The 112,149-nt window shown below is 64.5% G+C and carries 109 protein-coding genes (1 of these 109 only partly in view); 42 read left to right on the top strand and 67 right to left on the bottom strand.

Features of this window, described 5'->3' with window-relative positions; translation table 11 throughout:
• The 4 genes from ILT44_RS14635 to ILT44_RS14620 all read right to left on the bottom strand — a co-directional run.
• Nucleotides 1-41: the beginning of a hypothetical protein gene (locus ILT44_RS14635; protein WP_204240334.1), read on the bottom strand. Its footprint begins 148 nt before the window's first position; only the first 41 of its 189 coding nucleotides appear in the window; its start codon is at nt 39-41; the stop codon falls past the left edge of the window.
• Nucleotides 42-134: 93 nt separating this feature from the next.
• Nucleotides 135-482, bottom strand: a complete 348-nt coding sequence (locus ILT44_RS14630) for a hypothetical protein (protein WP_204240333.1) — start codon at nt 480-482, stop codon at nt 135-137.
• A gap of 90 nt (nt 483-572) precedes the next feature.
• Nucleotides 573-785 (bottom strand): CsbD family protein, encoded by a 213-nt coding sequence (locus ILT44_RS14625; protein WP_204240332.1) that lies wholly within the window; start codon nt 783-785, stop codon nt 573-575.
• A 120-nt stretch (nt 786-905) separates the two neighbouring features.
• A complete protein-coding gene (locus tag ILT44_RS14620) occupies nt 906-1,550 on the bottom strand; it encodes a uracil-DNA glycosylase family protein (RefSeq protein WP_372441165.1) in 645 nt (214 codons plus the stop codon).
• An 86-nt stretch (nt 1,551-1,636) separates the two neighbouring features.
• Between ILT44_RS14620 and ILT44_RS14615 the strand changes: the two genes are divergently transcribed.
• A complete protein-coding gene (locus ILT44_RS14615) occupies nt 1,637-2,218 on the top strand; it encodes a LysE family translocator (protein ID WP_204240330.1) in 582 nt (193 codons plus the stop codon).
• 2 nt (nt 2,219-2,220) lie between these two features.
• Here ILT44_RS14615 and ILT44_RS30890 read toward each other — a convergent pair whose 3' ends face one another.
• Both ILT44_RS30890 and cobT read right to left on the bottom strand, forming a co-directional pair.
• A complete protein-coding gene (locus ILT44_RS30890; protein ID WP_204240329.1) occupies nt 2,221-2,730 on the bottom strand; it encodes a thermonuclease family protein in 510 nt (169 codons plus the stop codon).
• Entirely contained in the window at nt 2,727-3,752 is a 1,026-nt protein-coding gene (gene cobT, locus ILT44_RS14605) for a nicotinate-nucleotide--dimethylbenzimidazole phosphoribosyltransferase (protein ID WP_204240328.1), read from the bottom strand. The genes ILT44_RS30890 and cobT overlap by 4 nt, the downstream gene beginning before the upstream one ends.
• A 77-nt stretch (nt 3,753-3,829) precedes the next feature.
• On the opposite strand from cobT, the gene cobS reads away from it, so the two are divergent.
• From cobS to ILT44_RS14590, 3 genes are all read left to right on the top strand, one after another.
• A complete protein-coding gene (gene cobS, locus ILT44_RS14600) occupies nt 3,830-4,666 on the top strand; it encodes an adenosylcobinamide-GDP ribazoletransferase (protein ID WP_204240327.1) in 837 nt (278 codons plus the stop codon).
• Nucleotides 4,667-4,776: 110 nt separating this feature from the next.
• Entirely contained in the window at nt 4,777-4,992 is a 216-nt protein-coding gene (locus ILT44_RS14595) for a DUF1289 domain-containing protein (RefSeq protein WP_204240326.1), read from the top strand.
• Entirely contained in the window at nt 4,992-5,696 is a 705-nt protein-coding gene (locus tag ILT44_RS14590) for a retropepsin-like aspartic protease family protein (RefSeq protein ID WP_204240325.1), read from the top strand. The genes ILT44_RS14595 and ILT44_RS14590 overlap by 1 nt, the downstream gene beginning before the upstream one ends.
• Before the next feature lie 236 nt (nt 5,697-5,932).
• On the opposite strand, the gene dusA is transcribed toward ILT44_RS14590, so the two are convergent.
• Nucleotides 5,933-6,937 (bottom strand): tRNA dihydrouridine(20/20a) synthase DusA, encoded by a 1,005-nt coding sequence (gene dusA / locus ILT44_RS14585; RefSeq protein WP_204240324.1) that lies wholly within the window; start codon nt 6,935-6,937, stop codon nt 5,933-5,935.
• 232 nt (nt 6,938-7,169) lie between these two features.
• Here dusA and ILT44_RS14580 point away from each other — a divergent pair, with 232 nt between their 5' ends.
• A complete protein-coding gene (locus ILT44_RS14580; RefSeq protein ID WP_204240323.1) occupies nt 7,170-7,952 on the top strand; it encodes a hypothetical protein in 783 nt (260 codons plus the stop codon).
• A gap of 22 nt (nt 7,953-7,974) precedes the next feature.
• Here the strand turns inward: ILT44_RS14580 and ybaK are convergent, their stop codons facing one another.
• From ybaK to ILT44_RS14545, 7 genes are all read right to left on the bottom strand, one after another.
• A complete protein-coding gene (ybaK, locus tag ILT44_RS14575; RefSeq protein ID WP_204240322.1) occupies nt 7,975-8,445 on the bottom strand; it encodes a Cys-tRNA(Pro) deacylase in 471 nt (156 codons plus the stop codon).
• 22 nt (nt 8,446-8,467) lie between these two features.
• On the bottom strand, nt 8,468-9,115 hold the full coding sequence (locus tag ILT44_RS14570; RefSeq protein WP_204240321.1) for an urease accessory protein UreE: 648 nt from the start codon (nt 9,113-9,115) through the stop codon (nt 8,468-8,470).
• A gap of 55 nt (nt 9,116-9,170) precedes the next feature.
• Nucleotides 9,171-9,656, bottom strand: a complete 486-nt coding sequence (locus tag ILT44_RS14565) for a nucleoside deaminase (protein WP_204240320.1) — start codon at nt 9,654-9,656, stop codon at nt 9,171-9,173.
• A 5-nt stretch (nt 9,657-9,661) separates the two neighbouring features.
• Entirely contained in the window at nt 9,662-10,627 is a 966-nt protein-coding gene (xdhC, locus tag ILT44_RS14560) for a xanthine dehydrogenase accessory protein XdhC (RefSeq protein ID WP_204240319.1), read from the bottom strand.
• A complete protein-coding gene (gene xdhB / locus ILT44_RS14555) occupies nt 10,624-13,155 on the bottom strand; it encodes a xanthine dehydrogenase molybdopterin binding subunit (protein ID WP_204240318.1) in 2,532 nt (843 codons plus the stop codon). The genes xdhC and xdhB overlap by 4 nt, the downstream gene beginning before the upstream one ends.
• A gap of 4 nt (nt 13,156-13,159) precedes the next feature.
• Nucleotides 13,160-14,641: a xanthine dehydrogenase small subunit gene (gene xdhA / locus ILT44_RS14550; protein ID WP_204240317.1), complete on the bottom strand. Its 1,482-nt coding sequence runs from the start codon at nt 14,639-14,641 to the stop codon at nt 13,160-13,162.
• Between the two features lie 100 nt (nt 14,642-14,741).
• The gene (locus ILT44_RS14545; protein ID WP_204240316.1) at nt 14,742-15,182 is read right to left on the bottom strand and encodes a VOC family protein; all 441 of its coding nucleotides are present in this window, start codon (nt 15,180-15,182) and stop codon (nt 14,742-14,744) included.
• A gap of 193 nt (nt 15,183-15,375) precedes the next feature.
• On the opposite strand from ILT44_RS14545, the gene pepN reads away from it, so the two are divergent.
• Together pepN and ILT44_RS14535 are read left to right on the top strand one after the other, a co-directional pair.
• Entirely contained in the window at nt 15,376-18,027 is a 2,652-nt protein-coding gene (pepN, locus tag ILT44_RS14540; protein WP_204240315.1) for an aminopeptidase N, read from the top strand.
• 245 nt (nt 18,028-18,272) lie between these two features.
• Nucleotides 18,273-20,546, top strand: coding sequence for a PAS domain-containing sensor histidine kinase (locus ILT44_RS14535; protein ID WP_204240314.1), 2,274 nt, complete (start codon nt 18,273-18,275; stop codon nt 20,544-20,546).
• Nucleotides 20,547-20,658: 112 nt separating this feature from the next.
• On the opposite strand, the gene ILT44_RS14530 is transcribed toward ILT44_RS14535, so the two are convergent.
• The 20 genes from ILT44_RS14530 to ILT44_RS14435 form a co-directional block, all read right to left on the bottom strand.
• Entirely contained in the window at nt 20,659-22,935 is a 2,277-nt protein-coding gene (locus ILT44_RS14530; RefSeq protein ID WP_204240313.1) for a calcium-binding protein, read from the bottom strand.
• 1,216 nt (nt 22,936-24,151) lie between these two features.
• Entirely contained in the window at nt 24,152-27,103 is a 2,952-nt protein-coding gene (locus ILT44_RS14525) for a bifunctional [glutamine synthetase] adenylyltransferase/[glutamine synthetase]-adenylyl-L-tyrosine phosphorylase (RefSeq protein ID WP_204240312.1), read from the bottom strand.
• A gap of 94 nt (nt 27,104-27,197) precedes the next feature.
• Nucleotides 27,198-28,631: a sensor histidine kinase gene (locus ILT44_RS14520; RefSeq protein ID WP_204240311.1), complete on the bottom strand. Its 1,434-nt coding sequence runs from the start codon at nt 28,629-28,631 to the stop codon at nt 27,198-27,200.
• A 10-nt stretch (nt 28,632-28,641) separates the two neighbouring features.
• Entirely contained in the window at nt 28,642-29,340 is a 699-nt protein-coding gene (locus ILT44_RS14515; protein ID WP_204240310.1) for a winged helix-turn-helix domain-containing protein, read from the bottom strand.
• 294 nt (nt 29,341-29,634) lie between these two features.
• Complete coding sequence (locus ILT44_RS14510) at nt 29,635-30,849, bottom strand: S1C family serine protease (RefSeq protein ID WP_204240309.1); 1,215 nt, start codon at nt 30,847-30,849, stop codon at nt 29,635-29,637.
• Nucleotides 30,850-30,977: 128 nt separating this feature from the next.
• Nucleotides 30,978-31,424 carry a hypothetical protein gene (locus ILT44_RS14505; protein ID WP_204240308.1) on the bottom strand — a complete coding sequence of 149 codons (447 nt, stop codon included), beginning with the start codon at nt 31,422-31,424 and terminating at the stop codon, nt 30,978-30,980.
• A gap of 195 nt (nt 31,425-31,619) precedes the next feature.
• On the bottom strand, nt 31,620-32,081 hold the full coding sequence (locus ILT44_RS14500; protein ID WP_204240307.1) for a cytochrome c-type biogenesis protein: 462 nt from the start codon (nt 32,079-32,081) through the stop codon (nt 31,620-31,622).
• 3 nt (nt 32,082-32,084) lie between these two features.
• On the bottom strand, nt 32,085-34,067 hold the full coding sequence (locus tag ILT44_RS14495) for a heme lyase CcmF/NrfE family subunit (RefSeq protein WP_204240306.1): 1,983 nt from the start codon (nt 34,065-34,067) through the stop codon (nt 32,085-32,087).
• Between the two features lie 12 nt (nt 34,068-34,079).
• Entirely contained in the window at nt 34,080-34,538 is a 459-nt protein-coding gene (gene ccmE, locus ILT44_RS14490; RefSeq protein ID WP_204240305.1) for a cytochrome c maturation protein CcmE, read from the bottom strand.
• Nucleotides 34,535-35,647, bottom strand: coding sequence for a c-type cytochrome biogenesis protein CcmI (ccmI, locus tag ILT44_RS14485; protein WP_255549725.1), 1,113 nt, complete (start codon nt 35,645-35,647; stop codon nt 34,535-34,537). The genes ccmE and ccmI overlap by 4 nt, the downstream gene beginning before the upstream one ends.
• Nucleotides 35,648-35,712: 65 nt before the next feature.
• A complete protein-coding gene (locus tag ILT44_RS14480; RefSeq protein ID WP_204240303.1) occupies nt 35,713-37,089 on the bottom strand; it encodes a sensor histidine kinase in 1,377 nt (458 codons plus the stop codon).
• Nucleotides 37,090-37,106: 17 nt separating this feature from the next.
• Nucleotides 37,107-37,784: a response regulator transcription factor gene (locus ILT44_RS14475; protein WP_204240302.1), complete on the bottom strand. Its 678-nt coding sequence runs from the start codon at nt 37,782-37,784 to the stop codon at nt 37,107-37,109.
• Nucleotides 37,785-37,798: 14 nt separating this feature from the next.
• Nucleotides 37,799-38,074, bottom strand: coding sequence for a PepSY domain-containing protein (locus ILT44_RS14470; protein WP_204240301.1), 276 nt, complete (start codon nt 38,072-38,074; stop codon nt 37,799-37,801).
• Between the two features lie 276 nt (nt 38,075-38,350).
• The gene (locus ILT44_RS14465; protein WP_204240300.1) at nt 38,351-38,560 is read right to left on the bottom strand and encodes a hypothetical protein; all 210 of its coding nucleotides are present in this window, start codon (nt 38,558-38,560) and stop codon (nt 38,351-38,353) included.
• A 1-nt stretch (nt 38,561) separates the two neighbouring features.
• Entirely contained in the window at nt 38,562-39,110 is a 549-nt protein-coding gene (locus ILT44_RS14460; RefSeq protein WP_204240299.1) for a glycoside hydrolase family 108 protein, read from the bottom strand.
• Between the two features lie 9 nt (nt 39,111-39,119).
• Nucleotides 39,120-40,658: a DUF2793 domain-containing protein gene (locus ILT44_RS14455; RefSeq protein WP_204240298.1), complete on the bottom strand. Its 1,539-nt coding sequence runs from the start codon at nt 40,656-40,658 to the stop codon at nt 39,120-39,122.
• A gap of 203 nt (nt 40,659-40,861) precedes the next feature.
• On the bottom strand, nt 40,862-44,722 hold the full coding sequence (locus ILT44_RS14450; RefSeq protein ID WP_204240297.1) for a baseplate multidomain protein megatron: 3,861 nt from the start codon (nt 44,720-44,722) through the stop codon (nt 40,862-40,864).
• On the bottom strand, nt 44,722-45,156 hold the full coding sequence (locus ILT44_RS14445) for an NlpC/P60 family protein (protein ID WP_204240296.1): 435 nt from the start codon (nt 45,154-45,156) through the stop codon (nt 44,722-44,724). Before ILT44_RS14445 ends, ILT44_RS14450 begins: the two co-directional genes overlap by 1 nt.
• Nucleotides 45,157-45,447: 291 nt before the next feature.
• Nucleotides 45,448-46,299 carry a phage/gene transfer agent baseplate hub protein gene (locus ILT44_RS14440; protein WP_204240295.1) on the bottom strand — a complete coding sequence of 284 codons (852 nt, stop codon included), beginning with the start codon at nt 46,297-46,299 and terminating at the stop codon, nt 45,448-45,450.
• A 273-nt stretch (nt 46,300-46,572) separates the two neighbouring features.
• On the bottom strand, nt 46,573-47,211 hold the full coding sequence (locus tag ILT44_RS14435) for a DUF2460 domain-containing protein (RefSeq protein WP_204240294.1): 639 nt from the start codon (nt 47,209-47,211) through the stop codon (nt 46,573-46,575).
• 87 nt (nt 47,212-47,298) lie between these two features.
• Here ILT44_RS14435 and ILT44_RS14430 point away from each other — a divergent pair, with 87 nt between their 5' ends.
• Nucleotides 47,299-47,544: an HP1242/YdcH family protein gene (locus ILT44_RS14430; protein WP_204240293.1), complete on the top strand. Its 246-nt coding sequence runs from the start codon at nt 47,299-47,301 to the stop codon at nt 47,542-47,544.
• Between the two features lie 6 nt (nt 47,545-47,550).
• On the opposite strand, the gene ILT44_RS14425 is transcribed toward ILT44_RS14430, so the two are convergent.
• Entirely contained in the window at nt 47,551-48,237 is a 687-nt protein-coding gene (locus ILT44_RS14425; protein WP_204240292.1) for a phage tail tape measure protein, read from the bottom strand.
• A 579-nt stretch (nt 48,238-48,816) separates the two neighbouring features.
• On the opposite strand from ILT44_RS14425, the gene ILT44_RS14420 reads away from it, so the two are divergent.
• A complete protein-coding gene (locus tag ILT44_RS14420; RefSeq protein ID WP_204240341.1) occupies nt 48,817-48,984 on the top strand; it encodes a hypothetical protein in 168 nt (55 codons plus the stop codon).
• Here the strand turns inward: ILT44_RS14420 and ILT44_RS14415 are convergent.
• From ILT44_RS14415 to ILT44_RS14390, 6 genes are all read right to left on the bottom strand, one after another.
• Complete coding sequence (locus ILT44_RS14415; RefSeq protein WP_204240291.1) at nt 48,962-49,141, bottom strand: phage tail assembly chaperone; 180 nt, start codon at nt 49,139-49,141, stop codon at nt 48,962-48,964. The two genes, ILT44_RS14420 and ILT44_RS14415, sit on opposite strands and share 23 nt — an antisense overlap.
• A gap of 8 nt (nt 49,142-49,149) precedes the next feature.
• Nucleotides 49,150-49,533, bottom strand: coding sequence for a gene transfer agent family protein (locus ILT44_RS14410; protein WP_204240290.1), 384 nt, complete (start codon nt 49,531-49,533; stop codon nt 49,150-49,152).
• Nucleotides 49,534-49,686: 153 nt separating this feature from the next.
• On the bottom strand, nt 49,687-50,097 hold the full coding sequence (locus ILT44_RS14405) for a phage major tail protein, TP901-1 family (RefSeq protein WP_204240289.1): 411 nt from the start codon (nt 50,095-50,097) through the stop codon (nt 49,687-49,689).
• A gap of 302 nt (nt 50,098-50,399) precedes the next feature.
• A complete protein-coding gene (locus ILT44_RS14400; RefSeq protein WP_204240288.1) occupies nt 50,400-50,810 on the bottom strand; it encodes a DUF3168 domain-containing protein in 411 nt (136 codons plus the stop codon).
• Complete coding sequence (locus ILT44_RS14395; RefSeq protein ID WP_204240287.1) at nt 50,807-51,142, bottom strand: phage head closure protein; 336 nt, start codon at nt 51,140-51,142, stop codon at nt 50,807-50,809. Before ILT44_RS14395 ends, ILT44_RS14400 begins: the two co-directional genes overlap by 4 nt.
• Nucleotides 51,143-51,645: 503 nt before the next feature.
• On the bottom strand, nt 51,646-52,212 hold the full coding sequence (locus ILT44_RS14390) for a head-tail connector protein (protein WP_204240286.1): 567 nt from the start codon (nt 52,210-52,212) through the stop codon (nt 51,646-51,648).
• Nucleotides 52,213-52,239: 27 nt separating this feature from the next.
• Here ILT44_RS14390 and ILT44_RS14385 point away from each other — a divergent pair, with 27 nt between their 5' ends.
• Nucleotides 52,240-52,986, top strand: a complete 747-nt coding sequence (locus tag ILT44_RS14385; protein WP_204240285.1) for a S1 family peptidase — start codon at nt 52,240-52,242, stop codon at nt 52,984-52,986.
• A gap of 79 nt (nt 52,987-53,065) precedes the next feature.
• Nucleotides 53,066-53,854: a S1 family peptidase gene (locus ILT44_RS14380; protein ID WP_204240284.1), complete on the top strand. Its 789-nt coding sequence runs from the start codon at nt 53,066-53,068 to the stop codon at nt 53,852-53,854.
• A 150-nt stretch (nt 53,855-54,004) separates the two neighbouring features.
• Here ILT44_RS14380 and ILT44_RS14375 read toward each other — a convergent pair whose 3' ends face one another.
• From ILT44_RS14375 to ILT44_RS14340, 8 genes are all read right to left on the bottom strand, one after another.
• Nucleotides 54,005-55,243, bottom strand: a complete 1,239-nt coding sequence (locus tag ILT44_RS14375) for a phage major capsid protein (RefSeq protein WP_204240283.1) — start codon at nt 55,241-55,243, stop codon at nt 54,005-54,007.
• Nucleotides 55,244-55,532: 289 nt separating this feature from the next.
• Entirely contained in the window at nt 55,533-55,748 is a 216-nt protein-coding gene (locus tag ILT44_RS14370) for a hypothetical protein (RefSeq protein ID WP_204240282.1), read from the bottom strand.
• 106 nt (nt 55,749-55,854) lie between these two features.
• The gene (locus tag ILT44_RS14365) at nt 55,855-56,391 is read right to left on the bottom strand and encodes an HK97 family phage prohead protease (protein ID WP_204240281.1); all 537 of its coding nucleotides are present in this window, start codon (nt 56,389-56,391) and stop codon (nt 55,855-55,857) included.
• 277 nt (nt 56,392-56,668) lie between these two features.
• Nucleotides 56,669-56,869 carry a hypothetical protein gene (locus tag ILT44_RS14360; RefSeq protein WP_009493950.1) on the bottom strand — a complete coding sequence of 67 codons (201 nt, stop codon included), beginning with the start codon at nt 56,867-56,869 and terminating at the stop codon, nt 56,669-56,671.
• A gap of 363 nt (nt 56,870-57,232) precedes the next feature.
• Entirely contained in the window at nt 57,233-58,408 is a 1,176-nt protein-coding gene (locus ILT44_RS14355; RefSeq protein ID WP_204240280.1) for a phage portal protein, read from the bottom strand.
• A gap of 121 nt (nt 58,409-58,529) precedes the next feature.
• Nucleotides 58,530-58,928 carry an Ig-like domain-containing protein gene (locus ILT44_RS14350; protein WP_204240279.1) on the bottom strand — a complete coding sequence of 133 codons (399 nt, stop codon included), beginning with the start codon at nt 58,926-58,928 and terminating at the stop codon, nt 58,530-58,532.
• Between the two features lie 825 nt (nt 58,929-59,753).
• The gene (locus ILT44_RS14345; RefSeq protein WP_239468238.1) at nt 59,754-60,980 is read right to left on the bottom strand and encodes a DNA-packaging protein; all 1,227 of its coding nucleotides are present in this window, start codon (nt 60,978-60,980) and stop codon (nt 59,754-59,756) included.
• 34 nt (nt 60,981-61,014) lie between these two features.
• Nucleotides 61,015-61,566 (bottom strand): hypothetical protein, encoded by a 552-nt coding sequence (locus ILT44_RS14340; protein ID WP_204240277.1) that lies wholly within the window; start codon nt 61,564-61,566, stop codon nt 61,015-61,017.
• 715 nt (nt 61,567-62,281) lie between these two features.
• Here ILT44_RS14340 and ILT44_RS31630 point away from each other — a divergent pair.
• Nucleotides 62,282-64,693, top strand: coding sequence for a calcium-binding protein (locus ILT44_RS31630; protein ID WP_305070702.1), 2,412 nt, complete (start codon nt 62,282-62,284; stop codon nt 64,691-64,693).
• Between the two features lie 64 nt (nt 64,694-64,757).
• On the opposite strand, the gene ILT44_RS14330 is transcribed toward ILT44_RS31630, so the two are convergent.
• The 3 genes from ILT44_RS14330 to ILT44_RS14320 form a co-directional block, all read right to left on the bottom strand.
• A complete protein-coding gene (locus tag ILT44_RS14330; protein ID WP_204240276.1) occupies nt 64,758-65,084 on the bottom strand; it encodes a hypothetical protein in 327 nt (108 codons plus the stop codon).
• Nucleotides 65,085-65,102: 18 nt separating this feature from the next.
• Entirely contained in the window at nt 65,103-66,086 is a 984-nt protein-coding gene (locus tag ILT44_RS14325) for a Y4kA family protein (RefSeq protein ID WP_204240275.1), read from the bottom strand.
• Nucleotides 66,087-66,274: 188 nt separating this feature from the next.
• Nucleotides 66,275-67,300: an endonuclease/exonuclease/phosphatase family protein gene (locus ILT44_RS14320; RefSeq protein WP_204240274.1), complete on the bottom strand. Its 1,026-nt coding sequence runs from the start codon at nt 67,298-67,300 to the stop codon at nt 66,275-66,277.
• Between the two features lie 158 nt (nt 67,301-67,458).
• On the opposite strand from ILT44_RS14320, the gene ILT44_RS14315 reads away from it, so the two are divergent.
• The 11 genes from ILT44_RS14315 to ILT44_RS14265 all read left to right on the top strand — a co-directional run bounded on the left by ILT44_RS14315 (nt 67,459) and on the right by ILT44_RS14265 (nt 77,848).
• Nucleotides 67,459-67,653 carry a hypothetical protein gene (locus ILT44_RS14315; RefSeq protein ID WP_204240273.1) on the top strand — a complete coding sequence of 65 codons (195 nt, stop codon included), beginning with the start codon at nt 67,459-67,461 and terminating at the stop codon, nt 67,651-67,653.
• Between the two features lie 111 nt (nt 67,654-67,764).
• Nucleotides 67,765-69,096 (top strand): HWE histidine kinase domain-containing protein, encoded by a 1,332-nt coding sequence (locus tag ILT44_RS14310; protein ID WP_204240272.1) that lies wholly within the window; start codon nt 67,765-67,767, stop codon nt 69,094-69,096.
• Complete coding sequence (locus ILT44_RS14305) at nt 69,093-69,260, top strand: sensor histidine kinase (protein ID WP_204240271.1); 168 nt, start codon at nt 69,093-69,095, stop codon at nt 69,258-69,260. Before ILT44_RS14310 ends, ILT44_RS14305 begins: the two co-directional genes overlap by 4 nt.
• 138 nt (nt 69,261-69,398) lie before the next feature.
• On the top strand, nt 69,399-70,487 hold the full coding sequence (locus ILT44_RS14300) for a TRAP transporter substrate-binding protein (RefSeq protein ID WP_204240339.1): 1,089 nt from the start codon (nt 69,399-69,401) through the stop codon (nt 70,485-70,487).
• 109 nt (nt 70,488-70,596) lie between these two features.
• Entirely contained in the window at nt 70,597-71,175 is a 579-nt protein-coding gene (locus ILT44_RS14295; RefSeq protein WP_204240270.1) for a DUF2939 domain-containing protein, read from the top strand.
• A 72-nt stretch (nt 71,176-71,247) separates the two neighbouring features.
• Nucleotides 71,248-71,577, top strand: a complete 330-nt coding sequence (locus ILT44_RS14290; protein WP_204240269.1) for a YMGG-like glycine zipper-containing protein — start codon at nt 71,248-71,250, stop codon at nt 71,575-71,577.
• Nucleotides 71,578-71,958: 381 nt separating this feature from the next.
• Nucleotides 71,959-73,041 carry an AI-2E family transporter gene (locus tag ILT44_RS14285; RefSeq protein WP_204240268.1) on the top strand — a complete coding sequence of 361 codons (1,083 nt, stop codon included), beginning with the start codon at nt 71,959-71,961 and terminating at the stop codon, nt 73,039-73,041.
• A 147-nt stretch (nt 73,042-73,188) separates the two neighbouring features.
• Entirely contained in the window at nt 73,189-74,367 is a 1,179-nt protein-coding gene (locus ILT44_RS14280; protein WP_204240267.1) for a hypothetical protein, read from the top strand.
• Nucleotides 74,360-75,343: a DUF6384 family protein gene (locus ILT44_RS14275; RefSeq protein ID WP_204240266.1), complete on the top strand. Its 984-nt coding sequence runs from the start codon at nt 74,360-74,362 to the stop codon at nt 75,341-75,343. The genes ILT44_RS14280 and ILT44_RS14275 overlap by 8 nt, the downstream gene beginning before the upstream one ends.
• 4 nt (nt 75,344-75,347) lie before the next feature.
• Nucleotides 75,348-76,742, top strand: coding sequence for a coiled-coil domain-containing protein (locus ILT44_RS14270; protein ID WP_204240265.1), 1,395 nt, complete (start codon nt 75,348-75,350; stop codon nt 76,740-76,742).
• A 179-nt stretch (nt 76,743-76,921) separates the two neighbouring features.
• Nucleotides 76,922-77,848, top strand: coding sequence for a manganese catalase family protein (locus ILT44_RS14265; RefSeq protein WP_204240264.1), 927 nt, complete (start codon nt 76,922-76,924; stop codon nt 77,846-77,848).
• 39 nt (nt 77,849-77,887) lie between these two features.
• Here the strand turns inward: ILT44_RS14265 and ILT44_RS14260 are convergent, their stop codons facing one another.
• Nucleotides 77,888-78,382 (bottom strand): YcgN family cysteine cluster protein, encoded by a 495-nt coding sequence (locus ILT44_RS14260; RefSeq protein ID WP_239468227.1) that lies wholly within the window; start codon nt 78,380-78,382, stop codon nt 77,888-77,890.
• A gap of 215 nt (nt 78,383-78,597) precedes the next feature.
• Between ILT44_RS14260 and ILT44_RS14255 the strand changes: the two genes are divergently transcribed.
• The 6 genes from ILT44_RS14255 (at nt 78,598) to ILT44_RS14230 (ending at nt 84,725) form a co-directional block, all read left to right on the top strand.
• A complete protein-coding gene (locus ILT44_RS14255; RefSeq protein ID WP_204240263.1) occupies nt 78,598-80,808 on the top strand; it encodes a transglycosylase domain-containing protein in 2,211 nt (736 codons plus the stop codon).
• Between the two features lie 77 nt (nt 80,809-80,885).
• Nucleotides 80,886-81,479 carry a DUF1214 domain-containing protein gene (locus ILT44_RS30880; RefSeq protein WP_204240262.1) on the top strand — a complete coding sequence of 198 codons (594 nt, stop codon included), beginning with the start codon at nt 80,886-80,888 and terminating at the stop codon, nt 81,477-81,479.
• Nucleotides 81,476-82,039, top strand: coding sequence for a DUF1254 domain-containing protein (locus tag ILT44_RS14245; protein ID WP_204240261.1), 564 nt, complete (start codon nt 81,476-81,478; stop codon nt 82,037-82,039). The genes ILT44_RS30880 and ILT44_RS14245 overlap by 4 nt, the downstream gene beginning before the upstream one ends.
• A 5-nt stretch (nt 82,040-82,044) precedes the next feature.
• A complete protein-coding gene (locus ILT44_RS14240) occupies nt 82,045-82,539 on the top strand; it encodes a GNAT family N-acetyltransferase (RefSeq protein WP_204240260.1) in 495 nt (164 codons plus the stop codon).
• A gap of 501 nt (nt 82,540-83,040) precedes the next feature.
• Nucleotides 83,041-84,060, top strand: a complete 1,020-nt coding sequence (locus ILT44_RS14235) for a DUF2336 domain-containing protein (protein ID WP_204240259.1) — start codon at nt 83,041-83,043, stop codon at nt 84,058-84,060.
• An 80-nt stretch (nt 84,061-84,140) separates the two neighbouring features.
• Entirely contained in the window at nt 84,141-84,725 is a 585-nt protein-coding gene (locus ILT44_RS14230) for a carboxymuconolactone decarboxylase family protein (RefSeq protein ID WP_204240258.1), read from the top strand.
• A 19-nt stretch (nt 84,726-84,744) separates the two neighbouring features.
• On the opposite strand, the gene ILT44_RS14225 is transcribed toward ILT44_RS14230, so the two are convergent.
• Nucleotides 84,745-85,089 carry a DUF1491 family protein gene (locus tag ILT44_RS14225; protein WP_204240257.1) on the bottom strand — a complete coding sequence of 115 codons (345 nt, stop codon included), beginning with the start codon at nt 85,087-85,089 and terminating at the stop codon, nt 84,745-84,747.
• Nucleotides 85,089-85,922 (bottom strand): peptidoglycan-binding domain-containing protein, encoded by an 834-nt coding sequence (locus ILT44_RS14220; protein ID WP_204240256.1) that lies wholly within the window; start codon nt 85,920-85,922, stop codon nt 85,089-85,091. The genes ILT44_RS14225 and ILT44_RS14220 overlap by 1 nt, the downstream gene beginning before the upstream one ends.
• 370 nt (nt 85,923-86,292) lie before the next feature.
• Here ILT44_RS14220 and ILT44_RS14215 point away from each other — a divergent pair, with 370 nt between their 5' ends.
• Both ILT44_RS14215 and ILT44_RS14210 read left to right on the top strand, forming a co-directional pair.
• Nucleotides 86,293-86,616, top strand: coding sequence for a hypothetical protein (locus ILT44_RS14215; protein ID WP_204240255.1), 324 nt, complete (start codon nt 86,293-86,295; stop codon nt 86,614-86,616).
• A 42-nt stretch (nt 86,617-86,658) separates the two neighbouring features.
• Entirely contained in the window at nt 86,659-87,114 is a 456-nt protein-coding gene (locus ILT44_RS14210; protein WP_204240254.1) for a SufE family protein, read from the top strand.
• 115 nt (nt 87,115-87,229) lie between these two features.
• Here the strand turns inward: ILT44_RS14210 and ILT44_RS14205 are convergent, their stop codons facing one another.
• Nucleotides 87,230-88,198 carry a DUF6456 domain-containing protein gene (locus ILT44_RS14205; protein ID WP_204240253.1) on the bottom strand — a complete coding sequence of 323 codons (969 nt, stop codon included), beginning with the start codon at nt 88,196-88,198 and terminating at the stop codon, nt 87,230-87,232.
• 187 nt (nt 88,199-88,385) lie between these two features.
• The gene (locus ILT44_RS14200; RefSeq protein WP_204240252.1) at nt 88,386-88,820 is read right to left on the bottom strand and encodes a rhodanese-like domain-containing protein; all 435 of its coding nucleotides are present in this window, start codon (nt 88,818-88,820) and stop codon (nt 88,386-88,388) included.
• An 88-nt stretch (nt 88,821-88,908) separates the two neighbouring features.
• On the opposite strand from ILT44_RS14200, the gene ftrA reads away from it, so the two are divergent.
• Nucleotides 88,909-89,901, top strand: a complete 993-nt coding sequence (gene ftrA / locus ILT44_RS14195) for a transcriptional regulator FtrA (protein WP_204240251.1) — start codon at nt 88,909-88,911, stop codon at nt 89,899-89,901.
• 112 nt (nt 89,902-90,013) lie between these two features.
• On the opposite strand, the gene ILT44_RS14190 is transcribed toward ftrA, so the two are convergent.
• On the bottom strand, nt 90,014-90,448 hold the full coding sequence (locus ILT44_RS14190) for a Ros/MucR family transcriptional regulator (RefSeq protein WP_204240250.1): 435 nt from the start codon (nt 90,446-90,448) through the stop codon (nt 90,014-90,016).
• Nucleotides 90,449-90,870: 422 nt separating this feature from the next.
• Here ILT44_RS14190 and ILT44_RS14185 point away from each other — a divergent pair, with 422 nt between their 5' ends.
• The 3 genes from ILT44_RS14185 (at nt 90,871) to ILT44_RS14175 (ending at nt 96,021) form a co-directional block, all read left to right on the top strand.
• Nucleotides 90,871-92,982: a S9 family peptidase gene (locus ILT44_RS14185; RefSeq protein ID WP_204240249.1), complete on the top strand. Its 2,112-nt coding sequence runs from the start codon at nt 90,871-90,873 to the stop codon at nt 92,980-92,982.
• Between the two features lie 197 nt (nt 92,983-93,179).
• Entirely contained in the window at nt 93,180-95,462 is a 2,283-nt protein-coding gene (locus tag ILT44_RS14180; protein WP_204240248.1) for a PAS domain-containing protein, read from the top strand.
• A 4-nt stretch (nt 95,463-95,466) separates the two neighbouring features.
• The gene (locus tag ILT44_RS14175) at nt 95,467-96,021 is read left to right on the top strand and encodes a hydrolase (protein ID WP_204240247.1); all 555 of its coding nucleotides are present in this window, start codon (nt 95,467-95,469) and stop codon (nt 96,019-96,021) included.
• Here the strand turns inward: ILT44_RS14175 and ILT44_RS14170 are convergent.
• Entirely contained in the window at nt 96,014-96,964 is a 951-nt protein-coding gene (locus ILT44_RS14170) for a hypothetical protein (RefSeq protein WP_204240246.1), read from the bottom strand. The two genes, ILT44_RS14175 and ILT44_RS14170, sit on opposite strands and share 8 nt — an antisense overlap.
• A gap of 301 nt (nt 96,965-97,265) precedes the next feature.
• Here ILT44_RS14170 and ILT44_RS14165 point away from each other — a divergent pair, with 301 nt between their 5' ends.
• Nucleotides 97,266-97,865, top strand: a complete 600-nt coding sequence (locus ILT44_RS14165; protein ID WP_204240245.1) for a superoxide dismutase — start codon at nt 97,266-97,268, stop codon at nt 97,863-97,865.
• A 47-nt stretch (nt 97,866-97,912) separates the two neighbouring features.
• Here the strand turns inward: ILT44_RS14165 and ILT44_RS14160 are convergent, their stop codons facing one another.
• The gene (locus ILT44_RS14160) at nt 97,913-99,178 is read right to left on the bottom strand and encodes an adenylate/guanylate cyclase domain-containing protein (RefSeq protein WP_204240244.1); all 1,266 of its coding nucleotides are present in this window, start codon (nt 99,176-99,178) and stop codon (nt 97,913-97,915) included.
• Between the two features lie 112 nt (nt 99,179-99,290).
• Complete coding sequence (locus tag ILT44_RS14155) at nt 99,291-100,148, bottom strand: ChbG/HpnK family deacetylase (RefSeq protein ID WP_204240243.1); 858 nt, start codon at nt 100,146-100,148, stop codon at nt 99,291-99,293.
• A gap of 96 nt (nt 100,149-100,244) precedes the next feature.
• On the opposite strand from ILT44_RS14155, the gene ILT44_RS14150 reads away from it, so the two are divergent.
• From ILT44_RS14150 to ILT44_RS14135, 4 genes are all read left to right on the top strand, one after another.
• Nucleotides 100,245-101,231 (top strand): glycosyltransferase family 2 protein, encoded by a 987-nt coding sequence (locus ILT44_RS14150; RefSeq protein WP_204240242.1) that lies wholly within the window; start codon nt 100,245-100,247, stop codon nt 101,229-101,231.
• A 3-nt stretch (nt 101,232-101,234) separates the two neighbouring features.
• Entirely contained in the window at nt 101,235-102,761 is a 1,527-nt protein-coding gene (gene murJ, locus ILT44_RS14145) for a murein biosynthesis integral membrane protein MurJ (RefSeq protein ID WP_204240241.1), read from the top strand.
• A gap of 191 nt (nt 102,762-102,952) precedes the next feature.
• Entirely contained in the window at nt 102,953-103,372 is a 420-nt protein-coding gene (locus ILT44_RS14140; RefSeq protein ID WP_204240240.1) for a DUF5602 domain-containing protein, read from the top strand.
• Nucleotides 103,372-103,884: a cupredoxin domain-containing protein gene (locus ILT44_RS14135; RefSeq protein ID WP_204240239.1), complete on the top strand. Its 513-nt coding sequence runs from the start codon at nt 103,372-103,374 to the stop codon at nt 103,882-103,884. The genes ILT44_RS14140 and ILT44_RS14135 overlap by 1 nt, the downstream gene beginning before the upstream one ends.
• 39 nt (nt 103,885-103,923) lie before the next feature.
• Here ILT44_RS14135 and ILT44_RS14130 read toward each other — a convergent pair whose 3' ends face one another.
• From ILT44_RS14130 to ILT44_RS14120, 3 genes are all read right to left on the bottom strand, one after another.
• Nucleotides 103,924-105,075 (bottom strand): adenylate/guanylate cyclase domain-containing protein, encoded by a 1,152-nt coding sequence (locus ILT44_RS14130; protein ID WP_204240238.1) that lies wholly within the window; start codon nt 105,073-105,075, stop codon nt 103,924-103,926.
• Between the two features lie 46 nt (nt 105,076-105,121).
• Complete coding sequence (locus ILT44_RS14125; RefSeq protein WP_204240237.1) at nt 105,122-105,841, bottom strand: DUF1194 domain-containing protein; 720 nt, start codon at nt 105,839-105,841, stop codon at nt 105,122-105,124.
• A 330-nt stretch (nt 105,842-106,171) separates the two neighbouring features.
• Entirely contained in the window at nt 106,172-107,056 is an 885-nt protein-coding gene (locus ILT44_RS14120; protein WP_239468225.1) for a branched-chain amino acid aminotransferase, read from the bottom strand.
• Nucleotides 107,057-107,216: 160 nt separating this feature from the next.
• On the opposite strand from ILT44_RS14120, the gene ILT44_RS14115 reads away from it, so the two are divergent.
• The gene (locus tag ILT44_RS14115; protein ID WP_239468233.1) at nt 107,217-107,894 is read left to right on the top strand and encodes a haloacid dehalogenase type II; all 678 of its coding nucleotides are present in this window, start codon (nt 107,217-107,219) and stop codon (nt 107,892-107,894) included.
• 113 nt (nt 107,895-108,007) lie between these two features.
• Here ILT44_RS14115 and ILT44_RS14110 read toward each other — a convergent pair whose 3' ends face one another.
• From ILT44_RS14110 to ILT44_RS14100, 3 genes are all read right to left on the bottom strand, one after another.
• Nucleotides 108,008-109,390 carry a M20/M25/M40 family metallo-hydrolase gene (locus ILT44_RS14110; RefSeq protein WP_204240234.1) on the bottom strand — a complete coding sequence of 461 codons (1,383 nt, stop codon included), beginning with the start codon at nt 109,388-109,390 and terminating at the stop codon, nt 108,008-108,010.
• Nucleotides 109,391-109,469: 79 nt separating this feature from the next.
• Nucleotides 109,470-109,820, bottom strand: a complete 351-nt coding sequence (locus ILT44_RS14105; RefSeq protein WP_204240233.1) for a GNAT family N-acetyltransferase — start codon at nt 109,818-109,820, stop codon at nt 109,470-109,472.
• Between the two features lie 139 nt (nt 109,821-109,959).
• The gene (locus ILT44_RS14100) at nt 109,960-111,498 is read right to left on the bottom strand and encodes a helicase HerA-like domain-containing protein (RefSeq protein WP_204240232.1); all 1,539 of its coding nucleotides are present in this window, start codon (nt 111,496-111,498) and stop codon (nt 109,960-109,962) included.
• A gap of 120 nt (nt 111,499-111,618) precedes the next feature.
• Here ILT44_RS14100 and ILT44_RS14095 point away from each other — a divergent pair, with 120 nt between their 5' ends.
• Nucleotides 111,619-111,999 carry a DUF2267 domain-containing protein gene (locus ILT44_RS14095; protein ID WP_204240231.1) on the top strand — a complete coding sequence of 127 codons (381 nt, stop codon included), beginning with the start codon at nt 111,619-111,621 and terminating at the stop codon, nt 111,997-111,999.
• Nucleotides 112,000-112,149: the final 150 nt, after the last annotated feature.

Raw genomic sequence — 112,149 nt, 5'->3', positions numbered from 1 at the left:
CTCCAGACAGGACCGGTGAAACGCCTGGTCGTGAATGTCACGGATTGTCCACGTGCGTAGAGATAATCGGGCAAAACGGGTTCCTTCTCAGGTGAGGATGACGGGCTTGAAACGAGAGCAAAACTCTGTGGTTGCTAATGCCTGAACAGGCGAGCCTGCTCGTTCCGGTGCCGGGCTCTGCGCGGCAGGCTCATCCAGGGAACAAGGTTGAGGTTCGCAGGGTCGTCCATGTCGGGGAAATCGAGCAGGCCGGAAACCTCCGACTCCCGAAAAACACCGATGGGAGAGGCAACCTGGCTGAGTTCATCCTCGCCGGCGACACAATCAAAGGGACGGACCGTCGAGCGGATCCGGTACTGCGGCTCGATCCGTCTCGAATCCAGGCAGCCGACGATGGTGAAGGGCTGACGGCAGACCAGATGAGGGAAGCGCTGCTCCGTATAAAGAACGTGATCGCCGATAGCGTAGTGATGGGCTTTCATGGGGTGTCTCCTTCAGCATGACGTCCGTGCAGGCCGCCATGCGCGAACGGAAGCTCGCATCCTTGCGGTCGATGGAATCGATCGTTCCGATCAGGGATGCCGATCCAGGCGCCAGATCTCGACATCCCGCGCCGCCACTCCGATTGGCAGTCCGTAGCGCTCTTCCACCGTGGCGATCAGCTGATCCTTTGTCCTGATCAGCGCGAGATCCGACATCGAAAGGCGGCTCCATTTTGCCTGGATCTCCCGCATGGGGCGCCCGCTGAAGATATGGCCGTCTCGATTATAAGCAATATATGTCATGAAATTACCTGATCTATGTCAAATAAACGTCTTGAAAGATCTATCGTTCCAAATATCGTCTCGAATAATATTATTATTTCCCATTCACCCCAATGTATATCCTAGAACATCTATTGAGTTTTATTGACCGCCGTCTCGGAGCAATTCACCAACTTCCCTCTGCAGCGTAGGAAGCAGTTCGGCCTCGAACCAGGGGTTTTTCTTCAGCCAGCCGTTGTTGCGCCAGGAGGGATGCGGCAGGGGCAGGATGCGGGGCTTCTGCGGATGGCTAAGGATGTCGCGCCAGCGCCTCACGGTCTCGGTGAGCCCGTCCTTGAAGGTCTCGCCCAGGTGCCAGGCCTGTGCGTATTGGCCGATCAGCAGGACGAGATCGAGATCGGGCAGCGCCTGGAACAGAGGCTGACGCCAGACCTCGGCGCATTCCCGGCGCGGACCGAGGTCGCCGCCTTTCGCATCCTGCCCCGGGAAGCAGGATCCCATCGGCACGATGGCGACCTTGGCGGCATCGTAGAAAGTCGCTTCATCCAGTCCAAGCCAAGAGCGCAGCCTGGTGCCGGAACGATCCGCGAAAGGGATCCCGCTGGCATGGGCCCGCGTGCCTGGTGCCTGGCTTGCGATGCACAGGCGCGCGGAGGCGCTGCCCTGGATGATCGGACGCGGTTCGTGAGGCAAGGCCATGCCGTAGCGCGGCGCATCGCGGCAGATGCGGCAGGACCGCAACTGCGCCGCGAGATCATCGAAATCAGGTTGGGGATTCATCCCCATCAGATGGGGATTCGGGGAGCATTTATCGAGGCTGCATTTGAGGCTGATCAAGGCGGCTCCAAGCCAGTGACGCTTACAAGCGTTCCATGATCGATGCCCTCACCTTTGTCCCGGCCGTTGCCGCCATTCTCGCGACGCCCGGCCCCACCAACACGCTGCTGGCGAGTTCCGGCGCACAGGCTGGCCTCCGCCGTTCGCTGCCCCTGGTGCCGGCGGAACTGTGCGGATACGCGCTCGCAATCGCCGGATGGGGGCTTTTCCTGGAGCCGGCCTCGGCCACCCTGCCATGGCTGAAACCGCTCCTCCGGCTCGCCTGCGCCGCCTATCTTGTGGCCGTCGCGTGGGGATTGTGGTCCAAGGCTGGAGAGGCGCTGAGCGGATCGGGCTTCGGCCCGCGCCGCATCTTCATCGCGACGCTGCTCAACCCGAAGGCGCTTATGTTTGCCGCCGTGATCTTTCCCGAAGCGGCCTTCCAGACTTCAGCCGCCTTCATCCAGGCCATGAGCGTCTTCGCGGCGGTCATCGTGCCCATTGCGCTGGGGTGGATCGGCTTTGGATCGGCCCTGTCGCAGCCGGGCTTTCTCATCGGCCCGCGGGCCGTCCAGCGAGGCGCGGCCCTGGTCCTGCTTACCTTCTCGGCTTCGCTCGGAGCGGCGGCCCTCGGCTGAACTCAGCCGCCCTGTTCGTTCCTGCGCCAGTCCTGCGGGCGCTCGAACGCGCCCTCCCACAACCCCGCCGCCCGGCTCCGGGCGCGGGCTTCCTCGGCGTCGTAATCGCGCCCGTAGGAGACGGCCCAGCCGCTCTCCACCATCTGCGTGCCGATATCCTTGCCCTTGACCGTGCACCGGGCAAGGATCCGCTGGTAGCGGTCGCGCCCGGCGGCGCGGCAGCGGATCGTTTCGCCGGAGACGAGATCGATCAGCGCCCGGCGGGCCGTCTCGCCGCAGGCATAGGAACGGCCGGAGCGCGAGCATCGCTGCTCCATCTCGGGCGCATCGATCCCTTTCAGGCGGATGCGCGCGTCGCCGATGCGGATCGTGTCTCCATCCGTGACCTGAGCCCGGCCCTCGAGCGAGCGCCCATTGGGTTTGAGCACGAGCCCGGCCCCGCCCGCGAGCGCCAATGCCGCGACGAGGGAGGTGAGCCCGCTCCCTCGGAAGCGACGCCGGAAGCCTCTCACGACAGGCGCTCGGAAACTCCCGCCTGCCCGAAGGTGGCCATGTCGCGGTGAACGGCCGCCGCTGCTTTCACGAGGCCGGCCGCCAGGGCCGCGCCCGATCCTTCGCCGAGCCGCATGCCGAGCGCCAGCAGCGGGATCTTGCCGAGGCGCCCCAGCACGTCCTGATGCGCACCTTCGGCGCTGAGATGCCCCGCGATGCAATGGTCGAGGATCGAGGGATGAATGGCGTGGAGGATCGCGGCAGCGGCTGTCGCCACATAGCCGTCGAGCACCACCGGAATGCGCTGCAGTCGCGCAGCGAGGATCGCACCGGCCATGGCGGCGATCTCGCGCCCGCCAAGACGGCGCAGCACTTCGAGCGGATCCTCCAGGTGCTCGCCGTGATGGGCGACGGCCGCCTCGACCGCCGCGACCTTGCGCCGGAGACCCTCGTCATCGACGCCCGTGCCGCGCCCGACCCAATGCTCGGCCGGGCCGCCGTAAAGGGCGGTGTAGACCGCCGCCGCAATGGTAGTGTTGCCGATGCCCATCTCGCCGATGGCGAGAAGATCCGTACCGCCGGCAATCGCCTCCATGCCGAAGGCCATGGTGGCGACGCAGGATTTCTCATCCATGGCTTCAGTTTCGGTGATGTCGCCGGTCGGCATGTCGATGGCCAGATCGAAGACCTTGAAGCCCAGGCCATAGGCCGCGCAGATCTGGTTGATGGCCGCCCCGCCCGCCGCGAAATTCTCCAGCATCTGCCGGTTCACGTCCGACGGAAAAGCCGAGACGCCCTTGGCGGTGACGCCGTGGCTGGCCGCGAACACGCAGACCAGCGGACGGTCGACGCTCGGCGTGGGCTTGGCCTGCCAGGCGGCGAGCCACTCAGCGATCCATTCGAGGCGGCCCAGGCTCCCTGCGGGCTTGGTGAGCTGCCTGTCTCGTATCCGCACGGCTTCGACGGCGGCCTCGTCCGGACCGGGCATGGTCGTGATCAGGCGGCGGATATCGTCGAAAGGTGAGGACACGGCATCAGACATGGAGGGCTCCAGCCCATGGGGCATTGCAGAATGCGAAGAGGCGTGACCTATAACGGCCCATGCACGCGGGGTGAAGCATGTCGGAGCAAATTGAACGGGGTGGGCGCGCGACGGGAAGCGCGTGGCAGGCCTTCGCCATCGACCTAGCCCATTGCATTCGCTTCTATTCCCGTCTTCCCGTGCCAGCCCTGCCGTGGGAGCAGGACGCCCATGCGCTGCCTAGCTTTCCGCGTTTGGTGCGGGTCATCCCGCTCGCGGGCCTCGTCATCGGCCTTCTGCCGGCGGCCGTGCTGGGCTTCGCCATGCTTCTCGATCTCGGGCCCTGGCTTGCCGCCGCCCTCTCGGTCGCCGCCATGGTGCTGACGACAGGAGCCCTTCATGAGGACGGCCTTGGCGACACAGCCGACAGCTTTGGCGGCACGACCATCGAGAAGCGCCTGGAGATCATGCGCGACAGCCGGATCGGCTCCTTCGGGGCCTCGGCGCTCTTCCTAGCGCTCGCATTGCGGATCGGCGCCCTGGCGACCCTTGCCGCACGCGTCGATGGCGAGGTCGCCATTGCAGCGGTCCTGATCGTGGCGTCGCTCTCCCGCACGGCGGGCCTCATGCCCCTCGTGTTCCTGCCCCCGGCCCGCCGGGACGGCCTGTCCCAGGCCGTCGGGCAGCCGGCGCGGGAGACATTCTGGTTTGCAGCCGGGATCGCAGGGGCCATCGCGGTCGTGCTGGGCGCACTGGCCGGACTACCGTCTGCCGGGATCGCCCTGATGCTCGTGCTCTCCGGCCTCTCGGGCCTCGCCCTCACACGTTTTGCAGCACGCCATCTCGGAGGTCAGACGGGGGACATCGCGGGCGCCGCCCAGCAGGTGGCGGAGATCGCCGCGCTGATCGGCCTCTTGACCGTTCTCGAAGCGTGACGACATGAAGTCTAGAAGTGCCTCCACTGACGTGGAATCACTTCTCTTCTTTGCTTGGCCGCGCTTTTTTGCGGCGAACCGGACCCACTTCGCTAAAAAAGCGCTCTACCATGACCCGCGTTTCCAGCCCCTGCATCCGCGTCTGCACCCTCGATCCCGAGACGGGTCTCTGCGAAGGCTGCGGCCGCACGCGCGAGGAGATCACCCGCTGGTATCGGATCCCCGAGGAGGAGCGCCTATCGATCATGGCCGGACTGCCGGAGCGCATGCGCCAGGCCTTCTCCCTCGAATCCTCCCTTACGCCCCAACCGGACAAGGCGGATTGATGCCGGGCATCCGCGGAGCAGGCCTTCTCCTTCTGATCGGCGCCCTCCTTGTGGGCGTGTTCGCCGAGGACCCCATCGGCGAGTTCTCGGCCATGGAGGCCGCTGGCCTTCTGGCCTTGAGCGGCCTGTCCCTCCTCATGGCGGCGTCCATCGTCGAGGGTTTCGCCCGCCACTGGACGTACGGGGTGCAATCCATTGCCGTGAGCGGCGGCGTTCTCATCGCCCTGCTCGTCACCTACGCCTCCCGCAGCGAGCTGCAGACCGTGCTCGACCGCGCCATCGGCGACATCGCGGTGGGCCGCACCGTCGTCACGCCCGAGGGCCAGGTGGTGGCGGCAAGGCGGATGGACGGGAGCTTCCTGGTGCAGGGCGAGGTAAACGGCTTTGAGACCCGCTTCATCTTCGACACGGGAGCCAGCACCGTGGTCCTGCGCGCGGAAAACGCTGCGGCGCTGGGCTTCAACCCGGAGACGCTGAATTACTCGGTTCCCGTTTCGACCGCCAACGGAGCAGCTCTCGCCGCCCCGGTCACGATCGAGCGCCTCACGGTTGGCACGATCACGGAGCGCAACGTCCGGGCGCTCATCGCCCGCTCGGGTGTGCTCCACGCCAACCTGCTCGGCATGAGCTTTCTCGAACGGCTGGGCTCGTACGAGGTGCGGGGCAATAGGTTGATTTTGCGCGGGAAGGACAGCGCCAGCTGACACGCTGTCATCCCGGACGCAGCGTAGCGGAGATCCGGGATCGCTTGCAGGATATGGCGCGTGTCTCCCTCTCCCTGAGGGAGAGGGTTGGGGTGAGGGGTTACAGGTTGATCCGGAGGGGACACTAACCCCTCACCCGCGCCTTCCGGCGCGACCTCTCCCACGAGGAGAGGTAAAGAGGAGCCACTCTCGTCTCACGATCCCGGATCGCCTGCGGCGTCCGGGATGACCACCAACTATTCCGCCGCAGCCAGCCGCGCCTCCAGGGCCGCCGCCTCCCGCGACACATGCGCCACCGCATCGCGCAGGGTCTGCAGATTCGCGCCCGGCTTGACCGCCTCGGTCGCGAGATGACGGCGATAGGCGCGAGCGCCGGGACGGCCGGTGAAGAGGCCGAGCATGTGGCGGGTGATATTGTGCAGACGCTCGCCCTTCGCGAGCTGCTCCGCGATATAGGACTCATAAGCCTCAACCGCCTCGAACCCGTCGGCGACGGGAGCCGCTTCACCGTAGAGCTCAGGATCCACGGCGAGCAGGATCTCGGGCTCGTGATAGGCCACGCGGCCGAGCATCACGCCGTCGACATGCTCCAGGTGCTCGTGGACCTCGGCCATCGTCTTGATGCCGCCGTTGATGGCGATGGGCAGACCCGGACGCGCCTGCTTCAGCCGGTAGACGCGATGGTAATCAAGCGGCGGAATGTCCCGGTTTTCCTTGGGCGACAGGCCCTGCAGCCAAGCCTTGCGGGCATGGACGGTCAGCTCGTCGCAGCCGGCCGCCACCACGCAGTCGGTCAGGCGGTTCAGAGCCTCCTCCGTGTCCTGATCGTCCACGCCGATCCGGCACTTCACGGTCACCGGCAGGGAGACGGCCGCCTTCATGGCTGCCACGCACTCGCCCACCAGCACCGGCTCCTGCATCAGGCAGGCGCCGAAGCGGCCGTTCTGCACCCGGTCGGAGGGGCAGCCCACGTTGAGGTTGATCTCGTCATAGCCGAAATCGGCGCAGATCCGGGCGGCCTGCGCCAGATCCGCCGAATCCGACCCGCCCAGCTGCACGGCCACCGGATGCTCGACATCACTGAACCCGAGAAGCCGCTCCCGCGGACCGTGGATGACCGCCCCCGTGGTGACCATCTCCGTATAGAGCCGCGCCCGGCGCGACAGGACGCGATGGAACGCCCGGCAGTGCCGGTCGGTCCAGTCCATCATCGGGGCCACGGTGAAAAATTTTCGGGTCATCTCAACGCTAGCTTTTTAGGAGAGTTTTCCAACACTCTGTCCTTGCCTGGAGGCTTTTCCAATATGGTGGCTGCAATCTCAAGGAAAATAAGTGGCTGCCGGTGTCACAGAGTCTCGATGAAGGAGCTCACCGACCTTGGCAGCGACCCTAATCTTGCCGGATTGCGCTTGTGACCTGCAGTTTCGGGACCAGACGGATCCTGTGAAACCACAGCTCTGCTCGGAGGAAACCATGTCGATCAACTGGCTTGTCCTGGCTCCGGCCGATGAAGACCTCCGCATCCCCACCTACGGCCAATATGGCGGGCCAGAGTACTCCGGCGGCAAGCTGCTGAGATCCGGCGACGTTCCCGATTTCACCGTCGAGCCGATCAATGATCTCGATCAACTCTTCCGCCGGCACGACATCGACGTGCGCGAAGCGGAGAGTTCCTATCAGCAGGCCCTTGCGGATCTTCGCCTCATCAAGGGGATCCTGAAGCTGTCGCCCGATGCCGTCTCAGGCGAAGGCGACCTTTATGCAGGCGCTGCGATCCTGGCGATGATCGGGCGGATCATCGTGTCCGACCGGCACCCCGAGGTGCTGGCCCGGATCAATCTCCCGAAAACCATCGACAAGGCCATCGACCTGATCGAGCATGGCAGCATCCGGCCCGATGCGCGGGAAATCGCTGGCTTCCGTGAATGGCTGAAGGACACCGGCAGCGAACTCGCCTCAAGGCATCAGCCGGCCCTGGATCTGGCAGCGGACAAGCTGCGCGATATTGCCGACACGCTTCACGGCGCGAATGCCAGGAAGCTCCACTTCACGCTCGACGGCGATGCCTTCACCTTCACGGTCGGCGAAGCCAAGGCCTTCCTTGCGCATGCCGCGCAGGATATCGCCGCAACCTGGGACACCGACAGTTCAGGAAGCCTTGCGACGGCTGATCAGGTTCCAGCAGTGCTGCAGCAGGTCGAAGCCCTGGCTCATAAGATGGATCTACCTTTCGGCCATTGGGATTCTCTCTTCTAGGCGTGCTGGGCCGAAGGGCCGCTCAGATCACCGTCGCCACCTTCGCGTCCAGCACGGACGCCGCCGCACGAGGGTCGAGCTTGACCTGCAGGCCTCGCTGGCCGCCATTCATGAACACCTGCGCGTGCTCGAAGGCCGATTGCTCGAGCACGGTCGGAACCCGCTTCTTCTGGCCAAAGGGGCTGATGCCGCCGACATGATAGCCGGTGATGCGCTCCGCATCCGCCGGCTTCATCATCTGGGCCGTCTTGCCACCTAAAGCTGCGGCGAGCTTCTTCAGGTTGACCTCCTGGTCGGAGGGCAGGATCACGCAGGCCGGCTTGTTATCCACCAGCACCATCAGGGTCTTGAGCACGCTCGACGGCTCCGCCCCCATGGCCTCGGCCGCCTGCAGGCCGATGCGCTCCGCGTTCGGATCGTACTCGTAAGAATGCACCGTGAAGGACACGCCGGCCTGCTGCAGGGCTAATGTCGCGCGGGTGGTCTTGGACATGGCCGTGAGGGTTTAAGCCCGATCAGTGATCGTGCTTGTGCCCGTGGTGGTGATCGTGGCCGCAGCCGGGGCCGTGCTCATGGTGGGCATGATCATGGTGATGGTGATCATGCTTGTGGTCATGCGCATGACCGTGGCTGTGGGAATGCGCGTGGTCATGGCTGTGGGAATGCGCGTGGCTGTGGCTCTCGCTGTGGCTGTGCGCATGGCCGTGATGATGGTGCCTGTGGTCGTGATCGCACACATGGGTGCTGCGCTCCGGCCTGAAGGGGCGCTCCACGGGTGTCACGGTGCAGCCCTGCCCGCGCGCCAGCTCCGCCAGGGCCGGATCGTTTTCGATGTAGAGCGCATCGCCCGTGACCTCGACGAGGCCGTGGTTGCTGCCGAGATGCCAGGCAAGGCGCGTGAGGCGCAACGGGTTCTCGGCCTTGATCTCCAGCAGGGCCTCGGCGGCGGCCCTCACCTGGACGAGCTGCCCATCCTCGAGCCGCAGGGCATCGCCATCGTTGATGGTGGTCTCCATGTCGAGGTCGAGACGGATCTCAGTTCCGCCGTCGCCTTTGAGCGTGCCATGGCGACGGTTCCTCGCCGCGTGGTCGAGGGTGACGGTGTCGATGACGCGGTCGGCCTTCACGGCGGGCTTGCGGACGATGGTGGTGACGCGGGGCATGGGCTGGTCTCGGTCTGTGATCGGGTAAAGCTCAGATAGGAAGCACGGCCGGATATTAATAGGCGATCTTGTCCGGCTTGTCCGCCCAGGCGTCGAAGACGGCCTTGGCCTCAAGGCTTGGCTGGTGGTCCATGGGGATCAGGCGCTCGGAGACGGGCTTGGGGATCTCGTCGTAGATCAGGCTGTCGTCGAAGCCGATCTCCGCCGCGTCCTGCCGGGTATTGGCATAGACGATCCGCCCCACCCGAGCCCAATAGGCGGAAGCAAGGCACATGGGGCACGGCTCGCAGCTCGTATAGAGCGTTGCGCCTTCGAGCGAATGGTCGCCGATCGCCTCGCAGGCGCGACGGATCGCCGTGACCTCGGCATGGGCTGTCGGATCCTTGGCGGAGGTGACCTGGTTCCAGCCCTCGGCGAGAACCTTGCCGTCGCGCACGATCACGGCGCCAAAAGGGCCTCCGGCCCCCTCCTCCATGTGCTCGCGGGACAATTCGATGGCGCGCGTGAGATAGCGCTGATCGTCGAGTCGATGAGTGCTCATGAGGTTTATGTATCGTTCGAGGCCGCGGGAGGCGAGAAATTTCGATTGAGCCGCCCATGCTCGCGAACTTGCAGCAGCTGCGCGGTCACGGAGGCGGCGATGACCGCCGGGTCCTTGTCCTCGATGCCGGGCAGCCCGATCGGGCAGACGAGGGAGCGGATCGTCTCCTCAGGGAGTCCGAGCTCCCGGAACCGCTTCTCGAACCGCGCCCGCTTCGTGGCGCTGCCGATGAGGCCCACATAGGGAAAGTCCCGCCGCAGAGCCGCCGCCGTGATCGCCATGTCGAGGGGGTGGTCGTGCGTCATGACGAGAATGATGGAATCGGGCTTCGCCTCGGCGATCTCGGCCTCCGGGTCCCACATGCGGATGGCCTTCGCATTCAGCGGAAGGTGGGCCGGAAAGGCGTCGTCCCGGTCGTCGAGCCAGCGCACGGCAAACGGCAGGGGCGCAAGCGACAGCACCAGCGCCCGGCCCACATGGCCGGCCCCGAACAGGAGAACCGGCGTGCGCACCTCGCCATGGGTCTCGCGCCAGCCGGTCCAGCGGTCGTCGCCGACGGCGGAGGAGAACTCGCGCCTCACGCGGCCCTCCTCGAGACGGCACTCGACCTCGAACAGCCCGCCTCCGGCCTCCGCCTCGACGAGAGGCGCGAGATCCTCCATGTCGCGGCTGTCGAAAGTCTCGATCAGGATCTTCACCCGCCCGCCGCAGCACTGGCCGAGATCGGGCCCGAGGGCCTGATCGACGATCCTCGCCGGGCCACGCCCCTGCCCCAGCATCTCACGGGCGATGTCGAGCATGCGGAATTCGAGCTGCCCGCCGCCGATGGTGCCGTGGAACGCGCCATCGGGCCGCATCACCATGCGCGCGCCGACCTCACGGGGAGCGGAGCCTTTCACGTCATGCACGGAGATGAGGGCGGCGCTGCCGTGCCGCGTCACGAAATCGGTGAGCTGGCGCCAGGTTCTCACCCCATCGGCCTCCCCCGCAACGCCTCGCAGGCGCGCAGGATCGCCTCGGGCGTGGCGGGTGCGTTGAGCGGCACAGGTTTCGACGGATCGAGCGCATGGACCGCATCCGCCAAGGCGCAGAAGACGCTGTTCGCCAGCATGATCGGCGGCTCGCCCACCGCCTTCGAGCGGTAGATGGTCTCCTCCCGGTTGGCATTGGGATAGAGCGCCACGTTGAAGGCGGCCGGCACATCGGAAGCGACCGGGATCTTGTAGGTCGAAGGCGCGTGCGTGAGCAGGTGCCCCTCCTTGCTGAAGACCAGTTCCTCCGTGGTGAGCCAGCCCATGCCCTGCACGAAGCCACCCTCGATCTGGCCGATGTCGATGGCAGGATTCAAGGAACGGCCGACATCATGGAGGATGTCGGTGCGCGTAAGGCGATTCTCGCCGGTGAGCGTGTCGACGATCACCTCCGAACAGGCTGCGCCATAGGCGAAGTAGAAGAAGGGCCGCCCCGTTCCCTTGGCGCGATCCCAAGTGATCTTCGGGGTCTTGTAATGCCCGGCCTCCGAGAGCTGCACGCGGGCCGCGATGCATTTCTTCGCCATCTCGTCGAAGGCGAGACTCTGGTTGCCGATGAAGACCCGGTCGTCGCGAAACTCGATCTGCTCCTCCGGCACGTCGTAGGCTTCGGACGCATAAGCAATCATGCGTTTCTTGATCGCGCCTGCCGCGATCTTCGCCGCCATGCCGTTGAGGTCGGAGCCGGATGACGCTGCCGTCGGCGACGTGTTCGGCACCTTCGCGGTCGTCGTGGCCGTGATGCGCACGCGCTCCATGGCGATGCCGAACTCCTCGGCCACCACCTGCGCCACCTTGATGTAGAGCCCCTGCCCCATCTCGGTGCCGCCATGGTTCAGGTGCACGGAGCCGTCCTGGTACACATGCACCAGCGCGCCCGCCTGGTTCATGTGCGTGAGCGTGAAGCTGATGCCGAACTTCACGGGCGTGAGGGAAAGCCCACGCTTCATGATCGGCGAAGAAGCGTTGAAAGCCACGATCTCCTCGCGGCGCGCGCGGTAGTTCGAGGTCTCTTCCAGCGTGCGCACGAGATTGATGAGGGTGTCGGTCTCCTCCACCTCCATGCCGTAAGGCGTGAGGTTCTCAGCCCCCCGGTAGAAGTTGGCGTAACGCACGTCGAGCGGATCGTGCCCCGTTGCCCAGGCGATCTGGTCCATCACATGCTCGATGGCGAGCATGCCCTGCGGGCCGCCGAAGCCGCGAAACGCCGTGTTGGAGACCGTGTTGGTTTTCAGGCGCTTCGAGGCGATGTGGACGGCCGGCATCCAGTATGCGTTGTCCGCGTGGAACATGGCCCGGTCCACCACGCCGGCGGAGAGATCCGCCGAATAGCCGCAGCGGGCGAGGAGATCGACCGCATAGCCCTGGATGCGGCCCTCCTCGTCCAAGCCCACCCTCCAGTCGCAGCGGAAGTCATGCCGCTTGCCGGTGAGGATGAAATCGTCGTCGCGGTCGAGGCGCAGTTTGCACGGTCGTCCGGTGACGCGCGCCGCGAGCGCTGCAGTCACGGCCCATTGCGTCGCTTGGCTTTCCTTGCCGCCGAAGCCGCCGCCCATGCGGCGTGTTTCGCAGGTCACATAGGCATCGGGAATGTCGAGCACGCGCGCGACCACGTGCTGCACTTCCGTGGGGTGCTGGGTCGAGGAATAGACATGGATGTCGCCATCCTCGCCCGGGATTGCCATGGCGACCTGGCCTTCGAGATAGAAGTGCTCCTGCCCGCCGACGCGGAACCCGCCTTCAAGCTTTCCCGGCGCCTGCGCGATGACGGCATGCGGATCGCCGCGGCCATAGGCATAGTCCGGCAGCACGGTCTCCCCGCGCTCCAGCGCATCCTCGACAGTGATGCTCGGCGTCTCGGATTCGATCTCCATCACCGCTTTCTTGACGGCGCGCCGTGCGGTGTCGCGGCTGGTTGCGACGACGGCGAAGAGAGCCTGCCCGAGAAAGCTGACCTCGGTGTCGACGAAGAGCGGGTCGTCGCCGAAGGCAGGCGACACGTCGTTCTTGCCGGGGATGTCGGCGGCCGTGAGCACCGCCACAACGCCGGGGACGGCCCGCACGGCGGAGACATCGAGCGAGATCAGACGTCCGCGTGCCTTCGGCGACTGGCCGATCGCCACATGCAGCGTGCCCTCGGGCTCGCGAATGTCATCGATGTATTGTGCGACGCCCTGGACGTGCTTCACACCAGAATCGTGCGGCAGGGATTTGCGAACGTGGCGGAGCGCTTCCACAGCCCCATCCTTCCCTCGGATCTCGGGTGTTCCCGAGATCCGTTCTTGCTTTCCCAAGTCGGAAACATCCGACTTGGGTGGGGGAGGGTCGGAGCGCGTCAGCGCTCCGGGGTGGGGTGGCAGCGCGACATTCGCAGATGTGGAGTTTCCCACCCCCTCCCGCGCCTGCGGCGCGCCCTCCCCCCTCAAGGGGGAGGTTGAAGAAGCGGCGAGTTTTGGACGCTCGTTCATGGCCCTACTCCGCCGCCTGGAGCGCGTCGCGCTGGCCGATGATGCGCGTCGCGCGGGTCTCGCCCGATGCGGTTTCGCTCAAGGCCTTGAACACGAGATTGCGCGCCACCGTCGCGCGGTATGCGGCTGAGGATCTGTGATCGTCGAGCGGCTGGTAATCGCGCGCGATCGCGGCCATGGCCTCACCCCAACCCGACGGCTCGTCGAGGGAGAGGCCGACGAGCGCCCGCTCCGTCTCAAGCGCCCGCTTCGGCGTGGCCGCCATGCCGCCGAAGGCGACGCGGGCCTCAGCGATGCGTCTGCCGTCGAGCTTGAACCTGAACGCGCCCATCGCCGCCGAGATATCCTCATCGAAGCGCTTGGAGATCTTGTAGGCGCGGAAGACCTCATTCGCCTTCAGCTTCGGCACCGTGATGCGCCGCACGAACTCGCCCGGCACCCGGTCCTGCTTGCGGTAGGCGATGAAGAAGTTTTCGAGCGGCATGGTTCGTGTGGCATCGCCATGGCGCAGCTCCACCTCGGAACCCAGTGCGATCAGCGCGGGTGCGAGGTCGCCGATGGGCGAGCCGTTGGCGATGTTGCCGCCCACGGTTCCGGACGCGCGCACCTGCCATGATCCGAAGCGGCGCATCAGTTCGCCGAGATCGGGATCGATCCGCGCGAGAGACGGATGAATCGCCGCATGAGTGACCATCGCGCCGATGCCAAGCTCCTCCGACGTCTCCTCGATGAGATCGAGCCCGGCCACGCGGCCGAGCCAGATGATCTTCTCGATCTCGGCCATGCCTTTGGTGATCCACAAGCCCACATCGGTGCAGCCGGCGACCAGGGTGGCATCGGGATGCCCCGCATAAAGCGCTGCCAGCGAGTCCTCGCTCGCGGGAGCGGCAAAGAAGCGTGTTTCATCCCCGACGAGGACATCCTGTCCATCCGCAAGGGACATCAAGCCTTGCACATTCCGCTCATGGGCTATGGAGAAGGCGTCGTCGGGCTGATCGCCGCAGGCCTGCAGGGCCGCATCGACGATGGGTCTGTATCCGGTACAGCGGCAGAGGTTGCCGGCGAGCGCATCGTTGACGGCCTCGCGGCTCAAAGGCCGCGCGCCTTCGTGATAGAGCGTGAAGAGGCTCATCACGATGCCCGGGGTGCAGAAGCCGCATTGGGAGCCATGGGTCGCCACCATGGCGGATTGCACCGGGTGCAGTTCGCCGCCAGCCGCGAGATCCTCGACCGTGACCAGTTCGGCTCCGTCGATCTGGCCGAGCAGCAGGATGCAGGCATTGACCGGCTCGTAGTGCACGCGCCCGCCCCTCATCCGGCCCACGGCCACGGTGCAGGCGCCGCAATCGCCCTCCGCGCAACCCTCCTTGGTGCCGACGCGTCGCTCCTGAAGCCTTAGGTAGTCCAGAAGCGTGGTGCGCGGATGAAAGCCTGAAACCTCGACTGCTCGTTCCTGCCGCCAGAAGCGGATTGTCTCTCGTACCACGATGTTCCTCCGCCGGTTCGACCCGGCTGTCTTATGGTGGGCCGGGTAGAATGGCGGAGCAAGACCTTTTCGCCAAGGGGCGGCCGTGGACAGCCGGGGCTTACCAGGTGCCGGTATTGGGCATCGAGGCCCAGGGCTCCTGCACGGGCTTCGGCTCGCCGCGCTGCAGCAGCTCGATGGAGATGTTGTCGGGGGTTTTGATGAAGGCCATGTTGCCGTCCCGGGGCGGACGGTTGATGGTGACGCCCGCATCCATCAGTTTCCGGCAGGACTCGTAGATGTCGTCGACGCGGTAGGCGAGATGACCGAAGTTCCGGCCGCCGGCATATTCGCTCTCGTCCCAGTTGTAGGTGAGTTCCAGAAGCGGCGCCTTCGTGTCCTTGGCCTTTTCCACATCCCCCGAAGCCGCCAGGAAAACGAGGGTGAAGCGCCCCTTCTCGTTGTCGATCCGGCGGACTTCGACCAGTCCGAACTTGTTGCAGAAGAAGTCGAGGGATTGTTCGAGGTTCGAGACGCGAACCATCGTATGAAGGTATTCCATGATCATCTCCGTGAGCGGAATTCACGTGATGGCGTATTTCACCCGGAGATCAAGGGGTACCATTTTGTTGTGCGGAAAAAGCCTTGGATTTGGCCAAGATCAGGTGACTTTTAAGCGTTGCTGCTTCAAGCAGACTGGCGGTCCTTCCCCAAGGCCCTAGAACCAACGCAACTTCGTTTCAGACGGATACCCGATGCGCACCGAGACAGCACCGATCGTTCGCCTTGAGGATTATCGGCCCAGCGACTTCCTGATCGACAGTGTTGAGCTCGACGTCAAGCTGCACCCGACGGAGACCAGGGTGACCGCGACGCTCGTCATGAGGCCCAACCCCACCGGACGCTCGGATGCGCCCCTCGTCCTCGACGGCGACGAGCTGAACCTGAAATCCGTGGCCCTGGACGGGCGGATCCTGTCCGACGAAGAGTTCGAGGCTGTCCCGCAATCGCTCACCATCCCGCAGGCACCCCGCCAGCCGTTCACGCTGACGGTCGAGACCGAGATCAACCCGACGGCGAACACCAAGCTCATGGGTCTGTACCGCTCGGGCGGCAATTACTGCACGCAGTGCGAGGCGGAAGGCTTCAGGCGCATCACCTATTTCCTCGACCGTCCAGACGTTCTCTCCGTCTACACGACCCGGATCGAGGCTGACCGCGACGAGGCTCCGGTTCTCCTCGGCAACGGCAACCCTGTCGAGAACGGCCCCGTCGACGGCTCCGGCCGGCATTATGCCGTCTGGCACGATCCCCACCCCAAGCCCTCCTATCTCTTTGCCCTGGTGGGAGGCCGCCTCGGCCGCGTGTCCAAGACCTTCACGACCATGAGCGGGCGGGACGTGGATCTCGCCATCTATGTGGAGCCCGGCAAGGAGGACCGCGCCGATTACGCCCTCGACGCGCTCGAGCGCTCCATGCGGTGGGACGAGAAGGCCTTCGGCCGGGAATACGACCTTGATGTCTTCAACATCGTCGCCGTGTCCGACTTCAACATGGGCGCCATGGAGAACAAGGGCCTCAACATCTTCAACGACAAATACGTCCTGGCGTCCCCGGAGACCGCCACCGATATGGACTACGCCCACATCGAAGCGATCATTGCGCACGAGTACTTCCACAACTGGTCCGGCAACCGCATCACCTGCCGCGACTGGTTCCAGCTCTGCCTGAAGGAGGGTCTGACTGTCTTCCGCGACCAGGAATTCTCATCCGACGAGCGGTCCCGTCCCGTACACCGCATTGCGGAGGTGAAGACCCTGCGCGCCCGGCAGTTCCTGGAGGATTCGAGCCCCCTCTCCCACCCGGTGCGCCCGACCCAGTATCGCGAGATCAACAACTTCTACACCGCGACCGTCTATGAGAAGGGTGCGGAGATCGTCCGCATGCTCAAGACGATCATCGGAGACGAAGACTTCCGGCGCGGCATGGATCTCTACTTCGAGCGTTGCGACGGCACCGCGGCAACGGTCGAGGATTTCGTGAACGCCTTCGCGGACGTGACAGGCCGGGACTTGTCCCACTTCGCCCGGTGGTACGAGCAGTCCGGAACGCCCCGCGTCACGGTGAAGAGCCATTACGACGTGGCGGCGCAGACCTATCGCCTCGACTTCACCCAAAGCACCCCGCCGACGCCGGGACAGGCGAAGAAGGAGCCGATGGCCATTCCCGTCGTGCTGGGCCTTGTCTCGCACGACGGATCTCCCGTGAACGCCGCCTGCGACCGGGTGAATGAGCGCGGCGTGTTCCTGTTCGACAAGCCGGCCGACAGCATCACCTTCACGGGCGTGACATCCCTGCCCGTTCCGTCGCTCTTCAGGGGCTTCTCGGCCCCTGTGAGGATATCCCTCGACCTGCCGAACGAGGAGCTGCTCGTTCTCCTCCGGCACGATCGCGATGCCTTCAACCGCTGGCAGGCGGCGCAGACGGTCGCCATGAGGCTGCTGACCTCGCTCTCGAAGGAGGGCTCCCTGGCGGATGATACGGTCGGCGCATTCTCGTCGGCCCTGTGCTCCTTCATCGACAGGGATGCGGAAAGCGATCCGGCCTTCGCGGCGCTGGTCATGACCCTCCCGAGCGAGGCCGACATGGCCCAGGAGATCGGCAACGATGTGAATCCGGACGCCGTTCATCGCGCCCGCACCGAACTGCGTCGTCGCATCGGCCAGGCCTGCAGAAAGCGCATGCAGCACTTTTACGAGACCCTCGCCGATCTCGGTCCCTACAGTCCCGATGCGGCGAGCGCCGGACGCCGCTCGCTGCGCAATGCATGTCTCGACCTTCTCACAGCCGCCGACCCACAGGCCGGCGAGGCGTTCGCCCTGGCGCAGCTCGACTCTGCGACCAACATGACGGATCGGCTTGCCGCGCTCAGCGTCCTGACGACCATACCCGGCCCGGCGCGCGAGGAGGCCATCACCCGGTTCGGCGAGCGCTACCGCAACGAACCGCTCGTGATCGACAAATGGTTCACGTTGCAGGCAGCCATTCCTGAGGATGGAACCCTCGAACGGGTGAAAGGCCTCATGGAGCATCCCGCCTTCTCGTTGGGCAATCCCAACCGGGTACGCTCGCTGATCGGCAGCTTCGCCATGCTCAACCAGGTTCAGTTCAACCGGGCCGATGGCGCAGGCTACCAGTTCCTGGCCTCGATCGTCCTGCGCACGGACGAACTGAATCCTCAGCTGGCGGCGCGACTGCTGACCGCTTTCAGCACGTGGCGCATGATGGAAAACACCCGCCGGGAACATGCCGAAAAGGCCCTTCGCTCCATCGAACAAAAGCCCAATCTTTCCCGCGACGTAGGCGATATCGTGAGCCGCTCCCTCGAGGCGGGCCAATCGAAATAGGCTATATGTTTGAAGAGGTTATCGGGTTTTCCCTGATTTCCCCAAGGGAAGATGGGATAGGAAATTTTTTATTAACCTTCGGGTTCTACTAACTAGACAAATCACCCGCTCAAGATTCTATTGTTAGTGATTCGGAGAGATGCGGCACGTCCTCCGAAACAGGACGCAAATGGTTCCGGAGGAAGCATCGCATGGCGGGGGCGGTGACCGCATGCGTACCCGCGCGTGCGGGTACGATTCTAGGGGTGACGCGATCAGACGCGAACCTGACCTATCGGCGGCTCGAGCGATATGAGCCCCTGCTCCGCTTGGCCGTTCCGGCTGTCCTGATCCTCTTCCTCATTACCCTTGCCGGAAGCGCGTGGATCCAGATCCGCGACGGCCGCAAGGACACGCTCTTCGACGCCATCAGCGACATCGACATCATCGCATCGCTCTCCGCAGCAAAGCTCGGCGCCGTTCCTGCCCTGCGGGACCGCGCGCAGGCTGCGGCGCATCTGGAGCACCTTGCCAGGGACATGCCTCCGAGCGCACTGACGCAGAGCCGTACGCTCATGCTGGTCGATCAGGCCGGCACCATCCTGGCCGCCTATCCGCCGATGCGGGATATCCCCGGCAAGCTCACCGATATCCTGGGCGATGCGCAGCCGCTGATGCTGTTCGCGGACCGCGCCGGCGTCATGACGATCAGGCTTCCCAACGGCATCGAGGGCATGGCGACCGTGCGCTCGCTTCCTGCCTCGTCCGGACAGATCGCGCTCGTGCAGCCCACACCTCATATCCTGTCCGGCTGGTGGACGCGCACCATCGGCCACGTCTCGCTGCTCGGCGCCACGATCCTGGTGCTGCTCGGCATCGGCGTGGCTTATGTGATGCAGTCGAACCGCGCGCGTGCCGCCGACGAGGTCTGCGAGAAGGTGCGCGACAGGATCGACTCTGCCTTGAACCGCGGACGCTGCGGACTGTGGGATTGGGACATCGGCCGCGGACGGATCTATTGGTCCGATTCCATGTACGAGCTCCTCGGCTACGAGCGCCAGGACGAGTTCCTGTCCTTTGGCGAAGTGAACACCATGATCCACCCTGAGGATCAGGACCTCTTCACGCTGGCCGAGCAGCTCGCGTCCGCCAGCACCTCGCTCGTCGATTACGAGTTCCGCATCCGCAGCATCACGGGCGACTGGGTGTGGCTGCGCGCCCGCGCCGAGCTGATGAACGATCCCGACGATGCGGCAAGCCATCTCGTCGGCATCGCGGTGGACGTGACCGAGCAACGCGGCCTGGAAGAGAAGACCGCCAAGGCGGACGCACGGCTCCACGACGCTATCGAGGCGATTTCCGAGGCCTTCGTTCTCTGGGACGCGAACAACAACCTCGTGCTCTGCAATTCCAAGTTCCAGAAGCTGCACGAGCTGCCGGCCGATGCGCAACTGCAGGGCAAGTCCTATGCCGAGGTGATGGCTTTGGGCCGTCCGCCGGAGGTGCAGCACCAGTTCCTGCGCCGCGAGCAGCAGGATGTGGGCGCGCGCACCTTCGAGGCCCGCCTTCAGGACGGACGCTGGCTGCAGATCAACGAGCGGCGCACCAAGGATGGCGGCTACGTGTCGGTGGGCACGGACATCACGGCGCTCAAGCGCCATGAGCATCGCCTCGTCGAATCCGAGAAGGAGCTGATCGCCACCGTTCTCGATCTCAAGCAGTCGCGCCAGAAGCTCGAGGCGCAGACTCACCAGCTCGCCGATCTTGCCGAGCGCTATCTCGACCAGAAGGCACAGGCCGAAAGCGCCAACCGCGCCAAGTCCGAATTCCTGGCCAACATGAGCCACGAGCTGCGCACGCCGCTCAACGCCATCATCGGCTTTGCGGAAGTGATGCAGAGCGGCATCTTCGGCTCGCTCGGCTCCGACAAGTACGAGGAATACTGCTCCGACATCCGCTCCAGCGGCGAGTATCTCCTGTCGGTGATCAACGACATCCTCGACATGTCGCGCATCGAGGCAGGCCGCACGTCTCTCACCAAGCAGCCGATGGAGGTTCACGCCTCGATCCAGCGCGCCCTCAAGCTGGTGGGCGAGCAGACCAAGGCCAAGAACCTCTCCGTCACCGTCGACGTGAACCCCGAGGACATCGTGGTGCCCGCAGACGAGCGCGCCCTGCATCAGATCCTCGTCAACCTGCTCCAGAACGCGACCAAGTTCACGAGCGAGGGCGGCTGCATCACGGTGCGGACGCGCCAGGCCGGCAACGCCGTCAACATCTATGTCGAGGACAACGGCATCGGCATTCCCGACCACGCCCTGCACAAGCTCGGCCAACCCTTCGAGCAGGTCGAGACCGAGTTCTCGAAGAGCTACAAGGGCTCAGGCCTCGGCCTCGCCATCGCCCGCTCGCTCACCGAACTGCACGGCGGCTCACTCCGCATCAAGAGCCAGGAAGGCGTCGGCACCATCGTGCTGGTCCACCTGCCGCTCACGGAAAACTCCAGCGCCGAGATCGCACTGGCGGACGCGGCGGCGTAAGTAAACCCATTGTCACCACCGAACGTAAGCAGCCGACGCTGGTGTGGCGCCGGCTTGTGTCTATGGTGGGCTCGGTTGAGCCTTCTTGTCTTGGCCTGTCCGGATCTGAGCCCTAGAGCGTGTAGAACCCGATATTGGCGGCCGAGAGGGCCATTCCGGCTTTGAGCTGGGCGAACTGGATCTGGGCAGCACCGCCGACGCCGTCGGCATCGTAGGAGAGCGCGCCGGTGGCCTGGTTGTAGATGATGCGGTGATCGGCAGTGGTGGCCGCCGATCCGAGCGCGAAGGCGCTGCCCTTGAGCGCTAGGCGGATTGTGGATACGCCGCCGATCGTCTCGGTGAGCAGCGCGCCGGCCAGGTTCTGGAACACGGAGGTGGCGAGTTCGATGCGGTCGCCCTCGGCTGCGTTGAAGTCGAGGATCTCGTCGACGCTGATCGTCCCGGGCACCACCGCCGTCTCGAACCGGAAAGTGTCCCGGCCCGCGCCGCCCTGCAGCCAGTCCCCGCCCTCGCCGCCCACCAGGGTGTCGGCTTGCCCGCCGCCGTTCAGGTAGTCCCGGCCACCCTCGCCGCGCAGCTCGTCGGTGCCGTCGTGCCCGTAGAGCTCATTGCCCGCATGGTCGCCCTGCAGCTTGTCACCATAGGCCGAGCCCTGCAGACCCTCGATCGCCACATAGACGTCCCCGGCCGCATCCCTGGTATTGAGCGCCCGATTCAGGAGGCTTGCAACCACCCCAGACTCGGCGCCCCAATACACCGCATAGTCGTAGCCCTCGCCGCCGTCGATGAGATCTCCGCTGCCCCGGCCCTCGAGCACGTCGTTGCCGGCATTGCCCCGCAACGTGTTGCTGCTTGTGTCGCCATACAGCTCGTCATTGTGCCGGGAGCCCAGCACCTCCTCGACCGACACGAAGCTGTCGCCCTGCGCCTCGCCGGCGTTGCGGCCGAGGAGGATCAGATCCACCGCCACGCGCGAGGCCGCGCCGGAATAGTCGGCGATGTCCCAGCCCTCGCCGCCGTCGAGCTGGTCCGCGCCCGCACCGCCGACGAGCCGGTCGAAGCTATCCCCGCCGGACAGGACGTCGGCCCCGCTGCCGCCCACCAGGGTATCGTGGCCCGCTTCGCCGAACAGGTAGTCGTTCCCGTCCAGGCCCGCGACGATGTCATGGCCGCCCCGTCCGAACAGGTAGTTGTCCCCCCCGTTGCCATCGAGCGTGTCGTCATGAAACGATCCGTGCAGACCCTCGATGCTGCTGTAGGTGTCGCCGGCCGCATCTCCCGTGTTGGCCCAAGCATTCCACAGGCGCACCGTCACGCCGTATGATGCCGAGGCGTAGCTGGCATAGTCATAGCCCGCCCCGCCAATCAGCTGGTCGGCCTCCGTTCCGCCGTCGAGCACGTCGGTGCCGTCGCCGATCAGGGTGTCGAGCCCGGCCCCGCCATAGAGCCAGTCGTGGCCCGACCAGCCGCCGTCCAGCACGTCGTCGCCCTCGCCGCCCTCCAGCGCGTCATGGCCGCCGCCGCCCACCAGCCAGTCCCCGCCGGCCAGGCCGCGCAGAACGTCGTCGCCCTCTTGGCCGAAGAGCTCGTTGTAGCCCTCTCCCCCCGTCAGCGTGTCGCCGAACTGCGACCCGTGCAGACCCTCGATGCTGTCATAGCGTTCGCCGTTGGCCTGGCCCCGGTTCTGCGTTGGATCGGACAGGTTCGCCACGACGCCGATCCTGGCCGTGGAGTAGCTCGCATAGTCGTAGCCCCCTCCGCCAATCAGGCTATCGCCGCCCAACCCGCCCTCCAGGATATCGTTGCCAAGGCCACCATTCAGGATATTGGCTTTGTCGTTGCCCGTCAGTGTGTCGTTGTACTTCGAGCCGGTTAGCCCCTCGATGGAGATATAGGTGTCGCAGGCCGCATCGCCGGTGTTCCGCGAGGTGTCGGACAGGTTGGCTACAACACCTGAGGTAGCTCGATCATAGCTTGCAATGTCAAAGCCGAGGCCGCCATTGAGTTGATCGGGGTCGGCGCCACCCTGCAGCACGTCGTCGCCCGCAAGGCCGCAGAGGATGTCGCTGCCCCCATAGCCGGTCAGGATGTTGCCCTCGGCGTCGCCGGTGAGCCTGTCGTCGTGAGCCGAACCGGCCAAACCCTCGATGGAGCGGTAGACATCGCCCGCCGCCTCACCGGTGTTGAGGTTGCGATCGTTGAGGTTGGCCACCACGCCGCCGGATGCCTGCTCGTACGAAGCAATGTCGAACTTATCGCCCCCATCCAAGAGATCGCCGCCGGCGCCCCCCTTCAGGACGTCGTTGCCGTTGCCTCCGTAGAGGAAGCCCATTCCCCGAACCTGGTCGTTGCCGCTCGTGCCGATATGGGCCTCGATAGAGAAGCTCACGGTGCCATTTTCCAGTGTTAATTCGCCATCGTACCCTGAGCCGGGCCGATCGGGCCTACCGGGCAGGCTTTCGAGAATAGCCTTACCGACGGCTTCAAGAAGGTCCCGGGTGGCATCAAGAACCGTATACTCTGGAACAGGCTTTTGAGGAGGTACCTCTACATTTCGGTGGTCGCCCCATTTGAACCTCGCGTCCCACCAATCAGTGTAACCTAATATTTGACTTCCGTCGGGAAGCTCCGTCAGCTCCGAGCGAACAACCTTCGCTCCAACGAAAGAAAGTCCTCCGTTATTTACTATACTACCATCATAATATGTCGTCGTTTCCGTAATCTTCTTGGGCCCACCACCATTTTGTTTAATTTCGTACTTATAATCTAAGTAATCACCGGCCTTGACAATATCGGAATTGTTCCTTTTATGATATTCATAATAAGTACTGCTAATTTCTTTACCAGATTTATAGTACGAATATTCCTGAGTCCATGATCCATCTACATTTTCCCTATACTCTCTTCTGTATTCACCTGGCTTATCATACACTTCATGGAAGACGTCGCCATCCGCGTTAGTCTCTTCCCTCCTGTAAAAACCACTATCATAATGGTAGGATTCCCGGATTTTGAGACCACCTGGAAAGTACTCAACTACGTGTAGGCTGTTGTCAGTATACATACGCTCCGTTACTCTGCCGTCAGCCCAACGTGTTTGATAATCTACTCTCCAACGATCTCCCTGAATGAGCGTCACGGAGCCGTCGGGAGACTTGATAAGCTCATTCCTTTTCCCTTCCTCGACCACGCTGGTAATCTGTGTGCCGTCGGGGAGAGTTTGGGCTACAGTGCCATTCTCCGAGAAGACCCTACCGTCAGCGAATCTCGAGAGCACACCAGCGCCATCCAGGCCGTACATACCAGAGCCAGCCTGCGAACCGCCGTAAGTGCCGATGTATCGAGAGAAATATTCATCGAGCGCTTGCTGAATTGTAAACATCTGCTTGCCCCACTGGCGTCGAGCTTGGCATACGACCGACGTTCGAGGCATTCCGAGCAAATTTTTCGCGCAGGGACAACTCTCGCGACGGAGAGGTTTTTAGGGTTATTTAATACCTGAGCGCCTCATAAACATACGAAAAGTTTTATCTGCCCTTATGAAGCGCAACTCATGATGATCATTGCCGGAGCGGCATGCGGCTATGTACATCTCGCGTTGAACTTCACGATCCCGTTGCGCCAAAAATCGCGCTGACCTTGCGATATGTTTCCTGAAGCTGCTCCAGCAGCACCTTAGAACTCGGTAGCCCCGCCACCGTCGCAAGTCGCTTGAGGATCACGGGCGGGACCTTCTCCGCATCGAACTTCCCTTCGATGGTCAGGCGCTGCCATTGGAAGATGTCGTTGAAGAGTCGATGTGCTTCGGTGAGTACCCTTGCGTCATCTGCTGAGAGCAGGCCGAGAGACTGAGCTGCGGCAAAAGTCACTTCTGTTGAAAGGCCGGCGAGCGTCGGGTGCTTATGCGCATGCGCTAGCACCAACCCTTGTGCGATGAAGTCGAGATCGGTGAGGCCGCCGCGGGCGAGCTTCATGTCCCAAGGATCCTCGTCGCCCTTCTCCTGGGCGATCAGCTCGCGCATGGCGCGCACATCCTTGAACACGGCCTTCGGATCGCGCTTGGCGGTGAGAATGTCTTTCACGGAGCGTGTGACGTCCGTGCCGAAAGCATCATCGCCGGCGAGCACCCGGGCGCGGGTGAGCGCCATGTGCTCCCAGAGTTCGGCCTCGGTCTTCTGATAAGCGACGAAGCCCTTGAACTGCGACGCGACAGGCCCCTTGCCGCCCTGCGGGCGCAGGCGCAGGTCGACCTCGTAGAGCAAGCCGCGGCGCGTCGGCACCGTGAGCGCCGAGACGAGGCGCTGCGTAAGGCGCGTGTAGTAGACCACCGCATCGAGGCTGCGCGGTCCGGTGCTCTCGCGTCGGTTGTCGTCGAAATCGTAGATCACGACGAGGTCGAGATCGGAACCCGCCGTCAGCTCGCGGCTTCCCAAGCGGCCGAGGCCGAGGATCGCGATGCGCGCGCCCGGCACGGCGCCGTGCTCGGCTTGAAAAGCGCGGTGCACCTCTTCGAACGAGGCGCGGATAACCGCGCGCGCGATGGCGGCATAGGCCTCGCCGGTCTGCGTCGGCGAGAGAACGCCGGAGAGCAGCCGCGCGCTCGTGACGAAACGCATCTGACGCGCCGCATCGCGGATGCGATCGAGGAAATCCTCGAAATCGCGCGGCGGCCCAATGAGCTGCCTCACTTGGGCCTCGATGGTCTCGTCGTCCGTGGTGGGCGTGCCGAAGGCCGGATCGATCAGCGCATCGAGCACATGCGGCGACTGTGCCACCGTGTCCGCGAGGCGCGGCGCGGTGCCCAAAAGATCGGCGAAGAGCAGGCGCAGGCGGTCATGGGATTGCAGGATGGTGAGAAGCTCGACAGCCGCCGGCATGCGGCCGAAGGCGCGATCGAGGACAGCAAGCGCGCCGTCGGGATCGGCGGTGCCGCCGAGAGCCGAAAGCAAAGCCGGCGTGAGTTCGGTCAGCACTTCGCGGGCACGGGCGCTCTGAATGGCGGGACGGCGGCCGAAATGCCAGCCGCGCACGGTTTCCGCCACGCGCTCGGGCTCGTGAAAGCCGAGGCGCTGCAATGTGGCCAGCGTATCGGGATCGTTGTCCGAACCGGTGAAGACGAGGCTGCCCACATCGGAGGCGAGCTCCGGCCCCTCCTCGAAGAGCAGGGCATAATGCCCCTGCACGATCTTCGCCTGATCGGTCAGAGCTTTCGAGAAAGCTTTCAGATTGGGATAGCCGCAGAATTTGGCGAAGCGCTTGAGCTGCTCATCGTCAGAGGGCAGGCGCTGCGTCTGCTCGTCGGCCACCATCTGCAGCCTGTGCTCGATGGTGCGCAGAAAGCGGTAGGCGTCGGAGAGCTCGTCCCGCGCATGGGCCGTGATCCAGCCTTCGTCATGAAGCGCTTTGAGCATGTCGAGGGTACGGCGCCCGCGCAACCCCGGGCGGCGTCCGCCGAACACGAGCTGCTGCGTCTGCACGAAGAACTCGATCTCGCGGATGCCGCCGCGCCCGAGCTTGATATCGTGGCCGGCCACCGCGATCTCGTCGTGCCCGCGCACCGCATGGATCTGCCGCTTCATCGCGTGCACGTCGGCGATGGAGGCGAAGTCGAAATACTTGCGCCAGATGAAGGGGCGCAGCTCGTCGAGAAAGTTCTGTCCGAGGGTGAGATCGCCGGCGACCGGCCGCGCCTTGATGAGCGCCGCGCGCTCCCAGTTCTGACCCACGGTCTCGTAATAGACATAGGCCGAGGCCAACGACACCGCCGTCGGGGTAGAGCCCGGATCGGGACGCAGGCGGTAATCGACGCGATGCACGTAACCGTCGGCCGTCCGCTCCTGCAGCAGCTTGGCGAGTTGCTGCGCGAGGCGGGTATAGACCGTCGCGGCCTCCGAAGGGTCGCGCAGCACCGTCGTCGCCGGATCGAAGAAGATGACGAGGTCGATGTCGCTCGAGTAGTTGAGTTCCCCTGCCCCATGCTTGCCGAGCGCCAGCACCGTAAAGCCGGAGCCCTCGCCCGGCGCATCGGGATTGGTGAGATTGATGCGGCCGAGATCCGCCATCTCGGTGAGGACGAGATTCACCCCGCCGGCCACGGAGGAATCGGCGAAATCGGAGAGCACCTGCGTGACCTGCTCCGTGCCCCAGAGGCCGCCGATATCGGCCATGGCGACGAGAAGCGCGTGGGCGTTGCGGTTCTGCCGGAAGGCGCGAACGGCATCGTCCCGCGTGATCGCGCCGGAGCGCAGTTCGCGGAACAGGTTGGACTGGTTGTCGATGATGGCGCGGTGCGTCTCCTCCGGCGAGGAGAAGGCCAGTTTCGCCATGCGCGCAGGATCGTTGACGATCAGCTGCCAGAGGAAAGGGGAATGGTCGGCGAGGCCCAGAAGGAGATCGAAGAAGAGACCCCCGTCGAGCTGCTCCAGCAGGGCAGCAGCCTCCGGCTCATCGTGCACGCGGTTGACGAAATCCTTCAGCTGCGCCTTCGCCCGCCTTTGGTCAGCCACGAGCGGCGTCCTGGTCAGACGGCTGAGGAAGGAGTTATTCAAATCCGGCACGGCGGGTCTCTTCCGGTTCCTGGGATGGCCCGAGTGTTCACGCCCGGCATCCGGTGGCAACCGAAAAGTGCCGCCCTGCCCTCATCCTTCAGGCTTAAGCAGCACTTTGCAGGGTCGGCTGGGGAAGCTCGATCGCCTTCAGGGGCAGGGACAATACGACCCGCAGGCCCGGCTCGTTGTCCTCGAGCCTGAGCGCTCCGCCATGGAGCCGCGCCACGGCGGCGGCGAGGCTGAGCCCTAAGCCGAAGCCGGGGCGGGAGCGGGCCGTCTCCAGGCGGACGAAGCGCTCGAGCACCCTGCCCCGCTCTTCCCGCGGAATGCCGGGTCCCCGGTCAGCCACCGCGATCCGCACCTCGCCATCGCGGCGATGGGCCGACACGCTGATCGTCTTGCCGGGGGAGTCGGACGAGGCGCCGTATTTGAGGGCATTGTCGAGCAGGTTCGACGTCGCCTGCCCCAGGAGCTCCCGGCTGCCGTGAACGGGAAGGTCGTCCTCTACGGAGACCTCCAGATCCACGCCGGCTTCCTCGGCCAGCGCATCGTAGAGTTCGGCCACGCCGCGCACGGCCTCGGCCGCATCGAAATCGGCCAGTCCCTCGCGGGCATTACCGGCCTCCAACCGGGCGATCATGAGCAGCGCGTTGAAGATGCGGATGAGGTTGTCGCTCTCGTCGATGGTGGCCTCGAGCGCGGTCTTCAGCTCGTCGGGCGTGCTCGCCGTGCGCAGGGCCTCGTCGGCCTTGTTGCGCAGGCGCGTCAGGGGAGTCTTGAGATCGTGGGCGATGTTGTCGGAGACCTCCTGCATGCCGCGCATCAGCTCGCCGATGCGGTCGAGCATGGCGTTGAGGTTCTGGGCGAGACGGTCGAGCTCGTCGCCGGTTCCTGCAATCTTCAGCCGTCCGCCGAGGTCGCCGGCCATGATGTGGCGCGTGATGTCGGTCATGTCGTCGACGCGCTTGAGCACCCTGCGCGTGATGAACCATCCGCCGAGGCAGCCGAGAACGCCGATGAAGAGCAAGGAATAGCCGAAGGCGCGTTGGATGATCTCACGCAGGCGCCGGCGCTCTTCCACGTCACGGCCGACGAGAAGGCGGAAACCGCCGGGCAGGAGATAGACACGCACGATGGCCACGTCCGGCCGCGTGTCGGTCTCATCGGTGCGGTTGTAGAGGGTCTCGAACTGACCAGTCCGCCCGAGTATATCAGGAGGCAATGCGCCCACATTGCCGGCGACCCGCTCGCCGGCCTCCGTGGTGACGAGATAGAGCAAGGCACCAGGCGCGCGAGAACGCCGCTCAACGTTGTTCACGAGTCGGCGCAGGCCGCCAAACCTATACTGGTCGGACAGGCTGTTGATCTCGGATTCGATGCTGGAGATGAACTGCTCGGTGAGGAGCCGCTGCGCGTTCCAAGCCACATAGCCCAGTGCCACGAAGGCGAAAATGGTGAAGATGAGCAGATAGGCAAAGGACAGTTTGAACGCTGTCGTCCGGACGAGCTTGCCGAGGGCAGACATGAAGGCGCTCATGGCTGCACGCTCATTCCGCGTCCCCCTCAGTGCCGACGCGCACCATGTAGCCCGCGCCGCGGATGGTGTGGATGAGCGGCTTGTCGAAGCCCTTGTCGATCTTGGCGCGCAGGCGCGAGACGTGAACGTCGATCACGTTGGTCTGCGGATCGAAGTGATAGTCCCACACGTGCTCCAGAAGCATTGTGCGGGTGACCACCTGGTTGGTGTTCTTCATCAGGTATTCGAGCAGGCGGAACTCGCGCGGCTGCAGCACGATCTCCTGGCCGGAGCGCGTGACGCGGTGGGACAGCCGGTCGAGCTCGAGATCGGCGATGCGGTAGATCGTGGGCTCGGTACTGGGAGCCGAGGCGCGGCGGCGCGAGAGAACCTCGACCCGCGCGAGCAGCTCGGAGAAGGCGTAGGGCTTAGGGAGGTAATCGTCGCCGCCGGCACGCAGGCCCTTCACCCGGTCGTCCACCTGGCCCAGGGCCGAGAGAATGAGAACCGGGGTCTCGACCTTCTGCTCGCGAAGCGAACGGATCAGGGAGAGGCCATCGAGCTTGGGCAGCATGCGGTCGACCACGAGCACGTCGTAATCCCCCGCCTCCGCCATGGCATAGCCGTCGAGGCCGTCGGCGGCATGGTCCGCCACGTGGCCTGCCTCGCGGAACGCCTTGACGAGGTAGGAAGCCGCCTCTTTGTCGTCCTCGATGATGAGAATCCGCATCAGCCTGCACGTCACACAAGAAAAAGCCCGTCGGCGAACCGGTCCTGGAGGGGAAAGACCGGTCCGCCGCGGGCAGAAGACACCAGGTGTCGGGGGCAATCAACTCAGAAAACCTGGTGCCTGTACCTTTATCCCGACGCATCGTGCTGACCCGAAGGGCCACGTGAGTGAAAAGTGGATCCGGTTTTCGCTGCCGCGGACCTCCGGTTCCGCCAGAACGATGCGCTCTTTAAAAAGTTGAGCATCGGATTGATCCCAAAAGTGGAGGCCACTTTTGGGATCAATGCTCTGGGATCAGACGCCCTTCGGCTGGCTCCCGACCTCGAGGGTCACGTTACGCTCCTTGCCTTCGCGGTAGAGCGTGAGCGACACGGACTTGCCAGGGGCCACATTCGCGATCTTCCGCGACAGATCCTTGGCCTCCTTGATCGGCTGCCCGTCGACCGCGACGATCGTGTCGCCCGTCTTGACGCCGGCCTTGGCGGCGGGACCGTCCTTGATGGCCTCGGCCACGAGGGCGCCCTTGGGCTCCTTCAGGCCGATCGCCTCGGCGATCTCCTTGGTCACCGGCTGCATCTGCACGCCGATGAAGCCGCGGGTCACGGAGCCCTTGTCCTTCAGCGAAGCCACGACGGTCTCGACGGTGCTCGCAGGGATGGCAAACGCAATACCCACATTGCCGCCCGAGGGCGAGAAGATCGCCGTGTTCACGCCCACGACCTCACCGGAGAGGTTGAAGGTCGGGCCACCCGAGTTGCCCTTGTTCACCGAGGCGTCGATCTGGATGTAGTCGTCATAGGGGCCGCTGCCGATATCGCGGTGCTGGGCCGAGACGATGCCGGCCGTGACCGTGCCGCCGAGACCGAACGGGTTGCCGATCGCCATCACCCAGTCGCCGATGCGGGCCTTCTGGGAGGCCAAACGAACATAGGGGAAGTCGTTGCCTTCGACCTTCAGCAGGGCGAGATCGGTCTTCGGGTCGGTGCCGACCACCTTGGCGTCGAGAGTCCGGCCGTCGTCCATGGTGATCTCGACCTCGGAGCCCTTGTCGACCACATGGTTGTTGGTCACGATGTAGCCGTCAGCCGAGACGAAGAATCCGGAACCCATGGACTGGCCGAACTGACGCGGACGCTCCTGGCGCGGGCCGCGATCGCCGCGACCGGGGTTCTGGTCGCGGAACTGGCGGAAGAAGCGCTCCATCGGGTGGCCCGGGGGCAGATCGGGCATCGAGAACTGCTGACCGTCGTCATCGCCGTCGTTCCGGTCGGCCACGTTCTGCACCTTGACCTTCACGGCCACGACGGCGGGCTTCACCTGGTCGATGACGTCGGCAAAGGACGGGGCCGCCTGGAGCGGCTGCGCCATGGAGCGCAGTTCGGCATGGGCGGGATTGGGAGCAACCAGGCCGCTCTCGACGGCGCCGCCTGCGATCAACGCAGCCACGGCCGCTGCGCCGAGCCATGTCGCGGTGCGCTTGCGGGCGGGGGTGGAAACCTTGTCCAACATGTCTTGTCTCTCCTGGATAAACCCCTGTGGGTTCGTCATGAGAGCAAGATGGGGTGCGCCGCCTTACGGTACCCTCACCCCAAGATGAAATGTTGGTAAGGTTTGAGAAAGGGCGACGGGGCGGGATCTCAGCTGTGCCGGCGGGACGGGCGCCCACGTTTAGCGGGCCCGGATTTCCTGCCCTTGAGGCTTCTGACCGAACGGGTTTGCAGCTTCCGTCCTCCCGTGCCCTTCACGATCAAAGGAGCCTTTTTTCCGACCGAGCCGGTTGCTGGCTCCTGCTGGCCGCCTGCTGCGTCCGGAGCCCTCCTTGGCGGAAGCGGCTGGACGACGCGAGCGACAAAGGGGCGGCTCATGCAGTCTCTCACATGACCGGCCCGCCGCTCCACGATGCGCCGGAAGCCATCGACGCCGACCTTCCCCTTCGGGGCGATCTGCAATCGCGCCTGCTGACGGCAGGCCTCGCGCTTGTCGACGAGGTTCTCGTCCGATTGTGCAGCGAAAGGCAGAACAAGAAGGATCAAACCCAATCCGAAGGCCGCTACTTTCACGACCGCACCTTTCGCAGGAAACATCAGGAGATTGATGGCCCGATATCACCAGCTTGGCGGTTCGACACAGCGACAAATTGACGTGATCACCGAAAAAAAGCAGAGGCGTTTCCATCACAGGAATACAGCCTCAGCGCAGCGGATTTTCATCCTCCTAGAGACGCTTGAACGGGGTGGTTTGCCCATGCAAGCCGAGCGGGCTCAGAGGCCGCCCGGTGCTCACGCTCCCTGATCGCGCCTGAGCAGGTTTTCCAGGGCCTTCCGCTCCTCTTCGTCGAGGGATGCAGTCGCAGGCTTCGGGCGACGCCGCATGGCGGTATAGGCGCCGATGCCGCCGAGGATGAGCACGAGGGCGGGCGTCAGCCACAGCAGCACCGTGTGGGCTCCGAAGGCGGGCTTGAGCAGCACGAACTCGCCATAGCGTTGAACCAGGAAGTTCTCCACCTCGTCGTTGGTGTCGCCGGCCACGAGGCGCTCGCGCACCAGCAGGCGCAGATCCTTGGCGAGCTGCGCGTCGGAATCGTCGATGGACTGGTTCTGGCAGACGAGGCAGCGCAGGCCCGCAGAGATTTCGCGGGCGCGCTTCTCGAGCGACGGATCCTTCAGCACCTCGTCGGGCTGCACGGCGAAGGCCGGACCGGCGAGCATGAGAGCCACGACGAGGGCAAGGACCGGACGCATGGCCTACTCCGCAGGAACGGCAGAGGGTGGCGCGACCTTCGCGCGGGCCGGCGCACCGATGCGCAGGCGCCGGTCGGTCAACGACAAGGCACCGCCCGCCGCCATCACGAGGGCGCCGATCCAGATCAGCAGCACGAGCGGCTTGTGGTAGAGCCTGATGCCCACCGACCCATCCGCCTGCACCTCGCCGAGGCTGGCATAGACCTGCCCGAGGCCGGTCGTGAGGATCCCCGCCTCCGTGGTCGGCATGCCGCGGGTCACGTAGAGCCGCTTCATGGTCTCGAGCGTTCCGATCTCCCGACCGGAGCTGAATACCGTCAGGACAGCCGCATCCTCACGGTAGTTAGCCTCGACGCGCGGGATGATCCGCTCGAGCCGGACCTCGTAGTCGCCCCCCTTCAGGCGCTCGCCGATCTTCAACGTGCCGAGGGCCTCGACGCCCCAGGCGGTGGCGGCGATGCCGATCACCGTCAGTCCCACACCCGCATGGGCGATGGACGTGCCCCAGGCGGAACGCGGCAGGCCCCTGGCCTTGCGCCAGGCAACCGGCAATGGAGTGCCCATCGACCACGAGCGCGTCACGATCTCGTTGAGCGAGCCGAGCACCAGATAGACGCCGAGCCCGATGCCGAGGGGCGCGGCCACCGGGCCGCCATAGGTGAAGGCGAACAGGACCATGGTCGCTAGGAGCGAGATGCCGAACACGGCAAAGAGACGCTGCGCCGTGCCGAGGAAGTTGCCGCGCTTCCAGGCGAGCGTCTGGCCGAGCGGGATCAGCAGCAGCAGCGGCACGATCAGCGGCAGGAAGGTGAAGTTGAAGAACGGCGCGCCGACGGAGATCTTCTCGCCCGCCAGCACCTCCAGCGCCAGCGGATAGAGCGTGCCGATGAACACGGTGGCGCAGGCGGTGGCGAGGAACAGGTTGTTGACCACGAGCGCGCCCTCGCGGGAGACGGGCGCGAACAGGCCGCCCTGCTTGAGCATCGGCGCGCGCCAGGCGAAGAGCGCGAGCGAGCCGCCGATGAACAGGATCAGGATGCCGAGAATGAAGGTGCCGCGCTCCGGGTCCACCGCGAAGGAATGGACGGAGGTGAGCACGCCGGAGCGCACCAGGAAGGTGCCGAGCAGCGACAGGGAGAAGGTGAGGATGGCGAGAAGGATGGTCCACACCTTCAGCGCATCGCGCTTTTCCATCACCACGGTGGAATGCACGAGTGCCGTGCCGGCAAGCCACGGCATGAGCGAGGCGTTCTCCACCGGATCCCAGAACCACCAGCCGCCCCAGCCGAGCTCGTAATAGGCCCAGTAGGAGCCCATGGCGATGCCGAGCGTCAGGAACGCCCAGGCGCCGAGCGTCCACGGGCGCACGATCCGCGCCCAGACCGCATCGATGCGCCCGTCGATCAGGGCAGCGCAGGCGAAGGCGAAGGAGATCGAGAAGCCCACATAGCCGATGTAGAGAAGCGGCGGATGGATTGCGAGGCCGAGATCCTGCAGCAGCGGGTTGAGGTCCTGCCCCTCGACCGGTGCCGGAATCACGCGGGTGAAGGGATTGGACGTCGTGAGGATGAAGAGCAGGAAAGCGATGGTGACGGCGGCCTGGACCGCGAGCGTGTTCGCCTGCAGCCGCATGGGGATGCTGTTGCGGGAGGCGGCCACGACCGCACCGAACAGGGCCAGGATCAACACCCAGAGCAGCATGGAGCCTTCATGGTTCCCCCATACGCCGGAGATCTTGTAGATCAGCGGCTTTGCCGAGTGCGAGTTCTGGTAGACGTTGAGCACCGAGAAGTCGGAGTTCAGGTAGGCGAAGGTCAGGGCGAGGAACGCGAAGGCGATGCAGGCGAACACCGCGAGCGCACCCGCCGGCGCCACCGTCATCAGCACCGGATCGTTGGCGCGCGCCCCCCAGAGCGGCACAACGAACTGGATCAGCGACAGACCCAGCGCCAGCGCGAGTGCGAAATGTCCGGCCTCGACTACCACGAGGGTCCTCCTTTACTGCGTCTTGGGCGCGGCATTGGCCTCGCCCTGCCAGTGGCCCTGTTTTTTAAGCGCGTCGGCCACCTCGCGGGGCATGTAATTCTCGTCATGCTTTGCGAGAACGGAGTCGGCACGGAATGCCGTCGGACTCTCGAGAACGCCTTCGGCGATGACCCCCTGCCCTTCGCGGAACAGGTCGGGTAGCAGGCCCTTGTAGTTCACCCGGATCGCAGCCTGCGCATCCATGACCTCGAAGGTGATCTGCTGGTCGGCGCCACGCTGAACGGAGCCTTCCTTCACGAGACCGCCGAGGCGGATGCGCGTGCCGGGCTGCACGCTCTTCGCCTGGATGTCGGCCGGCGAGTTGAAGAACACGATCGTGTCGTTCATGGCATAGAGCACGAGCCCGAGCGCGATCGCGAGAACGCATCCTGCTGCTGCGATGAGGGTCAAGCGGCGTTGTTTTCTCGTCATGGCTGAGCGTCGGTCAGTTTCAGTTCCTGCGCCATCGTGTCGATGGTCTTCAAGGCCTCGGTGTCCTGCGCCAGAGCCTCCCGGGCGCGCCTGGCCGCATCGGCAGCCTTGTCGCGCTGCCCCAGCACGGCATAGGAGCGCATCAGCCGCGTCCATTCCTCCGCAGAACCGCCTTGGGTTTCCAGCCGACTCGCAAGGCCGGCCACCATGCCGGCGATGGCCTCCGGCCCGACCTGCGGCGCGCCGGCCGGAGCGGCCTCGGGCTGCGGGGCGCCGAGCGCCGCGAGTTCCTGCCTGACGGCATCCACCCACGGCGCATCGGCCGGCGAGGATGCAAGCAAGCTCTGAAGGATCGTCCTGGCCTTCTCGCCCTGCCCGTCCTGCACTGCGGCGCGTGCGAGATAGAATTTTGCCTTGGGCGCCGACGGGTCGAGCTTGATCGCCTGCTCGAAAGCTCCTTGCGCCTCCGCCGATATCAGCCCGTCCTTGGCGAGCACCAAAGCCTCGCCGTAATTGGACAATCTGACCGCATCGGGCGACTGATAACGAACCGCCGCCTCATAGGCCTTCACCGCGTCGTCGATGCGCCCCATGCGCAGATAGACCGGAGCGATCACCTCCCAGCCGCGCCCGTCCTGCGGGTTCTTGGCAAGATGCGCCTCGATCTCGGCTACGGCGCCAAGCAGATCGAGATTGCCCGCCTGCTGCTGCGGCGGCTGCATGCGCGCGCCCGGCGGCTGGCTCAGCAGCTGGGGCGAACCATAAATTTCGTAGGTCGCGAGCGCCAGGAGCGGGATGATAGACAGGACCAGGGTCGAGGCGGCGCGGCGGCGGCGCAGGGCCGGCTCCCCGACGGCAGCGAAAGCCTCCCCGCCGGGCAGGCCCATGGCCCGCAGAAGCCTGCGGCCGGCCTCGGCCTTGGCAGCCTCCGCCTCGCTCGCGAGAAGCACGCCACGCCCGAGATCCCGCTCGATCTCGGCGATCTGCTCACGGTAGAACAATGTGTCGGGATCCATCTGGCGTCCGACATTGCGCTGGCGCGACAGCGGCCACAGCACCGCCATCACGGCTGCCGCCGTCATTGCCAGGAGAATGATCCAGATCACCATAAAGTCCTATTTACTCCGTGTCCTCCTCAAGCACGACGGTGGCACGGTGTCACGCGTAAATCCCCTTAAGAGGAGCTCCTATCCCCCGGGAGTTCGAGGATGGCGCGCAGGCCTCCCATGGGCGACGCATCGAGCTTCAGCGAGCCGCGGTACAGCGCGGCGAGATCGCTGACGATGGAGAGGCCGAGGCCGGAACCAGGCTTAGTTTCGTCGAGCCGGCGGCCGCGCTTGAGCATCTCGGCCCGCGCGGTTTCGGGCAGCCCCGGTCCGTCGTCGTCGATGAGCAGGCGGAAGCGCGGCCGGTCGTCGTCGCGGACAATCTCGACAGCCACCACCACCTTGCGCGCGGCCCACTTGGCCGCGTTGTCGATGAGGTTGCCGGCCATCTCCTCCAGATCCTGCTTCTCGCCGCGGAAGCGCAGATCCAGCGGGATGGCGAGTTCGACTTCGAGATCCTTGTCCCGGTAGATCTTTGCGAAGGTGCGCGCGAGGCCGGCAATCACCGGCTCGGCCTCGGTCAGCGTTCCGAGCGTGCCGGCGAGCGCCGCGGCACGGGCCCGGTCGAGATAATAATTGACCTGGTCGCGCATGAGGGCCGCCTGCTCGCGGACCTTGTCGGCGACGTCCTCGGGCGCGTTCTCCGCCTCGTTCATGATGATGCTGAGCGGCGTCTTGAGGGCATGGGCGAGATTGCCCACCTGGGTGCGGGCGCGCTCCAGAATCTCCCGGTTGGTGTCGAGGAGCAGGTTCAGCTCGCTGGCGAGCGGAGAGATGTCGCGCGGGTACTCGCCCACGATGCGCTCCGCTTCGCCCTGCCTGATGGCGCCGAGCGCATTGCGGAGATTGGCCAGAGGCCGGAGGCCGAAGCGGATCTGCAGCAGCGTGGTGAAGCCCAGGGCCAGCCCGAGAAGGGCGAAGGTGACGGTGAGCGCGAAGATGAAGTCGCGCACGGCCGCGTCGATCTCGTCGCCGGGGCCGGCGACGCGGATGATGTAACGCCCATCCTCGCCGAGATCGATATCGCGCTCGATGACGCGCAGATTGCGGTCGTCGGGCGCCCGGCCGTAGCCGCGGCGGATCTGGCCGAACCGGTCGTCGCCTGCGGCAAGGCTCGGCAATTGTCCGCCGAACAGGGATTTCGAGGAGCGGATCTCGGCCGGCGCCGCATTGGGCCGCGCCACCTGCCAGTACCAGCCGGACAGGGGCAGCTCGAAGCGGGGATCGCCGATGGGGCCCAGGTCCCGGTTGGGATCGCCGGGACCGACGAGGTTGGAGGCCAGCGTGTTGGCATAGACGAGAAGCCGCTGGTCGAAGGCCCGCTCCGTGTTGTCCCGATAGAGGGTCGAGAGGATCAGGCCCGCGATCAGCAGGATCACGAAGCTCCAGAAGACCGAGGAGACCGCCAGGCGGACCGCGATGGGCCGGCCGGCGAAATGTTTCATGAGCGGGCTTAAGCCGGTCACGTCTTGGTCTGGGTCTGGCTCGCGTCGAGGAGGTAGCCCAATCCCCGGACGGTCTGGATGATGTCGACGCCGAGCTTCTTGCGCAGGCGGCCGATGAAAACCTCGATGGTGTTCGAATCCCGATCGAAATCCTGGTCGTAGAGGTGCTCGGTCAGCTCGCCCCGCGAGACGATGCGCCCGGTGTGGTGCATGAGATAGGACAGCAGCCGGTACTCGTGGGAGGTTAGCTTCACCGGGTTGCCGTCCACGGCCACGCGGCCGGAGCGCGTGTCGAGCTTCACGGGGCCGCAGGCGATCTCGCTCGTGGCATGGCCGGCCGAGCGGCGCAGCAGGGCGCGCACGCGGGCGAGAAGCTCCTCCATGTGGAAGGGCTTCGTTACGTAATCGTCGGCGCCGGCATCGAAGCCCTGGACCTTGTCGCTCCAGCGGTCGCGGGCGGTGAGGATGATGACCGGGGTCTTGCGGCCCTCGCGGCGCCAGGCCGTCAGGACGGAAACGCCGTCGACCTTCGGCAGGCCGAGATCGAGGATGATGGCGTCGTAGGGCTCGGTTTCCCCAAGGAACTGCCCCTCCTCGCCGTCCATGGCGGCATCCACCGCGTAGCCTGCCTGTTCAAGGGCAGTCACGATCTGCTGATTGAGGGTTCTGTCGTCCTCGACAACGAGTAGGCGCACAGTTCAGGCTTTCTCTATTTCACCGATTTCACACGGCCGGACGAGCCGTCGATCATCACTTGCACGATGCGACCATCCTTTTGCAAGGCCATGATCACATAGACAAGGGCATCGCTGTTCCGGCAGAGGCTCGCCCGGACCACGTCGGCGCCCGGCACCTGACGGCGCGCCGTCATCACGGCGGAGGCCGGCGTGACGACGCCCTTCGAGGCGACGGCTTCCTGCATCTCGCGAGGCGGAAGGCAATTTCCGAGGGCCGCCGACGCGCTCTGCGCGTACGCTGCTCCCATCATCCCCCACGACGCTATGACCAGCCAAACCAGACGCATGAAGAAACCATGCCTTTGCAGCACTGAACGAATTCTGAATATAGCTAGGGTCGGTTTCCCAAGGATAAACCGGCTTTATCCTCTTTAAATTCCTGTTAGAGGATCTAACGCTCCCCTCATCCTGAGCAGCAGACGCAGTCTGCGTCTCGAAGGAGGATCCGGAGAGCACTGGACGATCCTTCGAGACGGTCACTGACGCGACCTCCTCAGGATGAGGCCCAGGTTGGTCAGGCATTCTCAGTTCAGGATCTGCTTCGTCGCGAGGATCCGGAACAGGATCGAGGCGATGAAGCTGCCGGCGGCGATGAGCTGGACGAGGGCCTCCTCGACGGCGCCCGTGGCGAGCGCCGAGCTGTCGAAGCCGAACAGGCCGAGAACGAGGGCGGCGAGCCCGATCAGGTTGGACCAGATTGTGCGGCTGGCCAGAATGGACTTGGAATCGAACATATCAGACATTCCTGGAAGAAGGGGGTGACGAAGAAGCCAGCCGCAGAGCCCCCTGCTCGACGGCGAGGACCCGCCTGCGCCAGCCGCGTCCGAAGACGCGCCACGTGGCGAGGCGGCTTAAGAATCCGAGACGGACCCGGGTGAGACGGCGGATCGTGCTCGCAGGATCGGCCTCGCGGGCAGCCTCCAGGGTCACGGGCCCCACGATCCCGTCCGCCTCGACCCCGAGCACGGTCTGCAGCATCCCGGCTGCCCGGACCACGCCCGAATTCACGGCGAGGTCGAAGACGGCAAGGTCCACTCCCGGCGGCAGCTCCTCGGCACGCACGAGATTCCAATAGAGACGCCGGTAGATGGACACGGCCTCACGTTCGGTGAGTCTTCGCACGTCGTCGACGGAGGCGGGGCGTCCCCGCGCCCGGAACAGGGTTTCGCGGGTGATGCCGAACTTGGTCGCCCCGCCCGGATCCCTGGAATGCTGCACGAAGCCGCCCTCGTGCTGCAGCACGAAAGCGGCCGCCAGCTCGAAGCGAGATGTCAAAACCGTCATGAGCGATTCTCATAGTTCCGCCTGCAAGGCGATGAAAGCCTGGGATCCGAGGTGGAGATTGCCGATTCCGCCCGCTGCGCCGGTGAACGAGGTGCCGGCCTGGAATCGGAGAATGACGCACGAAGGACTCGCAGACCCTAGAGTCGTCACCGTCAACGCTCCGGAAAGGACGGACCAGATGGCGCTGCTGTTGCTGAAGAAGCCCACCTGGTTTCCGGCGGGCGGTGCGCTTACCCAGGCGAACCCGCTGGTCACGATGGAGGGTGCGGCCCGCATCGGCAGCGAGAGTGGGCAGATGAAGTCGATGGCATTCGCCGCGACGCGCTGCCCGAGATGCCCGAGGATGGCAGGTGATGCGCCGGTCATGGCGAGCCGCTGGAAGGTGCGGCGGCAGCGCAGCTCCTCGATGTCGGGGGATGGAGCGCTCCAGGGCGTGGCCTGGGCGCCGAGTTCGAGCTTGACGCGCTTGAAGGAGCAGGTTGCAGCAGGCTGCAGGCGCAAGGTGATGTTGCCGGTCTCGGCGCCGTCGAGCATCACGCTCGCCGCCTGGCGGCCGGAGCCCGCCGGGATCGTGGCGGCCTTCGAGCCGATGAGGACCGGCAGGGGCTCGGAGGGATCCTCCACGGAGAGGGTGAGCGTCGCGCCTGCGAGATGAGCCGCGCCGATCTCGGCCGCCGCCTGCGCAACGTCGATCACCTGCTCGATGGCACCGGCCAGCGTGATCGTGCCGTCTGTGGCGCGATTGACGGTGCAGCCTCCCGGTCCACCCTTCCAGCGGTCGAAACCGTAGATGCCTGCGCTCAAAAGGCCGCCGGCGAACTGACGCTGGTTGACGATGAAGGCGGCGTTGACCAGCAGGTTGGCCCGCGGCGCGTTGGAGAGGCCCGACGGGAACGACGCGATGCCCGTCGCACGGTCGATTACGAGCGCATCGCGCCAGAGGCTGCCATCGTGAGAGACGCGGATCGAAAAATCGTCGCTGCCGATCAGGCCCGTTTCCGCGCGCCCGCTGAAGCCGCGCTGGTAGAGCTGCGACAGAACATTCGCCTCTGCGGCCTTGTCGAGCACGAAGCGCAGATCGCCGGTGCCGCCCTCCTCCGCTGCGAGCGCGGCAAAGAGCGCCGCGTTGAGCTTCGCGGACAATCTGTTCAAGGCATCCGCATTCGTGCCGATGCCGAGCCGCTCCAGATTGTCGAGCCGCTCGGGCGTTGCTCCGACATCCTTCCATTGCAGGCCGTCGAAGATGAGGAGCTTGCCCTCGGCCTCCACATAGGCTCGCCACCCGGCCCGGGCTGAGAAGAAGCGCCAGAGGCCGAGATCGAAGAGAGCAAGCTTGCCCTCCTGACCTGCGAAGGCGCCCGTGGCGTTCGTGCCGAGGAGGAAGCGGTCGCCCTCCTCGGGCGAAGCGGGCGGCGCGGTGCGTCCGCGTTCCTTCACCGCAAGCTGTATGAGGGCATCGAGAGAGGCGAGCGCCTCGTTGTGGGTGACATGCTTCTGCGCCTGCGCGGCGGCGATGAGCGGCAGGGCGAGATGGGGCGTCGATGACATGGAATAACTTGCTCTGACAAGGAAAGAAAAAATCGGTGTGATCTAGTTTGAATTTCGATGTCATCCCCGGCGGTCCGCAGGACCGGGAAAGGGATCCACTCACACGCATAGCGCTATGGATTCCCTTCCCCTCCGCTGACGCTCCGGCCGGGAATGACAACGGTCAGGTCCAACTTAAGGCCCGACAAAAATCAGGCGGCCAGTCAGCGAACCACAACGGCGATGCGCCGTTCGAAACCGCGGCCCGCGACGGCGCTCATCTGAACGACTGTGAGATCGAGGGCGGATTGCGGGCCTCCGAAATCGGCGCTCTCCTGGATGTCGGCATAGAGGATGGAAGGTTGCGCGCTCGTGAGCGTCCTCACCACCTGGCCGTCCTTGCGGATGTCGATCTCGTAAGCCTCCGCATCCTCGCAGAGCGGAACATCGACGGCTTCCCATCCATCGCCGTTGCGGCGGGTGCGGCGCGTCCAGACGATGCGGATCCCCTCGGCCTCGCGCCGCGCCGCCACGTGCACGGGGCTCAGCGGCTTGAGCGCCTCGCGTCCCACAACCGCAATGACCTCCGCGATGGAAGCATCCGCATGATCGCGGCCCGAGGGGCCGATCCGGTAGCGCCAGCTCTGGCCGAGATCCTGCAGGCTCGTCGTGAGTGGCACGACCGCCTCGTCGAGCTTCACGATCAGGGCGCCCGCTGCGACGATGCGTCCGGCCTCCGGTTCGGTGCCCGCAAGGCCGCGCAGGAAACGGGACAGGCGATAGGTGCGCTCCCCGACCAGCTCGGCGCGCGCGGCGGACAAAATCTCCCACCGGCCGTCGGCGCCGCAGAGAGCAAAGAGGTTGCGCCCGGACAAAGCCGCCTCGTCGTCGAGGGAGCTGAGCGCACCCGTGGAGATCTCGACATCGAGTGTTGCGCGGATATCCCAACGCCAGAGCGGCCCCGGAGCGAGCGCGCTCTTCGTCAGCCCGATCAACGCGGGCAGAGCGAGAACGCGATATGGCGCGAAGCTCGCGCCGTTGCCGGAGCGCCAGATTGTCATGGCGCCCGGCCAGGGATCGGCCGCAACCGCGATGTATTGCAGCGGCGTCGGATCGCTGAGAGAAACAGGCAGATCGAGCACGACAGCGATCGGCTTGCCCGGTACGGGCGGCGGGCGCTTCACCGGCCGCGGGATCGCGGAGCCGGGCCGCTCGAACACCGCCGGCTCCACGGCGCGTGTGGTGACCTTGCGAGTTGCACCGTCTGCGATGCGCGTGATGCGATGGAGCTTTGCTCCCGCATCGGTCGGAACCGCGATCACGTCGCCCGGCTCGAGATCGATCCGAAGCGGTGAGAGCTCGAACTCGGCGCCCTCGCGTCCGGCCCACAGATCCTGCAGCCAGGTATCGGCGAGCCGCTGCGCCTCGGCGCGGCGGGTGACGACGGCGCTGTCCGCCCTCGCCTCCCGGCGGCTCGAACCGGACAGGCGCCGCGAGGCCACCGTGGCCCAGCGGTAATCCGTATCGCTCTCCGTGAAGCCGACCTCCACCTGCTGCGGCAGCTCGGTTTTCTGGGCGCGGGTGAGCTTGAGGGCCGGCTCGTCCTCGACGAGCACGAGATCGTCCTTCGTCAGGTGCACGACCGCGCGCCCGCCGCGCCCCTGCCAAACGATGCTGCCGCCACGGGCGATCGCATCGACGCCGAAGAGGCGCAGCAGCGGCTCGAGCGCACCGCGCACCGAGAGAGGCCGGTCGATCACGTAGCCGTCCACGAAGCCGTCGACGGGAAGCGCGCCCGGATCACTGAGACCGAAGTCGCGCAGGATCCGCGCGATCAGGCGGTCGAGGGTCGCGCCCTCGATGCGCCCGGTGAGCCAATGGCCGGTGTCCCAGTTGGCCCCGTCCGACCAGACGGAATCGAAATCGGGAAAAGCCGGATAGGGCCGCGCATCCCAGGCCCAGACGAACACGTTGTCCGGATCCACCATGCGCCCGCCATAGGCCGACGAGGTGGGGTTGTACTCGGGCGCGAAGCCCCTCTGCGCGGGATCGAAGCGCGACAGGATGGCCTCCAGCGTGCGCGCTTGCACGAGATCGTCGCGCACGCCGCGGGAGAATGGCGGATAGGCGGATTCCGACGATTTGGGATCGGGAAAGACGTTGGGTCCGTTCGGCCCCTTGTCGACGGCGGGCACGCCGATCTCGGTGAGCCAGACCGGCTTCGATTGCGGCTGCCATGCGGTGGCGCCGATCTCGACGCCGTTGACGCGCTCCACATGCCGGTTCGACCACCAGGAGACGAGATCCTTCTGGCGGAAGACCCATGGCTTGTCGTAGGCGCCGTCCGTGATCGGACGTCGCGTTTGCGCCGCGCGCTCTGATGCGTTGGCGTAGTACCAATCGAAGGCCTCGCCGCTGCCGAGACGTGTGCGCAGATAATCGACGTCGTAGATGCTGCGCGCTGCCGTCAGATCGGCATGGTCAGGGCCGTCGCGCCAGTCGGAGATGGGCGGATAATAGTCGATCCCGACCGCATCGATGGCGCTCGCCGCAAAGAGGGGATCGAGCGGAAAGCGCACCTCGCTGCCGCCGTCGAGAACATGCGCGCCGTACTCGGTCCAGTCGGCGGCATAGACGATCTTCGTCGAGGCGCGCAGGATCGCGCGCACATCTTGCGCGAGGTCCCTCAGCCGCGTGACCGCAGGATAGACGCCCGGCGCCGAGCGCACGCGGGTGAGGCCGACGAGCTCGCTGCCGAGGATGAACCCGTCGACACCGCCCGCCTCCTCCGCCAGCGCCGCATAATGCAGGATCATGCGGTTGAAGCCGGCGCTGCGGGTGAACCAGAGATCCACCTGGGTGGCGGCAGAAGCCGTTCCGTCGGGAGAGCCAGACTCTCCTGGCGCAGGATGGCAGGTGATGCGTCCGCGCCAAGGATAGGCCGGCTGCCCGGTGCCACCGTAAGGGTCGGGCAGATCGTTGCCCTCAGCCACGTCCATCATCACGAAGGGATAGAGCACCACCTCCAGCCCGCGATCCTTCAGATTCCGGATCAGGCGGATGACGGATTCGTCGCAAGGAGTGCCGCCATAGGCGGGCGAGCCCTTCACGAGCGAGACCCCCTTCGCATCCTCGCGCGTCATGCCGGCGACGGACCAGGTGGCCCCATCGGTGGATTTCGTCTTCACGTCCACGCGCGGCTCGATGAGACAGGAGCCGGCGCGCAGGTCGTCGCCGAACCAGCTCACCACGAGGGAGACGCGTTTCAGGTTCGGGCACAGGGCTTCCAGGGCATCGAGGGAGGCCGCGACGTCGCTCGCGCGCTGCAGCTGATGACGGTTCTCCGGCCGCGTCCTGCCGAGGCCGAGCCCCTGCATCACCGCTTTCGTGTCGTAGCCGAACTCGCTCGCGCCCGGAATGAGGCAGACCGCGCGGATCATGCGGTTGAGACCATCGACGGGCCTCACCACCTCGAAGGAGAATTGCGGCACACGGTTGCCGAAATCCGCGAGCGGCAGGCGCTCGAACACTACATAGGCGAGGCCGCGATAGGCCGGGGCATACTGGGCACCCTCCTTCGCGACGATCAGCGGATCGGCACTTTGCGTCTGCGAGCCCGCATGCACGCGCATGGTGATGGTGCTCAGATCGAGCTCGCGCCCATCGGCCCAGACCCGGCGGATGAAGGCGATGCGTCCCTCGCACAGGCTGACAGCCAGATTGGCGAAGTAGGAATAAGTCGTGGTGACGGTCTTCGGCCCGCCGCCCATGCTCTTGCCGCCCTGGGCTCCGCGATCCACATCGGTGTTCACCACCTCCTCCAGCCGCGTCGCCCAGATCAGCTGGCCGCCGATGCGCGCGCGGCCATAGACCCGCGGAATCGGCGCGCCCTCGGTGGAGGTGAGCCCGTCGATGTCCTTGAGGCGCGGGCCTTCCACATGCTTCGTGGTGTCGCCGGAAAAGAGCGCGTTGTCGATGGCAGCGCCCGCCAGCGCGCCGAGCGCACGGCCCGCCATGGCGCCGATGGGTCCGCCCACCATGCCACCGACGACGGAGCCGACTGTTTGAAGAACGATGGTGGCCATCAGGTCTGATCCGGAAATCGGAATGCATGGGACAGGTGGCGGCGCCACCAGGGACGGAACGCGACCTCGGCGACCGCAGCAGCATCATGGGCATGGATCATGGTGTCGGCCGATGTCGCGATGGCGCAGTGCTTGGCGGGAAGGTTGTCGCGCCAGCGGAAGAGCAGCACGTCGCCGGGTTCGAACTGCATGGGCTCGATCTCGACGAGATGCTTTCGCGCCGCGGCAACGAGCGTGTCCGCCCCGGCCTCCGCCCAATCGGGCGAATACGGCGGCGGCAGCTCGGGCTCCGCGCCCATGACGCCCCGCCAGACGCCACGCAGCAGCCCGAGGCAGTCGCAGCCGACGCCTTTCAGCGAGGCCTGGTGCCGATAGGGCGTGCCGATCCAGGAGCGGGCCTCGGCGATGATGAGGTGGGGTGTGGGCATGGTCATAACCCGTGCGGCAGCACCCTCCCCTTGAGGGGGAGGGTCGGCTCGAAGAGCCGGGGTGGGGTGAATGGCGCGGCGATATGATTGCCTGTGCGTTGGGTCCGAGAGCAACCAGAGTGAGTGGCGTTGCCACCCCACCCCGCCGCCCTGACGGGCGTCGACCCTCCCCCCTCGGATCTCGGGTGTTCCCGAGATCCGCATATTTCATGCGCAAGTCGGGAACACCCGACTTGCGTCGGGGAGGGTGAAAGAGCATCACCGAAAGAAGCTTCCGCCATCCAATCCCGGCTCGCCCTACTGCGGCATGCGGATGATGAAGTCGTTGCCGGGCATGTGCGGGAAGCCGCGGAAGTTCGCGACGTTGTCGAACTTCTTCCGGCACGTGGCATGGGTCTTGTCGCAGCCCGCCGTGACGCGGAACGTGTCGCTGATCTTGATGGCTTGCGGCGCACGCTGCCACAGGTCGAACTCGTCCGTGCCTTGAACCGCGCGGTGCACCTTGATCTCGACGGACAGGCCAGTGCTGTCTCCTGTGAGCCACGTGAGTTGGCCTCCATTGCACCAGCCGTCCGCAAAGCCGATGCCGGACGCGGCAATCGTCAGCACACCATCGGTACGCGTGACGGTGCCGGTATCGGAATAGGCGGATGAGGCGAGATTGATGCCGCATTGCGCATCGCCGAGATCGGCCGCGCAGGTGGCGCGGAACAGGCGCCCGCGCTCCTCGTCGAAGCGGTGCATCAGCCCCCGCACCTCGGCGACGAAGCCGCCGTCGGCGCGGCGGATCTCGCCGATGGAGCCGATGTCGAGGAGCACACGCTCAGTGCCATCTCTCCAGTTCACCAGCCAGGTTTCCACGCTCGCATCGTCATAGAGGCCCGACGCGATGTCGTCCTCGGTGAGCCCTGCGGAGACGAGCGCGCCCGCGACCTCGCCGCCGCCGACCGCGAAGCCGAGTTCTCGCGTCGCCTCCGCCGCCTCCAGCCCCGAGCGGGCTGCATAAACGATGTCGCCGAGGACGATGTCGCGATCATGGTCTGTGAACCCGAAGGCGGTGCCGTCGCGCCGGATCAGCTTCCAGCAATGGCAAAGCGTCGTCGCCCCCTCCGCCAGATGGGCGGCGAGGTTTTCAGGGATGGTGCGCATGAAAGGAACCTTGAATATGATGCAGAAGACCTGAACCCCGCCCCTGTCATCCCCGCGAAGGCGGGGATCCATAACCGCCGACGTTTCAGGAGTGAGCGATCAACGCCGCATCCTGTTCTGCATCGTCAGCGGTTATAGATCCCGGGCTCTCGCTTCGCTCGCCCCGGGATGATATGTGCCCCGTCATCGCCGGGCTCGTCCCGGCCATTCACGTCTTTAAGGGCAGCAAAGACGTGGATCCCCGGAACAAGTCCGGGGATGACGAGGATGTAATTAGGGAACGATCTCGATCAGCGGGATCTGCGGGATGCCGCCGGCGTCGAAGGTGGAGAGGTCGATGTCGAGCTCGTCCGTGTCGAAGCGCACCGGCACGTCGAAGGCGAAGCCTGCCGTGATGATGGCGCCGGAGGGCGGCGCGGCCGCGAAGGCCACGATTCCCGTCGCGGGATCGCAGGTGAAGGCTGAGCCCACCGCCTGCTCCACCCCGTCGAGCGCCACCCGCACCGTGCCGCCGACCGGCTTGGCGATGGCGCGGCTGTAGGGCGCGAAGGACGAGCCGTAGGCCTTCGCCAGCTGGAAGCTGCGCTCCGCCCCGTTGCCGGTGCCGATGCGCTGGTCCAGCGGCGTCGGCTCCTTCGACGGTGGGCCGGAGCGCCAGTCGGTGCGGTCGCGGAAGCGGAAGCCATGGAGACGGCCGCGCCGCTCCTCGAAGAAGGCGATGACCGTGTGCAGGGCATCGACGGTCCGAACCCCCAGGCCCGCATCGTAGCGGCGGCGGGACGAGGCCCAGCGGCTGTTGCGGTGCTCGCGGCCGGAGGCGAGCGTGACGATATCGGTCCGCCGCACGGGCCCGCCCCGGCTGCCGAGGCCGACATCGAGGGGAAAGCGGACCTCGTGGAAGTCTGAGGCCATGATGGGTCTTCCTTGAAAGCTTGAAACGAAAAAAGCCGGGGTGGCGTTGTCGAGACGAATGACCGCTCAGCATGGAGAAGGCGCAAGATGAGCAATGCCCCCAACGACCTCGCGCAGGATTTCCCGGACAAGGTCGACCGGATCCACCAGCTGAAGACCAGCAACAACCGCTTCGCGCGGCTCTACGACGAATACGACGAGCTGAACCGCACCATTCACCGGGTCGAGACCCGGGTGGAGCCCAAGCCCGAGGAAGTCGAGGAGGAGCTGAAGCGCCGCCGCCTGCAGATCAAGGACGAGATCATGGCGATGCTCGAGGGCACCGACACCTGACCACCCTCACATCCCGCGCTGGCCCCGCGCGACGGCCCGGGCCAGCGCGGCGGAAACCTGCGCCTCGGAGCGGCGGAAGCTCTCCGCATCCGGGGTCGTGACGTTCACGGTCACGGAGACCGGGCGCCCTCCGCCACTGCCCCGCACGCCGAGCCGGCCGTCAGGCCCACGCGCCAGTGGCATCACGGCCTCCGCCCCCTGCTCGCCCATGAGGCCGAGCCCGCGCCCGAGCGGAAAATAGGCCGGCGCTCCGACCACGCCGCCCTTGGCGAACGGCATGAGCATGCTGCGCGAGACCACGCCGCCCTTGGCAAGCGCCGGACCGCCGGCACCGAAGAGGGAGCCGAGGAGCGACGACAGCCCGCCGCTCAGGTTTTGCCCTGCGCCTGACAGATCAGGCCCCATCGGCAGCACCTTGCCGAACAAGCCTGCCATCAGTGTTTGCATGCCACGACTGAGCGCCATCTGTAGTGGAGCCATCGCCGAGCGCAACGCGAATTCTGTGAATGTCTTGCGTGCGTCTTTTAGAACGTTATCAAATTTCTTGCCTTCCGAGATGTTCTTGGCGAAAGCATTGGACAGGGATTCACCGAACCGTTCGGAGAGGCCGATGAGGGTGTTGAGCTGTCGTTCCGTCTGGCCTTTCATGCCCAACAAATCATCGATCTTCTGCTGGGAAGTCTTGTCTGTCATACGAACCTCATTAATCAAAAGCCGAGTTCAGGGATGCATTTCATCTTTGGTCATCATGGGTTTGGCCGGGTGTGCTCAACCGCGCCAAAACATGGAGTTGCCGCGAACCGCCGACCCTCGTGTCAATAAGGCTATAGACGAGTGCTATGCCGATGCGTTGAAGATCATCTATACAGCACCACCGCGGACTGCCTCGGAATACGGTGCTCAACAGTTCTTCAGGGCCTGCATGAAGGCAAAAGGTCACGAACTTTGATGGATCGAAGCGCAATGAACAACGGATCCATCTCCCTACCCAGGAAATGCCCGACAAAGCTCCGCGGGCTGCGTTAGACATTTCTCTGTATGCTCCTGACGATTGCGTTGGCTGCTTGTGTCAGCACTCCGCCTACACGGTCTTACTTCAAGACACCTGGGCTAAGCTTGGACCAATGGAGCCGCATCCAGAAAGAATGCGCTTACGAGGCTGAGAAGGCGACCGCATCGGCAGATCCGAAAACGGCTGTCTCCTATACTTGGAGACAAATCTACATCATGTGCGTCGAATTGAAGGGTGCGACGTTCGTTGGAAGAGTGAGAATGCCTGATGAACAATGGAATCGTCTTTCCACCCTCTGCAAGGAGGAAGCCGGCGATGCAGTCGCCAAACGCTCAGCGTCCCGTGATCGAGACGAGATGAAGGAAGATCTGGAAGTTGAATGCCTCAGGCGCAACGGCGTAAGCTTCAGTCAGTCTCTTTATCCTTGATTGTTTCGCTATCCGGGAACGACTCCATCAACCGCTCGAGGTCGCTGCTCAGCGCAGACTCGATCATTCGCCCACCGCTCAGTCCCTCCCAGGCCGCAATGAGTTCGCGCGGCGTCGCACGCCAGAAAATCTCCGGACTCCACCGCAGGATGCTCAAGCCGAGCGTCAGCGCATCGTCCTAGGGTAAGGCGACTGGCTCACGCTTGCATCCTGCGGCTGCGGAGGGTTTGGCGATGTCTCGCCTCCGCCGAAGGTCATGATGAGGAGATCGGCAAGCGCCGCGGCCACGGGCTCGATGCCCTCGTGCAGCGGCAGGCTCGCCACCTCCACGTCGCTCATCGCATGACCGCCGCCGCGCAACGCGACGCCGAGGAGCGTGAGCAGATCGCGGCTCGACAGATGCCCGGTGCCGAAGCGCTCGGCGAGCGCGTTCAGATCCTGCACGCCGAAGGCATCCTCCAGCTCCGCGAGCGCGCCGAGCGTGAGGCAAAGAGTATAGCAGGTGCCACCGAGCTGCAGCGCCACCTCGCCCCGTCGTCTGTTGGGCATCGATTGTCTTTCTGTTTGGAGATTGCCCTCCGTCATGGCCAGACTTGTTCCGGCCATCCACGTCTTCCACTGCGGCAAAGGCGTGGATCCCCGGGACAAGCCCGGGGATGACGGCAAAAGAGCGTTGTCAGGATGAATGCGACCATGCCGCGATCACAACGCGACGAAGGCGAGCGCGCCCGCCGACTCGAAGGCCATCTCGAACGTCACCTCGCCCGCATGGTCGCCGCGATATTCCAGGCTCGTGATCTGGAACGGGCCCTCAACGCATCCGAAATCGGGAATGACGATCTGATAGGTGAGAATGTCGCCGTCGAAGAAGACTTGGCGCATGCGCGCATCGGACGCCTCGTCCTTGAACACGCCGGAGCCGGAGATGCTGGCCCGGCGCACGCCGACGCCGGCCAGCAATTCGCGCCAGCGCCCGGCGGATTCCGCGTGTGTCACGTCGACGGTCTCGGCATTGAAGGCGATCTGACGCGTGCGCAGGCCCGCCGCGGTGACGAAGGCATTGCCGCCATCGCCGATCTTGATGAGCAGGTCCTTGCCCTTCTGAGCAGGCATGGGATGTCCTTTGTTGTGTAGAGGGAAAAAGAGATTTCTTGTGTTGAGTCGAGCTCTTCCCTCTCCCTTTCGGGGAGTGATCGAGGGTGGGGCTGCAAAGTCAAAGTGCTGCGCATCATCCAGCAAGCGCGAGGCGGCTACAGCCTACCTCTCCCCGGTGGGGAGAGGTCGAGCGCAGCGAGGGTGAGGGGGTACAGTCTTATCCGGAGAGGGCATAACCCCTCACCCGCCGCGCTGACGCGCGTCGACCTCTCCCTCAGGGAGAGGTGTGCCAGCGCTTGATCAGGTTAGCGCTCACTCAGTTACACCACCTCCGTCACCGCGCGCAGGCTCAAGGTGACGCGGGCGAGGCCGCTGTCCTTGTCGCGGGCGGAGGCGAGCTCCGTGACGCGCAGGTTGACGAGGCGGTGGCCGTCGAGGGCAAGCGGCGCGTCGTCGAGAATCGCGAAGAGGCGGTCGGCGACCATGAGGCCCTTGCGCGCGCCGCCCTTTTCCGACCAGACCACGAGGTCGAGGTTCTGCACGTGGCCGCGGTCGAGATCGGTGGACCAGTCCTCGGCCTTCACGTTGCCGAACAGCGCATAGACCGGCTCGGACCCGCGCGGCGGCTCGTCGTAGAGGCGAAGCACACCGCCCATGAGCGCGCGCAGCTCCGCATCCGCGGAGGCCGCATCGAGGATCGCGCGGCGTAAGGCAAGAACTGGGCTCGTCATGGCCTAACCTCCTCGACGAGGCAGACGAGATCGCGCTTCGATCCGTCGGGATCGGATGCCGCGCGAATGGCGAAGCGGCGCAGGCCGGATGTGAGCCGCATGGCGCCCGTCACGCCGTCGCGATAGCGCAGGGTGATCCGGTGCGTCAGGCTCTGCTCGGGCCGGTCGGCGCGCACGCGCTCGGTGCCGGAGAGCATCTCGATGGCGCCCCAGAGTTGCGGCCCCGGCGCATAGGAGCGGATGACGCCGCCGAAGCCGTCGGGCCGCTCGAGCGGCAATTCGAGCACGAACCGGCGCGAGCGCGCGCCGATGGGTCGGGATTTGGATGACATGGGAATAACTTTGAGAGGGATCTCGAACGAACAGATTTCATGCCGAAAAGCAGACGTGAGGCTGCGTCCCGGAGTCCGGCTCGGCCGTCTTTCCCTCCCCCTTGCGGGGAGGGATGAAGGGTGGGGGTCGCAAAGTCGGAGCGCTGTGCCTGATCCAGCAAGCGCAAAGGCTAGGACAGTTTCACCTCTCCCCGGATCACGGGTGCTCCCGAGATCCGCTTTGCTTGCGCAAGTCGGGAACACCCGACTTGCGATGGGGAGAGGTCGAGCGCAGCGAGGGTGAGGGGAAGAGCGGCTGCCGGAGAAGGCTGTAACCCCTCACCCGCGCCTGAAGGCGCGACCTCTCCCTCGAGGAGAGGTGAAGCGGAGCCTCATCCGGAAATCTCTCAACCGGTCGGGCCACCCCCACCCCTACCCCTCCCCAAGTCGGGTGTTCCCGACTTGGGCAAGTGAAAGCCCATCTCAGGCAAGCCTGAGATGGGTGGGGAAGGAAAGCAGAGACGTCACAGCCGCGCCCGCTGGAACGGCGCGACGAGGGCGAGCGCCTCGGGCGGCAGGATCTGCTCGCCCACCACGTCGCCGCGGTTCTCGAACCAGTGCGCGACGAGGATGCGGATGGCGAGCTTCAAGGTCGCGGGCACCGTCTCGGCCGTCGTGCCGTAGCCGGCGCGCAGCTCGATGGAGATGCCGTGGCGCGGCTTGCCCGGCTCCGGAGCCCCCGGGACGTCAATGCGCGGCGGGTCGCTCAGCACATCCACCGCGAACGTTTCGTCCGGCAGCTCCGATGCGCTGCCCGCGGCATCCGAGATCCTGATCGCGTCCACGGCGATCAGCGGCGCAAGCGGCAGCAGGATCGCGCCGTCGCGGGGCCAGCGGTCGAGCACCACGCGCCAGCGTTGCTCGATCAGGATCCGCCGGGAGGCCGCCTCGACCATGAGCCTTGCCGCCTTGATGAGGCCTGAAATCAGGTCATCCTGTGCGGCGTCGTCATCGTCGACGCGCAGATAGGCCTTCATCTCGGCAAGCGTAATGGGCTCGACGGCGGGGCCGCTGACGAATATGGGAATCATCGGAAAACCAGGATCCTTGATAAAGTGATGATACGTCCGATCACGCTCTGCCTCGCGCTGTCGCTGTCTGCTTCGGGCGCGCATGCCATCGTCGGCGGCCAGCCCGACGAGGGTCCGCTGTCGCGCCGGAGCGTGATGGTCTTGAGTTCGAACGGCGGCGTCTGCAGCGCCGTGGTGCTGGCGCCCGACGTGGTGCTCACCGCGGCCCATTGCGTGACGGGCGCCGCCGAGCACCGGGTGCATTTCCGCGACGAGACGGGCGAGCCCGTGCTGATCGTGCCCGCCGCGAAGGCGGTGCACCCCGGCTACAACGCGAAGGCCATCGAGACGCGCCAGCGCTCCATCGACCTCGCGCTCGTTCGCATTCCCGAGCCCCTGCCCGCCCGCTTCGAGCGGGCGACCCTCAGCGCCGGGAAGGTCCAGGAGAACTCCTCCGTGACCGTCGGCGGCTATGGCCTGGCCCGCGAAGGCGACGCGAAGAGCACCGGCACCTTCCGCACCGCCTCGCTCACCGCCGTCGAGCCCCATGGTCCGAGCAGGATCCTGCTCTGGGCCGAGGGCTCCGGCACGGCGAGCGCATGCCAGGGCGATTCCGGCGGGCCGATGGCCTCCGGACCCGTCGTGACGGCGATCACAAGCTGGTCGGCGCCGGCGAGGGGCAAAAGCTGCGGAGGCCTGACGCAGGGCATCCTCGTCGGCCCGCAGCGCGAGTGGATCGACCGGATTCTGAAGAGTTGGAACCGTGCCGCGTTGTGGAGCGGCAACGGATTTTAGAAATTCACAATGTAACGGAACTATCCTTACAGCCGAGGTCTTGCCTTACAAAATCCCTCCTTCACGGCATCATCATTCCATGCGCGCATTGCCGATTCTCGCCCTCGCCGCCTTCACCCTTGCTGCAAGCCCGGCCTGGGCCATCCTGCAGGGCTCCGCCTCCAGGGACCCGAACGGGCTGCGCCGCTCGGTGGTCGCCATCGAGAACTCGCTGGGCGAGCTCTGCTCCGGCGTGGTGGTCGGGCGGGATCTGGTGCTGACGGCCGCGCATTGCGTGATCGACCGCGCCTCCTACCGGGTCACCGGCCTGAACCGGTCTTTCCGGCCGCAGCGCTTCAACGTCGCCGCGCTCGCCATCCACCCGACCTTCGTGGCCGGCACCACGCCGCGCACGCAGCCGGGCATCGATCTCGCCGTGGTGAAACTCGACCGCCCCCTCGGCCCGGACTTCCTGCCCCTGAATCCAGCCCAGGCCGGGCGGATCGATGTCGGCGACGGCGTGACCATCGCGGGCTACGGCGTGCTGTCGGAACGCGCCAGGGGCACGGCCCGCACCCTTCGCCAGACCAACCTCGTCTCCCTCGGCCCCATCGAGGTGGCCAACCGGGTCCTGATCGTGGCCGACCGGAACCGGCTCGCCGAGACCACGGGCGCGGGCGCCTGCCGCGGCGATTCTGGCGGACCGATTCTGGCTGTGACCCAGAGCGGCTATCAGCTCTACGGCATCACGAGCTGGTCGAGCGGCGCGCTTCGCACCCGCACCCCCAGCGCCTGCGGCGGCCTCACCGCCGTGACGCCGGTGGCGGAGCATCTGCGCTGGATCATGGGCAGCATCGAGAGCCTCAATGGCGCATGGACGCGGAATTGACCCGTCTCTGACGTGTGAGTGAACCCTTTCCGTTCTATGCTACAGGGATGAAACCCACCCCGTCATGGCCGGGCTCGTCCCGGCCATCCACGTTTTCAACCGCTGCAAAGACGTGGATCCCCGGAACAAGTCCTGGGATGACGAGACGGGTTAAGCCGCGAACTTCAGCAGCTTGATCGCCGCGTAGTCCTGCACGCCGCCGCCGACGCGCTTGGTGGTGTAGAACAGCACGTAAGGCTTTGCGGAATACGGATCGCGCAGCACGCGCATGCCGGCGCGGTCGACGATGAGGTAACCGCGCTTGAAGTCGCCGAACGCGATGGCGCAGGCATCGAGCGCGATGTCCGGCATGTCCTCCGCCTCCACGACCGGGAAGCCCATGAGGGTTGCGGCCTGGCCGAGGCTCGCGGGCGGCGCCCAGAGATACGCGCCGTTGTCGTCCTTGAAGCGGCGGATGGCGCTCTGCGTCTTGCGGTTCATCACGAAGGCGGCGTTCTGGCGATAGCCGCTTTTGAGCGTGTAGATGAGATCCACCAGCACGTCGGACGGGTCATCCGCCGGGAAGGTCGCGCCGCCCGTGTTGACCGTGCCGAGGCGGCCCCATTCCCAGATCTCCTCCTCGACCGTCTCAGTTGCGAGAAAGCCCTTCGGCTTGTTGACGCCGTCGCCGTTCACGAAGGCGGCGCTTTCCTGCTCGGCGAAGGCGGATTCCACCTCCTCGGCGATCCAGCTCTCGATATCGACCACCGCGTCGTCGAGCAGGGTCTGGGTCGCGGCCGGCATGGCGTAGAGCTCCATGGCCGGAAAGCTCATCTCGGAGAGCGCGGGGCTCGCGGTCTGCGGGCGCGCGGCCGTCTCGCCGACCCAGCCGGTCGCCGGGCCCGTGGCGGAGAAGGCGCGCTTGTACTGGCCGCCGGAGATCACCCGCACCGACGAGATGGCGCGGATGGGCGACACGCCGGAGAGGCGGCGCAGCACCTCGCGCTCGACGGTGTCGGGCACGAGATAGCCGCCGTCCGGACCGGAGCCTGCGGAGAGCGCCTTCTCCTCCAGACGCTTCAAGCCCGCGGCCTCGCCGGTGCGGACATAGGAATGGAAGGCGGCCTTGTGCTCTCCTTGAGCCAGATCGCGCGGGGCATCGGTGCCGCCGGCCAGCGGCGGACGCGAGCGTTCGAGTGCCATGCGGTCGATGCGGCGCTTGGCATCGTCGAGAGCGCCGTCGATGCGGGCGAGTTTTTCGTCCGTCACCACGTCGCTCGTCAGCCTGGTCTCGATCTCGGACAGGCGCGTGTCGTTGGCGTCCTTGAACGCCTCGAAGGCACGGGCGAAGTCCTCGAAGGCCGAGGCGACATCGTCGGAGACGGCTTTGGTTTCAACAACTGGGATCATATGAATCAATCGGTTTCAAAAAGCGTCAAAGAAAAAGGCCCGCCGGATGGCGGGCCCGTTATTCCCTGTGAAGGGATGGTCAGCTCCGGCCCCACCTTAAGAGACGCATGAGCGGCGTCTCGAAGGAGGATCCAGAGAACACTGGAGACGCCCGGATCCTGCGAGACGGACTTGACGGTCCTCCTCAGGATGAGGGCTCAATGGAGACGCCTCGATCCAAGAGCTAGGCTCTCAGCAAGAGGAGCGTCGTGCGAATCCGAAAGCGATGTCCACTTTCGGGGCTGAGGCTTTAGCGGCGACGCGTCGTGCTCCGGGTATTGGCCTGCACCTTGTTGGCGACGGTCGGACCCGTTGCAGCACCGATCGCACCACCGGCCACGGCGCCGACGGGTCCTGCCACCGCACCGACGCCGGCCCCGACGGCCGCGCCGCCGACGCGTTCTTCCGTGGTGGTGCAGGCCGCAGCCGCAAGGCCGAGGAGCGCGACGAGAGCGAGCTTCTTCATGAAAACCTCCCAAGACAAGCGGAGCACAGACGCCTCTCCCATGAGGACAGGGCCCGCAGCCTCCGCGCGTGCGGGCTTTCAGCTAACGCGCTCCCACGGACAAGGTTCAGGACAACAATCTCGCGGCGGTTCGGCGAATGTGGGCGGCCAGTGCTGGTGCCCCCCGCTTCACGGTTTCGACCCGCGCGCCGGGCAGCATCGGGAAGGTCACGACGGAGATCTCCCACAGGTCGAGCTTCTCCAACCGCCGCAATCCGGTCGGCCGTTCGGCCCTGGCGCGCTCGACGCGAAAGCCGATGGAGAGCCCGTCGACCGCGCCGTCGCGCATGAGGGCGTGGATGTCCCGCGCCCGTTCGACGGCGAGGTTGAGCCTGCCGCGGACGCGCAGGCCTCGCAGGTCCTCCGAGATGGAGAGCCAGCGCCCGATCGGCTGGCCCGGATCGTGCTGCCAGAGCAGGCGCACATGGGCCGCGCCGCGATTCCGCAAGGATTCGCGAAAGGCGCCAGGCATCACCACGTCCTTGCCGAGATCGGCCTCGCCGAACAGGCTGGCATAGCCCTCGAACACGCCCTCGGCATCGACGGCGTTCACGGGTTCGGGCAGAAACTTCCTCTCGTGGACGACAGGCACGCCGACCGTCATCGCACGGCCCCGCCGGCTGTCTTCGAGGGCCTAGCGCATCGTGCGGACCCAGCGGGCCGCGCCAGCGAAAAGTGGTTCCGGTTTTCCGCGCTCAACGATGCGCTTTTCAAAGAAGGGAGCATCGGATTTATCCCAAAAGTGGTGCCCACTTTTGGGTCCGATGCTCTTGCGTCGAGTTTTTCGAGCTGGCGCACGAAGTCGCGGAAGACGAGCGCGGCACGGTTCTGGGCCTCCCGTGCGGCCTTCGGCTTGCGCGGCGCGCGGGATGCAAGGCGGGTCATGAGGGATCTCCCGAATGGCGGCGGTTGAACAGGGACAGCTCGCGCACGAACGCGTCGAACCGGCGGTTGGCCGCGAACAGGTCGCGCAGGGTCATGGCAAGCAAAGCGGAGGCCCCGCTGGCCCAGACGAACAGGGCCAGATGGGCAAGATCCCCGCGCCGGATGACGGCCTCGGTGATCTGGTCGAATGTGTTCATGATTTGTTCTCGCGAAAAACTCCGTTTGAGGGTTGGGTTGGAGAGAGCATCAGCTTTCGTGAGGATTCGGGTGCGCACCTTTTCACGTCTTTTCACGTCGTCATCCCGAACGAAGCGCAGCGGAGATCCGGGATCGGGTGACAAGAATGGCGCGACCAACCCTCTCCCCCACAAGGAGGGAGGGGAACAGCGCCGTATCCTGAACCCGATCACGAATTTCGTTTCGCAGCCCGGTATGACACCCGCCACGTCATGGCCGGGCTTGTCCCGGCCATCCCGATTGGAAAAGATACGCGGTTCAGACAATCGAGATCACCAGCACAAAGCCGGTGATGACGTGGAGAGAATGTCGTCGTCTCGCAATCATCTCCGCCTCTCCTTCCCGCCTGCAGCGCGCCCGTACCCCACCGCGGCGCGCTTCTCGTCATCGGACAGAAACGCCGCCGCCGACACGCGCCGCCAGAGGCTTTCACGCTCGTCGGCGAGCGCCTCGATGGCGTCGAGGTCGGGCTCGAGCACGAGCGCATCGCGGTAGGCCGGCGCGAGCCAGTGGGCGAGCGCTTCGGCCGTGCGCTTCACCAGCGGGATCACAGTCTGGCGGTAGAAGGCGCGGTTGGCTTCGGCGTAATTGGCGTGCGTGCTGTCGCCGGGCAGCCCCAGCAGCAGCGGCGGCACGCCGAAGGCGAGCGCGATTTCTCGCGCGGCCGCGGCCTTCGCTTCCACGAAGTCCATGTCCTTCGGCGAAAGCGAGAGCGGCTTCCAGTCGAGGCCTCCCTCCAGCAGCAACGGGCGGCCCGCATTGCCGGCGCCCTGATAGTTCGTCTCCAGTTCGCTCTTGAGCCGGTCGAACTGCGCATCGGTGAGCGTCGTGCCGCCGACGACGAGGGCGCCGGACGGCCGCGCCGCGTTGTCGAGGAGCGCCTTGTTCCAGGCGCCCGCCGCGTTGTGGATGTCGAGCGCGGTAGCGGCGGCCTCCATCGGCGACAATCCGTAATGATCGTCCGCCGGATGAAACAGCGTCAGATGCAGGATCGGCGGCAGCGCCTCGTCGTCGCGGATGGAAAAGCGCACGGACTGCGTGCCGACCGCATATTCGTAAGCGGCGGGCCAGCCGTCCGAGTCAGGCACCACGCGCATGCGGTCGGGCCGCAGGGCGTGAAGCTCGCGCGGCGCGCCATCCAGGCTCACCGCCTCCACATAGGCATTGCCCGACACCATCAGGTGCCCGTAGAGGCTCTCGAGAAAACGCTGCCCGCCCTCCCGTGCATTGGGCCGCAACAGCAACGACAGCAGCGGATGCGATGCGATCTCGCGTCCGTCGCTCGTGAGCACCAGCGGCAGCGACGCCGCCGCCTCGCTCACCAGGCGCACGGCGCGATGCACGACGGCGTTCTTCTGGAAGCCTTCTCGGGAAAGCGCCGTGTAGTCGCGCGGCGTCCACACGGCGCGACCGGCGACATAGAGCGCGATCGCGCCTTGAGCGCGCGAAGCCTTCGCCTCAGGCGGAGCCTGAAGCCAGCGGGTCAATCGGTTCAGCATGAAAAGCTCCTGCCCCGGCTGGGGCATGAGATGGTGAAGGAACAGGGAGCGTGTGAGCTACGCGCAGCATGGATCATCCCCGGAACGAGCCCAGGGATGACGGAGCCGGATCAGCGTACCGTCACTGGACCGTGACGGCGAAGTTTCCGTTGAGTGTAGTCATGGCGCCGGTCTGGTCGGGCCCCGCGCCGGTGAGCGAGAAGCTGTCCTGGCCTTGGAAGCCGGGCTTCGGCGTGTACTGGAAGGTGTTTGCGCGCGTCACGATGGTGCCGTTGCGCGGCGGCGACACGACTTTGAGCGAATTCACCGGAAGGCGGGCGCCGGGATTGACCCAGAGCGCCCCGCCGCAGTTCTTGCCGCCTTTCGCCATGATCAGCGTGCCATTGCCGCCGCCTCTCGCCCAGCCGCGTCCGAGATCGACGCTGCAGGCCTGCGCGGCCGTGGATGCAACGATCAGGCAGGCGGATCCGAGAATGGCCACGGCCCAGCCCCTGCCAAGTGAATTAGGTCTCTTCGTCATGAGCGTTTCCTGCAGGATTTCCCCACGTCCAGTCTAACGGCCAAGCTGGCGGCGGAAAGCTGGGCAATGGAGGTAGTATCGTCCTTCTGCTGCCTGCTCCGACACCGATCGCTGCAGCATCGCCGCCCGCATCAGCAGAATGCCGACAACTTCCGCAGGCGATGCCCACAAAGCATGCAGTTCCGGCGCTTCTGTCATTGGCCGGTCACATACCCCAGGGTAACCTTCAGATGTTGCGGGGCATCCGGCGACATTCACGCGCCAGCCGGGCCTCTCTCCTTAAGTCTGGCTGGCGCGACCATCGGTTTCTCGAGCTCTGCCGTTCTTCTCTTATGAGGACGGCATGAGGCAGATGGCGGGGCGGAGCGGCACGGATGGACTGCCATCCGCCCCGGCCCTGCAGTTGCAGAAGCGACCTCTCATCATTCTCCAAAGCCGATTGCTGCCGCACGATGTCCCTTTCGCGCCAGTACGGCGCAAAAGACTCACCTCATCAGTGGTGTTGCAGATCTCCGGCAGCAGCTTAGCTTAAATGCTCGTGACTCCGTTTCTTGCCCCTACGGGAGTCACGGCGCCCTGGCTGGAGATGTGCGTGAACACCACCCTTCGGCTGGGGCGTTCTTTTTGAGTCTCGCCGCGTGAGGCTTCTCAATACGCCTCATCTGCATGAATCCTCATCCTGAGGAGCAGACGAAGTCTGCGTCTCGAAGGAGGATCCAGTGAGCACTGGAAGCTCCTTCGAGACGGATTGCTCATGCAATCCTCCTCAGGATGAGGTCGAGGGTCGGATGATCCGGCTCCTGCGAGCGTTGATCACCTGCTTTTCTACAACACCCGCACGCGCGGCTCGCGCCGCTCCCGCAGCATCAATTCGGTCAGCGCCCAGACGAGCGCGTCCATCCGGTCCGGCGAGCGGCCCGATGTCAGGCCGCCGGGGCCGAAGTCGCAGAGCTCGTCCTCGAGCTCCGGCAGCGCGCCCACATGGCGCACGCGATCTTGCGCGTAGAGCACGGACACGGGCTCCGCGCGCAGGTACTTGCCGCGCGTGGCGCGCACGCTCACCATGGGCACGGACGGATCGACCTCGCGAATGACGTTTCCCACCATCTCGCCGCCCTGGTTCGTCTCGACGACGAGCGCATCGGCCTGCAGGCGCCGGTAGAGCGCCACCGCTTTCGCCGCCCATTCGGGCGGCTTCAGGTGTGAGGCCGTCGCATCCTCCAGCACATAGGCCGTGCCGCTCTCGTCCACGCCCGCCGCGACGATCCCGCAGGCATCGGCCCGCTTCGTCGAAGACGCCGGCGGATCGACCGCGACGACGATGCGCATCAAGGACGGCGCGGCTTCGATGCGGTTCGCTTCGAGAACGTCGCGCGTCCACAGAGCATCGGGACGGTCCTCGATGATGTCGCCGTCGAGCTCCTGCCGCCCGAGCCGCGTGCCGGCATAGCGGCGCACGACCGTGTCGAGAAAGGCGGGCGCGAGGTTCTCCGCATTCTCGGCGGTGCGCACCCGCGACACCGCCACGAGCGGATCGGCGAGAAAGCGTTTCAGGATCGGGATCGGCCGCGGCGTCGTCGTCACCATCTGGCGCGGATGGGCGCCGAGGCGCAAACCGAACTGCAGCATGTCCCAAGTCTCCTCCACGTGCTTCCACTTGGCGAGCTCGTCCGCCCAGGCGGCCTCGAATTGCGGGCCGCGCAACGAATCCGGGTCCTCCGCCGAGAACACCTGCGCCACCGCGCCGTTCGGCCATTCGAGCTTGCGCAAGGACGGCGACCAGGTCGGGCGCTCGTGGCGGGCATGAACGGCCAGAATCCCGGCCGGCCCCTCCACCATCACATTGCGGGCATCCGAAAAGGTCTCGCCGACGAGCGCGATGCGACGCGAGGCGCTTGTCCCGAAATCGGGATCGCCGAGCGCGATGCCGCGCACCCATTCGGCGCCGGTGCGGGTCTTGCCCGCGCCGCGACCGCCGAGCATGAGCCAGATGGTCCAGGGGTCGTGCACGCGCGCGAGCCCCGGCAGGCGCTGCTCGGGCCGGCAGCGCATCGGCCAGAAGCGGAGAACGTTCTCGAAATCGCTTTCACACCAGGAGGCCGTCGCGTCCGCGAGACTCCTCCTCCGCGATAACCCGGTCAAGGTGGCGAGCAAGCTCCTCGCGGAGTTCGTGCAGGCTGCGCCGGGGTCTGTTGTCATGGGGCTCGGTGTCATCGAGCGTTGAGCCTTCCTGTTCCAGAAGCGCCCGGGCGGCTGCCAGCGTCTTGGCATAGGACGCGAGCCTGCGGGCGGTCTTGTCGTGATCCTTGGCGCGGCCTGTGCGCTGCTCGTCCATGAGCGCGTCGATCTGCACCCGCGTGGCCTGCGCCAGCGAGCGCGCCGCATCGTTCACCGACGCGGCTGCGGCCTTGGCGATCCCGGCGACGCCGCCCTCGTCCTTCGCGGCCTTGCTCAAGGCATTCGCGGCGAGAGCCGCCGCGCGCGCCGGCCAGGCCCAGCGTTGCCTCATGCGGACGAAGGTGCCCGCGCTGACGCCAAGGAAAGCCCGGATGTCGGGCAGACGCTTGTCCGGCTGGCGGGCATAGATGTCCCAAGCCTGCTGCCTCTGCTCGTCCGTGATCTCAATTCTCTGGCGCATGCGACAAGCCAACAAAAAACCGCCCAAGCGGGGCTTGAGCGGTGGAGGTTGTCCGACGGGGCGAATGCGGCGGGGGCGCTTCATTCACACTTCGTCAGTGTTCACGTTTTGTACTCTAAGAGCGTCACGCTGTCAAGGTGAAAATGAAACCTATGGCCGGGCAAGCGGCTTGGATGCCTGTGCAGGACAGAATGAGCAGCCCGATCGTTCACGGAAAGTTCTCCTATCGGCAGAGACCTTGAATAAAGTTACGCCTTTCTCGATCAAAATCAGAACATATCAGCAATGAACAGCAAACAGAATGATGAATTGCCAAGTATAATTGGTGATACTCTTCAAATAGATAGCATCCATCGGGACAGCATATTCAAGTATAATGTTGCTTGATAACCTATATATACATATAGGTTTTGGCGTTACGACAGCCCGCATCCCAAGTCACCCGTCGACAGAACGCATGCGAGCCTCCTAACCGTTGCGGAACCACGGAAACTGGGCCTGGTAGCACCGCAAATGCCTCCGCAACGGCGCCGCTTTAGCGCCTCAAACCAGGCAGGAGCGTCAACGGGAGAGGGTATATGGTCACCTTTCCACGTGGCATCGCTCACGGGGGTGGCATATAAGCCTAGGTGGCATCACCATTCGTAGAACGGCTCTCGGCCTTGGAGAGGCTCGCATGATGTGGTGAGCAGACACGGGGAATCGGGGAGCTTCCATGGCAGCGTCAATCGTTCGGCTCGAGACCGAGGAGCGGGTCAACACGATCGTGGACGGCGGTCAGGGTGACCCGCGTCTCACCAAACTGAAGGATGGCGGTTGGGTCGTCGTCTGGCGCTCCGTCGATGCGGACGGAAAAATCCAACTGCACCAACAGCGGTTCAGCCAGGACGGCTCGGCTGACGGCGACGAAACCCGAATCGACTCGACCGACCGCGGGGCTGTGCTGACGATAACGACGGCCGCCCTTGACGACGGCGGATGGGTCGTCACCTGGATCGCCGACGACCCGCTCGATCCATCGTCCACAGGCTACGGCGTCTATCTGCAGCGCTTCGACAGCAACGGGGAGCCTGTGGGCGGAGAGCAGGTCGTCAGTCCGGCCGGCAAGAACTCGCAGTTCCATGCGAACGTCACCGGAATCGACGGGGGTGGATGGGTAGTCACCTGGCAGTCGAGCGCACCCGACAGCCCGAGCGGCTCTGAAATCTATCAGCAGGAATACGATCGGGACGGGAGGCCCAAGGGCGCAGCCATTCATGTGAATACCACCACCGACCTGGATCAGAGCGTTCCAAGGATCGCCCGCCTGGCCGGAGGGGGCTGGATCGTGACCTGGTTCTCCACCGACCAGAACGGCGAATTCGATGTCTATCAGCAGCGATACAACGCCAATAGCGATCGCGTCGATAGCGAGGAGCAGGTCAACACCCATACGGCCGAGAGCCAGTTGTTCTCAAGCGTGGCGGCCCTCGCGGACGGGGGTTGGGTCGTCACCTGGATGTCGTACGAACCGAACGGCTGGTACGTGGATGTTTACCAGCAGCGCTACTATGCGGACGGAACCGCCAGGGGGAGCCAGCAAAGGGTCAATACCTTCACTCTGGAGCACCAGAGCGTGCCCAGGGTCACGGGCCTTGCCGATGGCGGCTGGATCGTCACCTGGGAATCCACCGGCCAGAACGGCGTCTATCAGCAGCGCTACGACGGGAACGGCCTCGCCATCCGCGGCGAGCAGCGGGTGAATGCCGAGGGCATCGGCGGCGACGTTCCGGACGTGACCATGCTGGAGAACGGCGGCTGGGTCGTCACCTGGACGGGTCAGGACAGCAGTGGCCAGGGGGTCTTCCAGCGCCGCTACGAGGCGGTGGCCGCCTTCGGCGCGGGCCTGGAGGATGGATTTGGAACCGCTGGAAACGAAGTGTTCGACGCGCTGAGCGGCGGACTTGGCACCGGCGACACCCTCGAGGCGGGCGGCGGCATCGATACTCTGCGCATGATCGAGAGCGGCACCCTCGATCTCACCGCGCCGGCGCGCTTTGCCGATGTGGAGATCGTGCAGGGATCGAGCGGCAGCGATGTCGTTGTCACCAATGCCATCCGACTCGGCGGCGTTTTCGGTCTGCAGGGCGGTGCGGGCCGCGACGAACTGCGCCTCGAGGCCGGCACGTACGATTTCACCACGAAGTTCGTCTCCGGCTTCGAGTCCATCACGCTGACCGGCGCGGGCTCGCTGACCTTCGCCGACAAGGCCACGGCGCTTCTGGCGCACAGCCAGGGGCAGAGCGGCAACGTCATCCTCCTCGGCGACAGCTTCACCGCGGGAGAGCGCCAGAAGCTCTACGACCAGGGCATCCGGCAGGTGACGGATGCCGATGGCGTTCACATCCTGCAGCCGGCTGTTGCCTCCTTGAGCGCGGCGACAGTGCAGGAGAACGCCGGCACAGGCAGCATCGTCGGTACGCTCTCGGCGGCGGATCCCAGTCCCGGCGACGGCAAAGACCTGCGCTTCGATCTCATCGATGGCGCTGGCGGGCGCTTTGCTGTGTCAGGCAGCAGGATCGTGGTCGCCAACGGCGCGCTCCTCGACCACGAGACAGCCACCTCCCATACGATCCGCGTTCGCGTCATCGACGAGGGTGGCATCACGGTTGAAAAAGCTTTCACGATCAGCGTTGACGACATCCCCGTGGAGACGATGCGTGGTACCGCCAGCGCCGACAGGCTCAGCGGCGGCACGAGCAAGGATGTGCTCTATGGCGGCTTAGGCCGAGACACGCTCACGGGCGGCGCGGGCGAGGACATCTTCGTGTTCGACACCAAGCCTAACAAGAAGAGCAATCTCAACAAGATCGTCGACTTCAGCGTGAAGGACGACACGATCTGGCTCGACAATGCCGTGTTCACCAAGCTCGGAAAGGCCGGCTCGGCGACTAAGCCCGCGCCGCTGAAGAAGGACTTCTTCACCGTCGGCTCGAAGGCCAAGGACAAGAACGACCATGTCGTCTACGACAAGGCCAAGGGCGTTCTGTATTACGATGCCGACGGCTCGGGTAACGGCAAGGCGGTCGAGATCGCCACGCTCACGAAGAAGCTCGGCCTGACCTACAAGGACTTCTTCGTGGTGTAGACAACGATCGGTCTCGGCACCGGACGGAGCGTTTCCATAAGGTGGCGTTAAGCAACGTGTCCTTTTACTTGAAGGTGCACGTATGCTGACCTTGATCGGCAGCCAGCGTCTTGATCGCAGCCGTCGCAACCGGCGGCCTGATCACCTTGGCTCCGAGCGGATCCATGCGCATCTTCGAATTTGCGGCCACGAAATCCTTGATGAATTTCACGGTCTCCGGATCGGCCGTGACGAAGGCTCCAGCTTTCTCGGCCTCCTTCCTGAACTGCGAAGTCTGGCCATGCTTCCGGAGCAGTCCGATGAACCGGAAAATGGAATCCAGCGGGATCTTCGATGGTCCCTTCGGATAGATCGGTGTCGGAGCGTCTTCGATCTTCGTTTGCTGTGTCATGACACTTCTCCCTCGTGACTATTCGCTGATGACGATGGTCCTTCTGCTGTCCAGGGCGCGCAGCGTGAGAACCTGATTCACGACCTCGGCCGCAGCCTGCTGCGTCGGCCCGCCCGAAGCGGTGAGAAGGCGGCCGAAGAAGGTGTTCGAAAACAGGGCGTTTCGGATCGGCCCGACCTGCGCCTGCACTGCCGTCGGCAGCGCCAGACCGACGGTGACCTTGTGAAAATCCTTCCGCTTGAGTTCCGCGTTGAAGGACACGTCCGTAAGAGCGAGGTTGTTGCCAACCGGAGAGAAAACGACCTTTGGCGTCGCCGATCCAAATACCGTCGTGGTGAACCCGAGCTCGTCCACCATGGTCGGCGGCCCGGCGGCCTCTCCGGCCTTGGGGCCCAGGCCGCCATGCAGGGTCAGGTTCACGAAGGTCTGGACCACCTCAGCCATGCCGATCCGGCCTGCGATCGGATAGGCATAGTTCGCCGAGACGATCTTGCCCTGGCAGTAGCTGGCGGGCACTTCCGAGATCAGCTTGCTGAAGGTGTCCGTAACGGTGAAGGATCTGATGTTCTGCCGCTCCCGGTCGACCCCGGCCTTGAAGCCCAGGCTTCTGGAGTTCGTGAGCGGCTTCAGGAAATTGAGCTCCGTGTTGACGTTGTTCGTCTCCGTCATCTCGAAGGAATAGTTGTAGGCCACACCGGTGTTCCAGAAGAGACTGAGGACCGTGTTGACGGGCCCCTTGAACAGCTTCGGATGGAACTCGCTGATCGGACGCTTGGTGTTGTAGAACGTGGCTCCGATGCTTTTTGAGTCCGCATCGACATCCCTGTCGTTCACAAGCCAGCCAACGGCCGAGTCGAAGACGGCTTGGCGGGTCTCGCACCGGATCTGCTTCACGATTTCCAGAGTGGGAACGGCCACGTCCTCAGGAACGGGATGAATGGCGCACGATCCCAGGAAAGGCGCCAGGACAAGGGCCATGCGGGCAGGAACGCAACTGCTCATTATTGCTCCCCCTTCGGCTGCCTTTGGCGACCTGTCCACTTGTCGGATCCAGGGTACGCTCTGCAGTCAAGCCGAGCAGATCACAACTCGGATTTTTCAACCATAGGTTATGCATACCTTTCCCCAAGTTCTTTCGAATATCATTTTGCCCCTGGCGGCCCCGTGGCATTACTACTTCTGAGCGAACCTCAGAAGTGGACATCCACCGCGATCATCTCATGGTCCGACACCGCCCTGCCCTCGCCGTCGACGGCCGGGATCACCTGCGGGTTGCTCGCTTCGAGCCCTCGTACGACAAGCCAATCGAGCTTTGCGAAGGGTGGCTCGTGCTTTTTCACGGGGCCCGGACTCTGGGTCGGCAGGGCGAGGTTCGCGTGCTGCCATTCGAAGCCGGCCGCGCGCAGGTCGTCGAACAGGGGCTCGTCGCGCTCGGGCGCTTCCAGCAGGCGACGGCGTTCGTCCTCCCCGCGCGGCAGGGCCTTCGTGTTGAAGTCGCCGCCGATCACGCAGGCCTCGTTCGGAGCGATCTCGTCCAAGGCACGCAGCAGGGCGCCGATCTGCGCCTGCCGGTCGGCCGGGTCGGTCTTGCTTTCGAGATGCGTGCTGACGAGCCATAGAGGCCGTGGGGCCTCGGCCACGCGGGCGGCCAGCGCCATCCGTCCGCCGATGCGCCGCTGGGCTCCCTTGATCCCGGGAAACCACAGGCCGTTCTCCTCGAGCGGGATCAGATGCGGTCGCTCCAGTGCAAGACCGGTGACGATGGCGTTGCCGTGCAGGCCTTGGGCATTGTTCCGTCCCGCGAACAGCTCGACCTCGTCGGTGCTCCCGAGATCGAGCTCGACGAACTCGACGCCGTAGAGATATCCCTCCCCCGATCCTTCGATCAGGTCGCGGATATTGTGCGTGTTGCCGGAGCGCGCCATGCCCAGATCGACCTCGCTGAGCAGGGTCACCTGCGCGCCGGCCCGCCTCATGAGGCTCCGGACGGCCGGGCGGTTCTTGAGGCGCTCCGCATTGAACGCCGCGACCCTGAGCGGGCCGGGCCATGGGCTCGCGGGAGCCGGCGCCCCCTGCTCGATGGCCTGCAGGGCGGGAATGCGCCGGATGAGGTCGCGGTGGGCGTCCTGCTGCGGCGCGGCGTGCCGGGCCTCCTCCAGCAAGGCGCCCTCGGGCGCTTGGAGATCCGGCACGATCCGATCGATCAAGGGGCGCATGGCAGGTCTTTAAAAAACCGTTATAGGCTCTACAGTTTATGGCGTAGCACTTCTGTCGAAAAAACCTGATGCCCAGGAATCTTTTAGCTTGGCTTTAGGAACATTTTGGATAGAAATGCGTTCCATAGCCGCACCAAGCTTTGCCGGGGAGAAGGCCCATGATCTTTTGGGCTACCATTGTCGCGCTCGTCACGGGGGCCTTCGCCCTTGTGGGCGACCTGTCTTCCACGCTTGTCAGCTTCGCCGAGATCGCAGGCGTGGTCGCGCTCTTCACCCTGATCTGTGCCGCCGAGGCCTTCAGCATCCCGAAGAGCTCATCCTTCGACAAAAACCCCGTTCAGCCGGAATCCTGATCGATCTGGGATCGCGCTCCTGTGCGGTTGCGCACCCGGGCATCCAAAAACTAACCATAGGACACGTTAGTACGTTGCCTATGCCTTGAAACCGTGATTATGTTTCAGATCATGAGCTTGCCCAACCCTGTCTTGGCCGCATCCTTCGATTTGGAACAACTCACCAGCGATCTCGTGGCTTCGATCTCCGCCAGTCCGCGGGGAGCGCTGAACGTCGCCCTGCAGCAGGCGCTCGCCCATACGGTCGAGACGAAGGTCAACGCCCAGCTCTCGGTGCTGCTGGAGGGCATCGGGGACGCCTTCTACTCCCTCGATGAGCATTGGCGCTTCAGCTACATCAACCGCGCGGCGGAAACCTATTTCGACCTTCCGCGCCAGACGATGCTCCACAAGGTGATCTGGGACATGTTCCCCAAATCCGAGGGCACGGATCTGCGCCGCCGCTACGAGGAGGTCTTCCTCTTCGGCACCTCCGTCTCCTTCGAGGCTGAGGCTGTCGGCCGCCCGGGGCGTCACCTGGAGTTTCACGTCTTCCCCTATAACGGCGGCATCGGCGTCAGCTTCCGGGACTGGACGGAGCGCCGGCGGGCGGAGGAGGAGCTGCGCACCAGCGAGGCGCGCCTGAGCGCGCTCGCCAACAACGCGCCCGCCTGCATGTTCTACCAGACGAACCATTCGCCGGAATACCACGCCCGCAGGGTTCTCTACGTGTCCAGGACTTGCGAGAGGCTGACCGGCGTTCCTGCGGAGGAGGCTCAGGCCAATCCCGATCTGCTCTACAGCCTCGTGCTCCCGGAGCACCGGGACCGGATGCTGGCGCGGCGGCTGGAGAGCCTTCGCGACATCACGGAGTGCCAGGAGGAGTTCGAGATCCGGCACGCCAGGACCGGAGAGACCCGCTGGCACCGCATCATCGCGACCCCGCGGCACCTCGAGGGCGGCGGCATCGTCTGGGACGGGATCCAGATCGACATCACCGATCACAAGCGGTCGGAAGAGCGCCTGCGGCTTCTGATCAACGAGCTCAACCACCGGGTGAAGAACACTCTCGCGACCGTTCAATCCCTGGCCTCCCAGAGTTTCCGCGGGCTGAAAACCGGGAGCTTGCAGGATCAGCCTGGCCTCCATGCCATCTTCGAGGCCCGCCTTTTCGCCCTGGCCCGGGGGCATGACCTCCTCACCCGGGAGAACTGGGAAGGCGCGAGCCTCGGCGAGATCGTCACCCAGGCCTTTGCCCTTATCGCGACCTGGCCGACGACTGCAGCCGGATCAGGATCGACGGGCCGGATCTGCGCGTGGCGCCGCCCATGGCACTCAGCCTGTCAATGGCCCTGCACGAATTGTGCACCAACGCAGTCAAGTACGGCGCTTTGGGCGCTCCCGACGGCCGAGTCCATATCTCCTGGTCGACCCTCGAAACCTTGGCCGGACAGCGTCTCGTGATGCGCTGGGAGGAGCATGGGGGGCCGCTTGTCGTCGCTCCGACCCGCAAGGGCTTCGGCTCGCGCCTGATTCAGGAAGGCCTGGCGCGGGAGCTCAACGGCGAGGTCCGCCTGATCTTTGAGCCCAGGGGGCTGGTCTGCACGATCGATGTGCCTCTTTGCTGAGCAGAGCCGCACGGGTTTTCAAGAAGCGCATAGGTCATTAGTCGATACTGCCGCCAGACTTCTTGCGGACGGAACCGGATTTAGTGTCAATAGGCGCCAAGTGACGAGGTCACGACCCCAGAGGGAGGAGTTTGTTTTATGAAACGTCGTCAGTTTTTGCAGACCGCCGCGGTCGGCGCTGCCGCAACCACGGTGGCCGCTCCGGCGATTGCCCAGTCGATGCCGGAGGTCAAGTGGCGCTTGCAGTCCGGCTTCCCCAAGTCGCTCGACACGATCTACGGCGCGGCTGAAACCATCGCTAAGTTCGTTTCCGAAGCGACGGACGGCAAGTTCCAGATCCAGCCGTTCGCCGCCGGTGAAATCGTCGGCACGCCTCAGATCGCTGACGCCGTGGGTGGTGGCACCGTCGAGCTGGGCCATACCTGCTCGTACTATTATTTCGGCAAGGATCCGACCTTCGCCATCGGCACCGCCCTGCCCTTCGGCCTGAACGCCCGCCAGCAGAATGCCTGGCTCTATCACGGCGGCGGCAACGACCTGCTGAACGAGTTCTACGCCAAGCACAATATGTACGGCATGCCTGCGGGCAACACCGGCGTGCAGATGGGCGGCTGGTTCCGCAAGGAGATCAAGACGGTCGCCGACCTGCAGGGCCTGAAGATGCGCATCGCCGGCCTCGCCGGTCAGGTCATGCAGAAGCTCGGCGCCGTGCCGCAGCAGATCCCCGGCGGCGACATCTACCCGTCGCTCGAGCGCGGCACCATCGACGCCGCCGAGTGGGTCGGTCCCTACGACGACGAGAAGCTCGGCTTCTCGAAAGTCGCGCCGTACTACTACTATCCCGGCTTCTGGGAAGGCGGTCCTTCGATCCACCTGTTCGTGAATCAGGCAAAGTGGAAAGAACTCCCGAAGTCGTATCAGGCCATCCTGACCACGGCTTCGAGCTACGCCAACAACGACATGCTGGCCAAGTACGACGCCCGCAACCCGGCGGCTCTGCGCCGCCTCCTCGGCGCCGGCACCCAGCTGCGTCCGTTCTCGCAGGAGATCCTCGAAGCAGCCTACAAGGCCGCCAACGAGGTCTATGACGAGGTTTCGGCCAAGAACCCCGACTTCAAGAAGATCTACGAAAGCGTCCGCGCCTTCCGCAACGAGGAATACCTGTGGTTCCAAGTGGCCGAATACGCCTTCGACACCTTCATGGTCCGGGCCCGCGCCCGCGGCTAAGTGCCGTTCACATCGATCTCGAGAAGGGGCGGCCGCAAGGTCGCCCTTTTTTCTTGCCGGATACCCTCTATGTGAGGCGGCTCTCGTACTTCCTGGATGCGGAGAGACGATGCGCTGGACTTTCCGGATCAGCTTTTTCCTTCTTCTGGCTTGGGGCATCTTCACGGTCTCGCCCTTCGTCGCGCTATACGACCTCTCCAAGGCTGTCGAGGCCAGGGACGTCGCGCGGATCTCGGAGCGCGTCAATTTCAATGCCCTGCGCGTCTCCCTCGCCCAGCAAATTCTTGGCGAATACCTGAAAGCCCAGGATCTCGGCCCTCTCAACCGGCAGGTCGCCGCTCAGGCAGGAGCCGGGACCCTCAATCCTGTCCTGGAGGAGCTCGTCACGCCTCAGGCCTTGATCGACCTCGTGGAGGACGGGCAGCTGCGGCAGACCGGAGGAGAGGCGGGCGCAACGCCGATCACCTTCGATCCAGGATCCCTGCACAGGGCTTGGCAGATCTTCATTGCCTCGGAATCCCAGGGCTTCCGGGCCATCACGATCCCGCTCACGCCGGACGAGCCCAGAGACCGTCAGTTCAGGATCGACATGCGCCTGAGCGGCACGACGTGGCGCCTGACGGGGATCGATCTTCCCAGTCCTCTCCGGGAAGAATTGATCAAGCGAGCCGCCGCCGCATCCAAGTAGAGATGGGCCATGTCCTTGTGCTACGAGGAACCTGAAGCGTTGCAATCACGTTATTTGTTATAAGATATCCTGATGAAGGTCGATGTAATGCGTAAACTTGCTATCGGATTGTCTGCAACTGCACTCTTGATCATGCCTCAACTTGCCTCGGCCCAGGAAGGAACGGCTGCAGGTGTCGCTACCGGCGCCGTGACCGGGGCGATCATGGGTGGACCCGTGGGGACCGTGATCGGCGCGGGCGTCGGCGGCATCGCAGGCGGCGTCACTGAGCAGAATGCGAAGGCGCAATCCACGTCGGGCGCGGTCGTCGTCCCGGATATCACGACAACCGGATCCATTCGCCAACGCACCTGCAGCGTGGACATCTCCGGCAACCAATCCTGCACCGAGGTCGTTCGGTAAGTCTGGCGGATCTCGGGAGCATGGAAAAGCCTACCTGAACGGTTCAGGTAGGCTTTTCCATGCTCATCGTCAGATTCGTCAAAGCATGTTGTCTTCAGATGTCCGGGACGCACGCCGAGCGTTAGTGGGTAAAAAGCCAACCCACCGTCGCGATCGGAAAGATTGTCCCAAGCATAAAACAGATAATATGCGAGGTCATTTCACTTCCCTCCATGCTAGAACAACTTTGATTAGTACATAACGTTCCACAATATTTTGGGGTACTAAAGTCAAGCTATGTTGGTATAGCCAACAATTGCTTGGTGACTACAATTGCCACAATTGAGGGAACCAAGCTTCGCCGTTTCCATTGTCAAAGCGGGCAAGGTGAGGCTGTAAACGATGAATGACCGAGACCGTTCCCTGCGTGGCTTCATGGGAGATGCGGAGTTCATCCGAAAGATGCTCATCGCGCTCGGTCTCGTGGTGTTTGCTCTTCTGCTGTGGAAACTGGCGGATGTTCTGCTGCTGGCCTTCGGTGCCATCCTGGTGGCCATTCTGCTGCATTCAGCCGCCGAAGCCCTGGTGCGTTACCTGCGGGTGCCGGAGCGATGGAGCCTGACCGTTGCGAGCCTCATCATCTTCGTCGCCTTTCTTGCCATCATCGCCCTCTTCGGAACCCAGGTTCGGGCGCAGTTCTCCAACGTGGTGGAGCGGCTGCCTTTCGCAGTCGACAATTTTGCCAAGAACCTGGGTCTCGGCGCCGTCAGCGATGACCTGGCCGAGATCATGAACAACGCTCCGACGGGCGGCATGGCGGCACGTCTCGCCGGGATCGGCGGCGCGATCCTGGACGGATTGGCGGATTTCATCCTCGTGGTGATCGCCGGCCTTTATATCGCCGCGGCGCCGCGCCTCTACGAGCAGGGCTTCGTCAAGCTGTTTCCCATCAGCCACCATGAGCGGGTGGAAAGCTCGCTGCACGCCTCGGGGCAGGCCCTGCGGCTCTGGCTGACGTCTCAGCTGATCGCGATGGCCTGCGTCGCGGTTCTGTCCACCCTCGCCTATTGGCTGATCGGCCTGCCTTCGGCCATAGCGCTCGGGCTGATTGCAGGGCTCGCGGACTTCATCCCCTTCCTCGGTCCGATCCTGGGCGCGCTTCCTGCGGTCCTGATCGCCTTCAGCGTCAGCGGAGAGACGGCTCTCTGGACCATCCTCGCCGTGCTCGCAATCCAGCAGATCGAAGGCAACGTCATCTTCCCCCTGGTGGCGAGAAGCGTCATCAGCGTCCCGCCCGCCCTGGCGCTGTTCGCCATCCTGATCGGCAGCGTCCTGTTCGGCACCCTCGGCCTGATCTTCGGCTTCCCCCTCGCGGTGGTCACCTATGTTCTGGTGAAGAAGCTCTACGTCCGGGAAACCCTCGGCGAGCAGACGGAGGTTCCAGGCGAGAGCAAACGCGACAGCTCGCAAGAGGCCGGCTCGTAGGCTCGCAAGGCCCGGCTGCAGCAGCCCGGGAACCCTCGATCCGATTGCACATTAGACCGCTGTGCTTTCACTGCCACCAAATCACGCATTGCGTTGGTAATTTTTCAGAACGGCTGAAAGGCCGCGCTCTGGTTCGGAGGAGATGCCATGTCCGACATCGTCGTAAAGACCCCCATGCAATATCTCGACAAGGCGACATCGGCCCTGCGGGAGCTTGGGATCATCCCTCCGCAGGCCATGGACGCTCCCATCAACGGCCTTCTGGAGAAGATCTCGGACCTGGATCAGGACAGGATCGTGATCATCGCCCGCACCCTCGGTCAGACCAGTGTGTTCAACGAGGTGGTGCGCGAGCAGACCCAGGCCATGGAGATCGGCGAGCGCTACCGCGAGATCACGGAATCCTTCAACTCCATCCGTGACGATACGAAGAAGATGGTCGACCAGCTGGACGACCAGAAGATCGATTTCTTCGAGCGCATCAACAACGTCTGGATGAAGGTGTCGCGGGGCGATGTCGCGGACCGCTTCGACAAGATCAAGGAAGTCTATCTCGACGTGACCCGGTCGACCAAGGACCAGATCGAGCGCGAGCAGATCATCCTCGATGCCTACCGTGATTTCCGCGGCGCGCTCAAGCACGCCGAGGTCATGGCCCTGGAGGTGCTGCGGACCGCCGAGCAGAAGCTCGAAGCCGCCAAAGCGGGTCTGCAGAAGGCGTCTGATGCCGTGGTGAACTTCCAGGGCACGGAAGTCCCCGAGCGCGCCCGGCTCGAGCTCACCCGCGACGAACATCTGCGCCGCACCCAGGACGAGGAGAAGCGCTACCAGATCGCCAAGGACCTCTCCGACAACCTGACGATCGGTTACAATACATCCGAAGTGATCATGGCGCGCCTGATGCAGATGACGAACGCCAAGGAGCGCGTCTATGCCCAGGCGGTCTCCTTCTTCTCGACCAACGACTCGGTGTTCACCGCGCTCAAAGCTTCGTTCACCGGCATGTTCGGCCTGAACGAGTCGACCCAGACCCTGAACGAGATGAAAGAGGGTGTCTCCCGCAGCCTGGAGGTGCTGGCCGAGATCGGGGATCAGGTCGGCGAGGCCGCCGTGAAGGCCGGCTACGGCCCGAGCATCCGGGCCGATGCGGTCAAGAAGCTCGTGGACTCGGTGATCACGTTCCAGGAGCGATCCCAGGAGATCATCGGCGAGATGCGGCGGCTCTCGACGCAGAACTCGGCCGAGATCCGCGACGCGGTCGAGGACGGCAAGCGGCGCATCGCGCGCCTCGTGGCGGAAGGACAGGCGCTGCCGGCCAATGGCTGAGATGGCTGCCACACCGCCCGCGAGCCTGCCCGCCAGCCCGCCCCGGAACCTCGACGAGGTGATGCTCGCGATGGACGTGGTGGACACGCTCCGCCACCAGGAGAACCTCGTCAGCCGCGAGCTCAGCGAGGGGGACCGCGACGCGCAGCTGCTGCAGCGGCTGCGCGAGATCTATCACGGCCAAGGCATCGAGGTTCCCGACCGCATCCTGCAGGAGGGCGTGCAGGCCCTCAAGGAGCAGCGCTTCGTCTACACTCCGCCCGGCCCCAGCTTCGCCCGTACCGTGGCGCGGGCCTGGGTCAACCGGGGGCGGGTTGGACGGCGCCTGCTGGCGCTGCTGGCACTGTTGGCGTTCGGATGGGGCGCCTATCAGTTCGGTGTGGTCCAGCCTGCCCGTCAGAGGGCGGCCGAGGAGCAGGCCCAAGCCGAGCGCAACCGGATCGAACTCACCGAGAGGCTGCCGCTGGCCCTGGAGCAGGGCCACGAGGACGTGCTGCGTGAGGCGCAGGTGCCGGCGGCGCGGGAGCGGGCCGATCGGATCCTGGCTGACGGCAAGGCTGCTGTTGCGCGCAGCGACGCCAACGGAGCCCGGCAGGCCCTCAACGACCTGGAGATCCTGCGTGCGAACCTGAGGCGCGAATACGTGCTGCGCATCGTCTCCCGTCCTGGCGAACCAACGGGCGTCTGGCGCGTGCCCGACCGCAACCCGTCAGGCCGGAACTACTATCTGATCGTGGAGGCGGTCGCTCCCGACGGGCGCGTCCTCAGCCTGCCGATCACGAGCGAAGAGGATGGCCGCACCGTGACGGCGTCGAAATGGGGCGTGCGCGTAAGCGAGGCTACGGCCATGCAGGTGCAGCGGGACAAGAGCGATGACGGCATCGTGCAGCGCAACCGCTTGGGCGAGAAGCGCCGGGGCCAGCTCGACGTAGAATATCAGATGCCGGTTCTCAATGGTGCGATCACACAATGGTAGGGCGATGATTTCGGGACGGCAGGCACTCGCGCAGATCGAACAGACCATCGAGAAGGCCCGCCAGCAGGAGGCGCAGTGCGAGCTCGCCTATACCCGGACCACCGAGGAGGTCGGCCGCCTGCGGATCCAGCGCACGGAAGCGTTCCGCGACCTGGCGCGGCTGAAGCTCGACGCCATCAGGCAGGACCAGGTCGTCGGCCAGCTGGATGCTGCCGAACGGCAGGCGCTGAACGTGCTCAACAGCCGCCAGGAGGCCTTGCGGCAGCTGACGGAGCGGCGTCGTCAGGCCGAGGAGCAGGTGAGACAGGCCGACGCACGACGCCAGGCCGCCGTAGACACCCTGGAACAGGCCTTGGGCCAGGTCGAAGCCCTGCGCCGGGATGTGGAGGCCAAGATCAGCGCCGACCCTCAATGGATCGCGGCCCGTGCCAAGGTGGCCGAAATCACCGGACAGGCCCAGCAGGCCGAAAAGAAGGCCGTGCAGGCGGAGGCCGACCGAGACGAGAAGCGCCGCCCTTACGAAGCCGATCCGCTGTTCATGTATCTGTGGCAGCGGAAGTTCGGCACGGCCGCCTATCGGGCCAGCCCATTGACCCGCACTATGGACCGCCTCGTGGCGCGCGTCGTCGGCTACGACAAGGCGCGGGCCAACTACGCTCTCCTCAACGAGATTCCAGAAAAGCTGCGGGAGCATGCCCGCAGGATCATCGATGATCTCCGGACTGTCCGAGACCGGCTGACCGCTCTCGAGCGTCAGGCCCTCGTGGCTGCCGGTATCCCGCCCCTGGAGGAAAAAGCGGCTCGGAACAAAGAGGCCGTGGATGACGCCGAGCGGGGGCTTACCGAGGCCCGAGCCGCGCTCGGCGAGCTGGACCGCAGCCACGATGCCTCGGTGCTGGAAGGGGATGCTCCCTACCGGGAGGCCATCGCATTGCTGGCGGCTGCGGACGAGCGAGAGGACCTCAACCAGCTTTACGAGGAAGCGCTGCGCACACCCACGCCCCAGGACGAGGCGATCGTGCGCCGCATCCAGGCCACCGACGTGATGATCAACCGGGCGCTGCGCCAGGCCGTGGATGCTCACCGCCAGCTCAAGGAGACGGCCCAGCGGCGAGCGATGATCGAACAGGAATGGGAGGAGCTGCGCAGCCAGGGCTACGACACCCCATACGGCACCTTCGGCAACGAGGCTGCCTTGGGCAATGTGCTGGGCGGCGTCCTCACCGGGGCGATCGGCGGGGCCATCCTGGGACAGGTCCTGCGCGGCGGCTTCCATCACGGCCCCAGCCCCTGGGATTCCGGTTTCGGCGGCGGCATCCCGTTCCCTCAGCCCGGAGGCTTCGGAACGGGTGGGTCATTCGGCGGGGACGGTGGCTTCAGGACCGGAGGGTCTTTCTGACAGGAGAGGCTGAACTCAGGCCGACAGCTGAGAACGATCATCTTCTGACACCAAGCCGCTATGAGCCCGGATTTCTGACTTCCGGAAAAAGCAGCGCCAGCGCAGATTGCGAAGTGTCGCTCCGGAACCCGCCGAGCACTGGCAGGTTTCTCGATCTTACCCACAAGGGAGGATCTGCCATGTTCCTACGCGTCGATAAACTCCAAATCGATCTTCCGGCACCGAAGCGTCAGGACCCGAACGCCGCTGCGGCCCTTCAGGAACTTCTCGGCGGCAAATACGGAGAAATGTCCACCCTTGGGAACTACATGTTCCAGAGCTTCAACTTCCGCAGCAAGAGCAAGCTTCGTCCCTTCTACAGCTTGGTCGCAGCCATCACAGCGGAAGAACTCGGCCATGTGGAGCTGGTCAGCAACGGTGTCGCCATGCTGAACAACGGGCCGGACGATGCCAATGACGATGAAGACGGCGGCGCCGACATTTCCGACGCACCCTTTGAAGACATGAAGGATATCCGTCTCGCCGCAGCGTTCCTGTCCGGCGGCGGCGGCGCCATGCCGGTGAACAGCAACGGCCATTCCTGGAACAATGATTTCATCACCACGACCGGCAACGTGGTGCTCGATCTCCTGCACAATTTCCATCTCGAATGCGGTGCCAGGTTGCATAAGCTGCGCGTCTACGAGACGCTGACAGACCCGACCGGGCGCGAAGTCTGCGGCTATCTTCTGGTCCGTGGATCCGTCCACGCCCATGCCTACGCGCTGGCGCTGAAGAAGATCACAGGCGTCGAGATCGAGAAGATGCTCCCGACCCCCAACATCCCGCTCGGCAACATCTCTGAATGCCAGAAGTACCTTGAGGAAGGCTCCCACCGGCGCCTCTACACGTTCAGCCCGGACGACTACAGAGAGATGGCGGGCATCTGGAGCAATGGCGAGGTGGCCCTACCCGATGATCCTCCGGGAGAACTCGAGATCGTGGAAGGGATGCCCGAGGGCGGCAAGATCCATCAGCTCACGGGCGTACCGTCGGCCTTCACTCCGGATTATGCGCCGGAGGAAATGTTCGAGATCGCTACGAAGCTCTACAAGGCGTCACGCTGAGGATTGGCGGGAAAGGGCGCCAGCCCTTTCCCCATCCGCTCAGGCCTCCGGGTCTTCCATCGGCCAGTCGGTAATACGCTCCAGGAGTTCGGCGATGCTGAAGTTCTCCTCCGGCCCGGCCACACGGTCGCGGACGGAGATGCCGGCCGCATGCACCGTCTCCGGGTCGCCGGAGACGAGCGGGTGCCACCAGTACAGGTCCCGCCCCTCCGCCAGCAGACGGTACGCGCAGGTCTGGGGCAGCCAGGAGAGCGTACGGACCGCCTGCGGCGTCAGGCGCACGCAATCGGCCACCTTGGCCTGCCGGTTCGGGTAATCGCGGCAGCGGCAGGTCTGATCGTCGAGGAGGGTGCAGCCCACATTGGTGTACATCACCTCGGCCGTGTCCTCGTCCTCCAGCTTGACCAGGCAGCAGCGCCCGCAGCCATCGCACAGGCTTTCCCATTCCTCGGGGCTCATCGCTTCGAGGGACTTTATACGCCAGAAGGGTTGCTCCTCCAGCTGGGATCGGATGACGGATGCGGCATTTGGCATGGGGGCGCTTTGACTTCCCTTTGCGGCGGTTTGAAGGAGGGTGCTAAACCGCACGTCTCGGCAGCCTCTAGCCCTTAAGAGGTAAATCTGTGTGAACCTACAAACAAGGTTCTGAGTTATATATATCAGCCTCGCCACGCTTCAGCGTTGCCGTTAAGGAATTCAACAATCATAAGGGGGCAGTCAGGCCTCCTGACCTGCCTCGAAGGACCGCCGTGAGCCAGCAGCCTCCCCTCCCTTTCTCGACGCGGGTCAAGCGTGCCGCGCTCTGGTTCGATGCCTGGCTCAATTCGACGCTGTTCCAGAGCGGCCGAGGCCTTGCGACGGCCTGGGAATGGTATTCGGAAAAGATGAAGTGCCTGCGGTTCCGCGGCGCCCCACGGCTCATCCTCGACCTGACGAGCGAGGCGACGACCCTGGGCACCCTGGGCGCGGTCATCATGCTGGCGCTTGCCCTCCCGGCCTTCCGGGAGACGGAGGATGACTGGCTGAAAACCCAGGACCTCGCGGTCACGTTCCTCGACCGCTACGGCCAGGAGGTCGGGCGGCGCGGCCTCCACCTCGACGATTCCTACAAGCTTGAGGATTTCCCCGACTACATGATCAAGGCGGCGCTGGCGACGGAAGACCGACGCTTCTACGACCACTGGGGCATCGATCCCATCGGCACCTTCCGCGCCCTCCTGGTCAATGCCCAGGGCGGCGGCGTGGTCCAGGGCGGCTCCTCCATCACCCAGCAGCTGGCGAAGAACCTCTTTCTCACCAACGAGCGGTCGCTCGAGCGCAAGATCAAGGAAGCCTTCCTGGCGCTCTGGCTCGAATTCCACCTGACCAAGGACGAGATCCTCAAGCTCTATCTCGACCGCGCCTATATGGGCGGCGGCGCCCACGGAGTGGTGGCGGCGGCGGACTACTATTTCAGCAAGCCGGCCAAGGAACTGACCCTCGCCGAGTCCGCTATGCTGGCCGGCCTGTTCAAGGCCCCGACCAAGTACGCGCCCCATGTGAACCTCCCGGCCGCCCGCGCCCGGGCGAACGAGGTTCTGCGCAACATGGTCGAGGCAGGTTTCCTGACCGAAGGCCAGATCCAGATTGCGCGACGCAATCCGGCCACCCCGGTCAACCGCGAACGCGAGACGACCCCCGACTTCTATCTCGATTGGGCCTTTGAGCAGGTGAAGGCTGTTGCCGCCCAGAAGAAATTCGGCAACGAGCGGGTTCTGATCGTGAAGACGCCGCTCGATACCGCCCTCCAGCGTCACGCGGAGCAGACCCTCGAGAACATGCTTCGCCAGCACGGGCGCCAGTACAAGGTGGGCCAAGGCGCCATCGTGGTCATGGATGTGGACGGAGCTGTTCGCGCCGTTGTCGGCGGGCGGGATTACGGCCAGAGCCAGTTCAATCGCGCCACCGGCGGCCTGCGCCAGCCCGGCTCCTCCTTCAAGCCCTTCGTCTATGCGGCGGCGCTGACCACCAACCCCAAGCTGCGTCCGAACTCGATCGTGGTCGACCAGCCGATCTGCCTGGGCAATTGGTGTCCGCAGAACTATGGCCGCTCCTTCTCCGGTTCCATGCCCCTGGTTTCGGCCCTGGCGCGTTCGATCAACTCCATTCCGGTGCGCATGTCCCTGGAGATCGGCAAAGGCAACGCCAAGGCCGGCCGCGCCGTGATCATCGACACGGCCAAGCGCATGGGCCTCACCCATCCGCTGGCGGATTCAAGCTCCCTGCCCATCGGCGCCGCAGAAGTGACCCCGATCGACATGGCGGCGTCCTATGCGGTCTTCGCCAATGGCGGCAAGCGGGCTGACCCCTATGCAGCCTGGGAGGTGCGCAGTTCGTCCGGCGAAGTCATCTACCGCCATGACCGGGACACTCCCCCGAAGCAGGTGCTCGACACCCGCGTGGTTCAGGACATGAACTTCATGCTCAACAAGGTGGTGGAGGAAGGCACCGGCAAGCGGGCTGCCCTTGAAGGCATTCCCACCGCGGGCAAGACCGGCACCACAAACGGCTACAAGGACGCCTGGTTCGTCGGCTTCACGGGCAACATGACGGCCGCCGTGTGGTACGGCAACGACGATTCCACCCCCATGAACGAGATGACCGGCGGCACGCTTCCGGCATTGACGTGGCATGAGGTGATGAACCTCGCCCACCAGAATGTGGAAATCCGGCCTATCCCCGGCGCCAGCCCGGCCAATGCCAACCGGGTGGCCTCCGCCAACCGTCCGGCGGCGGATCAGGCCCAGTCGCCCTCGCAGGCCTTCCTCGCAGGCACGCTGTCGCGCAAGTCCTATGAGGTGCTCGGCGGAATCGGCACCCTGTTCCAGTCGGTCGACCGCTCCGTCACCCTGGGCAAGGCGCCGGAACCGCGAGGCAGCTCGGCGGCTGTGAATACACCCCGCCAGATCGCCATGCCCTGATCATGCAGACAGAGGCTCTCTTGACGAACGCTCCAGCGGCCGCTTCGATGCGCCCCCCATCGAGGCCATCCCTGTCCGTGTCCATCCGACGTGTCCCTACAGTCCTCCTGGTCGTCTACACGCTCCTCCTTGGGCTGGGCCTCGGGCTGGGTTCGGCCTATTGGGCCGTCAACGGCGATCCTCCCTTCGGCAGCCTTCGGCTAGGCCCGTGGAAGGCATGGCCCAAACTCGGCGCCCCCGAGGCCGATCCTTATATGCGCGCCATCATCGCGCAGCGCAGCGACGTTCCTCTCGCGACAGGTGAAGGGCTGGGCTTTACAGCCAGCATGGACAATGACGGCAGACCGCTCGACTCCGCCTGTTCCTACACCCTCGGCCCGGTGGCTCCCATCGCCCGCGTCTGGACCCTGACCCTCTACGATCAGGCCGGGCGCCTGCCCGCCACGACCCTCGGACGCAAAAGCTTCACCTCCGCGGAAGTGCTGCGCGATACTCAGGATCGCTTCTCCATCGCCCTGTCCCGCGAGGCGCAGCCGGGCAACTGGCTCCAGCTTCCCAGTGGAGGCCCCTTCACGATCGCGCTGCGCCTCTACGATCCACCCGGCGCCGGAGCAGCCAACCTCGAGAAGAGCGATTTCCCTGTGATCCAACGCCTGGAGTGCGGCACATGAGAGGGTTCGGCCGTTTCGTCGTCGCCACCCTTTCCGGCCTCGTTATCGCCGTGGGGGTGCACATCGCTGCCATCCTGGCCAGCCCCTACCTGGCCGAGCAGGATGCCTTCGCCAAAGTTCAGTCGACCCTGACCGCGGACAAGGCCCAGATCATCGCCCCGGCAGGCGGCGAGAACACATGGCTGCCCAGGCCCGACCCGGCTGTCGCGGTGGCCACCTGCGCCTTCGATCTTCGCAACGGTCCGATGCGCATCACGGCTCAGACAGGCTCGCTCCCCCTCTCCTTCTCGTTTCACAAGGAAACGGGCGGCGTTTTCTTCGCGGTGACGGATCGTGCCGCCGTGCGCGGCGAACTCGAAATTGTCGCCATGACCGCCCGCCAGCTCGACGAGGCCCGCGCGGCCGAGGACGAAAACGATCCCTCGCGCGATGTCCGGATCGTCGCGCCGGAGCTGCAGGGCTTCGTCATCGTCCGCGTCGTCGCGCCGGCTCCGAGCCTGAGGCCCCAGGCGGAGGATCTAGCAAAAGCGGTGTCCTGCACGGCCGAGCAGGACGGATAGGACCCATGCCCTGGCGGCCCATGACCCCGCAGGACTTAGGCCAGGTTCAGGCTCTCGCGGATGTGATCCATGTCAGCCACCCGGAGGATCCGGACGTTCTGGCCGAGCGCCAGCGCCTTTACCCCCAGGGCTGCCTCATGCTCATCGAGGACGGGCGCAGCATCGGCTACGCGCTGACTCATCCCTGGCGCAGCGAGCCGCCGCCGCTGAACCGGCTGCTGCGTGAAATCCCAGCCTGCGCCACCACCTACTACATCCACGATGTCGCCCTGCTGCCGGAAGCACGGGGTCAGGGCCATGCCGCTCAAATCGTCGACCGGTTGACGGTCCATGCGCGCGAGGCCGGGTTCGGCAGTCTCATGCTGGTTGCCGTGAACCAGTCGCGGTCGTTCTGGGAGAAGGCAGGCTTTCGCGTGATCGCTGATCCGGGCTTGGAAGCAAAAATCGCAAGCTATGGACCGGATGCTGTGCTGATGATGCGCGACTTGGCGAGGCCCTGATCGACGCCTAACGGCGCCTCATGGGTACTGAAAATCGATCAATCGATTAAGAGCGGCGACGACCCGGGCCGCTGGATGCATAGGGACGGGATGGGCCCGGATTAGGCGACGGCCGCTCATAACGAACGCCAGTGAAGAGAAGGATCTCACCCTTCGGCTCATTGACCGGGAGATGCGGACGCTGTGGCCGTTCGCTGATATCCGGGAATGCGATCACCACTCCTGGCGATCTCGTCCAGACGTCTTGCATTTGACCCTCCTCTGTTATGGTTCCAATGGCTGCCTCGATGACTGACCTACAAAAAGAGACCTATGGTTAACAGATGGTTTCCGCCGGACTTTGGCCTCACGAAAAATGCCTAGCCTGACATGAAAACAACAGTCACGGCCGCGCTTATGTTCCGCCAAGACATGCTCATATTCCAAGCATGCTGAACCCGTTAAAGATGCGCTAAGAGGCACGCCCTAGCCTTCGCCCGAATGCGGTCAAGCGAGTTGCGTATGTCGTCCTCTTCGAATCCGGATCTCTGGTCGGACCTGTCGGGCTTCGGATCCTCCGAGAGCGCCACGCCGGACATGCGCGCCGCTCTCCTGAAAGTGAATGCGGAGATGTTTGCGGCCGCGCCCGCCCGTGACCGGGAGAGCATCGAAACCTTCGAGATGCTCATGCTCGGTTCCCTGCCGCGCGCGGATGCAGCGACTCTTCTCGATCTTGTCCGCATCCTGGCTCCCTGTTCCGATGCCCCGAATTCGGTTCTCGAATATCTCGCACGCCACTCGCCTGAGGCGCGGTCGGTGCTGCAGCATCGCGATGCGCACCTGTCCTCCGATGTGAGCCGTAGACAGCTGGCGACGCCCGTTGAACGCGTGCAGCTTGCGGCCCGGCCGGATCTCGATCCTGCAACGATCCGGAAGCTGCTGGTGCTCGGCGAAGAGATCGTCGAGGAACGCCTTGCAGCCAACCCGGCTGTCCTGCCGGACACCGCCCCGTTCCAAGAGCTGCTTCGGCGGGCGCGTCACCGGTCTGCTCTCGCCCGCATCTTCCTCGATCGCAGCGATCTTCCGGCGGACGAAGCGGCGTCCCTCTATCTCGCCGCCGGACCCGAGCGCCGCGCCACGATCCGCGAACACCTGTCGGCGTTGCTCGCTGAGCGGCGCCTCAGCCTGTCATGCTCACTCACCGAGGAGGACATTGCCGAGTTGCTCCGCGCAAGCCGCAAGGGCGATGTCGAACGGTTGGAGACCCTGCTCACTGCGTTCTTCTGCTTCCCGGCACCGACCGAGTGGCGGGTGCTCGAAATCGGACGGCACCGCCTTCTGGCGCTGGCCCTGAAGGCGCTCGGTCTGGACAGGACGAACGCGATCAGGATCTTCCTGTCCCTGCACCCTGCCCTGTCCTATCCGCTCTCGGTCATCAGGGAACTGGCGCGGGACGTGCGGGACATTCCCGCTCCCGTCGCCCTTGCCCTCGTCGAGGCGATCCTGGGCGTGAGGGCGCTGTCGCGAGATCACCGCGGTTAAGTCGGCGGATGCCTTGTCCGGAACATCTAGCCTTATAGATCCACTGAAGCCCCTCATCCTGAGGACGACCGGAGGCCCGGATGTTCCTGCAAACGATCGATGAAGAGCACGCAACCGGCAGGGTTGCAGAGATTTACGAGCGGCAGAGAGCGCAGCTGGGATTCGTCATGGAGGCGGCCATGTGCTTCACCGCCCGGTCCGACCTGCTGCCGATCTACACCGACTTCTCTGACAGGATCCGGGCTGGTTTTTCTCTCGGTCTTCGGGAGTGGCGTCTGATCACGCTGATTGCCGCAAAACACATCCCGTCGACTTACTGCTCACAGGTCTACAGCAAGCAGCTCATTGACGATCTCGGATCGAAGAAAGCCGTCCTTGCCGTTCAGACCGACTTCCGATCGGCGGGATTGCCTGAAAAGGATGTCGAGATGCTGTCTTACGCGGAGAAGATCGCAAGAGACGCGTCTCGGATCACGGAAGGCGACATCATACGCCTGCGGTCGGTCGGTTTCTCGGACCAGCAGATCTGCGACATCGCCCTGTGCGCGGCCTTCCGCTGCTTTGTCAGCCGGTTCTTCGACGCCGTCGGGGCAGGAACGGAAACGGCCTTTCTCGACAGTGACGAAGAATTCCGGTCGAAGATGACCGTCGGCAGAGCCCTTTGAAGCAGCGGGACTGTCGAGACTAGTCATCCGGCGCAAGATCGAGGAAGTGGCGACCTTGCCTGTCGTCGACTTCGACGAGCCAGAGGTCGGGATCGAAACGCAGTTCCCGTGTCATGCGCTCTTCCACATCGAGAGGCATCACGCCTTGCAGGATGGAAGCGAACAGGCGCTCCCCGCTATCGTCGAGGAAGAGCTGCGGCGCCGGGCCATAGAGGCTTGCCGTGCCGTCGAGGTGATCGACCTTGACGAAGATCGCCCCAGCCTCGGCGGCGCCGCGCTTGCGCAGGGCGGCATCGAGCCCTTCCACCGAACAGCGGCGGAGATAGGCGGAGACCCAGAAGTCCGAGCGAAGGCGGGACGACACTACTGAACCGCGATGCCGGACGCCGTGGTGAGTTCGCGGACGGTCCGTGCGTTGAACTCCCCCGTCACCGGCAGGCGGCGGTCCTGCTCGAAGCGTTCGATGGCCTGCCGCGTTCCGGAGCCCATCATGCCGTCCACCTTCACGCTGTACCCGAGCCGCGCAAGAGCGCGCTGGCCCGCAAGCACGGTGTCGCCGGGATCCGGCCGGCCGACATTGGCAGGCGGCACCGGCACGGGCCCGCCCATGCGGATCATGTCTGCAATGGGATCGCGCGCGGCCGTGCGGGTGGCAGGCGCAGCGGCAGGAGCCTGTTGCTGGGTCCGGGCAGGAGGCGCTGCAGCCGGGGCGGGCTGGCCGCTGTTGCGGATCATCTCCGCAATCGGGCTCCGCGAATGTGGAGCGGCCGCAGACGATGCAGGGGCGGCACCCGTTTCCCGAGACGGTGGAGGCGCGACGGCCTCGTGGAACATCGGCGCCGCCAGTTCCCCATGCGGCTGTGCTCCCGGACGCACCGGAGGCAGGGGCTGCGAAGCCTCGGGCTCGGGCTCCGGCGCGAGCACGATCTCCCTCGTGTTGAAGAGAGGCGCGGGATGGCGGCTGCTCTGCAGGGCCAAGGCGTTCCAGGCGATGGCGCCTCCGCATCCGGTCAGGAGCAAGGCAGCGAGGATCTGTCGGGGATGGCCGAGGATGAAGGCGGCCGCCCGCTCGGCCGGGCCGGGCTTGCGCTGGGGCTTGGCGGCCCGTTTCTGCACCGGTCTTGCCGGCGCCTTGCGCCGCACCACGGCGGGGAGGTCCATATCGTCATCAGGCTGGTCGGCGAAAGCTTCACGCAAGGGGGTCGTTCCGTCTTCGAAGGATGAGGTTCGTTTTGGACCATGCAGCTAAAAGGACAAGCCCACGGCTACACACCCTGCTCCTGACCTTCCTGTGGCGAAGCCTGACAGAGGGCGTTTAAGCGAAACCTAATTGCGGGATCCGGCCGAGCAGGATTTCACAGAGTGACGTGCGCTCCATCCCCCGCAACCCGGACGCAGCCGAGAACCTGGGACATTTTTCTTTATCCTGCAATGGCTTGAGACGACCGGAGCGCCGCAAGGTTTTATTCATCCTGTTTCCAGATTCCCGACGCCGCTCCTACGCGGCCTGCCCCAACTCCGTTATGGTGCTGCATCATTGTTCGCTTCAGGCAGTCCGCAGCAGCTTATGTTTTCCATTCTCCGTTTCATCCTGATCGTCGGCGTCATTTTCTACTACTCGCCGGTGCGCCAGAAGGGCGAAGGCACCGCTGCCCTCGAGGGGTTCTTCAAGCCGAAAGCTGTTGAGCCGGCCTCGCCGGTACCCGCACCGGCCGCAGAGGGACCGGGCCATCTGGAGACCGTCTGGAAGGCCCTGCCCGACAGCGCCAAGCAGGCTGTGGTCGACAAGATCGTCGCGTCGTCAGGCTTATCGCTCCCCGGCCCCGCGAAACCTGCGGATACCCTGCGGCCCGAAGACCGCGCCTCTGCCGCGTCCAAGCCGCGCACGTAATTTCCGCGTCCCTCCGTCGTCAAACGGACCGGCGATGGTTATATGACCGGCAGACACGATGGGTTTTTCATGCTGCCGACGATCGACGAGATCATTTCCAACTTCGAGCTGCTCGACGACTGGGAGGAGCGCTATCGCTACCTGATCGAACTCGGCCGGCTCATGGAGCCGCTGCCGGACGAGGCGTATAGCGATGCCAACAAGGTCCAGGGCTGCGCCAGCCAGGTCTGGCTCCAGACCCATATGGATTCCTCCAACGGCAAGCCGGTGCTGCATCTTCTCGGCGACAGCGATGCCCATATCGTGCGCGGGCTCGTGGCGCTCCTCCTCTCCCTCTACAACGGCAAGACGCCAGCCGAGGCCCTCTCCACCGATGCCCTGGCTCTGTTCAAGGGACTCGGCTTGTCCGAGCATCTGACGCCGCAACGGTCGAACGGCGTCAGATCCATGGTCGAGCGCATCCGCCGCGATGCGCAGATGGCGCTGGCGGCGTCGTAAACACGCTTCTCTCGTCATCACCGGCCATGTGCCGGTGATACCGATCCGTAAAGTGCGGCGCTGCATTGCATCAGGATGGCCGGGACAAGCCCGGCCATGACGAGGACGATGAGACTCAAATCCGCCCGCCCTCGATCACCACCGCCCGCCACGTGCGGATGCCGCGCGAGGCGGCGGGTCCACGGGCACTCGCTTCGATGCCGTAATGCTCGGCAAGCCGCGACAGAGCGAGACGCGCCACGATCTTGGCCGAGCGTGCGGGCCAGTGCCGCTCCTGCTCGATCTGCTCCAGCCCTTTCAGGAAGCCGCAGAGATCGAGGAGCAGGTCGCTGAAATCCCCACCCATAGCATCGAAGGCGTGGCGAAGCCTCTGGCGGGCCGCAACCATCCGGTCGGTGGCCTCCCCCGGAGAGGAAGGGCCGCTGCTTTTCGGCATGCCGTCCCAGCGGGCCGTCACGCCCGGCAGCAGACCGCCGAGCATGATGTCGGTGCGCAGGCGCTCGCCGGCCTGATACGACGCCTCGTCGATCATCGGCTCCCCATTCCGGTCCCTGCGCCGGCGCAGCCAGTCGAGAGGGCTCTCTTCCGCATCGACCCTGACACGGGCCGTTCCCGTGGCGGTCTCCACATCCCGGATTTCAGTCGCGCGGTGCTGATGCAGGAAGGCAAGGTCCTTGCCGGGCGCGGCGCTCCGGCGCAAATGGGCTTCACCGGCTTTCGTCACCAGCAGACTCCTGCGACCTGAGGATGCCGGCTGCCAGCAGGCGAGATCCGCAGTCACGAGGGCTTCCGCCGCCGCTGCAGCAAAGCGGCCCGCGCCAACCGAAACACCCGATTGCCGCCTGTGGATAAGCACACTCGACTCATCCGTCGGATCGACAAAGGCCGAGGTTTCCGGTTGCCCAAGCACACCCAGCAGGCGCCTCGCCTCCACGATCAGGGAATCGCCTGCCGCTCGGTCGGTCCTGCCACGCGATCTGTTCTTCGCACGCCCTTGACGCTTCTTCGCCTTGGTCTCCGCCGGGACTGAAATGTTCGGTGCGGCAATACTTTCAGAAACCGCATCGCCGTCTTTAATGTTCATGTTTTGTTCCCATAAATAAAGTAAGGAAGGGGTACCCCTTCCACCCACGATAGTGGGGCCATATTCCTAGTTGTCAACGCGATTCAAAACTGTTGATAACAATGAGGATAAGTCGGATCTGCGCGGTTCCGCCCGCACAAAGGCCCCAATGATCCCCCGCCTTTTCCGACAGGGGATCGCAGGTGCTTCAAGCGGCGGACGAGACCTGCAGCGATCCGGGCTCGGTCCCTTTGGCAAAGGCGAACCCCTCATCGGCCCAGCCCGTGATGCCGCCTAGCATCAGCTTCACCGGACGCCCGAGCTGAGCCAGCCGCAGCGCTGCCCTGTCGGCGCCGTTGCAATGCGGTCCGGCGCAATACACCACGAACAGCGTGGCCTCCGGCCAGGCTGCCATGTGGTCCACATTCATGTCCCGATGCGGCAGATTCAGCGCCCCCGGCACATGGCTGCGGGCATAGGCGTTGGGCCCGCGCGCATCGATGAGCACGAAATCGACAGGACCCTTCAACAGAGCCTCGTGAACGTCGGCGCAGTCGGTCTCCAGGGAGAGCCGGGCCGCAAAATGCGCCTGTGCGTCGGCGGATGCGGCAGCGGGAATGGCGGCGATGGAACTGGCTGGCATGACAACCTCCTTGTGGAAAATCCATCGCCAGATTTCCGCGGACGCGTCATGGTTGAAAGTGGCGCTTTCGCCAATAGACGTAAACATCATGCCAAATCGTCTCGTCGTCACCCTCGCCTATGATCGCCTGAGCACCTTCGAATTCGGCATCGCCGTTGAGATCTTCGGACTGCCCAGGCCTGAGATGGGCGCCGACTGGTACTGCTTCGCCGTCTGCGGAATCGAGCCCGGCCCCTTACGTGCCATCGGCGGCTTCCAGATCATGGCGGATGGGGGGCTCGAACTTCTGGAGCAGGCGAACACCATCGTGATTCCTGGCTGGCGCGGGGCCTCCTCCGAGCCTGTCCCGCCAGCCCTCGTCGAAGCCCTGAGGAATGCCCACGAACGCGGCGCGCGGCTGATGTCCATCTGCTCCGGCGTCTTCGTGCTGGCGGCAACCGGTCTTCTGTCGGGCCGGCGCGCGACAACCCATTGGCATTACGTGGAGCAGCTTTCGAAGGCGTATCCCGATATCGAGGTGGAGCCCGACGTTCTCTACGTGGATGAGGGCCGCTTGCTGACCTCCGCCGGCAGTGCGGCCGGAATCGATCTCTGCCTGCACGTGGTGCGCGCCGATTTCGGCCCCGAGATTGCCAATCGGCTGGCCCGCCGTCTCGTCGTCCCGCCTCATCGCGAGGGCGGGCAGGCCCAGTTCATCGAACGCCCCGTTCCGCCTGCCCGCGAAGGCGTGAGGTTTGCCCCCCTCTTCGATCGCATGCGGCAGCGGCTTGCCGAGGAGCAGCCGATCGCCGCGCTGGCCGCAGAGGCAGGCATGAGCATGCGCACGTTTCTGCGCCGGTTCAAGGACGCGACGGGGATGCCGCCGGGCGAGTGGCTGCTCATCGAGCGCCTGATCCGGGCCCGCGAGTTGCTGGAGACGACCAGGAATTCGATCGAGGCCATTGCCGGCGCAACCGGGTTCGGCTCCGCTGCAGCGCTTCGCCATCATTTCAGGATGCGCCTCGGCACCAGTCCGGCGGCCTATCGAAACCGTTTTGCGCAGGAGGCAAGGATCAACCCGGTCCCCAGCAAAGCCCTTTAACGAAAAAAGCCGCCCTGGGGCGGCTGATTTCAGCAATCGGGCGATGCGCTGCCCAAAGGATCAAGCATCGGATGGAGCCCAAAAGTGCAGATCCACTTTGGGGTTCGGTGCTCTAGCCGGCGCTGCGCGAGGAACGGCGCTTCCGGCGCTGCTGGCCGAGGCCCATTTCCTTGGCGAGCTCGGAGCGGGCCTTGGCGTAGTTGGGCGCCACCATCGGATAATCGACGGGCAAACCCCACTTCTCCCGGTACTGCTCGGGCGTCATGTTATACTGCGTGCGCAGATGGCGCTTCAGCGACTTGAACTTCTTCCCGTCCTCAAGACAGACGATGTAGTCCGGGGTTACGGACTTCTTCACCGGAATGGCGGGCTTGGGCGCCTCGACCGGAACTTCCACCGTGCCGCCCCCGACACGAAGAAGAGCCGAGTGAACATCGTTGATCAGGCTCGCAAGATCCGATGAAGGAACAGAATTATTGCTGACATAAGCAGACACGATGTCCGCAGCCAGTTCAATGTAGTTCGAAGCAGCGATGTTGTCGCTCATTTTGATTTTCTTCCTTTCCGGCCCTGTAGAGTAGCTCAAAAAAGCATTTCAACCTATCTTTGAGCATTCTCGTCTGAAGCAATGCTTGCCTCTTCCTAGAGCCGCACCGTAATTGCACAGAAATCGTGCTCGCTCGTCCAAGTATGGCAAATTCAGGCATATTGCAAGATGTTCAAAAGGAAAACTTTGGAAAACTTCGTATCATCTTACACTGTGCAATAAACCTGCGTGCAAAAGTTAATGTCTATATCCATAGGTTAAGGCATCGTTCGCATGAATTTCATCCTTTGCGCCTGAAGAAGTAACTAATAAGGCAGTTAAGCAGAGCTTTCAGGCGCCCATCGCCACGTCTACGGACCTCCCGTGGGAAATCAGAGTTATCTGTGCATAATCCCTGCCCGTCGTTCTCACCGGATCCTTTGATGAAACCCGAACGCTTCGCCTCTCATCCTTTGCCTGCCGCACCGTCCACGCCGGCCAAACCGCATGTTTTCGAGGTGCATGGTGTCCAGGTCCGGGATGATTATGCCTGGCTGAAGGCAGAGAACTGGAAGGAGGTTCTCAAGGATCCGGCGGCTCTCGATTCGGAGATTCGGTCCTGCCTGGAGCAGGATAATAGGTACGCGGGCGCAGCCTTTACTGGTACGGAGGAGTTCCAGGCCCGCCTCGTGGCGGAAATGCGCGGCCGCATCAAGGAGGATGATTCCACCGTTCCCGAGCCGGATGGCCCCTTCGCCTATTTCACCCGCTATCGCGAGGGCGGACAGCACCCCCTCGTCTGCCGCGAGCCCCGTGAGGGCGGGCCGGAGACCATCATGCTCGACGGCGACAAGGAGGCCGAAGGCCATCCCTTCTTCGATCTGGGCGGAGCGGATCACTCTCCCGACCACCGGCTCCTGGCTTGGGGCGCCGACGTCAAGGGTTCGGAATACTTCACGATCCGTGTACGCGACCTTGCAAGCGGCGCCGATCTGCCGGACGAGGTCGCCCATACCTCCGGCGGCGCCGTGTGGCTCAACGACTCCTCGGGCTTCTACTATGTGGAGCTCGACGAGAACCACCGTCCGGTCCGGGTCAAGCGCCATACCCTCGGCACCGGCCCCGAACAGGATCAGGTCGTTTACGAGGAGAAGGATCCCGGGTTCTTCGTGAAGCTCGGCGTCACGCAGTCGGACGCCTTCGTGCTCATTGAAGCAAGCGACCACGAAACCTCCGAGATCTGGCTGCTCGACCGGGCCGATGCATCGGCCGCTCCGCGCCTCGTCGAGGCGCGCACGCCCCACCTCAAGTACGACGTGGAGCATCACGGCGGCGATCTGATCATCCTCACCAATGCGGACGGATCCGAGGACTTCAAGATCGTGACCGCTCCCGTCGCGACGCCGGGGCGAAGCCATTGGCGGGATCTGGTGCCCTACCGCCCCGGCACGATGATTCTCTCCCATGTTGCGCTCGCCCGCTATCTCGTCCGGCTCGAGCGCGAGAATGCCAACCCGCGCATCGTGCTGAGGGAATTCGCAACGGGCCGCGAAGAGAGCGTGGCCTTCGACGAGGAGGCCTATTCGCTGGGCTTCTCGGCCGGCTACGAGTTCGACACGGACACGATCCGCTACCACTACTCGTCGATGACCACGCCGAGCGAGGTGATCGATTACGACCTGCGCACCGGGAAGCGGACGCTGCGCAAGCGGCAGGAAGTGCCGAGCGGCCATAACCCGGCCGATTATGTAACCCGCCGGCTGTTCGCTACCGCTCCCGACGGCGAGCGGGTTCCGATCTCGCTGGTCCATCGGCGCGAGGTCGCGCTCGACGGGTCGGCACCCTGCCTCCTCTACGGCTATGGCTCCTATGGCATATCCATGCCGGCGGGCTTCCGCACCGGGATCCTCTCTCTGGTGGACCGGGGCTTCGTCTATGCCATCGCCCATATCCGCGGCGGCACGGAGAAGGGCTGGCGCTGGTACATGGACGGCAAGCGCGAGAAGAAGACGAACACCTTCACGGATTTCATCGCCTGCGGCGAGGTGCTCATCCAGGCCGGCTATACTTCACGCGGCCGGATCGTCGCCCATGGCGGCAGCGCAGGCGGCATGCTCATGGGCGCGGTGGCCAATCTGGCACCGGACCTCTTCGCCGGCATCATCGCCGAGGTTCCGTTCGTCGACGTCCTCAACACCATGCTCGACGGCGAATTGCCCCTCACCCCGCCGGAATGGCCCGAATGGGGCAACCCACGCGCGGACGAAGCCGCCTTCCGCACCATCCTGTCCTACTCGCCCTATGACAACGTGAAGCCGCAGGCCTATCCGGCCATCCTGGCGCTCGCCGGTCTCACCGACCCGCGGGTCACCTATTGGGAGCCGGCAAAGTGGGTGGCGAGGCTCCGGGCCACTATGACCGGGGGCGGCCCGATCCTGTTCAAGCTCAACATGGAGGCCGGACACGCCGGCGCGGCCGGCCGTTTCGACCGGCTCGAGGAAGTCGGCCTCGCCTATACCTTCGCGCTCAGATGTATCGGGGGGTTTCAGGGCTGACGCGAAGCCCTATGATCTATTATAACGGGATTTCATGAATTGGACGGCGGCGGAGTGGGCGCACAGGCGCATTCACGATCGCCTGAGAGTACGCGTCTATGACTGAGCACGGGAATTCAAGAAGGATCAGGGATGCTGCCGCCCCCGCAGGGGACGACAAGCGGCGCGGCGCCGCATTGGAGCTCCGCATTCGTGAGTTGGAAACTGCGCTCCACGTGGCCAACGGCAAGCTTCAGGCCGCACTTGAGATGGGTAGGTTGAGTGCTTGGGAACGCAACCTCGAAACCGACCAAATGACAGGCACCGCAACTTTCCTGGCAACCCTCGGTCTTCCACCTGATGCGGAGCCGACCTTCGAAGAGCTGGAGCGGATCTTCCATCCTGCCGACGTGGAACGGGTCAGGCAGGCCATCACCTTTGCCGCGAGAACCAACACCCAGCTCAACATCGATCATAGGATCATCAAGCCTGACGGACGCATAACGCGCATCCTTGTAAAGGGTGGACACGTCTACGAGAATGGCAAGCTCGTCCGTCATTTCGGAATCGTGCAGGACATCACCGAGCGTGAAAAGATCAAGGAGGAGGTTCAGCGCGCCCAGCGCCGCCAGGAGTTCCTGCTAGGCCTCAATGATCAGTTACGCAGCCTTGACGATCCTGATGCGATCATGGAAGCCACGGCACAGAGCCTGGGTCAGTTCCTGAAGGTTGATTGCGCCGGTTACGGCGAGGTCGATGAAACACGCGGGATCATCCTGGTCGAGCGGGAATGGTCGAGAGGTGTCATCAGCAACGAGGGCCGGGCTTATCGCCTCTATGACTTCCTTCCCACGATGATGGCCGAGCTCAGGCAAGGACGTCCCATCTTCGTTGAAGACATCAGGAAAGATCCTCGTGCTGACAACCCAAACGTTCAGGCAGCCTACAGCACCATCAATGCACGCTCGGCTCTTGCTGTCCCCCTGCTGAAGGATCAAACGCTAACAGCCATACTCTACATGCACTCGGCTGATCCGAGGGTCTGGTCCACTGATGATCTCGCCATGGCGGAAGATGTGGCCGAGCGCACCTGGACGGCCGTGGAGAAGGCGCGTGCCGAAATCAGCCTGCGCGAGACCGACGCCCGCTTCCGTCTGATCGCCGAGTCTCTTCCTGCACTTGTGTGGATTTTAAACCCGAGGACCGAGCTGATCTATACGAACGAGCGGTGGGTCAGATATTCAGGTCTGTCTCCGGAAGAAGCGCTCGGCCACAGCTGGATGAGCGCCATCCATCCCGACGACATGGCCCGGATGCAGGAAGAGCTGGTGCCGGTCGTCACCCACCATACTCCCTACACGACAGAGGCACGCTACCGATCACATGAGGGCGTTTATCGCTGGCACCTGATTCAAGGTGCCCCCATCCATTCGCCGACCGGAGAGTTCAAGGGTTGGGTCGGCACCAGCGTCGACATCCACGATCTCAAAGAGACTGAAGACGCCCTCCGTAAGAGCGACGAACAGCTCCGCCTCGCATTGCAGGCTGCGAGAATGGGCAATTGGAGCTGGGATTCGGTAACAAACCTCATTCAATTATCAGACCAGGCAGCCGGCATCATTGGAGTTCCCTACGGAACCCGGATCACGCCGGAGGAAATTCGGCAGCGGACCCACCCGGCCGACCTGCCCCGTGGCATGGAAGCCAGAAAAATTGCGTTGGAGACTGGGCTTCCTTACAACGTCCAGTATCGGATGCGGCGTTTCAACGATGATGCCATGATCTGGGTTTCTTCGCACGGACAGCGATCCATGCTGGAAAACGGAACGATCATCTCCAACGGCATTCTTCAAAACATCACGGAAAGCAAGCAAGCGGAGGAGCGGCAGCAGCTGCTGATCCGGGAACTGCACCACCGGGTCAAGAACACGCTGGCCACCGTCCAGGCCATCGTCGGCTCCACAGCCCGCACCGCCTCCAGCATCGACGAGTTCTACCAGGGCTTTGTCGGCCGCATCGTCTCGCTCGCCCGCACCCACAACCTGCTCACGGAAGACCTCTGGCAGAAGGCTGCGCTGGAGGACCTCGTCCAGACCGAGCTCGGCCCTTATGAGGACGAGGCGCGAAACCGTGTCGTCATCGAAGGTCCGCATGTGGAGCTGCCCTCGGAAGCGGCCGTGCCCATCGGCATGGCCATTCACGAGCTCACCACCAATGCGGCGAAGCACGGGGCACTCTCCACCTTCGGCGGCCAGGTGGAGGTGCGCTGGGATGTCAAGCCGGAAGAGGAACGGCCGATCCTACACTTCTCCTGGATCGAGAAAGGCGGCCCCAGGGTGAGCGCGCCTACGCGCCAGGGCTTCGGCTCGCGCCTCTTGCAGCGGGTTCTGACGACGCAGCTGCAGGCGGATGTGTCCATGGATTTCCCCGAGGAAGGCTTGCGCTTTTCGATGACGCTTCCCATTCCCGGCACGCCGCCCATATTCAATCCGGATCGATGATGCCATGCTGATGAAAGCAAGCCGTTCGCACCTTCTCGTGGTCGATGTTCAGGCCCGCCTGATGCCCGTGATCCATGAGGGTGAAGGCCTGATCCGCAACGCGACGATCCTATTGGAGGCCGCTGGGCGGCTCGGCATTCCTGTGACGGTAACGGAGCAATACCCCAAAGGTCTGGGCGCCACCGTGCCTGCGGTGCTGGAGGCGCTTCCCGGTGATGCCGCCACGCTGTCGAAGACGACCTTTTCCGCTGCGCGCGATCCTTCGGTTGCGGAGCGGATTGCGACCTTGCGGGGCGGCGGTCGGGATCAGCTCGTGGTTTGCGGCGCCGAGGCACATATCTGCGTGATGCAGAGTGCCCTGGAGTTCAGGCAATCAGGCTTCGAGGTCTTCGTGGTTGCGGATGCGGTGTCGAGCCGTTCGCCTCACAGCGTGAGCGCCGCCTGTGCGCGGCTGCTCCATGCCGGCTGTCACTGGGTGACGACGGAGATGGCGGCATTCGAATGGATGGAACGAGCGGGCACGGACGAGTTCCGTGCCCTGTCTGCGCTGTTCAAATAGAAGCGGACGAGTTGCCCTCGCCCCCTGCGGCGATGAATTCCTTCAGTTCATCCAGGGACTGGAAGCGGAAAACACCGCTCGGGGTCTGAGCCTCGATCGAACCGTCCGAGTACATGACATATTTGTTGTCGCCGGAATCATAGGTTCCGATGATCGTGGCCGTGCCTACCTCATCAGACAATGCCTCTTCTTCGCGAGCGGTCTCCCGGTCGTCATCGTCCGCTGCAGGCTCGGGTTCGGATGCGGGCTCCGGCTCGGGCTTGAGGTCTGAAGCTGGCTCGAGGTGCTGATCATCCTCATCGCGATCGCGGGACTCGCGCTCACGATCCTTCTCTTGCCGGTCCTCGAAATCGACCATCGCATCGGTGACGGGCATCTCATCATCGGTGTCACGATGCCGGTCGGCCAGGAGGAAGTCCGGCACCTTCAGATCGGTCTCCTCCTCATCGCGGTGCGCCGGATGGACCGACACCGTCCTAGGCGGGAACGGAATGACGGGCGCGGGATCCCGGCCCTCGGGCCACTCCGCAATCGCCACGGTGGTCTCATCCTGCTCGCGCCTCTCACCCTCCTCGAAGAGCGGCAGGGTCGGCTGGCTCTCATCCGGACGTTCATCCTCGGCAGCGGCAGCAGCCCCCTGGCCGGCCGCCAGTCCGCCGGCGAGCCCTGTGCCGCCGGCCAGATCTCCATCGGATGAGCGGATTTCGACCCGTTGATCCTCGGCAAAACCGCCTCGCAGCATCGAAAGCCGACTTTCGATCTGCGCAAGCTTGGAGACAGCGGCCGCGATGCCGAGAAGGAGAGCTCCGCTTGCAGCGCTGATGCTGCCGGCAATCACCATCGTCCAGCCGCGCTCGACCAGAACGATATCCCATCCGAAGAAGGCAGCCAGCAATCCACCAACGATCATCGCAAACGCGAGGGCTAGAAGAGCGATGATCATGCCATCTCCATTATACGCAAACCGAAGGCTTTCAAGGCAAAGCTATGCTTCTATAGGCAAAAGACAACGGCCTGGGAAGCTTGAGCAGAAAAAAGTCCGCAGCTCTGCCGTTGCTCTTGGACGCTGCGCGCTTTAACTAACGCTCAAGCGCATCGTGCGGAGAAGTGGACCCGGTTTTCGCTGACGCGGCCCTCTGGGTCCGCATCGGCGGTGCGCCACCTATAGGAGGGACATCGAGCCCAAAAGTGCCTTACACTTTTGGGCTCGATGTCCCGGGTCGCTCAATCCAAAGGAGACGCCGATGTCGTTCACCCTGCCCGAACTGCCTTATGCCTATGATGCTCTCCAGCCCTATATGTCGCGGGAAACCCTGGAATTTCACCACGACAAGCATCATGCGGCTTACGTGAATACCGGCAACAACCTGCTGAAAGGCACGGAATTCGAAGGCAAGAGCGTCGAGGAGGTCGTGAAGGGCTCCTACGGCAAGAACCAGGCCCTCTTCAACAATGCGGGACAACATTACAACCACATCCATTTCTGGATGTGGATGAAACCGAATGGCGGCGGCGCCCTGCCCGGCCGGCTCGAGAAGAAGATCGTCGAGGATCTCGGCTCCGTCGACAAGATGAAGGAGGACTTCATCCAGGCCGGCGTCAGCCAGTTCGGCTCGGGCTGGGCGTGGCTTGCGGTCAAGGACGGCAAGATCACGGTCATGAAGACCCCGAACGGCGAGAACCCGCTCGTGCATGGTGCCCAGCCGATCCTGGGCTGCGACGTGTGGGAGCATTCCTACTACATCGACTATCGCAACCGCCGTCCCGACTACGTCAAGGCCTTCCTCGACAACCTCGTGAACTGGGAGCATGTCGAGGAGATGTTCGGGCAAGCGACGAAATAAGCGATACCCCAGCGTCAGACGGGCCCCTTGGGAGGCCCGTCTTTCTTTCATCCCGTGCCGCTTGCCCGCCAGAACTCCGCGTTGGGAGTGCATCCATCAGGGTCGGCACTGAATTCGGGCCGAATCCGGTTGAGGAAGTACATATCGATGGCCCCGATATGTTTGACGCCGACCGATCCGCGAGCCTCGGCTTCGAACAGGCGCGAAACGTGATGGAAGGTACTGGCGGAAATGTTGACCCGCCCTGGCTCGCATGCCTCCTCGAGCCGCTGTGTGACATTCACCGCGTTGCCCCAGATGTCATACGTAAAGCGGCGATGCCCCACGATACCGGCAATCGCTGGGCCTGAATTGATGCCGATGCGAAGCTCCCATGGCGTAAGATGGAATTTTTCGCGCTGATGATTGGCGCTGCGGATATAGGCCTGCATCTGCAGGGCCGCGAGACAGGCATCGATGGGGTGCGTGCGATTGGCCGCGGGTAGTCCGCCTGCGCAAAGGTAGGCATCGCCGATGGTTTTGATCGTCTCGAGCCGGTTGTTGGCCGCGATCTCGTCGAAACGCCCGAAATTCTGATCGAGCTGATCGATCAGCCGTGCGGGATCGAGAGTTTCGGTGAGCAGGGTGAATTTCTTGAAATCCGCCAAGAGGATCGTGGTCGCTTCATGAAAGCGCGGCTCGACCCTTCCATGGCGCTGCAGTTCGTGAGCCACCTGCTCCGGCAGGATATTGCGGAGCAATCGTTCGGATTGGTCGCGCGCCTCCTCGGCCGAGGCCTTGGCCTGGGCGAGTTCATTCAACAGGACGTTGCGCTCCAGAAGCTGCCGTCGCAGCTCAAGCAAGGCCATGGCCTGCTGCGCTAGGCGGCGGACAGCCTCGCGCTGGGACGGGCGCAACTCCCGCGGCTCGAAGGCCACGACACACAGGGTCCCAAGACCGTATCCCTCGCGAGAGATCAGCGGCATCCCGCAGTAGAAGCGCAGATACGGCTCATCCTTGACGACACCCAGGTTCTTGAACCGCTCGTTGGCGGTCAGATCGGGTACGTAGATGAGATCATTCGAGCACACCGTCGTATTGCAGACGGTGATTTCCCTGGGACATTCGGTGAAATCGTTTGGCAGGCCATACTTGGACTTGAACCATTGCCGCCGCTCATCCATCACGCTGACGATGGCGACGGGACAGCCGCAGATCTCCGCGGCAAGCTCGGTGACGGCATCGAAGGCAAATTCAGGCGGGGTGTCGAGCACCTGGTAAAGGGCAAGCGCCGCCAGCCGCTCAGTCTCATTCACGGAGGATGCCTCTTGCATCGGCCTGCTCCTTAGGCCCCCTCAGCCCCTCGGATATGCCCGCGCCGCTGCGCATTCTTTGCCGGATTTCGGGGGAAATTGAGGCCTCGGTCCCCACCTGGCAATTTCCGGCTCACACAGCGTCAGGAACGAGGGCTAGTCCCCTCTCCTCCAGCAGCCTGCCGAAGGCATCGGACTTCAGATACTCCAACTCCTCCGCACGGCTCTCCACGGCAGGATCCAAGGCGCGCAACTCGTCATCCACATAGCCCGGGTGGCACATAACGACGGGGCGAGGCCCGAGCTTCGAGAACGCCTCTCCGAATACGCGCTCGGCCGGCACCGAAAGGTCGAGCGGGGCGAAGCCCGAGAAACCCTGGTTCGTTGCAAAGCCTGCCGCGTGGGCAGTCCTGGCGAAGCCGCTGCTGAGGGATTTCACGATCAGCGCCTTGCTGCGCCCGATGGGGCGGCTGAGGATCGCGGCGATCCGTTCGGAAGGGTCGCGCAGCCAGAGACGCCCGGCATAGCCCCTGCCCTTCAGAACCTGGATCAGGGTCGATCTGATTCCCGGGAGCGCATGCACGTGCTGATGGCCATCGACGAAGGCGGGCGGCTTGCCGTGAGCCTCCTCGAAGGCATCGAGCTGACGTTCGATCTCTTGAGCAATCTCTTGGGCGATCTCCTCCGGCTGGAACTGGCGCCTCAAGGTTTTCAGCAGGATATCCTTCAAGGCAGGGAAGGTGCCGGACGCGGCGAGATGCGGCATGGGCCCCAGGGGCGATCCCGTCGTGAGGTTGAGATGAAGCCCGACGGCGATCCGGCCCTCAAGGGGCTTCAGATCCCCCGCGGCCCGGCGCCAGCCCGGCATGTTGGTCATCGCTCCCGTGGCCGAGAGCCGGCCCATCGCCGCCAGTTCGACGATGCCCCGGCTGACCCCGTCGGCAAGGCCGAAATCGTCGGCGCAGAGAATGACGTTACGAAAGGAACCCATATATGCCCTGAAATTCAGCTTTGCCGCACCCTAATCCTCTTGAGCAAAGCTGCAAACTCGGCTCTTGATGCGCCCCGACAATCAAGGGTTCATCCAGTGGCGTCGCCCAAGCTCAGCGTCATCATCCCGGTCCACAACGAGAGCGCCAATATCGCGCCCCTGTGCGAGCGCCTGCTGCCGGTCCTCGACCGGATCACCCCCGCCTGGGAGGTGGTCTTCGTGGACGACGGCAGCCGGGACGACACTCTTGACATCATCAAGGGCATCAGCCGCACCGAGCCGCGGATCGGCGCCATCTCGTTCAGCCGCAACTTCGGCAAGGAGATCGCCATCGCGGCGGGGCTCGACCATGTTCGCGGCGACGGGGTCGTGATCATGGACGCAGACCTGCAGCACCCGCCGGAGATGATCGACGCCTTCGTGGAACGCTGGCGGGAGGGCTTCCTCATGGTCTATGGCCAGCGCACCGACCGCACGGACGAAACCCGGGTCAAGCGCGGCTTCGCCCAGCTTTTCTACAAGCTCTTCGCCCGCTTCGGCGAGATCCCCCTGCCCGAAGGCGCGGGCGATTTCCGGCTCATCGACCGGAAAGGGGTCGAGGTCCTGAGGACGCTCGGCGAGAAGGCGCGCTTCTCGAAGGGCCTCTATGCCTGGATCGGCTTCAAGGCCACGGGCGTGCCCTTCGTGGTGGAGGAGCGCCGCTTCGGCACCACCAAGTGGAGCTTCAGGAAGCTCTTCCGCTTCGCCTTCGATGGCATCGCCGCCTTCTCGACGGTGCCTTTGCGGATCTGGACCTATATCGGCTTCCTGATCTCCTTCCTGGCGATCGCCACCGCCGTCTATTTCATGATCCGTACCCTACTCTTCGGCACCGACCTCCCCGGCTTCCCGAGCCTGATCGTCTCGATCATGTTCTTCTCCGGCATCCAGCTCATGTCGCTCGGCATCGTCGGCGAATATGTCGGCCGAATCTTCGCCGAGGTGAAGCGGCGCCCGCTCTACGTGGTGGCCGAGCGGGTTGGCGGCGCGGCGGAGGACGCGAGCGACCTCATTCCCGACACCGACCGACGGCGCCGGGCCTGATCGATGTTCAGGAAAATCCTTTCCGTCGGCGGCTGGACGCTGGTCTCGCGCCTCACCGGCTTCATCCGCGACGTGGTCCTGGCGGCCATCATGGGCGTGGGGCCGATCGCCGATGCCTTCGTGGTCGCCTCCCGCATCCCGAACCATTTCCGCGCCATCTTTAGCGAGGGCGCCTTCAACAGCGCCTTCCTGCCGACCTATGCGGGCGTGCTCGAACGGGAGGGCGCCACTCCGGCCCGCTCGTTTGCAAGCCGCATCAGCACCCTCATGCTGATCGTGCAGGTCGTCCTGCTGGCGGCAGCCCTGGTCGCCATGCCGGTGGTGGTGACGCTGCTCGCCCCCGGCTTCTCGGACGAGCCGCAGAAATTCGATCTGGCGGTGACGCTCACCCGCATCACCTTCCCCTATCTCCTCTTCGTCACCCTGGTGACGATCCTCTCAGGCATTCTCAATGCCCACGAGCGCTTTGCCGCGGCCGCGGCGGCGCCCGTGCTGCTCAACGTCTCCATCGTGGCGGCCCTCGCCGTGGCATTCCTGTTCCCCAATGCCGGCTATGCCGCAGCCTGGGGCGTGACCGCGGCAGGCGTTCTCGAACTGCTGCTGGTCTGGGTCTCGGCCAGGCGTCTCGGCGTGGCGCCGACCATCGAGGCACCGCGCTTCGATCCGGCCATGAAGCACTTCTTCAAGGTTCTGGGGCCGGCGGTGATCGGCTCGGCCGGCGTACAGCTTGCCATGTTCGCCGACACGATCATCGCCTCCTTCCTGCCCACCGGCGCCGTGGCCTCGCTCTACTATGCCGATCGCATCTACCAGCTGCCGCTCGGCGTGATCGGGATCGCGGCCGGCACCGTGCTGCTGCCCGAGATGAGCCGCCGCATCGCCGCCGGCGACGAGACCGGCGCTCACGGCGCGCAGAACCGGGCTGTCGGTCTGACCCTGGCGCTGGCCGCTCCCTTTGTCGTGGCCTTCGTCACCATGCCCGACCTCATCATGTCGGCCCTGTTTCAGCGCGGCGCCTTCGATGCGGCGGCGGCCCAGCGCTCCGGAGCCGTGCTCGCAGCCTATGCCATCGGTCTCCCCGCCGCCGTGCTCATCCGCTCGGCGGTGGCAAGCTTCTATTCCCGCTCCGACACCGTGACGCCCCTCATCGCCTCTCTCACGGCGGTGGCGGTCAATGTGGCGCTGAAGATCGTGCTGACGGGCCCCTATGGCGTGGTCGGCCTGTCGCTCGCCACCGCCATCGGCATCTGGGTCAATCTCGGGCTCCTGGCCTTCCTCGCCATGCGCCGGGACTGGATGGCCCCCAGCGGCACGCTTGGCCGCACTGCTGCGGCCGTCGGCGTGGCGAGCCTGCTGCTGACGATCTTCGCCTGGTTCGCGCCGGTGCCCCTGGGGATATGGACTGCCCGCCTCCCCGCTTGGCAGAGCGAGATTCAGCTCGCGATCCTCGGAGCCGCCGGCGCCGTGATCTACGGCGGTGCGCTCCTGGCAGGGCTGAAGGTGCTCGGGGTCAGGCTGTCGCGACGCTAGAGCCTATTTCGGCGAAGTGGATCCGGTTCGCCGTCAAAATATGCGGCAAGCCAAACAAGAGAGATGATTCCACGTCAGTGGAAACAGCTCCAGCAAATTCCAACTTTGGAATTTCCTCGGGAACCTTCCGTCCGAAGATCCATCCAATCGAATATGCCGGGCATGGCTCGGCTCATTGGGAGGATGACATCATGTTCTTTCGCGTCGCTGCTGCGATCGGAATCATTGCGCTCGCCGTGCCGGCCTTCGCCGCCGATCAGGTTGAGAAGGCTCCGCCATCGGGGGCCTACAAGAAGGTCAGCGAGCTCGTGAAGCTGCCCGACTTCCTGCCGGGACTTGGCCAGCTCTATGTGGATCCCAAGACCCTGCCGGCCGGACCTTTCCTGGCCTATGACCGCGACGGACGGCTCGTCAGCACCGTCTACATGCTGCCCGTCGAAGACCTCACCAACAAGGACAAGCGCTTCGACGATCTCGCAGCACCCGGCGGCAAGGTCGACCATGTGGACGTCTACTTCAATGCCGGCCATCCGGGCGTCGAGAAGCCCCATGCCCACGTCGTGCTCTGGCATGTGCCCAAGGCCGACGAGACGCGGGTGGCGGGGAAGTGATGATCTCGCGCAGGCACGTTTTCCGGATCGGCGGGGGGATCCTCGCCGGTCTGGCGCTGCCCCGCCTCTCCTTGGCCAGCGATCCGGTCGAGATCCGGATGCAGGGCAAGGCGGACGGCTCGCATGTGTGGTTCGACCCCATAGGGCTGCGCATCAGGGCTGGCCAGACCATCAGCTGGATCAACCTGGATCCCGGGAACTCCCACACGGCCACGGCCTATCATCCGAAGAACTTCGAGCACCCGCTGCGCATTCCGGAGGGCGCCGAGCCCTGGAATTCGGACTACCTGCTGCCGAACGAGACCTTCTCGGTCACGCTTACGGTGGAAGGCGTCTACGACTTCTTCTGCGCCCCGCACGAGCATGCCGGGATGGTCGGACGGATCATCGTCGGCCGGCCGGGCAAAACGCACTCTGAGGAGGCTGCCGCACAGGAAATCCCGGAGGCGGCGCGCCTTGCCTTCCCCTCGATCGACGAGATCATGAATCGGGGCATCGTGCGCCCGGCCTGAGTGCTGAAAGTGCTCAGGATCTAAGCAAGCAATGCTGTGTCAGGCGAAGGTAAAGAGCTCCCGCTCCGCAGCGATGCCGCGCAGGCGATGCGGGCCGAGGGAGCGGACGGGAATGGGGCTCACGGAAGCCACCCTCTCCGACAGGATGACGGAGCAGTCGAGGGTGCTGCACAGCGCCTCCATGCGGCTCGCCTCGTTCACCGCAGGCCCGATCACCGTGAAGTCGAGGCGGCCGGCGGCGCCGATATTGCCGTAGAACACATCGCCGCAATGGAGCGCGATGTCGAGGCTCAGCGGCGTCTCGTGTTGGCGGTTGACGGCCTCGTTGCGCTCGAACGCCATCTGCGCGGCTCGGATCGCCGCCGCGCAGGCGCTCTCGTGCGACCGCTCCTCGGTGATCGGAAAGGCGGCCAGAAGGCCGTCGCCCAGGAACTTGAGCACCTCGCCGCCCTGCTCCGCCACCGGGTCCGCCATCGCTTCCAGGTGACGGTCGAGACGGGCGATCAGATCGAGACCCGCCGTATCCGCGAGCGTGGTGAATCCCCTCAGATCGGCGAAGAGCAAGGCGGCCTCGATGGTCGTGCCGGAACCGCGCCGGATCGCCCCGCTCAGCACCCGCCGCCCGGCCGAGAATCCCACATAGGTATCGAGCATCGCGACCGTGAGATCGAAGAGGGTCATGCGGTAGGCTGCAAGGCCCAGGAGCGGCAGGAGCCCGTCGATGCGGGCGACCTCCTCCGGCAGGAAGCCCTCAGCGCGGCTGGTGGAGAAGGAGGCCCCAAAGCCCCTCAGGTCCGGAGCGCTGGCATTGCCGAAACTGAACAGACGCGCCAGGTAATCGGTCCCGCCCAAGCGCCTCACGTCCTCGAACACGCTGAACCTGTCCGCATCCGGGCCGTGAAGGTGCCAATGGCAGCTCTCCTGCTCGGTGCGCATCATGTAGGCGAAGGGACTTACCTCGAAGGCATCATCATTGCGCTCGTGGGAAACCCCTTCCACGACGGTTCCGGCGGACCGGGTCCAGACATGGGTATAGACGCGGATCGTCGGGTTGACAGTCGGCAGGGCGATGTACGCCCGGACCAGCGGAATGCCCTCCCCGACCAGCCGCTCGGCAACGCCTGAGAGCAGGGAAGCCACATCGGATCCGTGCAGGCCCTGATCGATGATCCAGTCTTCGAGATTCGTCATGACCCCAGTCTAGCATTCCGGGCCGGAATGTCCTTAGGCGACCGGTTCAGCGGCTTGCGTGGCGCGTGGCTGCGCCCGTGCCGGCGATCTCCGTCAGGAGCTTGCGGCGTGCGGCCACCGCAAACGGCCGGGTCTCGTCGGCGATCTCGACGAAGGAACCGGGGCCGCCGATGACGCTCTGGCCATAATAGTCTTCCAGCGACATGCCGCCCGGTCCACCGGGTCGGCCGCTGCCGGGGCGGCGGATGGCGAGCGCATTGATGGTGAAGCCCTTGGCCAGTGCGTCTCCTCTCGCCTGCTCAAGGGACCGACCGTTCATGTTGGGACCGTCGCCCGAGACGTCGATGACCTTGCGCGTCCCCTCATGGGTGTTGCTCTCGACGAGGCGCACGGAGAAATCGATGGCATTGGAGATGGAATTGTAGCCTGTCGCGCCCCGCGGGGCGCTTAAGAGCTTGTCGCTGAAGACCTTTGCGCTCGCCCCATCGCGGATCACGTGCCAGTCGACGATGAGCACTTGGGAGTTCGGTCCGCCCCATTCCATGAAGGCCACCGCAATGGCGCCGATAGGCCCGTCCTTGATGCCGGCGAGCACATCCGCGCTGGTCAGCGCATCCGCCCAGCCCTGCCGCTGGAGGCGCAACTCGTCATTGTCGATGGAGCCCGAGCCGTCGGCGGCGAAGACCAGCTCCAGATCGACCGATTCCGCCAAGGCCGGAGCTGTGAGGAGGCTCAAGGCCACGAGGCTTTTCAGGACAAACCGCATCGAGGGCTCCAGCTTGGGGCACAATGCTGGAGCCATGTAGGGCATGGAACGGGAGAGACTGCTTGTCCCGATGATCACAAATGCGTTGAGGATCAGATTGAGGCCGGGTGCGAGCGATCACCTACCAGGATGAGACGCTTCTTCACCTCCCCGGGGGGAGAGGTCGACGCGCGTCAGCGCGGCGGGTGAGGGGTGAGTGTCCTCTCCGGACAGCGCTCTCCCCCTCACCCTCGCTGCGCTCGACCTCTCCCCACCGGGGAGAGGTATGGCTGTAGGAGCCGTTGCGCTTCAATGCAATCAGCTTGCGCCGACTGCCTTCACAGGGTGTCCTCAAGCCGCCTTGCCGAGGGGCTTCGCGTGAGCGAAGGCCCAGTAGAGCTCGCGGGCGCGGCGATAGAACGGGCCGGGCTGGAGATCGCGCGAGTCGATCCGCAGCACCGGCATCACCTTGGAGTAGTTGCCCGAGATGAAGATCTCGTCGGCGCCGGCGAATTCCTCGTAGCGCAGGGTGCTCTCGACCACCTGCACGCCGTCGTCGCGCAGGAGCTGGATCACGCGCTGGCGGGTGATGCCATTGAGGAACGTGCCGTTCGGATACGGCGTATGGACCACGCCGTCCTTGGCCATGAACACGTTGGAGGTGCCCGTCTCGGCGATGTTGCCGAGCGCATCGCAGACGAGCGCGTTATCGAAACCCTTCTCCTTCGCCTCGCGGATGACGCGGGCGTTGTTCGGATAAAGGGCGCCGGCCTTCGAATCGGTGGGCATGGATTCGAGCGTGGGACGGCGGAAGCTCGACTTCATCACCGAGAGCCCGCCCGGCACCGGCATCGGCGCCTCGAACAGGGACAGGCAGAACTGGGTCGATTCCGGATCCGGTGCGATGGTGGCCAAGCCCTCTGCCTCGCCCCAATACATCGGTTTCACATAGAGCGCCGTGCCCGGCGCGAACTTCTTCACGCCCTCGTAGACGAGGTCCATGATGGCCTGTGGCTCCATGGTGGGCTTGAGCCCGATGGTGAGGGCCGAGCGGTTCACGCGCTCGCAGTGCCGGTCGAGATCGGGCGCGACGCCTTCGAACACGCGAGCGCCATCGAAGACGGAGGAGCCGAGCCAGGACACGTGGGAGCGTGGCCCGATCAGAGGGGGATTGCCCTCGTGCCAAGCGCCGTTGAACCAGTTCCAGGTTTGCGAATACCAAGCCACGTGTCTCATCCTTCATTGGTCAGAAGTTCTGCCCTATCGAAACGCCTGCGCCTGCAACCGTCAATCGCTTCATCCGGAGCGGCACATAAAGTCTTGTGATGGATTTCATGAGGAGGGCTGATCATTGGTCGGATTGCCTTCGCCCGCTTCGGGTGAAATGCTGCCTGCCATGACCGGTTCCGCTCTCATCCCAGCCCAGGCCAAGGCCGTCATCTTCGATGCTTACGGAACATTGTTCGACGTGCATTCGGCGGTTGGCCGCCATATGGCTCAGGTCGGACCGGATGCGGCCCGCTTCTCGGAAATCTGGCGCACGAAGCAGCTGGAATATTCCTGGGTGCTGTCGCTCGCCGGTCGCTACGCGCCGTTCTGGGCTTTGACGGAGCAGGCGCTGGATTATGCCTTTGCACGATTTCCGGATGTCGACCGCTCCGTCAGGCCACTCCTGCTGGAGGCCTACCGCACGCTCGACGCCTATCCGGACGTTCGGGAGACGTTGCACGCCTTGAGAGCTCAGGGCCTGCGCACCGGCATCCTGTCAAACGGCGATCCCGGCATGCTGGACGATGCCGTACGCTCGGCCGGGCTCGCCGATGCTCTTGATGCGGTGTTGTCGGTCGATGCCGTAAGGATCTTCAAGACGAGCCCGCAAACCTACGATCTCGTGCTGCAGGCTTTATCCGTTCATGCGAGTGAAGTCGTGTTCGTCTCCTCCAACCGCTGGGACATCGCAGGAGCATCCGCGTTCGGGTTCACGCCAATCTGGATGAACCGGCTGGGCCTACCCGACGAGTACGTCGAGCTTGCGCCCAGCGCGGTCATTGCATCGCTCGAAGGGTTGATTTAACACATCGTCATGGCCGGGCTTGTCCCGGCCATCCACGTCTTCCGCCGTGTGAAGACGTGGATGCCCGCAACAAGTGCGGGCATGACGTTGAGAAACGTGAAAGAACAGCGGCTCTACTTCGCCAAAGCGGCTAAAATCCGCGCCCAAGAACGGGTGCCCTTGTGAAAGCTCTTGAGATCGTACTTCTCGTTCGGCGAATGGATGCGGTCGTCGTCGAGGCCGAAGCCGACGAAGAGCGTGTCGAGCCCCAGCGTGCGCTTGAAATCGCCGCCGACCGGGATCGAGCCGCCCATGCCGATGACGATCGGGTCCTTCTTCCACTCGTCGTGCAGGGCGGACTTCGCCGCCGTGATGGCCGGGAAGTCGTGCGGAAGAGCCAGTGCTCGCGAGCCCTTGTGATGAATGAACTCCACCGAGCAGTCGGCAGGGATGCGCTCGCGCACGAAGGCCTCGAAGTTCTGAGAGATCTTGGCCGGATCCTGATCGCCCACGAGGCGGAAGGAGACCTTGCAGCGGGCTTCGGCTGCAATCACCGTCTTGGTGCCCTCACCCGTATAGCCGCCGATGATGCCGTTCACGTCGCAGGTGGGACGCGACTGGATCTGCTCGATGAGCATGCGACCCTTTTCGCCGGCGGAATGCTTCAAGCCGATCTGGCCGAGGAACTCTTCCTCGGTGAGGTTCAGGCCCTTCCACTGATCGAGCACCTGAGTCGGCGTCTCATGCACGCCCTCGTAGAAGTCCTTGATGGTGATGCGGCCAGTGTCGTCATGGATCGCCGCGATGATCTTGGAGAGCACGTGGATCGGATTGCGCGCCGCACCGCCGAAGGTGCCGGAATGCAGATCGCGGTCGGCGCAGCGCACGATGATCTCCTCGTAGACCATGCCGCGCAGGGATGAGGTGATGCCAGGCGTGTTCTGGTCCCACATGCCGGTGTCGCAGACGAGGGCCACGTCGGCCTTCAGCTCGTCCTTGTTGGCTGCGATGAACTCGGGCAGGAACTTGGAACCGTCCTCCTCGGCACCCTCGACCAGGAAGGTGATGTTGATGGGCAGTGAGCCCGTCTCGGCCTTCCAGGCGCGGCAGGCCTCGACGAAGGTCATCACCTGCCCCTTGTCGTCCGAGGAGCCGCGGGCGCTGATGGCCTTGCGGCCGTCCGGCAGCGTGATCATGCGCGGCTCGAAGGGCGGGCGTTCCCACAGCTCCAGCGGATCGACCGGCTGCACGTCGTAATGCCCGTAAAAGAGCACATGCAGCTTTGCATCGCCCTTGGCGTGGCCGACCACAGCCGGGTGCCCGCCCGTCTCGCGCAAGGAGGCCTCAACCCCGATGCTCTTCAGCTCATCGACCAGCCACTGCCCGGCCGTGCGGCAATGGTCCTTGTAGGCGGGATCGGTGGAGATGGAGGGAACCTTGAGCCACTGGAACAGCCGTTCCAGGGATGAATCGAGGTCGGTATCGATACGCTGCAGAACTTGGTCGAGCTGGGACATGGGAAACATCTGCCTTGTGGACGGAGCCGCCTCAAGAGGTACTCTCATCACCCAGGTAATCGCAAGTACGAGGTTCGATTTAGGATAAGGGCGCCAGATGCTTCGTCATATAGACACGCTGGAACCCCTTCTCTTCGGCGCGATGGGTCTCGACAAATCCCAATCGCTCATAGAGACCGATGTTCCCGGTCATGGCTTCATTCGTATAAAGCCGAATGGCTCTGAACCCTTGCTCGACAGCGAGCCTCTCCGCAAAGCCGATCAGCGCACGCCCGTACCCGCGTCCCTGCACCTCTGGGTGGATGGCTACATTGTCGAGAAGCATGGCTTCGCCTTCTGGAAGAAGAACAAGCACTCCAACGGGTCGATTCGCGTTGATGAGGACATAGACGCTCCGCTTTCCGATCAGGACGGAATAGTCGTCCATCATTGGCCCAGGCTCTTGCCCGATGAGCGAAATATACTGGGTATAGGCGGCTCGAACGATTGCTTCGACAGCCGCAAGATCTTCAGAATGTGCGAGCCGAATGTCCTGCATCGTCAATGCTAAGGATGATATAAGCCGACATTCACCGCCTCAACAACCCACCCAAGGTTCCTCGAACGATGGCGCGGCCGATGGAGCTGCCCTGGCGGCCGCCGATGGATTTGCCGATCTCCGCGGCGAGGTTGCCGACCGTCTGGTTGACGATGGTGCGGGTCACCTCACGCGTCACACGCTGCGTCACCGTCATCGAGCCCTTGCGCTGCGGACCGGAGCCGAAGAGGCCGCCGAGCATGTCGAGGATGCCGCCTCCTCCTTCCGCCGCCTTCGTCTCGGCGGCCGCCTGCTCGGCGCGCTTGGCGAGCATCTCATAGGCGGATTCCGGATCGACCGGCTGATCGTATTTCCCCTTCATCGGGCTCGACGCGATGATCTGCTGGCGCTCGTTGAGCTCGATCGGCCCGACCTGCGCCATGGGCGGCGCAATCAGCGTGCGCTCCACCATGGATGGCGCGCCCTTGCCCTCCAGCGTCGAGACCAACGCCTCGCCGACGCCGAGCTGGGTGATCGCCTTCTCCGTGTCGAAGGCCGGATTCTCCCGGAAGGACTGGGCGGCCGCCCGCACCGCCTTCTGCTCGCGCGGAGTATAAGCGCGCAGTGCATGCTGGACACGGTTGCCGAGCTGCGCCAGCACGCTTTCGGGAATGTCGATCGGGTTCTGGGTGATGAAATAGACACCGACACCCTTCGAGCGGATGAGGCGCACCACGCGCTCCACGGTGTCGGTGAGCGCCTTGGGCGCATCGTTGAAGAGCAGATGCGCCTCGTCGAAGAAGAACACCATCTTGGGCTGATCCAGATCGCCCACCTCGGGCAGTTCCTCGAACAGTTCCGACATGAGCCACAAGAGAAACGTGGCGTAGAGGCGCGGATTGCTCATCAGCTTGTCCGCCGCCAGGATGTTGACGATGCCGCGCCCGTCGCGGTCGTTACGCATCAGGTCCTTGATGTCCAGCGCCGGCTCGCCGAGGAATTCGTCGCCCTGTTGGTTCTCGAGCACGAGAAGCTGGCGCTGGATCGTGCCGATGGTCGCCTTCGACACGTTGCCGTAGGTGGTGGTGAGCTCGCTGGCATTGTCCGAGATGAGCTGCAGCAGTGCCCGCAGATCCTTCAGATCGAGCAGCAGCAGCCCCTGCTCGTCGGCGATGCGGAACGCGATGTTGAGCACGCCCTCCTGCGTGTCGTTGAGATCGAGCAGACGCGAGAGCAGCAGCGGCCCCATCTCGGAGATCGTCGCCCGCACCCGGTGTCCCTGCTCGCCGAACAGGTCCCAGAACACGACGGGGAATTTGTCCGGCACGTATTCGACGCCGATGTCCTTGGCGCGCCGGACGAGAGGCTCCTTGCCGTTGCCGGGCGCCGCCATGCCGGAAAGATCGCCCTTGATGTCCGCGGCAAAGACCGGGACGCCCGCATTGGAGAAGCCTTCCGCCAGCACCTGCAACGAGACGGTCTTGCCCGTGCCCGTGGCTCCGGTCACGAGGCCATGACGGTTGGCGAGCCTCAGATCCAGATATTCCGGCTTGCTGCTTTTGCCGATGAAGATCTTCCCGTCCGCGAGCATCGTGTTTCTCCAGAATCCTCTAATGGATCTTAGAAGCGTTGCTGCGAGTTTCCACCCTTGGATCCTTGACTTAATGGTTTAGATATAAACTATCGCCCGGATCGATTTCAGGAGAATCAGATGGAAGAGCTCATCACCCGCGTGACGCAGAAGACAGGTCTCGATCAGGCGACTGCCCGCAAGGCCATCGGCATCATTCTCGGGTATCTTCAGAAGGAGGGGCCGCAGAACGAGGTCAACCAGCTCGTCGCGGCCCTGCCCGGCGCCCAGGACGCCATCGAAGAGTCGAAGACGGGTGCGGGCGGCGGCCTCATGGGCATGGTGGGCTCCATGGGTGGCGGCGTGATGGCGCTCGGCGGTCAGCTCATGGGCGCCGGCGTGTCCATGGGCCAGATGCAGCCGCTCGGCAAGGAACTCTTCGCCTATGGCCGCGAGAAGGCCGGCGAGGACGTGATGGGCCCCATCGTCGGCTCGATTCCGGGGCTCTCGCAGTTCGTTTGATTGCCGATGGCTAGAGCTGTTTCCACTGACGTGGAATCATCTCTCTTGTTTGCCTTGTCGCATATTTTGACGGCGATCCGGGATCGCTCGACAAAGATGGCGCTTGAGCCTCGACGCTGTCATCCCCGCGCAGGCGGGGATCCATAACCA

The sequence above is a fragment of the Microvirga arvi genome, from assembly GCF_016892765.1.
Classification (GTDB): domain Bacteria; phylum Pseudomonadota; class Alphaproteobacteria; order Rhizobiales; family Beijerinckiaceae; genus Microvirga; species Microvirga arvi.
The sequence above is the reverse complement of the archived record's forward strand: the minus strand, read 5'-3'. Positions and strand labels throughout refer to the sequence as shown.

What these genes read in the sequence shown, in the direction of transcription:
- ILT44_RS14630 (WP_204240333.1), bottom strand. Translation starts at nt 482, where the DNA reads ATGAAAGCCCATCACTACGCTATCGGCGATCACGTTCTTTATACGGAG.
- ILT44_RS14625 (WP_204240332.1), bottom strand. Translation starts at nt 785, where the DNA reads ATGACATATATTGCTTATAATCGAGACGGCCATATCTTCAGCGGGCGC.
- ILT44_RS14620 (WP_372441165.1), bottom strand. Translation starts at nt 1,550, where the DNA reads ATGGGGATGAATCCCCAACCTGATTTCGATGATCTCGCGGCGCAGTTG.
- ILT44_RS14615 (WP_204240330.1), top strand. Translation starts at nt 1,637, where the DNA reads ATGATCGATGCCCTCACCTTTGTCCCGGCCGTTGCCGCCATTCTCGCG.
- cobT (WP_204240328.1), bottom strand. Translation starts at nt 3,752, where the DNA reads ATGTCTGATGCCGTGTCCTCACCTTTCGACGATATCCGCCGCCTGATC.
- cobS (WP_204240327.1), top strand. Translation starts at nt 3,830, where the DNA reads ATGTCGGAGCAAATTGAACGGGGTGGGCGCGCGACGGGAAGCGCGTGG.
- ILT44_RS14595 (WP_204240326.1), top strand. Translation starts at nt 4,777, where the DNA reads ATGACCCGCGTTTCCAGCCCCTGCATCCGCGTCTGCACCCTCGATCCC.
- ILT44_RS14590 (WP_204240325.1), top strand. Translation starts at nt 4,992, where the DNA reads ATGCCGGGCATCCGCGGAGCAGGCCTTCTCCTTCTGATCGGCGCCCTC.
- dusA (WP_204240324.1), bottom strand. Translation starts at nt 6,937, where the DNA reads ATGACCCGAAAATTTTTCACCGTGGCCCCGATGATGGACTGGACCGAC.
- ILT44_RS14580 (WP_204240323.1), top strand. Translation starts at nt 7,170, where the DNA reads ATGTCGATCAACTGGCTTGTCCTGGCTCCGGCCGATGAAGACCTCCGC.
- ybaK (WP_204240322.1), bottom strand. Translation starts at nt 8,445, where the DNA reads ATGTCCAAGACCACCCGCGCGACATTAGCCCTGCAGCAGGCCGGCGTG.
- ILT44_RS14570 (WP_204240321.1), bottom strand. Translation starts at nt 9,115, where the DNA reads ATGCCCCGCGTCACCACCATCGTCCGCAAGCCCGCCGTGAAGGCCGAC.
- ILT44_RS14565 (WP_204240320.1), bottom strand. Translation starts at nt 9,656, where the DNA reads ATGAGCACTCATCGACTCGACGATCAGCGCTATCTCACGCGCGCCATC.
- xdhB (WP_204240318.1), bottom strand. Translation starts at nt 13,155, where the DNA reads ATGAACGAGCGTCCAAAACTCGCCGCTTCTTCAACCTCCCCCTTGAGG.
- ILT44_RS14545 (WP_204240316.1), bottom strand. Translation starts at nt 15,182, where the DNA reads ATGGAATACCTTCATACGATGGTTCGCGTCTCGAACCTCGAACAATCC.
- pepN (WP_204240315.1), top strand. Translation starts at nt 15,376, where the DNA reads ATGCGCACCGAGACAGCACCGATCGTTCGCCTTGAGGATTATCGGCCC.
- ILT44_RS14520 (WP_204240311.1), bottom strand. Translation starts at nt 28,631, where the DNA reads ATGAGCGCCTTCATGTCTGCCCTCGGCAAGCTCGTCCGGACGACAGCG.
- ILT44_RS14515 (WP_204240310.1), bottom strand. Translation starts at nt 29,340, where the DNA reads ATGCGGATTCTCATCATCGAGGACGACAAAGAGGCGGCTTCCTACCTC.
- ILT44_RS14510 (WP_204240309.1), bottom strand. Translation starts at nt 30,849, where the DNA reads ATGTTGGACAAGGTTTCCACCCCCGCCCGCAAGCGCACCGCGACATGG.
- ILT44_RS14505 (WP_204240308.1), bottom strand. Translation starts at nt 31,424, where the DNA reads ATGTTTCCTGCGAAAGGTGCGGTCGTGAAAGTAGCGGCCTTCGGATTG.
- ILT44_RS14500 (WP_204240307.1), bottom strand. Translation starts at nt 32,081, where the DNA reads ATGCGTCCGGTCCTTGCCCTCGTCGTGGCTCTCATGCTCGCCGGTCCG.
- ccmE (WP_204240305.1), bottom strand. Translation starts at nt 34,538, where the DNA reads ATGACGAGAAAACAACGCCGCTTGACCCTCATCGCAGCAGCAGGATGC.
- ccmI (WP_255549725.1), bottom strand. Translation starts at nt 35,647, where the DNA reads ATGGTGATCTGGATCATTCTCCTGGCAATGACGGCGGCAGCCGTGATG.
- ILT44_RS14480 (WP_204240303.1), bottom strand. Translation starts at nt 37,089, where the DNA reads ATGAAACATTTCGCCGGCCGGCCCATCGCGGTCCGCCTGGCGGTCTCC.
- ILT44_RS14470 (WP_204240301.1), bottom strand. Translation starts at nt 38,074, where the DNA reads ATGGGAGCAGCGTACGCGCAGAGCGCGTCGGCGGCCCTCGGAAATTGC.
- ILT44_RS14465 (WP_204240300.1), bottom strand. Translation starts at nt 38,560, where the DNA reads ATGTTCGATTCCAAGTCCATTCTGGCCAGCCGCACAATCTGGTCCAAC.
- ILT44_RS14460 (WP_204240299.1), bottom strand. Translation starts at nt 39,110, where the DNA reads ATGACGGTTTTGACATCTCGCTTCGAGCTGGCGGCCGCTTTCGTGCTG.
- ILT44_RS14455 (WP_204240298.1), bottom strand. Translation starts at nt 40,658, where the DNA reads ATGTCATCGACGCCCCATCTCGCCCTGCCGCTCATCGCCGCCGCGCAG.
- ILT44_RS14450 (WP_204240297.1), bottom strand. Translation starts at nt 44,722, where the DNA reads ATGGCCACCATCGTTCTTCAAACAGTCGGCTCCGTCGTCGGTGGCATG.
- ILT44_RS14445 (WP_204240296.1), bottom strand. Translation starts at nt 45,156, where the DNA reads ATGACCATGCCCACACCCCACCTCATCATCGCCGAGGCCCGCTCCTGG.
- ILT44_RS14440 (WP_204240295.1), bottom strand. Translation starts at nt 46,299, where the DNA reads ATGCGCACCATCCCTGAAAACCTCGCCGCCCATCTGGCGGAGGGGGCG.
- ILT44_RS14435 (WP_204240294.1), bottom strand. Translation starts at nt 47,211, where the DNA reads ATGGCCTCAGACTTCCACGAGGTCCGCTTTCCCCTCGATGTCGGCCTC.
- ILT44_RS14430 (WP_204240293.1), top strand. Translation starts at nt 47,299, where the DNA reads ATGAGCAATGCCCCCAACGACCTCGCGCAGGATTTCCCGGACAAGGTC.
- ILT44_RS14425 (WP_204240292.1), bottom strand. Translation starts at nt 48,237, where the DNA reads ATGACAGACAAGACTTCCCAGCAGAAGATCGATGATTTGTTGGGCATG.
- ILT44_RS14420 (WP_204240341.1), top strand. Translation starts at nt 48,817, where the DNA reads ATGCCTGATGAACAATGGAATCGTCTTTCCACCCTCTGCAAGGAGGAA.
- ILT44_RS14410 (WP_204240290.1), bottom strand. Translation starts at nt 49,533, where the DNA reads ATGCCCAACAGACGACGGGGCGAGGTGGCGCTGCAGCTCGGTGGCACC.
- ILT44_RS14405 (WP_204240289.1), bottom strand. Translation starts at nt 50,097, where the DNA reads ATGCCTGCTCAGAAGGGCAAGGACCTGCTCATCAAGATCGGCGATGGC.
- ILT44_RS14400 (WP_204240288.1), bottom strand. Translation starts at nt 50,810, where the DNA reads ATGACGAGCCCAGTTCTTGCCTTACGCCGCGCGATCCTCGATGCGGCC.
- ILT44_RS14395 (WP_204240287.1), bottom strand. Translation starts at nt 51,142, where the DNA reads ATGTCATCCAAATCCCGACCCATCGGCGCGCGCTCGCGCCGGTTCGTG.
- ILT44_RS14390 (WP_204240286.1), bottom strand. Translation starts at nt 52,212, where the DNA reads ATGATTCCCATATTCGTCAGCGGCCCCGCCGTCGAGCCCATTACGCTT.
- ILT44_RS14385 (WP_204240285.1), top strand. Translation starts at nt 52,240, where the DNA reads ATGATACGTCCGATCACGCTCTGCCTCGCGCTGTCGCTGTCTGCTTCG.
- ILT44_RS14380 (WP_204240284.1), top strand. Translation starts at nt 53,066, where the DNA reads ATGCGCGCATTGCCGATTCTCGCCCTCGCCGCCTTCACCCTTGCTGCA.
- ILT44_RS14375 (WP_204240283.1), bottom strand. Translation starts at nt 55,243, where the DNA reads ATGATCCCAGTTGTTGAAACCAAAGCCGTCTCCGACGATGTCGCCTCG.
- ILT44_RS14370 (WP_204240282.1), bottom strand. Translation starts at nt 55,748, where the DNA reads ATGAAGAAGCTCGCTCTCGTCGCGCTCCTCGGCCTTGCGGCTGCGGCC.
- ILT44_RS14365 (WP_204240281.1), bottom strand. Translation starts at nt 56,391, where the DNA reads ATGACGGTCGGCGTGCCTGTCGTCCACGAGAGGAAGTTTCTGCCCGAA.
- ILT44_RS14360 (WP_009493950.1), bottom strand. Translation starts at nt 56,869, where the DNA reads ATGAACACATTCGACCAGATCACCGAGGCCGTCATCCGGCGCGGGGAT.
- ILT44_RS14355 (WP_204240280.1), bottom strand. Translation starts at nt 58,408, where the DNA reads ATGCTGAACCGATTGACCCGCTGGCTTCAGGCTCCGCCTGAGGCGAAG.
- ILT44_RS14350 (WP_204240279.1), bottom strand. Translation starts at nt 58,928, where the DNA reads ATGACGAAGAGACCTAATTCACTTGGCAGGGGCTGGGCCGTGGCCATT.
- ILT44_RS14345 (WP_239468238.1), bottom strand. Translation starts at nt 60,980, where the DNA reads ATGCGCTGCCGGCCCGAGCAGCGCCTGCCGGGGCTCGCGCGCGTGCAC.
- ILT44_RS14340 (WP_204240277.1), bottom strand. Translation starts at nt 61,566, where the DNA reads ATGCGCCAGAGAATTGAGATCACGGACGAGCAGAGGCAGCAGGCTTGG.
- ILT44_RS31630 (WP_305070702.1), top strand. Translation starts at nt 62,282, where the DNA reads ATGGCAGCGTCAATCGTTCGGCTCGAGACCGAGGAGCGGGTCAACACG.
- ILT44_RS14330 (WP_204240276.1), bottom strand. Translation starts at nt 65,084, where the DNA reads ATGACACAGCAAACGAAGATCGAAGACGCTCCGACACCGATCTATCCG.
- ILT44_RS14325 (WP_204240275.1), bottom strand. Translation starts at nt 66,086, where the DNA reads ATGAGCAGTTGCGTTCCTGCCCGCATGGCCCTTGTCCTGGCGCCTTTC.
- ILT44_RS14320 (WP_204240274.1), bottom strand. Translation starts at nt 67,300, where the DNA reads ATGCGCCCCTTGATCGATCGGATCGTGCCGGATCTCCAAGCGCCCGAG.
- ILT44_RS14315 (WP_204240273.1), top strand. Translation starts at nt 67,459, where the DNA reads ATGATCTTTTGGGCTACCATTGTCGCGCTCGTCACGGGGGCCTTCGCC.
- ILT44_RS14310 (WP_204240272.1), top strand. Translation starts at nt 67,765, where the DNA reads ATGAGCTTGCCCAACCCTGTCTTGGCCGCATCCTTCGATTTGGAACAA.
- ILT44_RS14300 (WP_204240339.1), top strand. Translation starts at nt 69,399, where the DNA reads ATGAAACGTCGTCAGTTTTTGCAGACCGCCGCGGTCGGCGCTGCCGCA.
- ILT44_RS14295 (WP_204240270.1), top strand. Translation starts at nt 70,597, where the DNA reads ATGCGCTGGACTTTCCGGATCAGCTTTTTCCTTCTTCTGGCTTGGGGC.
- ILT44_RS14290 (WP_204240269.1), top strand. Translation starts at nt 71,248, where the DNA reads ATGAAGGTCGATGTAATGCGTAAACTTGCTATCGGATTGTCTGCAACT.
- ILT44_RS14285 (WP_204240268.1), top strand. Translation starts at nt 71,959, where the DNA reads ATGAATGACCGAGACCGTTCCCTGCGTGGCTTCATGGGAGATGCGGAG.
- ILT44_RS14280 (WP_204240267.1), top strand. Translation starts at nt 73,189, where the DNA reads ATGTCCGACATCGTCGTAAAGACCCCCATGCAATATCTCGACAAGGCG.
- ILT44_RS14275 (WP_204240266.1), top strand. Translation starts at nt 74,360, where the DNA reads ATGGCTGAGATGGCTGCCACACCGCCCGCGAGCCTGCCCGCCAGCCCG.
- ILT44_RS14270 (WP_204240265.1), top strand. Translation starts at nt 75,348, where the DNA reads ATGATTTCGGGACGGCAGGCACTCGCGCAGATCGAACAGACCATCGAG.
- ILT44_RS14265 (WP_204240264.1), top strand. Translation starts at nt 76,922, where the DNA reads ATGTTCCTACGCGTCGATAAACTCCAAATCGATCTTCCGGCACCGAAG.
- ILT44_RS14260 (WP_239468227.1), bottom strand. Translation starts at nt 78,382, where the DNA reads ATGCCAAATGCCGCATCCGTCATCCGATCCCAGCTGGAGGAGCAACCC.
- ILT44_RS14245 (WP_204240261.1), top strand. Translation starts at nt 81,476, where the DNA reads ATGAGAGGGTTCGGCCGTTTCGTCGTCGCCACCCTTTCCGGCCTCGTT.
- ILT44_RS14240 (WP_204240260.1), top strand. Translation starts at nt 82,045, where the DNA reads ATGCCCTGGCGGCCCATGACCCCGCAGGACTTAGGCCAGGTTCAGGCT.
- ILT44_RS14235 (WP_204240259.1), top strand. Translation starts at nt 83,041, where the DNA reads ATGTCGTCCTCTTCGAATCCGGATCTCTGGTCGGACCTGTCGGGCTTC.
- ILT44_RS14230 (WP_204240258.1), top strand. Translation starts at nt 84,141, where the DNA reads ATGTTCCTGCAAACGATCGATGAAGAGCACGCAACCGGCAGGGTTGCA.
- ILT44_RS14215 (WP_204240255.1), top strand. Translation starts at nt 86,293, where the DNA reads ATGTTTTCCATTCTCCGTTTCATCCTGATCGTCGGCGTCATTTTCTAC.
- ILT44_RS14210 (WP_204240254.1), top strand. Translation starts at nt 86,659, where the DNA reads ATGACCGGCAGACACGATGGGTTTTTCATGCTGCCGACGATCGACGAG.
- ILT44_RS14205 (WP_204240253.1), bottom strand. Translation starts at nt 88,198, where the DNA reads ATGAACATTAAAGACGGCGATGCGGTTTCTGAAAGTATTGCCGCACCG.
- ILT44_RS14200 (WP_204240252.1), bottom strand. Translation starts at nt 88,820, where the DNA reads ATGCCAGCCAGTTCCATCGCCGCCATTCCCGCTGCCGCATCCGCCGAC.
- ftrA (WP_204240251.1), top strand. Translation starts at nt 88,909, where the DNA reads ATGCCAAATCGTCTCGTCGTCACCCTCGCCTATGATCGCCTGAGCACC.
- ILT44_RS14190 (WP_204240250.1), bottom strand. Translation starts at nt 90,448, where the DNA reads ATGAGCGACAACATCGCTGCTTCGAACTACATTGAACTGGCTGCGGAC.
- ILT44_RS14185 (WP_204240249.1), top strand. Translation starts at nt 90,871, where the DNA reads ATGAAACCCGAACGCTTCGCCTCTCATCCTTTGCCTGCCGCACCGTCC.
- ILT44_RS14175 (WP_204240247.1), top strand. Translation starts at nt 95,467, where the DNA reads ATGCTGATGAAAGCAAGCCGTTCGCACCTTCTCGTGGTCGATGTTCAG.
- ILT44_RS14170 (WP_204240246.1), bottom strand. Translation starts at nt 96,964, where the DNA reads ATGATCATCGCTCTTCTAGCCCTCGCGTTTGCGATGATCGTTGGTGGA.
- ILT44_RS14165 (WP_204240245.1), top strand. Translation starts at nt 97,266, where the DNA reads ATGTCGTTCACCCTGCCCGAACTGCCTTATGCCTATGATGCTCTCCAG.
- ILT44_RS14160 (WP_204240244.1), bottom strand. Translation starts at nt 99,178, where the DNA reads ATGCAAGAGGCATCCTCCGTGAATGAGACTGAGCGGCTGGCGGCGCTT.
- ILT44_RS14155 (WP_204240243.1), bottom strand. Translation starts at nt 100,148, where the DNA reads ATGGGTTCCTTTCGTAACGTCATTCTCTGCGCCGACGATTTCGGCCTT.
- murJ (WP_204240241.1), top strand. Translation starts at nt 101,235, where the DNA reads ATGTTCAGGAAAATCCTTTCCGTCGGCGGCTGGACGCTGGTCTCGCGC.
- ILT44_RS14140 (WP_204240240.1), top strand. Translation starts at nt 102,953, where the DNA reads ATGTTCTTTCGCGTCGCTGCTGCGATCGGAATCATTGCGCTCGCCGTG.
- ILT44_RS14135 (WP_204240239.1), top strand. Translation starts at nt 103,372, where the DNA reads ATGATCTCGCGCAGGCACGTTTTCCGGATCGGCGGGGGGATCCTCGCC.
- ILT44_RS14130 (WP_204240238.1), bottom strand. Translation starts at nt 105,075, where the DNA reads ATGACGAATCTCGAAGACTGGATCATCGATCAGGGCCTGCACGGATCC.
- ILT44_RS14125 (WP_204240237.1), bottom strand. Translation starts at nt 105,841, where the DNA reads ATGCGGTTTGTCCTGAAAAGCCTCGTGGCCTTGAGCCTCCTCACAGCT.
- ILT44_RS14120 (WP_239468225.1), bottom strand. Translation starts at nt 107,056, where the DNA reads ATGAGACACGTGGCTTGGTATTCGCAAACCTGGAACTGGTTCAACGGC.
- ILT44_RS14115 (WP_239468233.1), top strand. Translation starts at nt 107,217, where the DNA reads ATGACCGGTTCCGCTCTCATCCCAGCCCAGGCCAAGGCCGTCATCTTC.
- ILT44_RS14110 (WP_204240234.1), bottom strand. Translation starts at nt 109,390, where the DNA reads ATGTCCCAGCTCGACCAAGTTCTGCAGCGTATCGATACCGACCTCGAT.
- ILT44_RS14105 (WP_204240233.1), bottom strand. Translation starts at nt 109,820, where the DNA reads ATGATGGACGACTATTCCGTCCTGATCGGAAAGCGGAGCGTCTATGTC.
- ILT44_RS14100 (WP_204240232.1), bottom strand. Translation starts at nt 111,498, where the DNA reads ATGCTCGCGGACGGGAAGATCTTCATCGGCAAAAGCAGCAAGCCGGAA.
- ILT44_RS14095 (WP_204240231.1), top strand. Translation starts at nt 111,619, where the DNA reads ATGGAAGAGCTCATCACCCGCGTGACGCAGAAGACAGGTCTCGATCAG.